The following is a 115343-nucleotide window of genomic DNA, read 5'->3' on the forward strand; positions in this document are numbered from 1 at the left end:
TTTTAAATTCATTTCGGACGTCCTATTTTCGTTATCTTCTCCTCATATTGATCATGACATTAGGATTGATGAATTACGAAACGGTGTATGCTCTTTTTGTGGAGCAAAAATACGGTTTTGATGCCACTAAAATATCAATGATCATTACGGTTGGTGCCATAATAGGCATCGTGGTGCAGGTATGGCTGCTTGATTACCTCATCAAGAGACTTGGCGAGATGAAGCTTATACGCCTTTCTTTGATCATGACAGCCGTTGCTTTAATATTCATGCTCATTAAGATCAATTTAGGTTATCTGCTGTTGGTATCGGCTCTGTTTTTTGCTTTTAATGCTTTCTTAAGACCCACAGTAAGTACACTGATCGCTAACTCGGCTGATGATCGTCAAGGGTATGCCGCCGGACTCAATACGACGTATACCAGCCTAGGCAATATACTAGGCCCCATTTTAGCAGGGGTATTGTTTGACAAACACATTCATATTCCTTATATTTTTGGTGCACTCATCCTTGCATCTGCCCTTTTCTTAACCTTTCAAACATCAAAAAATGAGAAACGGATGGTTGCTAATGACTGAGAACTGGCATCAGAATTTAAAAAACAAAAATCGAGAAGAACTCATTGCGGCTGCGAAGGAACTTTTTATGAAGCAGAGCTTTCTCAAAGTTAACATTAAGGATGTATGCCACGTGGCTGGTGTAAGCCGGGTTACATTCTATAAGCATTTTCAGTCTATGAACGAACTGATCTTTGAGGTCCAGATGGAAATCCTTGAGAGCATGACTGATTTTGTTAGAAGAGCACCTTCAGCCGAAATGAATGGTAAGCAGATGCTTACTTCGATGCTTAATGCGTGGATTGATTATGCTTGGCAACATCCAGAATATATCAAGTTTATTCTTTTATTCGATCTGCATTACGAAGCTTATGATTCAACTGAAGAACTCAAAGAACAATACAAAAGTTTTGTTAACCGAGGAAAGGAACGACATTTCCTGATAGACGCTCTGAAAGCTGGAATTCAAGATGGATCATTAAAGTCGGATGCAGAACCGCTAAAGACTGCGCATTTTATCTTTACGTCTATGATGGCGATACTCCAGAAAATGAGTTTGACTCCCAAGGAAGATTGGAGCAGCGAATTTCAGGATGTACAAATGGCTAACCGATTTGTAGGGATGTTAGTTCAGTATTTAAGTCCAGATTAGTCTTATCTATTTCGCGGAGGTGCGGGGATGAACGGAAGTCTGTTTGAGCCAGGACTGCGGGACGGGGATTATATTCCCCGTTTTTTTGCTTACTACTATAAGCAGTGGCGTGACTATACGATGTCTTACCACGATCATCATTCCACTGAAATTATGTATATGATTTCCGGCTTGTGCAGGGTAGAGGTACAAACCGGAAATCATACGGAAGAAAGCATTACGCTGCGCAAAGGCGAGTTTATTATGCTGGATGCAGGTGTCCCACATCGGTTGGTGGTAGAAGGAGAACAACCGTGCCGGATGTTGAATGTAGAGTTTGGCTTTAAGGAAGGGGTGAGGGTGGGACCGTCTATCCAGCAAATAGCAGCGGAGGAGCAGGAGCTCACGGCCTTTATGTCGCGCCCATTCCCGTATTTGGTACTGTCAGACCCGGAAGAGGTATATTATGCGCTGAAAAGTCTCGTGCTGGAGCTGGATCAACGAAAAGAACAGCCAGGTGCCATGGCAGAAATGCTTTTTATGCAATTGCTCGTACGAATTGCACGTCTACGGGAAGAGGCAGAGCGCAGCAATACGCAGCAAACAGATATGTACATTAAGCGATGCATTGAATTTCTCCATCTGAACTATGACCGGGATATTGTAGTCAAGGATATGGCTGCAGCCGTCAATCTGCACCCAGGGTATTTACATCGAATTTTCAAAAAACATACGGGACTAACGCTGACCGCGTATTTAACGATGCTGCGAATGGACAAGGCCCGTATGCTGCTTCAGCAAACGGACATTCCCATCCAAGAAATTGCCGATTATGTTGGCGTAGCCAGCAGGCAGTATTTCCACATGTTGTTCAAAAAGCATACAGGTCAAACTCCTGTTGAATACCGCTCTGCCGTGACGCGCGATGTGAGGAACTATACGGAGGAGGACGGGGGCTGATAATAAGAAGCCCCTGAACCATTGCCGATTTAGGTCGGTATGAATTCAGAGGCCATGTGATTTCAAGCATTATAACAAGTGTTGGATTGCTTAAGTGCTAAAGTGGTTCATTTTCCGAGCCACATATTTTCCATCTGTTCAAGTGATCTCCCCTTGGTTTCAGGAACCTTGCGCGATATAAAGATTACGACGAACAACGAGATGGCTCCGAATATCCAAAAGGTGTTGGACGGACCTGCTGAACTCAGCAGAGGAGGAAATGCCTGGGAGACCAGATAATCGCCGGCCCATAAGGCCATCGAAGCGATGGCGACTGCTTTGCCGCGAATACGGTTTGGAAAGATCTCCGAAATCATAACCCATACAATTGGCCCAAGCGATATAGCGTAGGAGGCCACGTAGATCAGTATCATGATGAGCACGAGTGGTCCAGTGGTTAAACCCATTTTGAATGCGACTCCAATAACGACCAAGCAGATAGTCATCAACGAGGTACCGATCATTAGCAGCACTTTTCGTCCCGCTTTGTCGATCAGCCATACGGATACGATGGTAAACAACACATTGATCAACCCGATCCAGATGGTCTGGGTCAAAGAAGCGTCCGTACCAAGTCCCATTCCTTTAAAGATGACCGGCGCATAATACAAAATGGCATTGATACCGGTTATATGCTGCATAACGGCGAGCATGATACCAATAAAGAGAGCGACCCGAATACCGGGAGCGAACAATTGTTTCAATGAGTTGTTCTCATTTTTGAACGATTCCTTGATATCAAGCACTTCCTGCTTAGCAGCTTCTTCACCGTGAATTTTCAGCAGAATCGGCAACGCTTCATAAGGTCGATTCTGTTTGATAAGCCATCTCGGGCTTTCAGGGATAAAGAGCATCAAGAGCATAAAGATCAGTCCGGGAACGGCTCCCACTCCGAACATCCAGCGCCAGGCTGTTGAGACACCCCAGGCTTCATCCCCCAGGCTGACGATCCACGAATTTTGAAAATAAACCAGGAAAATGCCCGTTACGATTGCCAGTTGATTTAAAGCAACCAAACGGCCTCGATATTTGGCGGGAGCGATCTCCGCGTTATACACCGGACAAATGGTGGAAGTGATTCCTATACCCACGCCGCCAATCATGCGAAAGATAACATACCCGGTGAACGTATCTTGAAGTGCAGAGCAGATCGAACCGACGACGAATAAAAATCCGGCAGCTAGCAATACCTTTTTTCTGCCGATCCTTTCACTCATGTAGCCAGAGAGAGCCGCTCCCGTGATACTCCCTACAATCAGACTTGACACCGCCCAACCAACCTGAAATTCGCTCAGCGAAAAACGCTGCTGTAGGAATTCGACTGCTCCCGAAACAACCGCAATATCAAAACCGAACAGTATGCCTCCAAGGGCAGCTACGATGGATACCAGCGTTACAAAAAGCATATTGGGTTTTTCTGATTGAAGCGCTTTCTGTTGAGCGCTTTCATTATGAATGATTACTCCCATATGATCATCTCCCCTCCAGATTCCTAGAACCTCATTCCGTTCTTCGAGGAGAAGTATAACACGCGCTTATAAAAGAAAGGCCGGTGATCGTCTTCAATAAACGGACCTTTTCATGCACGATTTTGGCATCGATTTCCGAATTGGAGACAGAGGGGATAAACCTAGCATTACCTTGTCATTCGAGCTTAAAAAAATCCATGTCGAGAGTCGGCATGGATGAATCTGTACTATTTTTGGCCTTTGAACTCCGTGGGAGGAACGCCCGTTATCTTCTTAAAGACACGGCTAAAATAGTTCGGGTCCTTATAACCCACTTCAAAGCTGATTTCCTTCAGGGCGAGGTTGCCCTCCTTGATTAGAGAAATAGCTTTATCAATCCGAAGCCGGGTTACGAAGTCGATGAACGTTTCTCCATATTCCTGTTTGAAAATTTTACTGAAGTAGTGAGGATTCAAATGGACGAAATCAGCGACTTCTTCCAGTGAAAGGTCATCGTTGAACCGTTCCTCGATATACATTTTTGCTCTGCCCAGCATAGTCAGTGTTTGAACCTCCCGCTGTTCGCGTATCCGTTGCAGTGCTGACATGACGTACGTCTGCTGAAGCATTCCGTTCTCCGCTTTGACGGCAAGCACAGAAGCGTTTCCAGCCTCTGACGACTTCAGTTCATCAAAGTAGCAATAACCTCCATCGCGCTTGCGTAGGGTGGAGGCAAAAACGGCTTCGAAATAGGACTTGCGAAGTCCTGCCTCGCCGCTATGCAGCGAGCCGATTCCAATAGCCGATTTTATGCCCAATTGCTGCTGGGCAAGCTCGGAGAGCTGCTGAACAAGGTGTTTAATCAGCTGCTGCCAGTCGTTCTCGCGGGTGGCGGGCGGCTTTTGTAAAAAAGCGGCTACATGGTGGTCGATTAAGGAGCTCACAATGGAATTAGGGCCATGTGTTTTTACATAGCTTCGGAAATGATCGTAAATCTTCTTTTTATCCTGCTCATCCGTATAACCGTCAAAGGCGGCAATGATGGCACTTCCCTGATCAAGAGGAAAGTCCAGCCATTCCGACAGCTGAGAAGCACTCGAATCCACCGTCTGGTCGACCATAAGCATTAAAGCCAGCTCATTTTCCGCGAGCGGCATCAGCTGTGAGATTTTGTGCCTCAGCTCCAATTCTTCCATACGTGCCCGTTTCTCGCATTCAATTTCTTCAATCAGCCGCTTTAGTGTACCGATGATGAGTTCTCGCTTCGCCGGCTTCAGAATATATTCTTTTACGCCCAAAGAAAGCGCCTCACGTGCATAAGCAAAATAATCATAGGCGGTGACGAGCACGAAGCGGGTGTCAGGAAGACGCTCCTTTAATTCACGAAGCGCCTCAAGCCCACCGATTCCCGGCATATTGATATCCAGAATGGCAATATGGGGACGGTGCTCTTCTGCGCATTCGATCGCCATGCGGCCGTTGGCGGCATGAATAAACCGGAATACTCCCGGCATCGCCCGTTCTACTGTCAATTCCAGTCCTTCCCTTTCCAAAGCTTCGTCATCCGCGATCAACAACCGATACATTCGTCTGCTCACTCTCCTTCTTGACAGGAATCCGTATTGTTATGGTAGTACCTCGTCCGTTATGGCTACGGATTTCAACCATTTTTTCCTTTCCGTAGAACAGCTGCAGTCGCCTAAACACGTTTTGCATTCCAAGTCCTGTTGAACTGCTGCTCTCGGCCCCGCCTTCAAGACGGAGCACAGACAGTCGGATTTCCTCCGTCATGCCTTTTCCGTTGTCCGAAATTTCAATTTGCACATCCTCGTCCGCTCTCGACAGTTTCAATCCGATAATGGCTCCGTTTTCCATATCTGCCACGCCATGCAGAAAGGCGTTTTCAATAAACGGCTGGATCGTCAAGGCCGGAATCTGCTGCTGAAGTACAGAAGCGTCAAAGTGAAGATCAAAGCGAATTCTGTCCCGGAAGCGCGCCTGCTGGATGGTCACGTATTCGCTTATATGATCCAGTTCCTCCTGGAGAGTTACGGGTTTGTCCAGCTTTTGCAGGCTGTAACGTAGTAGATTGGACAGCGAAACGATCAGGTCGCTGGTTTTTTCTGCTCCTTCCAGAATCGCCAATTTGGAGAGCACATTTAAGGTATTGAATAAAAAGTGCGGGTTAATTTGATTTTGCAGGGCCAAAAGCTCTAGCTCCTTCACAAGTCGCCGCATTTCCAAACTTTGTTTATCCTTTTCAATGAGGATGCTCAAGTCAGCAGACATTTGCGAAATAGCGTCCGACAATACGCCTAGCTCATCATCCCGTCGCGGTTGGGGCTCGATATTCAGATCACCTGTGGCGATTCGCTTCGCCAGTCCGACAAGTCTGCCGACAGGGCCCGTAATGCTGCGCGAGACCCAGATTGCCAGCAAAACCCCCATCAGCGCGTTCATGCCGAACAACACCACTCCCAATCCGTTCATTTGCTCATTTTTGTTCCGCATGTTCTCGATGATCGGTCGGTAATAAGCCAGTTCAGCATCGATTAGTCGCTGGCCCTCCTCATGAATATAGCTGACGGTTTTTTCCGCTTCAATATAATGCTCAAAAGCCGATTGAGGCTGTTGTGCCTTTGCCTCCAGAACTGCGGCTTGTTTTTGCTCAAGAAATGTGGTTACCAGATTCACGTAATCCTCCTCAACGAAAGAAGGGTCGGTCGAATCGGAGACTGCCTGGATTCTGCCTTTCAACTGCTTCAATTGGTATTCTGTCAGGCCCTGTACATCCTTATCGCTTCTTGGATTAAGCAGATAGGCGTACAAGACATTTAAGTTGCTCTCCGCGGATTCGGAGGTTTGCTCGATAAGGAGAATTCGGCCAAGCATTTCATCGTAGCTTTGTTGAACGACCTTTCCGCTTTGGAATACAAAATAAGCGATGATATTGGCGAACACAACTAGAAGAGGGATGAACAGAAGCAGCTTCGTTCTGATCGTCATTGTCTGTCATTCCCGGTCATGTTGTCAGGGGGATCCGCATGCACTTCATGTACCCTGGTGTATGTTAATTTCTGGGGATCATTCCCCTTAAGATAATCATTCAGCAATTTTATGGCTTTAGCCCCCATTTCCATTGGCTGTTGAACAATGGTCAGCTCGATTTTGCGATCTTTGATCGCTTCCAACGTCTCGGCCATATCGTCAAAGGCAAAAATTTTCAAGTTCTGCGCGCCGCGCCGCTCCGAGGCTTCCAAAATGCCAAGCCCATCCAGCGCACTGAATCCCACCATGTAGCGAATCTGCGGATACTGAGTGAGCATGTTCTGTGCTTGCTGGGCTGCCTGAAGCCGTGAAATATTGGAGGAGCGAATCTCTACAATGTGTAGATTCGGGTAGCGGCTAATCACGGAACGGAATCCGGCAAGCCTGAGCCGCTGATTCTCGACGCGCTCGCTGCTGATCATAACTCCAATGTCACCACGCTCCCCAGACGCCTTCGCTAACAGCTCGCCCATTTGTTTTCCTGCTCCTTCGTTATCCGTTCCGACGTAAGCCAGCCTTCGGGAGCCCGGCTCATCCGTATCGATGGTGATGACAGGTATGCCAAGTCCGGCCGCTTTGTTGATTAATCGTCGATATTCTGGATCATTTATCCCTTGAACCAGAATTGCATCCGCCTTGCTGGCGATCGCTTTGTCCAGCAGTTTGACCTGCTCAGACGGATTAATGCGGTCCGGCCCGATATAATCGAGCTTCATATCGTGCTGCTCCGCTGCCTTTCGGGCTCCTTGCTCAATGGACCGCCAGTAATAATTGTCCAACTCTTGCGAAATCAATACCACTTTTGTATCGGAACCCCCGCCGGTTGGTGAAACCGTCTTCAATTGTTCTGCCAACTGATGAATTTGAAGAGAAGACAGAGTGAACTGAAACAACAGCCAGACAAATAGCAGGAAGACGGGGATAAGGATCAATGTCCATTTACGGTTTGACATGTCTTGCTCCTTTGGGAATATTTAGAGACACAACTCATTATACAGCAACAAAAGAAGCACACACAGCTATCGTCAATGACAAGCAGCATCTGTTGATGCGAAAGTTAGGATTTTTGACACTTAAATACGAATCTGGTCATGATTTTGATAACGCTTTCCGCAGACATATTGCTACAATGACGGTATATTACAATTCTAATTACCGGAGGTTGAAGGCCGTGTCATTTAAAGTAGCTTTTATTGGAGCAGGAAGCATCGGTTTTACCCGTGGAATTTTGCGAGATCTGTTATCAGTACCGGAGTTTAACGATATTGAAGTGGCTTTTACGGACATCAGTCAGCACAATCTGGATATGGTTACTGAACTGTGTCAACGGGATATTCGCGAGAATGGTTTGTCCATACAAATACAGTCCTCTACGGATCGAAAGATAGCGCTAAAGGATGCCAAATACGTCATTTGTACAATCCGTGTCGGCGGGCTGGAAGCCTTTGCGACCGATGTGGATATTCCACTAAAATACGGTGTAGATCAATGCGTGGGCGATACACTATGTGCAGGAGGCATTATGTACGGTCAGCGTGGTATCGCTGAAATGCTGGAAATTTGCAAGGATATCCGCGAGCTAAGTGCACCGGATGTACTGCTGCTAAACTACTCGAACCCAATGGCGATGATGACCTGGGCCTGCAACAAGTACGGTGGCGTGCGTACGGTTGGTCTATGTCACGGCGTCCAGAATGGGCATCACCAAATTGCCGAGGCGTACGGTCTGGAAAAGCAGGATGTGGACATTGTATGCGCCGGAATCAATCACCAAACGTGGTACATTCAGGCTTCGCATAAGGGTAAGGATCTGACAGCCGGGCTGCTGGAGGCTTTTGAACAACATCCTGAATTTAGCCGCACCGAAAAGGTACGCATCGATATGCTTCGTCGTTTTGGCTATTACAGCACAGAGTCGAATGGTCATCTCAGTGAATATGTGCCTTGGTATCGTAAGCGTCCGAATGAAATTATGGACTGGATTGATCTGGGCAACTGGATTAACGGAGAAACAGGCGGCTATCTGCGTGTATGTACGGAAGGACGCAACTGGTTTGAAACAGATTTCCCCAACTGGATGAAGGAAGATCCACTGGAGTACAAGGCAGAGCATCGAGGTGAAGAGCACGGTTCATACATTATTGAAAGCCTGGAAACCGGGCGTGTGTACCGGGGACACTTTAATGTCGTGAATAACGGTGTAATTTCCAATTTGCCGGACGATGCGATTATTGAAGCTCCTGGATATGTGGATCGGAACGGTATTTCTATGCCGCAAGTTGGAGAACTGCCGCTGGGTCCTGCTGCCGTGTGCAATGTTAGTATTTCCGTTCAGCGTCTGGCTGTCGAAGCGGCGGTACATGGAGACGATAAGCTACTGCGCCAAGCGTTTATGATGGACCCGTTAGTGGGCGCGGTGTGTAATCCGAAAGAAATTTGGCAGCTGGTCGATGAGATGCTGGTGGCACAGGAAGCATGGTTGCCGCAATACGGAGCAGCGATTGCCGAGGCGCGCCAACGCTTGGCTACAGACGATCTGATTCCAACCCGACCTTATGAGGGAGCAGCACGACTTAAGGTGAAGACGGTTGAAGAAATGCAGCTGGATCGAGATGCCGCCAATAAAAATGCAGGACAATCCGACAAGGGCAAGGATCGCGAAAAAGTGCAGAATAACAATGCGTAACAGCTACTTGGTACAATTGCATTAACGATCATTCCATGGACCTGCTTATGAGCAGAGGTGAATGGAACAACAATAAAAGGGTGTTTTCATGGTCGTAGGCCTGAAACACCTTTTTTGGTGTCGATAGGTTCAACGATTGACATAGATAGCAGCCTAAAGTTTATTCTTGTCGATTTGGGCTGACGGAAATTAAAGAATACAGTCTTGTTTTTTATGCATCCGCTCTTTTACTGTCGACTTTGAATCTCCTGAGAGCTTGTCATAGTAGGGAAGTTCAACAAATGATAGAACCGATCTCAAAAAAAGAGAGACCATCCCGAACCGTCGGTGTGGCAATTCATATACCTAATTAATAATTGTAGTCCTTAATTTATTCAATTTACAGCAGATTTCCAGCTCACTATAATCTAACATAGGAGGTGACAAAAAGGGGAAAATGTGAGCGCATGAACAAATAGAAAGCGCTTACCTTTCGCAACTATGAACGCTACTTTTTCTAGGGGAGAGAGTAGGCGTAACACACATTTAATCATATAACAATCAGGTGCCGACATAGGAAGATTCAACAAATCTACGGAAAGATAGGTGAAGCAATTGAAAACAAAGCAAGTGCTTCGTAAAGGAATGAAGTATGCTTTTGCGCTATCACTCGTCGCAAGCAGCTTTCTACCAGGTGCAGGATTTACGGATAAAATACATGCAGAGTCCCATGTCGATAATCCTTACCAAGGAGCGACAAAATACGTTAACCCTGATTATGCGGCTAGTGTCGACACATCAATTGCCAAGGTTACGGATGCGAACCTGAAGGCAAAAATGCAAACGGTCAAAACGTTCCCGACAGCCGTATGGCTTGATCGTATCGCCGCTATTAACGGCGGTGGAGGCAAGCTTGGCTTGGAAGCACATTTGGATCAGGTATTGGCGCAAAAGAAAGGCAACACACCGATTACGGCGGAATTCATTGTGTATGATCTGCCCGGACGGGATTGTCATGCCTTGGCCTCCAATGGTGAATTGCCGCTGACTCAGGCAGGTCTGGAAACGTACAAAAAGGATTATGTTGACAAAATAGCTTCTATTTTTGCAAATCCCAAATATAAGGATATTCGCATCGTAGCGATCATTGAACCAGATAGTTTGCCAAATCTGGTAACCAATCTGGATACTCCCCAATGTGGACAAGCCAAATCTACAGGAATTTATGAGGCTGGCGTGAAATACACAATGAATAAGCTGAACGAGATTCCTAACGTATACAAATACGTAGATATCGGTCACTCCGGTTGGTTAGGCTGGGATAACAACCGTTCAGCGACGGTATCCCTGTTTACAACTATTTTCAAGGACACGAGCAAAGGTCTGTCCAGTGTAGATGGCTTTATCACGAATACAGCCAATACTTCACCGCTGACAGAACCGAATCTGCCTGATCCAAACCTGAATATCGGCGGACAGCCGATCAAATCGTCCAAATTCTACGAATGGAATCCTAATTTCGATGAATCGGATTTCGCAGAGTCCTTGCATAGAGATTTTGTCAGCGCAGGCTGGCCGAGCTCGCTCGGTATGTTAATTGATACAGGCCGTAATGGATGGGGAGGACCTAACCGTCCAACTTCCGCAGTCGGCAATGATATTAACTCCTATGTAAACTCCGGTCGTGTGGACAAACGTTTGCACCGTGGTAACTGGTGTAATAGCAGCGGAGCGGGTATGGGAACGCCGCCACAAACGGCTCCAGCTGGTCATATCGATGCCTATGTCTGGGCGAAACCTCCAGGGGATTCCGATGGTTCCAGCTCACTTATCCCGAACGATGAGGGTAAAGGCTTTGACCGTATGTGTGATCCTACCTATACAACCAAGGATGGCACATTAACAGATGCTTTGCCGAATGCACCTATTTCAGGAGCATGGTTCCATGATCAGTTTGTAATGCTGGTACAAAATGCGTACCCTGCAATCGTGCCTTCCAGTGGTGGTGTGGACCCAGCGCCTACAGATCCAGCTGTACCTTCAGGCTTAAAGGCTGTTGTGGGTAATGCCCAAGTAACGCTGACTTGGGATGCGTCTACTGGTGCTGACAGCTACACCGTAAAACGTGCTACTAGCGAAGCAGGTCCTTTTACAGCCGTGGCGCCTCTTGTAACTGCAAGGGAGTACACGGATAAGGGGCTGACGAACGGAACAACATACTTCTATGTTGTAAGTGCTACGAATGCGAAAGGAACAAGTAAGGATTCCGCCACGGTAAGCGCTGCGCCAAAAGGTACACCGACAGATCCAACGAATCCTACAGATCCAACGGGCGATCTGGTTGTAATGTATCGTGCTGGGGACACCGATCCAGCGAATAACGCTGCCAAGCCGTTCTTTAACCTGAAAAATAAAGGTACAACACCAGTGAAGCTGAGCGAGCTCAAAATCCGCTATTACTTCACGAAAGATGGTAGCCAAGAGCTGCAATCTGCGGTAGACTGGGCGCAAGTAGGTAATGATAACGTGCTGCGTACCATTAAAGACAACTATATTGAAATTGGATTCAGTGCTGCTGCCGGTACGCTTGCTGCTGGAGCGCAAACAGGTGATATTCAGATCCGCATGAATAATAGCGACTGGTCTAATCTGAACGAATCCAATGACTACTCCTTCGATCCAACCAAAACCTCTTATGCTGAATGGAACAAAGTAACGTTGTTCCACAACGATAAGCTGGTATGGGGAATCGAGCCTTAAGAATAGGTAAAATATGTACACTTGAGTAGTGGATAATGATTGAAAAAGGGCTGCGGCACAACTGCTGTAGCCTTTTTTTAACGTATTCGAATAAAGAATTCGATGACCAAGGGAATAAGCATTCAAATTGTGTATAATGAAGAAAGAATGCTGTTCTACTGTGGAGGTCAACAACCAATTTTGGCAACATCTCGGTAGAAAAGGCAATCGTAACTCACTGCTGAGTGATTTTTGCGTCATTTTCTTAGCCCGGTGGTATAAAAAAATAATTCACAGATTGCCGATGAACCTGCATCGGCAATCTTTTGTGCATACATGTTTTAATGTCTTTCATATAGAGGAGGGGATTCATTGTGTTTTCTGCTGCTCGACGACTGCCTTTACTGGAACATATGTATAATCATGCCCCGACAGGAATCGTGATTTTGTCGAGGGAGGGGAAGTGTATGTACGTCAATCCCGCCTTTTGCAAAATGGTCGGATATGAGCAGGAGGAATTACTGGATATCCGATATTATCATCTCTTGTATAACGAAGCTCAGGATCAGCAAGGATTGAGGGAGGCCTATGCAGGCTGGCTAAAGGCTACGGACCAAGTCTACAAGACAGAGCTGCGCTTAAAGCATAAAAGGGGAACAACCGTCTGGCTATCGCTGGAATTAACCATATTTGATGATGAGGCTACCGAACAGTCTTATTTAATTGCGTATGCAATGAATATCACAGAGAAAAAGGATATGGAGCAGGTGCTTGCGGACAATGAGGACTTGTACATGCTGATTACTGAAAATACGCCGGATGTCATCTCTTACAGCACGGCAGACGGCATACTTCAATATATTTCTCCTTCAGTGGAAAAACTCCTTGGTTATACGAAGCAGGAGATGCTCGGCCAAAAACGGCTCCAATTTTACCATGGCGAAGATGCCGATTATATGCGTGTACATGGAATGTTCAAGGAAACAGGCATCATGAAGCGGCGTGTTCGTCATAAGGACGGGCACTATTTGTGGCTGGAAGTATCGTTCCGCATCATTCGGGATGAACAGGGCCAGATCAAGCGAGTTCTGTCCATCGGACGGAATATCACAGAGCGTCAGAAGAGCGAAGAGAATCTGGCAAAAGCTCAGCAGTTGGCGATGTTCGGCTCATGGGACTGGGATCTGGTCAACAATGTTATGCATTTTTCCAAGGAATTTCGCAGCATATTCGGCTATCGTGTCAAGCCGGTTGAAACAAGTATTGACGCACTCATGAAGGCGATTCATCCCGAAGATACAGAACGGATGAAGCAGATTATCAACAACGTGATCTTAAAGGGAATTCACGAAGAAACCTTTTACCGGATTGTATTGCCCAATGGGGAACAGAAGGTACTGCGTTCGATCTGGGAAGCTGAGATGGACGAGCAAGCAGGCAAGCCTGTTCAAGTGATCGGGATGGTACAGGATGTTACAGAGCACCGAGAAATCGAGCAACGTCTTCGTGAAAGTGAAAACCGTTATAAGTCACTATTTCAGCATAATCCACTCGGGATATGCGCTATGGATATGAAAGGTCATATTTTGAGTGTAAATCCGAGTTTGGAACAGCTTACGGGTTATATGAGGGATGAACTGCTTGGAGCTGAAATCCTTGTAATGGCTTCCTCTGAGGAACAGGACAAAATCAAGCATCATATGGAACTGGCCAGGCAGGGGGAGACACAAACCTATGAATCGGAATTCATACATAAGGAGGGGGAACGTCTATTCATCAAGATGACCAATATTCCGATTTTCGTGCAAGAGGAAATTGTGGGCTGCTACGGGATTGTAGAAAATGTTACCCCTCTCAAAAACTACATTGCTCAAATTGAAAAGCTCAGTAACGAGCATTCGCTTATTTTGAATGCGGTATCCGAAGGAATTGTGGGTTTGAGTACCGAAGGACATGTTCGCTTTATGAACCCAGCAGCTGTCGAGATGTTCGGCGTAGGATCAGCTAATCCACTGAACGGTTCAGATATAGACATGATTCGCCATGCTGACGAAATAGGCAGACATTTTCCGGATGAACAGGCTTCTATTCTCCAAGCGATTCGCAGCGGTGCTTCTTATCACGCAGAGGAAGCTGTATTTTGGAAAAAAGACGGGTCCAGCTTTCTGGCCTCCTATCGTATTAGCCCTTTGATGGATAACGGCGAGCGAAAAGGAGCGGTGATGGTTTTTGTAGACAGGACGAATGAAAAGGAGATTATTCGGGCCAAGGAATCTGCCGAACGCGCCGATCGGGCCAAGTCAGAATTTCTTTCTGTGATGAGTCATGAGCTCCGTACACCGATGAACGGCATTATAGGCATGGCAGGGCTACTGGCAGACACGGAATTAGATGAGGAGCAGCGTAGCTATATCGATATTATTACCAGCAGCAGCAACGCTTTGATGCAAATATTGAATGAGATACTGGATTTGAGCAAAATCGAAGCTGGCAAAATGTCGTTGCTGCATGAATCTTTTGTGCTGGAGGATGTGGTTGGCGGTGTAGCTGACCTATTCATGACACAGGCTATGGAAAAAGGCATTCAGCTAGAATGGTATGTGGATCAGGAAATGCCAGGGATGCTGGTCGGTGATCATGTGCGTATCCGGCAGATATTGGTGAACTTGGTGAGCAATGCGATTAAATTTACAGAGCGAGGGCAAGTAAATATTTTTGTAGAGAGAAAGGCTTACAGCCACCGTAAAAAGAAATGCCTGATTGAGTTTAGTGTGACTGATACCGGGATCGGCATCCCGGCAGATCGGCAGCATCTATTGTTTCAGCCCTTTTCCCAGCTTCATCCAGCATTGAACCGGAAATATGGAGGGACAGGCCTCGGCTTGTCCATCTGCAAAAACCTGGTCAAGCTAATGGGAGGTTCCATTGGTGTGGACAGCGATGAGGCTAGAGGAGCAACATTCCGGTTCCAGCTGGATCTTAAGCTGCCGGAAGGGCAAATGCTTACGAATATAAGCCGTGATCAGCCTTATGACTCAAAGAAAGGCTAAAAAAGACATAGCCGTGATGCAACCTGCATCACGGCTATTTTTGTGAATATTCTCCAAAGAAAAGATTGACAAACTGTTCTAACTGTACTATTAATGATAGTACAGTTAGAACAGTTGAACATATATCAATGAATTTGAGTCAGTGTTGAAAGGAGGAAGTCCATGTTCGAGCTGGATATCCGCAGCCGCAAGCCGATCTACGAGCAGCTTATGGAAAAGGTCAAGGAAATGATCGTGTACGGATCGCTTCAGCCGGATGAGCAATTGCCTTCTGTACGGGCATTATCCGCTCAACTGACGGTGAATCCGAATACGATTCAGAAGGCGTATCGCGAGCTGGAACGTGAAGGATATATCTATTCCGTTCAGGGCAAAGGCAGCTTTGTCACGCCTACCCAGCAGCAGCCGCAACAAATAAAGCGGGATGAGATTCGGGCGGCATTGTTAAAACAAATGATCGAAGCTGTCCACTTCGGTTTTACACAGCAGGAAGTGGACGACATATACGTGGAAGCTATGCAAACAAAGGAAAGGGGGATGTCCCTTGATTGATTTAAGGGAAGTCACAAAGACATTTACAGAAGAAAAGGCTGTCGATCAGCTCGCCCTTACGGTAAAGAAGGGCTCCATTTTTGGGCTGCTGGGCTCAAATGGTGCAGGGAAAACGACCTTGCTCAAAATCATTGCCGGGATCTACCGGCCAGATGCTGGTCAGGTGCTAATCGGTGGACAGCCGGTATATGAGCAGCCTGAAGTCAAGCAGCACATTCTGTTTTTGCCGGATACTCCCTATTTTTTTCCGCAAGCGACAATTCGTCAGATGGCCCGGTTTTACAGTTCCATTTATCCAAGTTGGAGTGAGGAACGCTACACACAGCTTACCGCTATTTTCAAGCTGGACCCGAAGCGCAAGCTTCACCGTTTTTCCAAGGGGATGAAGCGTCAAGCTGCTTTTTTGCTTGCCTTGAGCTGTATGCCTGAGCTGCTGGTTTTGGATGAACCCATTGACGGTCTGGACCCGGTGATGCGTAGAATGATCAAAAATCTCTTGTTCCAAGAAACCGCTGCACGTGAGATGACCGTCGTAATCTCATCTCATAATTTGCGTGAGATTGAAGACATGTGTGATCATGTCGGCATTATGCACCAAGGACGGATGCTGTTGGAAAAAGAGGTTGACGACCTCAAATCTGATACGCATAAGGTACAGGTTGCCTTTCGGGACAGCATGCATGAGGAAGCTGTCTGTAGCCAACTTTCGGTCGTACATAAGGAGCGGAGGGGCAGTGTTCTGCTGCTTATTATCCGGGGTGAGCGAGAGCGGATTGCGGAGACGATTGAAGCGTATGAGCCTCATGTATTCGATTTGCTACCATTGACGCTTGAGGAAATTTTCATTTATGAAATGGAGGACGCAGGTTATGACATCCAACCGATTCTTCTGTAGCGGCGGCGTAATTCGCCAATGCCTGAGACAGCATGGCTGGATCGGTCTATTGTACTTGGCGGGATTGCTGTTTACAGTACCGCTGCCATTGTTTATGAGCACTGGTGATGAACAACCGCGAGTGGTTTTAAAAAGCTTGTTCGATAGCACAAACTCGGGTAATGAATTGCAAAAATTAATTTTAATGACCGTACCCGTGCTGGCAGGTGTGATGCTACTTCGTTTTGTTCAGCGTCAGGGGCCTTCCGATTTATACCATAGCCTACCTTTGCGTAGAGAGCATCTATTAACGTCACATTTAATTAGCGGTCTTATTCTGTTACTTGTACCTGTATGGCTGACTGCGGGAGTAACTGCTTGGGTTAACACGTCAGTCGAACTGCCTTATATTTTTCAAATTAATGACGTTGGATCGTGGGCTTTGGTTGTGTCCGTCCTTACGATTTTCTTGTTTACTTTTACTGTGTTTGTAGGAATTTGTGTGGGACAATCATTGCTACAGACCGTAGTAGTGTATGTTTTGCTGCTATTGCCTCAGTTTCTATTCATGATGATAGGGCGTTTTCTGGAACGTAATTTATACGGATATGTGTGGGTGCGAGAAACCGTTGTTCAATATATTAACGGCTCGGAGTTTCGCAGCAATAATAATGTTTGGGAAAACTTATCGCCGTTTGTACGCATTATGGACAACTTACCGCAGCGTGCCTTTTCTTACATGGAGCTACTTGCCTATCTAGGTATCTCTCTGCTGTTTGTCGCCTTGAGTTATGGTTTGTATCGTAAACGCTTGGTCGAAAAGGCGACTCAGGCTATAGCGTTTTCTTTCTTTCAACCTTTGTTCAAGGCAGGGGTTATACTATGCGCCATGCTTGTACTAGGCGATTATTTTTATAATGCAGGTACAAGAGGAGCGAATTGGTCGATTTTTGGGTATGCCCTTGGAGCTATTTTAGGCTATATCGTTGTAGAGATGGTCATCCGCAAGACGTGGCAAATTGTGCGTGTTCGTGCTTTGGTGGAAATGGTCGTGTACGGCGTGATCATGGGGCTGGTACTATATATCCCGATTTCAGGTTGGTTGGGTTATGAGGGGCAGATTCCAACAGCACACTCCGTAGAAAAAGTTTATGTCGGGCGAGAGGAGCCTCTAGAGGGAGATGCACAGACAGAAACTTATTACTCCCAAGACAGGGCCTATATCGCCTCTGTACTGAATTTACATCGAGAACTCGTACGTGCACATGCAGCTGGCGAGAAAATGTTGTCCAAAAACCTGGCCGTCGAATCGGCATTCATAGTCTACCGTTTGGATGATGGTTCCACCATGACTCGCCGCTATACATTCCCGGAGAAGCCTTTCCGGACAGAACTGACCAAAGTGATGGAAGCAGAGCCTTATAAAACGGTAAGATACAGGCTGGATAAGCTGCAAGGAAAAGCAGAGACGATTAATATCCAATCCGTAGATGATAGTGAAAGACGAGTGGTTTTAACCAATCCCAAAGAAACTCGTGAATTTGAAGATATACTCAGAGAAGAAGTATTAAATATGAGTTATAGCGAAATGCAATCAGAGAAATATCCATTGGGGAGTGTTTCTATTACAAATAAAGAGTCCTCCTCCACCAATAACGAACCGAAATGGCATCGTGAAATTTCATTTAATTGGCCGGCTTCCTATCACAAGCTTACAGGTTGGCTAGAGCAAAAGGGGTATGCGGATAAGGTGATCATTGATTCCAAGGATATCTTTTCGATACGGGCTGTTCCTATTATTACTGAAGAGCTTGAACCTTATCAACCCAATCAGTATATTGAAGACTATAAACTATTTAAAAGTATCCAACAGAAGCACAAAGCAATAACGATTGAAGATCCGAAGCTGTGGAGCACTGTACTGGAAAAGCGTAGATCTAATAGCTATACTCCAAATATGGCGAAAGGTTCTTACTTGGTTCAAGTCAAGATCAAACCTTTATTTAGTTCAGATCCCCACACAGGCTATTACTATTTTACTCCGAACGATATGACACCGGAGCTTGCAAAGGCTTTACCAGCAGTTCCTTAAGCTCTAACGAAGGACATGATCTGGTTTGGATAGCATATGGACGGAGGTAGATGAACATGGGATGGTTCGGACACGACATATAACAACCTCATCGACGGGCAAGAGCTCCTCCACATTAGAACGGTCATAAATAAAGGCCAGAGAGATACAACGTAGAACTTATAGAGAGAAGAGCCATAAACCTACAGTTCAATGGTGGAGGAGCAAAAAGATATGAAATATACTGAAGATCGTGAATTTTTACAGTTGTTGGAGCATCATACACAGTCATTTTCCGGATGGGACTTTTCATTCATCTCGGATACAGGACGAATGGCGAGCGAGCCTTTGGACTGGTCTTATGCCAGCAAGGCTCTGTCGTTGATCCATTCCTCAAAGGCGATGCTGGATATGGGAACAGGCGGGGGAGAGCTATTGTCGCAGTTGCGCCCTTTTCCAGAGATCGTATGTGCGACAGAGGCATATGCACCGAACGTTCCGATCGCCAAGCAAAGATTGGAGCCGCTGGGTGTGCGCGTGATGGCTATTCATGAAGACGATTCCCTTCCGTTTGACGATGCCGGGTTCGACCTTGTGCTGAACAAGCATGAGTCATTTTCGCCAGCGGAAGTGCGCCGTATTTTGCGTCCAGGAGGTACGTTTTTGACTCAACAGGTGGGAGGCCTGGATTGTGCAGGCCTTAACGCCCGCTTGGGAGCACCGGATTACGTGTATGCGGACTGGACTCTTTCTCAAGCACTTGCAGGTTTGAAAAGCAATGGTTTTGAAATCGTAGAGCAGCGGGAACAGTTTCCCATTCAGCGCTTTTACGATATTGGAGCGATTGTCTATTACTTAAAAGTTATTGAATGGCAGATTGCAGACTTCCAGCTAGAAAAATATATAGAACAGCTGTATGGTCTATATTTGGACATTAAACGTGATGGGTATTGGGACGTGAAGCAGCATCGTTTTTTGATCCATGCCAAAGCGATATAAAAAGATTTAAATCCAGAAAGGTCTTCCTATTAAGGAAGGCCTTTTTGGATTTGCTTCTTTAGGGCAAAAACGATCCTTTCGTATACTAATCTTTACCATATAATTGTACAATGAAGAAGCAATGGCTTACAGACTCATTTTCATATATAAGATATAGGGGGATGTACATGTCTGAACCAAAGGAAGTTATAAGCAAGCCGGAAGAGGGCAGTTCTGTGCGGATAGCATGGTTTTGGCCATGGCTGGTCGGTACGTTTATGTTTGGATTGTTTTCAGTCATGTTTAATATTATTTGGAGTATGCTTGTAGCACCTCAAGTGCAGTATTTGCTGCGGCATGAAGGTGTGACGGATATAATCGTGGTTGTAATATTGCTGCTATATGCATGGCTGGTTGGTCTCATTTTTGCAGCTTTTGGTGCTTTGAGTGCGCGTATGTCCAGCATGCCTAAGCTTCCGCTGATGCTGACTGGGCTAGCATCATTATTATGCGGACTATCGTTGTGGACCATAGGGCTGCGAGGATCTGGCGGCCAACTTGCTGAAGTATCTGGAGGAGCGTGGGAGCTTTTTACACTCTATCACGCTTGGGCTGAGCCTGTACTGGAGGTATTGGGGTCATATACACAGTATAGTGGAATCTGGTTTCTGCTGACCGCACTGTTGCCGATCGCTGGTATGGTAGTCGGGGTTGGGATAGATCGTTATCCTGCAGTGACCGACAAGCACGGAAAGGTGGACCATAGATGGCAATGGGTTGTAGCTGCAATATCTGCTGCGCTCATCATTGTGATGACGATTACAATCATGCTTCCTCAGCGTCCGTACATTGCGGAGAGGGATTTTCCGATAGTAGATGGAGCTACAGCGGCCATCCCGTTCGCACAGGATATGCTGCATGAATTGACCGGAATGAACAAGGTTCGTGCGGCTCATGAACTGAGATTCAACACAACACATCAGGCTTATGTTAATCTGATTGAAAAGAAGGCGGATCTGATTCTGGTGGCAGGTCCATCTGATGAGGAATTGCACCTGGCGAAAAGTCGGGGAATTCAAATGAAGCTCACACCCATCGGGTGGGATGCGTTTATTTTTCTCGTTCATAAAGGCAATCCGGTTAACGGACTTTCTTCGGAGCAGGTGCGTGGCATATATGAAGGGTCAATTCGTAACTGGAGTGAAGTAGGGGGCAAGAATCAGCCGATCGTTGCTTATCAGCGGGAGGAAAACTCAGGAAGCCAAACATATATGCAAAAGAAAGTGATGAAAGGTCAGGACATGGCTGAACCGCCTCGGGAACTCCGAATTGGTATAATGGGTGAGATGATAAATGCAATTGCTGATTTTGACAAGGATCACAACGCGCTCGGTTACTCATTTTATTATTTCGCAAATGTGATGCATAATCGTCAAGAGGTCAAATTTTTATCTATTGATGGAGTGGAGCCCGACAAAGAACACATTCGCTCGAAACAATATCCATTCACAGCTCAACTGTTTGTAGTGACACGCGAAGGCGAGAAACCACGGGCTTCGATGCAACGATTACTCGAATGGCTGCAAAGCGAAGAAGGAACTCAGGCTATCGAAAAAGGCGGCTTTGTTCCTGTAAATTCGTAATTCTGTAAAGATGGTTCACTTACAGTCGATACCGTATGTGCGCCGCAAGAGTGAAATGAATACAGCAGGGTAATACATAGAATATGCTTTGCTGTGAACACAAAACCCGCGCAGCATGTATATCAACCACATAAGGGGATGAACGAAAATGAAGAAAAAAACATCGGTTTGGGTGCTTTTGCTCGCCGTAGCCATAGTAGCAGCAGGTTGTGAAACAGGTTCACAAACAGGACAAACGGCTCAGAACAAACCAAAGGATTCTGCATCGGTACAAGCAAATGACTCGGGAGCTACTGTAGATACACCGGAACAGCAGACTGCTTCTGACGGCAAAAGCAGCACACCTCCGTCCAGCACTGGCAAACCAGTGGAGACAGGAGGGCAAGCTACGACAGATGCCAATATAGCGAAGGTCCGTATGGACAATATTACAACACTGAGATTGATTGACGGACAATCAGGCTGGATCGGCGGTAATGGATGGATTGCCCGAACAGATGCGGCTGCATCTGGTTCAGTCGGTTCGGCTTGGAATGTGCAGTATCAAGGCCAAGGTACGGTTCAACAGATTTTTGCCTTGAATGGAGAGCAGGCCTGGGCTGTTATGGAAGATAGCGGTTCATTGCTGGCAACTTCCGATGGCGGTAAGCGTTGGGAAGCTGTCGGGACTGTGCCTAAGCAAGGCCAAGCGGGATTCTTACACTTTGTATCATCCAAAGAAGGATTCAGTGGCAACCAATATACCCAAAATGGCGGACAAAGCTGGTCTTCGCTCCCTGTTCCTGACCACACGGTAGGACAGCCATATTATCATGATCGGCAAAACGGCTGGGCGGTAACTCAGAAAACAGATCGCTCGTTCCAGATTTTACACACTGTAAACGGGGGGCAGAATTGGACTACCGTCTTGTCGCGGACAACCGAGGCGCCTCTCAACGGAGTTACTATTCGTTCGGTAGAACGGGACAACGCATGGATTGAGCTGGTTGGAGACACGGGGATGAATCAGACGTCGTATTCGCTTTGGCATACTGCTGATCGTGGACAAAGCTGGCGCACTGTACTGGCGAATTCCACCGCTGGCGGCGGTCCGGCACCGGGTGTCAGCCAACAAGACAACCAGATTTCTAAAAATGAAGGGACAGCACCAGGCATGCTCTATGCGGTTAATAGTAGTACCGCATTGATGGGAGGTTATTGTGCACCGTGTGATAAGCCCAATACGATTGGTTGGACGAATGACGGTGGCAAGACGTGGAACAATGGCAAGCAAGGCTTTGATGGTTATAGCAATCAGCAAATCGGGATGGCCAATACCAAGGAAGGCTGGGCTATTTTCTCAGATACAGAGCAGGCTCCGATCATGTATACCACCTCGGATGGTGGACAGCACTGGACGCAAAGTCATGTATTTGACAAGCCTGTGACCCCAGGCTCCTAAGGAGGGAATGTAGTTGAGTCAACATAATAAAAGTGCGATTACGTGGGCGAACGGTCGCGAAGTACCACTCATCGGGCAAGGCACGTGGAATATGGGCGAAAAAGCCTCGCTTCGGCAGGAGGAGGTGCGTGCACTTCAACTTGGCTTTGAGCTGGGGATGACGCTGGTGGACACGGCTGAAATGTATGCGGAGGGCGGCGCAGAAGAGATCGTCGGGGAGGCCATTAGGGGCCGCCGGGACGATGTGTATCTTGTCAGCAAAGCTTATCCTCATCATGCGGACCGCCACGGATTGGCTCAAGCCTGCGAAGCGAGTCTAACTCGAATGGGAACCGAGTACATGGATATGTATCTGCTGCATTGGCGCGGGAATATTCCACTGGAAGAGACAATACAAGGCATGGAAAAACTGCGTGAGCAGGGCAAAATCCGTAGCTGGGGCGTATCCAATCTGGATAAGTCCGATATGGAGGAGCTATGGAGTCTGAGTGGTAGCCAAGCTTGCGCTGTCAACCAAGTGCTGTATCATGCGGCTTCGCGAGGCATCGAATATGATCTGCTTCCTTGGAGCCGTACGCATGGAGTACCTGTAATGGCCTATTGTCCGATTGCCCAAGGTGGACGCCTGCGACGTGGACTGCTGGAGCACCCTGTCATGGCAGACATTGCTGCCAGCCACGGAGTAACTCCATCGCAAATCGCACTCGCATGGGTCATACGGGACGGAGATGTGTGGGCCATCCCCAAGGCGGTACAAGAATCGCATGTACGAGATAATGCAGCAGCAGCAAGCATTCGGCTCACCCCTGAACAGCTTCATCAAATAGACGAAGCCTTTCCTCCGCCAACAAGGAAGCAGCCGCTGGATATGGTTTGAGGAAGGAGGGGGACGATGACAGAGCCAGAGACAGAACTGCACGAGGTAGATGATCATCTCGACTATGGATTATCCGTTGTATTTATCGGCTTTAATCCCAGCTTAAAATCAGGCGAGGTAGGACATCATTATGCTAATCCGCGCAATCGCTTTTGGCGCATACTGGAGGGGGCAGGCTTGACGCCTCGCCTGTACGATCCATCGGAAGATCGGGACCTTCTAAAGCTGGGCTTCGGTTTTACCAACATTGTCTCCCGTCCCACCAGAGGAGTTGAGGACATTACACGTGAGGAATACGCCGAAGGACGTTTGAAGCTGCAAGCGAAGCTAACGGAGTACCGCCCGAGGGTCGCTTGTTTTGTCGGCAAAGGCGTGTACACCGAATATAGTAAAAAATCCAAAGCAGATTGGGGATTTCAGCCCGAACCGTTTATCCCCGAGATGCATGAATTTGTGGCACCTTCGTCGAGTGGATTGGTGCGCATGTCGTTGGAAGAAATCACAGATATTTATCGCCGTCTCCAAAAGTTCCTTTCGTCTGAAGCCATCTAAAGTGCGGCTAGATATGGGAGATGCAGCTAGTATACAAAGAACCACACCCTTCAATCCCTGCTGGAAGAAGTGTGTGGTTCTTTGTGCTGCTTCTATTCTATTGCAAGGCTTTGGTCTGCCATGCCTGCTCCACGGGAACATAAGGATACCCCAGATCACGGGCGACTGCTTCATAGGTGATATGTCCATTCAGGACATTGGTACCACTAAGCAGCGGCTTGCTACTGCGAAGCGCCTCTTGTACACCGAGATCTGCAAGTTGGAGGGCAAAGGGGAGCGTCGCGTTCGTCAGAGCGAGCGTGGAGGTTTGTGGTACTGCGCCAGGCATGTTCGCCACTGCATAGTGAATAACGCCATGCTTTACATAGGTTGGCTGATCATGTGTTGTGATGTGGTCAATCGTCTCAACAATGCCACCTTGGTCAATGGCGACATCGACAATCACTGAACCGGGTTGCATCGTCTGCACCATGGCTTCTGTTACGAGCCGCGGTGCTTTGGCACCGGTAATCAGGACAGCACCGATCAACAAATCAGTTTGGGCCACGGCTTCCGCAATGTTGGAGGGGGTGGACACCAGCGTGTGGAGCTGATTGCCGAAAATATCGTCCAGTTGGCGCAGTCTTGGCAGGCTCAGATCGATCAGTGTAACATCAGCACCGAGACCGATGGCGACCTTGGCAGCATTGGTGCCGACCACCCCTCCCCCAATAATAGTCACTTTACCGCGTTTGACCCCTGGCACACCTGCCAGCAGGATGCCTTTACCTCCCTTTGGTTTTTCCAGCAGCTGAGCACCGATTTGTACAGCCATTCGGCCTGCAACCTCGCTCATGGGTGTAAGCAGCGGCAGGCTTCCTTCAACATCCAATGTTTCATAGGAAATGGCGGCTACGCCGTTGTCTGTTAAAGCCCGGGCGAGTGCGGGCTCGGCAGCCAGATGCAGATAGGTGAACAAAATCAAACCTGGCCGAAAATATCCGTATTCAGAGGGAAGCGGCTCTTTTACTTTGATAATCATATCCGCCTGGGACCACACATCCGCGGCTTGCTGCACAAGAGTTGCACCCGCAGTGGCATAATCTCCGTCTGTAAAGCCGCTTTCAACACCTGCATGGCTTTCTACATACACATGGTGTCCGTGTTGAATCATTTGAGCAGCACCTGCAGGTGTCAGAGCGACACGATTTTCATTGTTTTTAATCTCTTTCGGAATCCCGATTTTCATTCGATTCACCTCTCCTAAATAATAATTGTTATCCAACGGCAATTAATTTTTTAGGGCAGCTATGCCTGCTATGTTTTACTGTTGGATGCGACCAAACGAGCGCAGAAAATTGCACTATCATTTGTATGCAGTCTGCCGATTAGTTACATGGACTCAAGCCGATAAATGCAATTCATGTTAGATTAGGTACAGTTTATAAGAGGGTGACCCCCTTGACATCATACATTTTGTCGGATTATCTGACTTAAAGGCTCGACTTTTTGATGAATATATGTCATATAAAATGACATGAAGACATATGCATAAGGAGAATGCCGATGAAAGGAAAAAAAATATTTACCATTGCAGATGTGCTGGAACGTCCCGTTTTCCGGCGTGCGAAGCTGGCAGCTGGGGAACAGGGGATAAATCGCCGTGTGGGCTGGGTTCATGTGCTAGAAATCACCAATGTGTCCCCGTTTGTAAGCCGTCATGATCTGATTTTGACGACGGGCCTGTGGCTAACCAGGAAGGGGGAAGAACGCGCCGAGTATATGGAGCAATTGATTCGCTCGGAAGCGGCTGGATTGTGTGTTGAACTGGGTACGAGTATTTATGAAATCCCCTCCGAGATTCTGGAGTTGGCAGAACGGCATCACTTCCCGGTCATCGTATTTGAGCAGCCGGTGCGTTTTGTTGAAATTACACAAGATATCCACTCCCTACTTATTAACCGGCATCATGAACTGTTAAAAGATCTGGAGCGGTTTTCACGTCAGCTTCAGCAGGAAACTCTGCGCAGCACCGATATGAACGCCCTCTTGCGTGTGCTTCATGACTACGCTGGCCGGCAGGTCATCTACATGTCCTCCATTGATACCCATCGATTCGTACCTTCCGTCCAGCCAGATGTGGCGGACCATATTGCAGATTTTTACGCTAATGAAGTGGAATCAAGTATGACCGCCGATCGGGAAGGGCATTTGCTGTTTTATTTGAATGAATCCACTGCCGTCTTGTTTCAGCCTGTTGTCTGCTTTGGTCAGGTGTTTTCCGCGGTAGGGTTAGTACTGCATAGTGAAATGCCGACGGAAGAAATGTCGCTGCTTATTGATTACACCGCCAAGGCGGCTGCTACATTGGTACTGAGAACACAGTTTCTGGAGGATCGATTACTACGTAATCAAAATGAACTGATTCAGGATGTATTGAACGGCCAGCTGCCGAGTGAAGAACAGGCCCAGACCCGGATGGGACTGCGATTGTTAACGAAAGGGCGGTATTTATTTTGGGCAGGAGTCATCGAGGTAGAGCATCAGGACAAGGACGCAAGTCAGGTGCGCAAGGAATCCATCAATCAGGATGTATTAGTGCTGCTTCGTTCTCTGTTGAAAAAAGAAGCGCTGCACAATCTGCTGATGATGAAGGGAAGTCAATGCTACATCCTTTGTGCCAAGGAGGAATTAACGCTGCGTTCCGCAGCTCAGATGAAAAAAGTGCTGACCCATACGGTTCAATATATTCAGAATTATGCCGCAGGACAGCTGGATAAAGTGCGTATTCATGCAGGCTTTGGTAAGGTAAGGCATCGCATGACAGGGACGGATCGCAGTTTTGAAGAGGCCTATCAGGTGATTGAGGTTGCACGAAGCGTTCCGGTCATGACGGATCGGCTATTTTACGACAGCATCGGAATCTATCAATTGTTGAAAGCAGTGCCTCGCATTCCTTTTCTACAAGAATTTGTACAGGACTATTTGGGTGGTCTGATTGCGCATGATCGTGAGCACCATATGCAGCTTCTGGATACACTGGATGCCTACTTTCAATGCCATGGCTCCAAGCGTGATACCGCCGGAATCCTATATATTCATAGACAGACCCTTTATAATCGGCTGGATAAAATTAACGAAATTGTAGAAGGGGATTTGGCAGACCCCGACAAACGTCGTTGTCTGGAGATGGCACTGCTAGCTTACCGGATGCTTCAGGCTGAAAATTGATCCTAAATGACTAGCTCTATTTTCCATTCTACTCATTTACAATGCGTGCTAACACTGAGATAATAGAAGAGACTAGGTAAATATACTGAAAGGGGATTAATATGAATATAAAAAAATGGATTGCTGTCCCTCTTATTCTGTTAATGGTAGCTTTGACAGGTTGCCAGGCAGTAGGTGGATTTGATGTAGGTAAAAATCTATTGGGAACACTTGATGTGAAGTCTCAGCAGACAACGGAGAAGATTTCACTTAAATTGACTCCAAGAGAAGGGATTACCCAAGGAGATCAGGAAATCGTAGATTTGATTAATTCGATTTCGGTGACGGTGGATGAAGCTAAGGTACAATCGGAGGAAATTGTTTCCGCCAAGGGTACATTGCACATTGATAAGTACAATTTGCCATTTGAGCTTGCTTTGGATCGCCAAGGCATGGCTATTCAATTGGAAGGCGCTAAAAAACCTTATTACATATCTTTAAACTCGCAAGAGCGTTTGAGCGGTCTGCCTGCTGGGTTTGACCCGTATGTCTATTCCAAAGACGTGAGAGCACTGACAAAAACAGCCGCTGCACTTATGCTCAAGCATGCTCCTAACCCTTCGACCATTTCTGCAACGTCTGTCACCGAAGAAGTGTACGGTGAGAAAGACAAGGTAAAACTGACTCGTCTCCATGCAGAATTGCGCGGTGATGAACTGGTTACCTTGGTAAAGCCGTTCCTGGAGAATCTGGCCAAGGACGAAGCAGGCTTGAAAGAATTGATTGGTCAAGCTATTGATGTGACTAAAACTATCGCTTCCGGCATGGCTATTGAGGGTAGTGATAAAGTAACAACGGAATTGAATGAAAACAAAGAAAAGCTGGTCAACGAGGCTTATACCGAGGTTAAAAAGTATCTGGATCTGGCTGTGGCACAGTATGATGTAGGAGTTAGCACTATGTATGCACAGGCACCTGAAATCAAAACAGTTCTGAGTGCCAATACTGTGCTGAAAAGCGATACGTATTTTGATGAAAAAGGAAATGTCCGCAAAGCGCTGACAGACCTGACAGTTGCTTTGCCAGATGTGGATGGTCTTCCGGTGAAGTCCTTTAGCATCCTGACTGAGACTCAAGCCTGGAACGTAAATGGTAATGTAACAGCCGATAAAGTAGATATTTCTAACGGCGTGATTGACCTGAACAACCAAGCTGAATTAACACCGGGAGCAACACTGCGTAATTTTGAAACGAACTCCCCAATCTACAATATTCTAAAAAATGATTTGCAAATTACAAAAGTAGAAACAACTTTCGATCCTAAAGACGATTACTACGTTTTGGAGAATCGTGGAGGTACGGCCTTCATCCCATTGCGTGAACTGACTGGCGAATTGAGCTCGGAATTAAAATGGGATGCAACTGCCAAACAAACAACTGTAATTGATGATATTACTGGTAAAACGATTAAGCTGAAAAGTGGCTCTAAGCAGGCTGTACTGGAAGGAAGCACATTGGCGTTGCCACAAGCTCCATATACGGATGAATACGGCACATTGTATGTTCCTTTCAAATCTGTTGCAGAGGCGCTTGGCGCCACTGTAACTCGTAACAATGCTGGAGAATATGTACTGAAACGCGATTAGAAAGAATCAGGTATACACACAGGAACCAGCCCGGATTAGGGCTGGTTCTTTTTTAGTTATATTGGTAAAATGCTCATAAAGCGATTTAAATAAGCGCTTACAGATTAAAATTGTGCCATACTTTTACACATGGAAAATTGAGATAATTAAAGCATCATTCTGAGTAGAAACACACATACAAGTAGGGGGATATACGATGAAAGATATGGAGCTATTGAATTCCAATGAGGGACAGATTGTTCTCGCGCGGATGTACGGTCAACAGCAGGTTTTAGAGCAAACAACGAGATATCAATCACTTATACAGGCGTATCGCCAGCATTTTGGAACAGGGGATATCGAATTGTTCAGTGCTCCAGGGAGATGCGAAATTGGCGGGAATCATACAGACCACAACCACGGGAAGGTGCTGGCAGGTAGTATTACACTGGATACGATCGCTGTAGCGGCTAGAGTGGAAGAACCTGTTATTACCTTCTTTTCTGAGGGCTATGAAACGAAATACGCCATTGATTTAAACGACTTGTCGCCAAAACCGGAGGATGACGGTACGATGCTGCTGATCCGTGGCATTGCTGCTGGTTTGCTTGAATTCGGGTATCGTATTGGAGGATTCCAGGCTTATATATCGAGTAATGTATTCTCTGCTTCAGGCTTAAGCTCTTCCGCTTCGTTTGAAATGCTGATATGTACGATACTCAATCATTTTTATAACGAGGGCGCGTTAGACACTGTTGCTATATCCAAAATTGGTCAGTATGCGGAGAATGTCTATTGGAACAAGCCTTCAGGCCTGCTTGATCAGATGGCTTGCGCCTATGGTGGCTTGATTTCCATTGATTTTGAAAATCCGAAGGAACCGATCATTAATCCAGTCCATTGGAATTTTGAACAAAACGGGTACTCCCTGGTTATTGTTAATACAGGTGGAAACCATGCTGATTTAACGGATGATTACGCAGCAGTGCCGAACGAAATGCGTGCTGTGGCTCAGTCTTTAGGCGCTTCTGTTTGCCGTGACTTATTGCCCGAGAATCTGTATGCCAATCTCAAAATGGTCAGGGAAAAAGCGGGGGATCGGGCAGTGCTCCGTGCTTTGCATTTTTTTGAAGAAAACAAGCGTGTAGATGAGCAAGTGAAATCGCTGGAGGAAGGGCGCTTTTCTGATTTCTTAAGGCTTGTCACCGAATCTGGGAACTCCTCCTGGAAATGGCTTCAAAACGTATATAGAAGTGGGATTAATCGGGAACAAGACGTATCGGTTGCACTAGCTTTAACCGAAATGTATTTAAAATCAATTGATGATAGTGCATGCAGGGTACACGGTGGTGGTTTTGCTGGTGTGATCTTGACGATTCTTCCAAATAAGCATGTGGATGATTACAAGGAGTGGATCAGCGGAATGCTGGGAACTCCGGTGCTCGTAGTCAACGTCCGCGAGGACGGCGCTGTTAATGTAAGTGAATTGATCCATGCGGAACAGACTCGTAGCGAGTGTACTAACTAATCAGTCGACAGTCGAAGGCTTTAACCTATAGGTTAAAGTCTTTGTTCTTTTTATGACCGAAACAGCTTAGGCATGCGTTATAATAGAGAGATGGAATTTCTAATGAAGGAGGACCTTTCATGGCAATATATCCGTCCTGGTCCTATTCACAATCAAGGGCCCAAACGTTCGACGAATGTTTACGCAAATACTACTATCATTATTACGGCTCGCATAACGGCTGGAATTCGGCACAGGGCACTGAAGAGCAAGTGACGTTGTACCGGCTTAAGCAACTGAGCAACTTATATATTTTATTCGGAAATATTACGCACCAAATGTGTGAATCGGTCATACGCGGATGGATGGAAAAAGGGGCTATCCCGCGTACAGCATTTCTGGAGACAGCAATGAAGAACATGTTGAATGACAGCTACAAGGAATCATTACACCGTGAGCTATGGCTGCAAGACCCTAAAAATCGCGTCATGCTGGCAGAGATTTATTACGAAGATGAGGTGCTCCCGGAACGGATTGCTCGGATTAAGGAGCGCCAGCACGCGGTGGTGCACAATTTGTACCGTACTGCGGTTTGGCGTGAGCTGCAGCAAGGTCAGGCTCGAATCGTTGAGGTGGAAAAATGGGATACGATGCTCCTACACGAGACGAAAGTATATGTCAAAATGGATTTGCTCTATCGCAGAGACAATGGCGATATGGTTATTGTAGATTGGAAAACAGGTAAGGAAGGCGACTTCTCCGACCAGTTATTTTTGTATGCTTCCTATGTGCAGGAGCACTACCAGCTTCCTTTGGAGAAGATAGAGGTGCGTGTGGAGTACTTGATGACAGGAGAGCACGAAGTATACCGCCCCACACCAGAGGACATCGACAAGGTCGTTGGCAATGTAGGGCGTTACATCGAGGAAATGAAATCCTGTCTTGATGACGATTACTATAATCGACCCAAGTCCGAGTCTTTCTTTACACCGATGCCTTCACGCAGAGTATGCGGAGGCTGTAATTTTCGCGAGGTGTGTAAGTACCGAGCGGTGTGAAATCGCAAAATTAATATAAAAACAGAGTGGGTGGAATGGTGCTGCACAAGCAACAGCGGTGAAAAGCACCGTCTACCTGCATAATGGCTATAACTCTTCCAAATCCTGAAACCGCTTTCCAATTCGGAGAATAAGAGGTATGATAAGGGTATTATTGGAAATTGGTAAGGAGGATATCGGAAAATGTCGAGTACAGGGCACGCGCGTATTCTTTTTCAAGGGGATTCTATTACAGACGGAGGAAGAGGACGGAATGAGGACGCGAACCATTGGCTGGGTCAGTGCTATGTGTATCTGATCGCAGGAGCTCTCGGAAGTCGATTGGCTGCTACACAGCCGGAGTTTGTAAACCGTGGAGTTTCGGGAGACCGGGTATCGGATTTGTATGCACGTTGGAACGAGGACACGTTTAGTCTAAAGCCGAACTTGCTCAGTATTCTAATCGGGGTGAACGATGCCTGGAGGATTGTGGAGCAGGAGCCGTCCGGGGTGACGGACCGATTTGAACGAGCTTATTGCCACCTGCTGGAGGAGACACGGGAAGTGATGCCCGATATCGGGCTGGTGTTGTGTGAACCGTTTATTTTGAAAACAGGAGCTACCGAGGCGCGATGGGATATTTGGCAAGAAAAAATAACGGGCTACCAGCGAATTGTACGTCAACTTGCCGACCAATATGGGGCCGTATTTGTACCGCTCCAGAATATGTTCAACGAAGCGGCTACCAAGGCGGACGCTTCCTATTGGCTGCATGACGGGGTTCATCCGACAGCGGTCGGGCACCAGTTAATAGCTGATCAATGGATAGATATCGTGCAAAAGAGCTCACTGGCGATTCGTTAATAAAGTTATACATAGTCTACTCCTTGCCATTTTTGGGTAATACACAATTATGGACATCATTACTCATGTTATAATTCCATCCAAAAATGAATGTCAAAGGGGGTGCTTCTTGCTTCGCACCAATGGAGCAAGAGAGGGCTATGGAAACGATAAATATTATTCTGGTTATTTTACTTATCACCTTAACTGCTTTTTTTGTGGCCTCGGAGTATTCCATTATTCGTGTACGGGTATCTCGTATCAATCAATTGGCTTCAGAGGGCAACAAAAACGCGAAAGCTGTTAAAAATATTCTGTCTCGGCTTGACGAGTACTTATCCGCTTGCCAGCTCGGAACCACACTAACATCAATGGCGCTAGGCTGGTTAGGGGAATCTACAGTTGAGAAGCTGCTGCATCCCCTGTTTGTGCTGGCACATATTCCGGCTGGAATAACAGGAATACTCTCCTTTTTGCTGGCTTTTCTGATTTTAACCTATTTCGAGGTGGTCGTTGGGGAACTGGTACCCAAAACATTTGCCATACAAATTGCCGAGCCGATGGCATTGTTTTTCGCCCGTCCGATTACAGTATTTTATAAAATAACGTATCCCCTGAATTGGGTGCTCAGTCGTTCTTCACGTGTCATTACAGGGCTTTTTGGGCTGGAAAAGGTATCTGAAGAAGATGCGGCACTCAGTGAAGCTGAGCTTCGACTGGCGTTATCTGAAGGCTTTCGGAGTGGTGAAATTACACCAACAGAATATCGATATCTGAACAATGTATTTGATTTTGACGACCGTGCAGCGCAGGAAATTATGGTACCGCGCATTCACATTCGTTCCATTTCCCACCAGGCAACAGTGGCCGAGTTTATGGAGCTGATCGAGGATAAGGTCTATAATTTTCTACCTGTCGCTGAACATGGGGACCGGGATCGTATTATTGGGATGATTCGCGTGAAGGAAGCCCTGCATGATTTGGCTCGTGGGCACAGCACAGGGAATACAACGATGGCTTCTTATATCCATCCGGTGCTTCAGGTGATCGAAACGGTTCAGGCGCGGGATCTGCTCATTCAGATGCAAAAACGACGTATACCCGTAGCAGTGCTGGTGGATGAATATGGTGGTACGTCTGGGCTTGTCACCCTGGAGGACATTATGGAGGAGATTGTTGGAGATATTCCTTCTTATACGGATACCGAGACTCCAACAGCGTTAACACCCCTCATTACAAAAACAGATGACCATCGTTACATACTCAAATCACAGGCGCTTATTCATGAGGTCAATCGGCGCTTGGAGACGGATATTGAGGCGGGGGACGTGTATACGATTGGCGGTTGGATGCTTTCAGAGCGTTTTGATATTCAGCAAGGAGACAAGCTGACCACCGGATTATGGGAATTTACTGTACTGGAAAAAAACAGTCACCAAATAGACACAATTGAAGCCGTTAAAAAGGTGGTTGTTGAGCAGGAAGATAGCAATTATTCTCAATGATGGAAAATGGCCTTGCGAAGGAAAAGGTCGTTTTAGATATGGCGAATGGCCTGCAATGCAAGCGGCAGCGCGATTTTTCCGCTTTTTTGACGCAGATTGCTGGCTAAATAGCATGTTGTTTTATCGTTAGCTCAGAGGACCTAAGACTCTGCATCTTTATGCTTATAAATCTGGGTGTCTGTGAAAAAAACTACTAGAATTGTAGCAATTTTATGGTAAAATGGAATCAAATTTGAGTTTTTTGGGGTGGGCTACAGTACATGAAGATGTCACTAGGTACGAAAATGGTTACTGCATTTGTCTTCATTTCAGCAATAACCTATGGAACAAGCGCTTTTTTTATTTTTGTACTCAAGGACTGGCTTGCTCAAGGTACACAAGAATGGGTGTACACTTCGATCATTCTGTTATTGGGTGTTCTGTGGAGTGGCATTTTGGGCTGGTTGATCTCAAAATTACTCACACGGCCAATTGTTAGGCTGGCCAAGGCGGCAGAGGAAGCTTCGGCGGGCAATTTGTCTGTCGTCATTCCAGAGCGTCGCTCAGATGATGAAATCAAAGTGCTGTACGATGCATTTCGGCATCTGATGCTGAACATTAAAGATATGTTCAATGAGATCTCATATAGCACCAGAACAACTTCGCAAAGTGCAGAAAATCTGAGCTTGGCTATTGTGCAGGCCACGGCGCAAATCGAGTCCATGTCTACAGTGGTAGAAGATATTTTGGATGGTGTAGAGCAGCAAAAGCAAGCATCTGCTCAATCGATTAAAACAGCGGATCGAATGCTGGGCGATTTTAAAATGATGCGTAACAAATCGGGCCATATGCTAGAACTGTCAGGCCATATGGAGCATTCCGTGGATTCAACGCAGACTGTGTTTTCATCCCTGATGGACGGTATGGGAGAGCTGACAGCTTCACATAGTCGGTCACAGCAGGTGATTGCACGACTGGAAAAAGAAGCTTCCCAAATTGAAGCGATTACAAGCACCGTGAAGGATATTGCGGAGCAGACCCATCTGTTGGCGCTGAACGCTTCTATTGAAGCGGCGCGTGCAGGAGAAGAAGGGAACGGCTTTGCTGTAGTGGCGCACCAGATTCGCGCACTCGCCGCCCAAAGTACGGACTCTGTACAGCAAATTAATGCTATCGTGTGCCGTGTACAGTCTCAGATCGTAGAGACTGTGGAGTTGATGCAACAGCAAACGTCTTTGGTTAGTGCTGAGGCGGAACGGACAAGCTCTGTGGACCAGACACTGAACCGTTTGAATGCTATTGTACGTGAATTTGTCGAAAGCATCCGTGCCATGGAAGAAGCTGTAACAGAGCAGACGAATCGGGTGGATCAAACCTTTGAGCAGATTCATCGTATTCAGCAAATGTCAGGGGCGTTCTCTGAAGGTGCACACAAAATATATACCGCTGCTCATGAGGAGACGGCTATTATGCAGGAAATTTCATCTTCTTCCGAGGATTTGAAAGTGCTTACGAATAAACTCATGCTGAAAACACGTGGAATGCAGCTATAGTTACAACTGTCATGTGAGACATCATGCATACCAATAAAACTTAGCCCTTTACGCCGGAAAACGAAGCAAAATCGTTTTCCGGTGTGTAGTGGCTATTTTTTTATTTCAAAAAACTCACATTGTTTTCTGGAATGGTAGGCCAAATCACTAACGCTGGACTGCACAACGATGGTCTGATCGTCAAAACGGATAATGATTCCGCCCGAGCCAATCAATTGGTCATCTTGAAATACACGAACACGAAGATGACGTTCCAGTGCTTCGCTGAAATCCTGATCTGAAATTAATCGGCGATTAATAGGCATGGGGGTTCTCCTTTGAATATGATATCTTTTATCATAAGGGTTAAGGTATTGAACAAGCAAGAAAGTGGTTGAAGGGGGCTTCCTATGGACTGGCTATGGTCAGGGTCTTGGTTCGATGCGTACGCGCCGGAGGGGTTCGAGGCTTTTACTCCTTCGCATGGGTTGGCTATATTAGGACTTATAGTATGCGCATTGTTGCTGTGGCTGAATCGGGGATGGATTCGGTCGAATAAGCTTGTAAGTGATGGAATTCGCTGGTCGTTAATTACGATCCTCACTCTCTCAGAGGTGACTCTGAATATATGGTACGTGACACAGGATATCTGGGATGCCCAGACATCATTGCCCTTAGAGCTATGCAGTGTGACACTACTGCTGTCCATCCTGATGCTTGTTTTCCGCAGCCGCTGGTTATATCCGGTGATCCTTTTTGCCGGAATTGGAGGAGCGCTTCAAGCTATACTCACGCCTAATTTGGCTTATGCATTCCCGCATTATCGTTTTATCCATTTTTTCGTGGCTCATAGTGCTATTATTTTGGCTGCCTTGTACATGACTTGGATTGCAGGATTCCGACCGACGTGGAAGGGCGTAGGGGGAGTTATGCTATTTCTCAATAGTTTGGCGCTGATCGTATGGATTGTAGATCGTGCGCTCGGTGCCAACTACATGTTTCTGACTGGAAAGCCGTCGACTCCGTCGATACTTGATATACTAGGGCCATACCCTGTTTATATTTTGGCAGAAGAGGCGATTGCACTGCTGTTCTTTTCTCTTCTGATGCTGTTGTTTGAGGTGCTGCCAGGAGGCAATTTATATGTTCGCTTTCACAAAGAAGTTGTGCATGGTGCTGATAGGGAGTCCTAGAAGCGTTGTAAGTCATGCAAAAGCAGCCTTTTCCACAAGTAGTGCTAAGGATAAGGCTGCTAAGAATGGCTAAACAGCAGTAGTTTATATAGGTACAATGATCCCTATTATGCTTAACGCAGCAGCGATTCTGCTCCGTCTACATAGATTTCCGTACCCGATACATGGGATGACTCGTCTGAGGCGAGAAACAGGACCAGATTGGCCACCTGCTCTGGCTCACCTGGAGCATCCTCCAGCGGATGCTCTCCGCCCTTTGGAAACTCGACTGGAATTTGTACCTTTTTCAGATCTTCAGTAGGATACGTGTTATCATCAATTTTCGTGTCGATGGCTCCCGGACATATTGCGTTGACCCGAATTTTGTAACGTGCCAGCTCCAGCGCTGCCATTTTCATAAAAGCAACTTGAGCTGCCTTGGTGGAGGCGTAGGCTGAGAACCCAATACCTGAAAAGGTTCGGTTACCGTTGATGGAGCTGGTAATGATAATGCTACCGCCACGTTCTTTCAGGTATGGAACGGCATATTTAACGGTGGCGAAGGTGCCGCGCAGGTTAATGTTCATTGTGCGGTCCCATTCCTCCAGCTCCATAGTCTCAATAGGGGCCATGGTGCCATTAATGCCTGCGTTGGCGAACACGATATCCAGCTTTCCGTATGTTTCCACGACTTTAGCGAACCCTTGCTGAATCATGTCTGGCTTGGAAATATCACATTCCAGCACAAATGCTTCACCGCCAGCCTGCTCAATGATTGCTTTGGTCTCCTCTGCATGCTCGGGTGTCCGATCCAGCATGATCACCTTGGCGCCTTGTTCTGCAAAACGAATGGCGGTTGCTTTACCGATTCCTGAACCTCCGCCGCTGACCACTGCTATCTTTCCTTGCAATCTCTGCTCTGCCATTGACTATTCCTCCCATTCCGTTCATAAGCTAAACCTGACTCGTTATTCCAATACCTCTGAACGCTAATGGTGAAACAGTAGCAGCTGTATTTCACCCCATTTGCGAAATATGGTAACATAGGCGAACCAGTAGGAACATATAAAGCAAACCTATAGATTCTGAGCAAGTATCGGAGAACACGCGAGTGACGGAGGTGGAGCGAATTGGACAATAAGAGACAGGGCCAATCCGAATTAACAGACTCCATAGCACGAATCGGAAAAATGAAACCATGGGTCATGAACGGTCCCAGTATTCAAATTGATCCGTTGTTTCCCTATTACGCCAATCGGTCGCGGGATAGCATAGCGGATGAGATCGCCCTTGCAGGCTACCAGACCGTGCATTATTTTGTCGTGCGTGAAAACGAAGTGGACGGAGCGCTTGTTGCTGCATTCCAGCGTAGAGGCATCGCGGTGTGGGCGATGGTGCTGGGCAACGGTTCTTTTGGTGTGTCCCAGCTGCCGCCAGCGTGGAAGGAATGGCGCATGGAGCTGCTGCGCGAGCCCAATGATGGTTTTCAGCGGCTTTCACATTTTGCCCCAGAGTATGTGGAGTGGAAAAAGAAAGTCGCTGCCCGGCTCGTCACCGACATTCCGTTTGACGGATTTGAGGTGGCGGAGCCTTATTTCCCCGAATGGAACGGGCTGCGCAGTGGAGTGTACGGGGATATTGGGCCGCATGCGCAGCGTGCCTTCCGCGCGCGCTACGGTGAGGACATGCCGAATTTTCGCGATAAGCATGCACGGAATTACTACCGGAAGGTCCCGAAGCTGTACGGGCAGTGGGTCGATCTGCGCGTGAACGCCGTAAATGGGCTCATCTGTGAGCTGGTGAACGGCGCAGGCGGTGTGCGAGATGTCCGGCCGGACATCTGCGTGGCGACATGGTCGCTTGCTGTGAGCGGGCGTGGCGATGTTCCCGGTCAGCTGCGGGAATGGCAGGGTCTGGACGCGGTAGCCATGATCGGGTGCGTAGCCCCGGATATGCACGTATTCCAGACCCATTGGCCGGACTGGATGCGCCGCCGCCTGCCGCCGCAGTATACTCGGGGCTACACTCGCATCGCGCAGTCCATACGCGCCGCTTACCCGGACCTGCCCCTCGGGGTGCAGGCGGATATTGGTTCGCTCGCGCGGATGGTTCGGGACCGCGAGTGGACACGGCAGTTCGGGGCTGCCGCCCTGGAGGGCGACTACGCTGCCTGGACTGCCTATGAGTACCATCTGGGAGGCTACATGTACGATGAGCCTCCCATACCTCTCAAGGCGGAGCGTTCAGCCGAAGATGAAGTGGTTATTTCTTTTAGCAAGCGGATTGCAGCCCCGGTTGTGGGTGAACTTCGTATTTGGAGTCGGGAGGACAACGCAGATTCAACTCGCGGTGTAAAGCGCGAGTTAACGAACGATTCACTCACACTGCTAGAGCTTGTGGATGCAGCCGCAGACGGAAACCGTTTATGGCTCCGTGTACGTAACTTACCAGCGAGGTCGTTTAGCTTGCGTCTGGATGGTGTGCAGGATACACCGGAGCTGTGGCTGCTCAAGGGAAGAAAGGCACATCGCAATCTTCCCGAGCATGAGGTGAAGGTTCCTTAAAATTTGGGTAATAACAACATAACAGCTGGATAAAGGCTCATTTGCCTGAGTATAAACATAAATAATAGTGGAGTGAAAAAAATATGTGGGATTGGGATTACCTGATTCGGGTCATGTTTGCCGGATTGTGCGGCGCATTAATCGGCTATGAACGCAAAAGCCGGATGAAGGAGGCTGGCATTCGCACGCATTTCATTGTCGGGATCGGGGCGTCGCTTATGATGGTGGTATCCAAATATGGTTTTCAGGATCAGGCTGTCTGGTCCAACCTGTCGCTGGACCCTTCCAGAATAGCAGCACAGGTTATAAGTGGAGTGGGCTTTATCGGCGCAGGGATGATCTTTACACAAAAAAATAGAATCAAGGGACTTACCACCGCTGCGGGTATCTGGACTACAGCTGGGATTGGCATTGCTGTCGGTGCGGGAATGTATGGGCTTGGCGCGGGTGTAACGCTGTTTATTTTGGCGGCTCAGTCCTTGCTCCATAGCCGTTTTTATCAGATGACTACCCCGTCTACGCGGCAGGTGGTTGTACAGGTCGATAATGAGCCGGGTATACTAAATCGAATCAAAGAGCTGCTGGAGAACAAGAAGCTGACGATTCACAGCTTTCACGCCGAACGCATGAATAACGGTGAGCAGTTCATTATTCATATGCTTCTAAAGCTGTCCCGCTCAGAGGGAGTGGAGGAACTGCTGTCATTGCTGCAAGAGATGGAAGGCATTCGTTCAGTCGAGACCAAATCCAATTAGACGACTTTATTGCTTAGGTATAGTAGCTTTTTGTCGAATCCTGATATGCTCATGTAACAGAAAAAATCTCTAAAAAATAATGATTGAAAACGCTTCCTTTTGTGTATATACTCTTACTACATCTTAGAGGAGCAGCTTAGAAAGCATCAAGGGATAAACAAAAACGACCTCATGCCTAGGCACAAGGTCGTTGCTGTTATCCCGTTTTGAAAGACAGGTTATTTTACTTTGACGGGTTCCGGGTATTTTTTACCCAGCGTATCAACAGTAACTTTTTTCATCGTAGCTGGTTTGATGGGTTTGTCATTGCTATCCCGCTTGGAGTTGACGATAGCATCGACTACGTCCATCCCGGACGTTACTTTACCGAAAGCGGCATATTGACCATCGAGGTAGTCCGCATCGGCAACCATGATAAAGAATTGCGAGCCAGCGGAATCTAAATCCGCCGAGCGGGCCATGGATAATACGCCACGTGTGTGTTTAAGTGTATTATTAACGCCGTTACTTTTGAATTCCCCTTTGATACTGTAGCCTGGGCCACCTGTACCGTTACCTTGCGGATCACCACCCTGAATCATAAAGCCAGGGATGACGCGGTGGAAAATGGTGCCGTTATAAGCTCCCTTTTGCACCAAGGAGATGAAATTGTTAACCGTGTTCGGTGCAACTTCCGGATACAGCTCAAGCTTGATTTTCTTGCCATCATTCATGACAATCGTGACAACTGGATGTGAAACAGCTTTGCTTTTGTCTTTAGTCGCAGCGGGAGTTGTAGTGCTTGTCCGGCTTGCGGCTTCCACATCGGACGCTTTTGTACCGCATCCAGCAACCAGCACAAGCATGATGGCCAGCAGGCACAACGTGTACCATGGGCGTATCGATTTTCGGTTCATTGATATTCCTCCTGAAAGGTTGGATGGCGTAACATCCTAATTTATAGTTTGGGGGCAGCGCAGAACACTTTTCCATTTACTATCATACCTTTTTTGCTGGGGATAAGGAAATACGGGTTTGAAAGCCGTATTCTTGACCCATACTGCTGCTATTCCCAAGGAAAGGGGCAGGATCATGATGGAGGTAGACAAAAAACTGGCTAAAGGTCTCATATGGGGTATGGCGCTCAGTTTGCCGGTTTGGGTAGGGGTGCTGTACTCAGTACAACATATTCGTGACTGGCTATAACATAAAGTGTAAAGATAGGCCAAAACCGCAATGGTTTTGGCTTATTTATAGTTGTGCCAGTCTAAATTGCTGTTATTCAACAGATGTTCAAAGTTGTTGTCCAGCTTCTTTTGTTCAGCTTTTTTTGCTTCAAGGGCACGTTGCCGTTCGTCTTCTTTACGCTTGTCCTGTTCTGCTCGCGCTTCATTGGCCTGAGCTTTAAGCTTGTTCAGCACGTCCTGACTCAACAGGTCCTTTAACGTAGCAGGCTTGTCCTGAGCCGCAGGAGCAGGGAAAGACGAATTTCTCTTCTTAGCCATGTCATCATCTCCATTCCATTCGATTATATCAGCTTCTTCGCGGTTGTTCCACGATGAATGACTAAGGTTAACGGTAGACTTTTCTAATTTAGAGGGTAATAATGGATGAACAGAAGGGACGTGTGGCAGCATGCATCTATATTGGAAGCGAAACCTGATTGTTTTGTGGATTGGAGTATTGTTTTGCAGCATGGCCTATTCGGTGTCGATTCCGTTTTTACCTATTTTTCTGAATACGGAACTGGGCGTAAACGGCCATCTGGAGCTGTGGTCGGGGATTGCTTTTGGCGTCACTTTTTTAGCGAGCGCGCTGATTGCCCCGTTTTGGGGTTCGCTTGCCGATAAGTATGGACGTAAGCCGATGCTGATTCGATCAGGCTTTAGCCTGGCGGTATTGTACCTGGTATGTGCTTTGGTGACAGACCCATATGTATTTGTAGGAGTTCGCTTGTTTCAAGGACTTCTCTCTGGATTTATTCCTGCAGCAATTGCACTGGTCGGAACGGGCTCACCTGAAGAAAAAACGGGCTATGCCCTTGGCATTATGGCGACTGCTGGAGCGACGGGCAGTATTATAGGTCCACTGATTGGCGGTGTAGTGAGCCATTATTATGGCAATCGGAATGCCTTTTTCTTCTCTGCGGCTCTGGTATTGATATCTGCGTTAATTGCGACATTTGGCGCTAGAGAGGATAGCTTTAAGGGCACCAGTACCCGCTCGCATGTTCGCGATGATATCAAGGAGGCTATTGCGAATCGGCCGCTGTACTTTTTGCTTATCCTGGCGGGATTAAGTACCTTTTCCGTCATGATATTGGAACCGTTAATTACGGTGTATGTGCTTGAAATGGGCGTGGATCGCAGCCATGCATCTTTGAGCTCCGGGATTGTATTCTCAGCTGTAGGCATCGCGGCGGTGCTAATGGCTCCACGATGGGGCCGGATTGGAGGGAAAATCGGCTTTGCACAGGTGCTGCTGATTGGGCTGATCGGCTCGGGAATCGGGAATATCCTGCAGTTTTTTGTAGCCAACTTTGTTGGTTTTGGTGCACTTCGATTTGGATATGGATTGTTTTATGCGTCTGTCATGCCAGCGATCAACGCCATGACTGTGGAGGTCACCAAGCCGGAGTTTCGCGGACGAGCCTTTAGCCTGAGTCAATCAGCTACCCAGCTTGCGACGATGGCGGGACCGCTGATCGGCGGTATGCTGGGTAGCTGGATGCCCATTCGCTGGATCTTTGTGTTAAACGGTGGTATATTGCTGGTTGCAGCGTTATTGTTATGGGCGAGGGGGAAAAACGTTTTCCCGGTTTCGGCCCAAAATAACGCAGCGGATCAGAATATTCATTCTGCCGGATAGGGAAATTAGATAATTATCCCAAACCCTTATTTTTAGTATATTATTCATAACCCTGTACACTGATCATATGACAGGGAGGGATATATTATGATAAGAGACGACATTTTGCGTCAACAGCTTGAGAATGCCCGTCAAAAGCTGTATATTTTGCAAGCAAAACACGGTTTTAATCATGCCAGTGTGCTCAAACAATCTGTAATTATGGATAACCTCATCAATCAATATAACCACCTTTTTTATATAAAAGAAAAAAAGCCGACTGCATAGATATATCCAACTGGGCGAGAACTTTTAGAAAGGCCACTCGCCCTTGTATTGTAGGGCTGCAATATCTTTAGGTACGGTTTGTTTGATGTGCACTCATCAAGACCCCTATAATAACGACCAGACCGCCAATGATTTGGCGCCATGTAATCGTTTCGTGCAATAGTAAGACCGAGAATAACACCCCAAATATCGGAACCAAATTCATTAAAGATACGGAACTGCTCGGTGACAACTTAATTAACCCGTAATTATAAAGCAAAAATGCAATAACGGAGCAGAACACACCCAGATACATGAGCAGCATAAATGATCCCGTTGTCGGCGCCTGCCAACTATCTTTTTCTAATAGAGCTAACGGTATGAAAAAGATACTACCTGCAACGGTTTGGTAAAAAGATAACGTCACTGGCGGATATTTGTCTACAACCTTACGTGTCATGAAAGTGTAAAACGCCCACGCAAATCCGGTTCCAATCAATATTAAATTTCCGATGAGTTGGTTCTTACCATCCGAGCCTTCGCCAACGGAGGTTAAGAAATATACCCCAATCATGGCCAATGCTATACCGCAGATTTTAATTTTGGATAATTTCACCTTATACAAAATAAGCTCAAGCAGCGATGTAATCGCGGGATACGAAGCAACAATTAATGCTGCGTTGGAAGCAGTCGTCAGGCTAACCCCTATATTCTCCATTGAAAAATAAAGAGTAATTCCCAAAACTCCACTAAACGAAATCGTAGCCAAATCCTTTGGCTTTACTTTGACATGTTCTTTTTTGATCAGCAAAACGAGACCGAGTACGATGGATGCTATGATAAATCTGGATAGACCCAAGGTAAGCGGGGGGAACGTCGTATAGGCTGCTTTGGTAGCAATAAACGATGTGCTCCAGATCAATAGGGCCAGAATCGTGGAACCATAATAAATTCGGTTGCTTTCGCTGTGATGAGCTATGACTTTGTTCAAGTTAAATCCTCCCTGAGTTCATCCCCTATGAAAATATATTAGTAGCTACTATAGTTACTACTACAAAAATGCTATTAAAAAGATAATTTGTATATCAGTTTTTGTCAAGGGGAAGTGATATAGTAAGGAAGAACATGAACTGAGGAGAAAACGTCATGAAACCAAAACCAAACATATTAGAAATTCTACGTGATTTGAATTTTAGTGAATATGAAGCCAAGGCTTATGTAACCTTATTGGAAAGCTCTCCACTTTCGGGCTATGCTGTTTCATTGAACTCAGGAGTACCGAGATCCAAAATTTACGAGGTTTTGTCGGGGATGGTCAACCGCGGGGACATCATGGTAAGTCAAGAAAATACACCTCTGTACGTGCCGCTGCCTCCACATGAATTGATTGCCCAGAGAAAACGCAAAGCAGAGCAGATTTTTAATGTGGCGCAGGAAAGTTTGGAGCAGTACACAGCCTCGTTTCAAAACAGGGAGAATATTTGGAATATTTCGGGGTATGAAGCCATTATCAATCGCATTAATGAAGGCGTGAAGGGAGCAAAGCATCGAATTTTACTAGAGATTTGGAAAGAGGATGCCGAGGTGTTCCGAGATGCCTTAGAGCAAGTCGCTCAGCAAGGAATTGAAGTAATCATTGTAGCATATGGTGATCTTAACTTTGATTTTGCTACTGTTTACCGCCATGATATGAGTGAGGAGATTACGTCCGAAATCGGTGGTCGGTGGATTGTACTTAGCGTGGATGATCGGGAGGTTGTAGCTGGCATACTTTCACTTGGTGATGACAGCCGCGCTGCATGGACGCTACATCCGGGGCTTGTGATGCCGATTACGGAAGTGATTATTCATGATATTTATATCATGGAAATTCTATCTGAATTCCGTGAAGAATTGGAGGCAAAATTCGGGCCTAATCTAATCCATCTTCGTAATAAGTTCGCCATGGGTCCCAATGGAAAAGGATACTATGTCCCTTTGGCTGAAAAAAGGCATTAAACGTGTATAGGGATCATGCGAGATCCAATGTACACTAATAAACAGGCCCATGGAGCTTATTCCATGAGCCTAATTGGTTTAATGCTGTGTTTTGTTATTTTACAGTTACAATCACACGCTGATAATGTTTTAAAGAATGTTTTCCATTATCCTGTACTTCTGCAATGATATGAATCGTGTTTCCAGACTTCGCATCTGCCGGAACTGTGAAACTTACTGTATTTGTATCACTACCTTGCAAATCAATTGTGTTTATTTTCTCACCTTTGGCTACTTCACGATGAAGCCCAAGCTGCATATCACCCAGCATTTCAGGTTTGACTTGTGCAGGTGCGACCTTAGAATCTTCATAGGTGTCAGCTTCAAAATATCTCCACCATTTATAGGTCAATTGATCACCGTCGGGATCTGAGCCTTCTGCGTGCAGGGTTATTTTCTCGCCTGGGCTAGCCGTTAGGTCTAATCCTTCTTTAATAGTCAATGTTGGATTATGGTTGGCATCTTTGTAGTCGGATGCAATAGCCCAATCTGCACGGGCAGCAAAGTCATTTTGAATATCATCAAACCAGCGCATCAGAGAATACTCTGCTTCGAATTTTTTTGTATGCACATCATAATCTAGTACCGTATTTCTAAATAATTTATCGTTAACGACACCAAAACGACCTCCCCAGCCACCATAGGTTGGGTTTTCCATGCTCCGTAATCCGTTATCAATTAAATAGAAGAAGGATGGAGAATCTCCTTCGGATATAAAGTCATACTTGTCGTATTGTGGATTTTTCTTCAAGTAGGCTTCACTGCCTCTTTGTTCTTCATCCAATTCACCTTTGATGATATTGCCGTCGCCCATCAAGGCATACATATTTAGCAGCTTGCCATGACCGTCTTTAATATTTTTGAAGTTCCATTCCCCGTGTAACTTGCTGTTTACTTCTTCCGTGTGCATTTTCCAAGCATAAGCGAAATGCCAGAAGTTAGATTGGTCATTGATAATTCTGATGTCAGGCCAATTTTTGGCGATGTAATTGTTGTAGCTATCGTCCTGATCCAAAATGATGTACAGAACGAGTTTATCACTTACTTTGTTCCGGATTGATTCCCATTGATCTGTATTTTTATATTCATCTTCAATGGATTTCAGAGCTCTGGCTGTGGTATTGGTTCCACCCCAAGTTTGTACATACAGATCTCTTTTGTCATCGTCTAGGAAAAGTGTTTTCAGGAAATTCGAGCCTTCCGTTTCCTTGTCCATTTCACCTTTGTTTGAAATATTTCCGATCTTGGTAACGCTTTTAATATATTCAGGCTTTGGATATCCTTCAGCATGCTTGATTAGGTTGGGGTAAATCTCTCCGTAGGCATCAATCATATCTGTTACCCATTGGGTGCCAGTCCATCTGAACGGCTTGATGCCGGCCTTTTCATCACCTGCATAATGATATACGGAGCTAGTCAGTACAATCCCGGACAAATCCATTTCGTTAGAGTAGAGAAGAAAGCGGATAACCGAGTTCATATCATCTACTTCTCCGTCAGTTGTAATAACCGTTCTAGCCTTGGTCGTTTTATTTTCAACTTTATTGCCCGCTGGCTGTTCTGTTGGAGCAGCGGTTTCATCCTTAACGACGGCTGGGGCCTTGCCACTACAACCACTGATGATTAGAATACATATCATTGCCAACAAGAAAATGCTTAACCCTTTTCTTTTTCTCATTTCTGTTCCCCTCTCTGAACGTTCCCATGATGATTTTTTAGGATTATAACCAGGTGAGTATTTTTTTTATTCAAAAATTAGGCATAAAAAAAACCCAAACATATATATGTCTCAACAAAAGTTGAGCATATATACATTTAGGTTTTGCCTGCATGATCAGTCACAATCCTGATTAGATTCTACATCATAATCTGAAAAAATGAAAGCGGTTTATGATTCTTAGCACAAAATTAGTTTTACGCTTTGAATAAACCGGATTCTTTAACTTCAGACAGGAAGTTGTGGAATTCAGGGATGTTCAGCTGTTGCTGAGCATCGGACAAAGCGACTGCCGGGTTCGGGTGAACTTCTACCATGATGCCGTCGGCACCGGCAGCCAGGGCAGCCTTGGCACAAGGGGCCAGGATGTCTTTACGTCCTGTAGAGTGAGTCACGTCTACCAGTACAGGCAGATGGCTTTCCTTTTTCAAAATCGGAACAGCGGAAATATCCAGCGTGTTGCGCGTCCATTTTTCATACGTACGAATACCGCGTTCAATCAGCATGACTTGTGTATTACCACGGGATACGATGTACTCAGCAGCATGAAGGAACTCTTCCATGGTGGCAGCCAATCCGCGTTTGAGCAGAACCGGAGTTCTCGTTTCACCCGCAGCTTTCAGCAATTCAAAGTTGTGCATGTTGCGCGCGCCAATTTGAATGATATCGATGTAAGGGATCGCTTCCTCCAAATGTCTTGGATCGACGATCTCACTGATTGTAGCCAGCCCGAACTCGTCGCCAACGCGTTTGAGAATTTGCAGGCCTTCAATGCCCAGTCCTTGGAAATCATACGGAGATGTACGTGGTTTGAACGCGCCACCACGCAGAATTGGTACACCCGCTTCCTTGAGAGCCGCACCAACCTCGCGCGTTTGCTGGTAGCTTTCTACCGAGCAAGGACCTGCAACCATGATGGAGGCTTTGCCGCCCACCAGCGTATCTTTAACCTTGATAACCGTGCTATCCGGCTGATTTTTGCGGCTGACGATCAGATGTTTTTTGTGTTCTTCTTTTTGGTAGTTCAGAGAAGCCTTGAAAATATTTTTGAACAGCTGGCGAATCGTAGCATCGTCGAAAGGTCCGCGATTAGCTGCGATCAACTTGTCCAGCATTTGCTGCTCGCGCACTGGATCAAAGTCAGGCACTCCTTGAGCTTCTTTCAATTTTCCAAGCTGTCCTGCCAGTTCAGCGCGTTGGGACAGCAGCTCCAGCAATTGCAAGTTTGTAGCATCGAGCTGTTCCCGCAACAGCTCCAAAGAATTTTCATTGGTTGACATACAGTACACCCTTCCCGAATTTAAATTGTTTGTCTTTCAGCCCTTAGACTTTCGCAGAAAATAACACAAAAAGGCACTCGTCGCAAGGGACGAATGCCGTGGTACCACCCTAATTACAGAAGTATACATACAAGTCGTCAACGTCATTCAATTGACTGCAGTAACCTCTGAGCTTAATGCCCGTAACGGGGGCTTCCGGAAACCTCTACTGCGGACAAAGGAATGAATTCTTCTGTCGGTTCAAGGCTCGACTCGGGAGTGAATTTCAACGCGGGATTGCGGCACGCTCTCAGCAATACGTACCTTTCTGTGGGAATCCGTTAGACGCTTACTTGTCTCCGTCTATGTCTTTGTTCATGGTATTCAAAAGATTTGACCTTATTTTAAACAAAGTGGGTGCAGAAGGCAAGCCCTGATTTTGGATTCTAGTTTTTGCATTCCCTATCTGTCTTTCCATCTTGCTTGATCTCGGGGTTCGGGCTTCGCTGATGCGACTCCTCGTGGGTTATCTTCGCCATAGGTATCGTCGGTATGAGTCTTGTCCGCAGTCCTGCGGTCGTCCTCTTCTACAGGATTCAAGGCTTTGTAGCGTTTGTACTCCATATCAGCCTGAGACATCGGATCTTTATACATAGGAGATCGGTCAACTCCTTTCAGTGTATACACATCATTACCCGCATAGCAGTTGGGAAATCGCTTTTTTATCTTAATAACAAGCAATGATTAATCCAGAATATCGTCACTGTCCAGCTGCTCTTCGTCATCTCCTTCGGTACCATTCAGCAAATCTGTACCATGCAGAAATTCAGCAGGCGCAGAGGGATCAACAGGACTGTTCGGTGTCAGTTCATCGGCATCAGGAACGTCCTCCAGAGGAGTATCCGGTCCCTCGGTCAGGTTCTCCCAGTTCGTTTCTGCATTTTGCAGGGAAGGCTCAAAATCATGATCCTGAAGCTCCGTGTTTTGATCGTCGCGATTTGCCATCTAACTCAGCTCCTTAACTTTTGGTTACTTATTTCGACCTTACCCAAACCGCAGAGCGGCTAAACCTTGAGTTAGTGTGTCTGTAAGATGTTAAAATCATGCGAATAGGGTATGCTCTTTCTCAATTAGCGTTTTTTTGATAACTGCTGTGATATGATAAAGAGGAGTGGGAGGGATATGAATGGAATGGTACATGTTTGGTCCGATGATTAGCCGGATCCGAGTAGGTCAAAAAGCATCTACCCCAGGATATTCGCGCACCATTATTCGGCGTCCGGACGGCTTATACTGGACAGATGGCGGACAGGCCGGAAAAATAGTAGAAATACGCGATTATTTATTCTCCGATATTTGGACGATCTATGACGATGAAGAAAGTGAACCTTGGATAGGGCTCAGAGAGCAGATGGAGCGGCGTGAACAGGAAATGATCATTAATCAATATGAAGATTTTACAAATAATGATTAAAAAGAACATGATACCCTTATTATGAAGAAGGTATGAACATCATCGTATAGAATAATATAATTTTAGGACGATAAAATGTTAAAACATATACAAACTTGTAAATCCTACTATATAACTTTGAGGTGCTTAATATGAGGCATGTGCCCAAAGCTGTCGCCGCTCTGCTAGCGGTCATTGTGATCCTATTGTCGCTGGACCACATTGGCTATGCGGCCAAAATGACCCCGGAACGGGAGTATAAGATCCCCTCCTGGGATATGAGATGGGGAGCAGAAAACGAGGATGGCTCTTTAGATGAGGTAAAGGATCGCAGTAAGGTCTGGATGCATATTGAGGATGATACGCAACTGCTCAAGCAACCGGGCAATAGAGGCACCGCCTGGATTCGTATTAAGCTACCTTCGCTAAATGATGAAACGCCAGCGGTACTTTTTGAAAATATTTATGGCAGACATATTACGCTGTATAAGGATGGTACCAATTTTTATGAATCCTATCGTGGCTACAATTATGAGAATAACCGTATCCTGATTCCGCTGAAGCCAGAAGACAGCGGTAAAACATTATACATATGGACGGAAAGCAGCAAGAATAGACTGGGCATTATCGGAAATGTCATGACGGGTGATTATCGTGACTTGTTGGGAACCTTGGTTAGAATGGATGTCTTGGATATTGTACTAGGCAGCACATTTATCTTTATCGCCCTAGTGCTACTAATTTGCTCATTTTTCCTCTTCCGTCCAAGTATGGCCATGTGGTTATCCCTAAGCGCGATTGTATTGTCAATCGGTCTGATGATCGTAACGTATTCACCATTTCTGTATACATTCTACCGCGCCTACGGCAAGCTGTATCTACAACTTTTTGATGTGGCGTTATTTATTCTGCTGCCCTCGTTAGCCTTCTTTTTTGAGCAAAATATCAATTCGATCTTACTGATTCGAAAATTCAGAAAATTGTTGACCGCCTATTCTTTATTCTGCTTCATTATCATGATTGTGAATTTAGGAGCACAAGAGCGGCTGAACAATGTATATTATTTTTTCAGTGTCATCGTTCTGGGTATATTGCTCGTAGCTTTAATGGTACTTTTGGTATTTGCTTCGGTTCGCATGGCGCTTAAGGGAGACCACGAAGCGATCATTTTATCGACAGGCTTTGCATTCTTCGCAGTCATCACTGTTGCAGAGCTCAGCTGGTTTTTTATCCGGGACGGACACTACAATATGTTTTTATGGAAATGGGGCGTGTTCGGTTTTGTCCTGGCATTGATTGCGATCTTGGGCAGAAGGCTGGCAGAAAAGCACAAGCAGGTGGTCCGGTATTCCAGAGAACTGGAGATGTTCAATAATGAGCTTCAACGTTCGGAGAAAATGGAGATTATTAGCGACTTGGCTGCATCGGTAGCTCATGAAGTGCGCAATCCGCTTCAGGTCACACGTGGATTTCTTCAGTTGATGAGCAAGCAGGAGGATGGTAAAAACAAGGACTATCTGCATATCGCTCTGGAGGAGCTGGATCGAGCGTCCGCGATTATTACCGATTTTCTGACTTTTGCCAAGCCGGAGTTTGACCACACCAAAACGTTAACCATATTGGATGAGTTCAAGCATATTGAAGGAATTATCAGTCCAATGGCAAATTTGCAAGGTGGCAAAATCTCACTCGATATTCCCCAGGAAATCAAGGTCCGTGGGAATTCCTCCAAATTCAAGCAGGCATTCATTAATATTATCAAAAACAGTATTGAAGCGCTGCGAGATCAGGGACATATTCATATATGGGCCTATGTGGACAATGGGGAGGCAGTCATTCATATTCGGGATAATGGTGAAGGGATGGATGCTCAGACCTTATCCAGACTAGGTGAGCCTTACTTTTCGAATAAGACTAAAGGCACGGGTTTGGGAATGATGGTGACCTTTCGGATTATTGAAACGATGAATGGCAAAATATCTTTTACAAGTGCAAAAGGGGTGGGAACAGAAGCGACCATCCGCTTCCCCGTAGCCGGATAACATCCGGCTTTTTTGCATTCGGAGAAAACGGAGGAAAGCTTGCTGAGCCCACCCGCCTGAGATTAAGAAGTATAGATTAAATAAGCTACAAGTACCAATCTACCACATCGAGCGAGGCTTCTGGGATGTAGCAAGCACACCTGAAGGGTTTGGAGGGATTACCAGATAGAACTGGTCAGACGTTTCTTCTACCGTTTTGATTTGGATATGATCGGGGATCACGACTCCTAACACATCACGAATTGCAGATTTGGGATCTGCCATCAGTTTTTCTCTGAAACTGGCATCCTCCCAAGCTTTTTGAATGACTTGTGTTTGAAGAACTTCAGTAGCCATCAAAAATCACCCTCTCATTCGATTGGTTATATTTACCTAGCCAGTATACCACGTAAGAATCAGAAAAATCTAGCATTATTTCATATTTTTGGAGAGCCAATAATCAAGCCCACCTCTTCTCAAATGTGAGCGTCCGCCCTCAATTTCTGCCGCCTCTTCGCTGAGTTCTGCTGCGATGGAATGCGCGAACCTATGCAGGCCATGGATAGTAGGCTCCATCGTCTCTAGCTCCTGAACGGCTTGATTCGCAATGTCCACATAGCTAGCGAGTGCGCCCCGCACATAAATCGCTTCCTGAATTTCTTGTGGTCCTAGTCCTTCACAGTACGGCTTCTTCCGTTCGGCGCTAATATGGGACAATAGGCAGTTATAGCTATGCTCCACCAAATCTTCTGCCCAATCTGCCCAATCATCCGACATTTGGAGCACGAGCAGGGTCAAATCCGTCATCACTGTAACGGTCTCGATCAGGTCGGCATGATCTGCGAGCAGTAGAGCACCCGTTCCGGCCATTTTTAATGGACTGGCTTTCAGTGCGACCTTATTTCTGTCACCTTGAAAATAGTCTACTGCTCCTTCGGATACTACACTAACGGCCCATTCGTCCACATATGTCCGGGCATATGACCAAAAAGGAGAGGATGCCGGAAAAAGGTCCTGATATACGTTCAGACACTCGGTATAGAAAAGCTGACTTAAGGCAAGTTGCGTTTTACGGTTGTCTGCTGCTGTGTCCATCACGTCATCTTGAATTAAATAATGAGCCATGACGAACACGTTGCCGAGCGACAGCTTGCGACATGTTTCGGGAGACAGTCCGGTGAGCTCCTGCAGCCAAAATGGAAGCAAATAGCATATGTAATTACGAGTACTGTCTTCACGCAACGGATTAAACCGTGCCAGGTAGTCTAGCCCCTCTTGCTGAAAAGGAGCCGGAAATGTGACCGTCCGTTCCTCCGCTTGACGAAATACCTTTTCCAATTCTTCTTTGTATGCAAAATACCACTCTATGGCCATCACCCGCATCTCTTATAAATGTTTTTGTAGCGACTTCTAGTTGTTACCCGCCATTGTATCTCAGAATGCAATTATCAAGAATTTGTTATTTTTACATAAAGAGTGTAGTGAAAGACATAAAAATGAATAAAAAAAGCTGAAAGAGAAAATATTGATGAAAAAGGGCGAAAGAAGGGTCTGCAACATGAAAAAACAATGGAAATTGACCGCTACTATCCTATATGGAGGAGTGATGATGTCCGGTACTGCGAGTATCGCAGGAGCATCCGGTATTGAATCGGGTGATCCGTTGCAAGCTCTCACTCCCAACAATCCAGTTCAAGGGGAAGTCCGCCAATGGAACGTTGAACCACAGGACAATCACGGGCACGATCATGTACACAGACATAGACACAGCAAGAGACCTGGCGGCTTGAATCACCATCTTAACGAGAAAGTAGCCAGGCTGCTGGGGATCACCCCTGTCCAGTTAGAGAAAGAGCTGGGGCAAGGGAAATCGTTGGCCGACGTTGCTAAAAGCAAAGGCATTCGGGAGGATCAACTTATTGATAAATTGAAGAATGAAATGACTGTGGATTTGAAACGGATTGTGAACCGTAAAGGTCCGATTACATTCGACCGTAAATCTGGAACTTCGAATGAAGCTCAATTGAAGCGTTAGATGGGGAATAAAATTGTTTTACAATAAAAAAGGATGGGGAGAACCCATCCTTATATTTCAACTTCCTTCATAAAGTGACTGTTGTGAGGAGAATCAGCTATCTTTAAAAAGCTTGAAAAAGTCAATGGTTTCATTAAAATCCTCATCATCCGTATAAATGTTCATAACCTTGCCTATTTCGATTGCAAAATCTACATACTTATTGGGTTTAGCAGATATGATATTCTTGTGGATCTCCAGACCCGATGGATGACTCACATGATTTTTAGGAGAAACACCTGCTAGCTCCAATAGTTCAGTGGCGGAACAAATTGTCGCGATCACTTTATGATCATTATTCAGTGCTTTAATGAGAGCTAGAAGTTGCTTGTTTGTCTTCAATTGAGTGTTATCTCCACCAGGTATAATGAGGAGTTGAATGTCCTCCGCAGACACTTCATCAAGGGCTACCGCAGGCGTAACTTTAAAATCCTCATAGGAAATAACAGGTTCTTTGGTTACTCCAATCGTAACAATATCCCCTTTGGTTTTCATAAAATAGGTTGCCAGCATAATTTCAAAACTAACATAACCATCATAAATTAGAACATGTGACTTCATTTATGCACCTACTAACAACGTTAATTTTTTTACTTGAAAGCTTACATATAGACCCAATATATCATCTTGACGAGTTTAAATCCATATTTTACAGCCACATCATTTGGAAGTTTTGGTAATCTAACTTGTTGAATTTTGGTCAGTATGGATTCAAATTAAAAAAATAACCAGTCACCTTGAAATTAACAGCGACTGGTTATTGAGTTTTGCTCGGATGCGAGTGAAGTGAAACCTACAATAGCTTTTTAAGCTGGGAAATACGGCTATGTGACACGCCAATCCATTCAGCATATTCGCCTTGCTTGGCTGTGGGATGCTCACGGATGAGGCATCTTAGATGTTCAACCAAAGTTGTGATGACGATCAATTGACGCTGTTTCCTTTCAAATCGTGTATGCAGTTTTTACATAAAAATGAATCTCTGAAATAGCTTAAATCCTGAACCGAATGGCATAAATGACAGCAGACGCCAATATATTTCCGCATACTTAACAATCCTGTTTCAACATCTAGGTAAAATTCCAAAGACTCGCCAGCTTGAATTCCCATAGAGGTTCGCATTTCCTTAGGAATAACAATCCGGCCTAGCGTGTCCAAGGGACGTGTCATACCTGTATTTTTCAAGTGACCTTCTCCTTATCATAATAATCTATCAACCAATAATCTCCTAATAAAAAAATAAAAATCTATAAAGTAAAAGTATTTATCGATGTTCCAAAAGATGGTATTATCATGAATGAAAAAACAGTAATTATACTATTAGTTTCAAAACTATATGAATTATTGAAATGGGAATCTATGAAGATGCTGAAAGGGTGGTTTATCCATGGAAATCACACCTACGATACAGGCAGAAGTTCAAACCTATCTGAAACGAAAAGGCTTAACCATGACCGAGTTTGGTCACACGATTGATTTGAATGTAGGTACAGTTAGTGGTATTGTGACGGGCAATCGATCTATGTCGGTTCACCAACTGGATAGTATTACTGCGGGAATGAATTTACCACCGGATTATTTTTACGAACGCTATATTGAAGAATGTATTGAAGAATGCCCGCTCAACTGGAAAAAAATCAGCCCGTTCCTGTACCGATGCATTGAGCTAGGGCGATTGGACTGCTTGCAGCGAGTTGTAATTCTATTATTGGATAACCCTAATTATCTGCCATCGCTCTTTGAAGTTGCCGAAAATGTGTACAAAGACGGTTACAGCGAATCAGCCGCTTACTTATATAAAAAGGTAGCTGAAAGCGAAAAGCAGCAGCATTCAGAGCGATTGGCAATCTGCCAGTATCGCTTGTTCCAAATCAAAGTCGGACAGGATCGGGCTGTAAACCTTCAGGCTGCTATTGAATTCGCCCCTTTTGTGGATCGCTTAGATGAGATAGAGCAACTGGATGCTTTAAAAGATTTGGCGAATGTCTATAGATCATTAAGCATGTGGGATAAGGTGTATGAATTCGCACATCAAATGGGTCAGTTAGGACAACTCCAATATCATCTGGTTCACAATTCCAAGCGAAAAGGAACAGAGCCACGAAAAAAGCTAAGCAGACCATTGTTTGTATACATAGCTTACGCAGAATTGATGTGTGCTAATGCTTGTGATGCAAAAGGAGATCATGAACAAGCATTAGCACATCTTCGCGGTTATTCCGATCTAAGCTGGGTTAAGGAAAATGATCCAGATACACTCCATTGGCTAGGAAAATTTGAGCACTGGGCAAAAATTAATACCTGTGTTAATAAGCTTATGTCTGGAGATATTAGTGTGCTGCCGAATTACGTTAGTTATATATCTGGAGAACAACATATATTTGCGGAACTTTTAAATGTCTTAGAAGTAGCTAATCGGTACAACATTGACATTGATCATATTCTTCAGCACTTCGAACCCCAAATTACAGCTTATCGAAATCAAGAATATACGAGTACATTAACAGAGCAGCAAGTCATACACGAAGAAACCGTGCGATTTTGGTATAAGTTGGCTAAGTACAACTTATTTAAAGGAAGGTACCTTTATGGGTTTAAATGCTTAATAGAAGCGTTGAAAAAAGCTGGTATAATTAACCATGCACTACTTATTTCTAATTGTGCAGGCTTATTTTTCCGTTTCAGTGAGCTTGCTACTCCTGAAATGCAGGCACAATTTTACTCTGCTTATGAGGAGGTGTGGAAAAGAAATGATCAAGAAGACGGCTTTAGTTTTGGCAACAATTAGTTTTTTACTGGTATTTGCATTACCAGTTCCAACTGGAGTCCCAAGCGCTAACACAATCCAAGTTCAAGGGCACATTGGCACAGCTTAAACAATATTTTAGTTTTTTTATTGGCCAGCTTATTGCTGGTCTCTTTTTGTATTATTTTGTAATTTTTTGCTTCAAAATTGATCTTGGCCTATTTGTACATCCCTTCTTAAAATGAAATTCATGAGGAGGTATGTAGGATGAACAAGGATGAAAAGGTAACGTTAATTCAACAAATGGAACACGCCAGACAACTCATGCATGATCTTTACGCAGAATATGGCTTAGGACATGCTTGTGTACTGGAGCAGTCTATGCGTTTGGATGAACTGATTAATCAGTTCAACCGTATGTTTCAGACCAGGAAGCAGCCTCACCAAGTTGTGGACCAGATCATGATCAATGATGATGGTGTGTTCAGTTCATCCCCCCATTCTTTTTATGCAAAACTGTGACTTCTCCCGCGTAATGCTTATAATTATTCTATATAATGACTTATTTTAAAATAAAATACATATCCATGTCATAAAATGTTAATCAGTTAAGGACGTGATTCAGCATACTATGACAACAAAAAGCAGAGCTCAATACATGAGCCCTGCGAAAGTCTTTTGATGTAGCTTGGAATTCCCATGCTGAAACGCTGAGACAGAAGATTAGCCAAGCTCCTGTGTGCTTTTGGAAGCACGTTTGGAGGAGAGGAACTGAAAATTAGGCCGCCAGTTCAATCGCTGTCTGCCTTTGGAGCCAACAATCCAATTGCCGCCAGGCAGATGGGCAAAAAGCCAACTGATGCCGAGAGAAGCACTTGCCACGACGACAAATGTAATGAGCGTAGCTGTAAAATGATGATCCCCTAGGGCAAGCGGACGGGTGTAATAGGATATGAAGGACAGCACGAGTGCATGGACCAGATACCCTCCGAAGGAATAGCGTCCAATCCAGTTCAGCATACGACGAAATGGCTCGGAACGCTGGTCTTTTTGCAAATGAAGCAGCAGCCCATACAACAAAAGCAACTGCGAGACAATCAGTACGAAGGTGCTTGGCTTCAGATAGGTAGAAATATTGAGATTGATCGTATCGCCCGACTGAATCAGCATGGTGTGACCCATGAGCATGAACAGAGCGATAAAGACAAATACATTCCACGGCAACGTCTGTTGGGCCAATCCCCGCCAGGTGTCCGTCATATAGGCGCACACTGCGCCCAGCATAAAATAGAAAAAATACATAACAAAGTTATAAGTGCGGTAATCTAACAGGGTCTGCCCAAAGGACGGTAACCAAGTGCTCCATGCAGACATGTCATAGTAGGACCATTGTAACAACAACGCATAAGCCGCAGCAGCAATCAGCATCACAGCCAGAACAAGCTGCTTGCGCCTTTTCGTACCATACCGCCGTAAAAACGTTCGAATCCACTCGGTTGCTTTTGCAAATAAAGGAAACCAAATATAAAACTGAAAGATCATGACCACAAACCATAGATGATATCCGCTGACGGGGATAATCATTTCCTCGAACATACCTTTGTAAAAGGATATATTCCCCCATTGCGCTGTTGACCAGTTTCGAGTACATAGCCAATAAACAACCGTCCAGCAGAGAAAAGGAACATAAATATCCCGAAAACGCCTGCCAATATAACGGGGATAGCCAATTGGTTTGTTACCATTATAAAATAGCAGCGCCGCAGACAGGAAAACGAACGTCGGTGTGCCAAAACGTGTCAGATGGTACAGCATCGCGAGCATAACGGAATCCGGTTGTTGGATGTCGCTGCGATAAATATATTCGCCAATGCAATGCTGAAGCACGACAGCGAGGTAGGCAAGACCCCGTAGTTCTGTCCACTCCGCGATACGCGGCTTGCTCATCCACATCACTCCTTTTCCTCAAGATTCGCACATGTTTTCCCTAGCACAATTGTAGGTATTGTAACGTAGGAACATTAGTGCAGGATTAACGCTACCTGAAAGTACGGAGAGTGAGTGGTTCCAATTTGGTATGATTGCGTTTACAATCTAAATAAAAACAAAGTAAATTCAAAATTTAAGGATACGCATAGGGAGAGGAGAGGAAGGATGAAGAAAACGCTGCTAGTGTACATGCTGTTAATTGCGGCCTTTGCTCTCTATGTGTTCAGATATGAACAATCCGAGCGGTTGAATGGAGCTTGGGAGGAAAAGGGGCTGCGAGGCAGCATCGGAGAAACGTACATGATGATTACATTCCAGTCCGGTTTGGAGTATTGGAAAAGCGGGCTCAAGGGCTTCGAGGATGCCGGGGATGCCTTGGGAGTAACGGTGGAATACCGGGGGGCTACCCGGTATGATGCACAGGAGCAGACGACCGTCATTGAACAGGCGATTGCCCGTAAACCCGCAGGCATTGCCATATCAGCGATTGATCCACACTCTCTGATCCCGGTCATTAACAAGGCGCTGGATGCAGACATTCCTGTAGTGCTGTTTGACGCTGAAGCGCCGGAGAGCCGGGCGTATACGTTTTTGGGCACAGATAATTATAAAGCGGGCGTGACCGCTGCAGAAAAAATGGCAGAGCTGTTGGGACGTGAAGGCCAAGTCGCTATTCTGACACTGCCTGGACAGCAAAATCATGACGAACGCTCGCGCGGCTTTCGCGATACCATTCAGCGTCAGTATCCTGCCATGAAGGTGGTGGAAGTAGCAGATTGTCGTGCTGACGTGATGGTATCAAGGAATGAGTCGCAAAGACTGATGAAAGCTTATCCGAAACTGGCGGGTATTTTTGTCACCGAAGCTACGGGAGGAACAGGTGTAGGTGAGGCGGTATTGAGCCAGAAAAACAGCCACCCGCTGAAAATTATTTCTTTTGATACGAATAAATCGACACTGGATATGATTCGTGATGGGACGATCTCGGCCACGATTGCCCAAGGGACATGGAATATGGGCTATTGGTCACTTCAATATCTGTTCCATCTGCATCATCATTTGACGATCCCGGCCCCTTCTTCCTCTGGAGATAACACCCCGCTGCCCGTGCGGGTGGATACTGGAATTTCCATCGTCACCCGAGCCAATGTAGATGATTATTATGCAAAATAAATATTGGAAGCGCATCCACTTAGGGATGTATCAAATGATGCCGAGGTTACGCTTGCGCAATATGCCTTTACGCTACCAGCTTATGGTGCTGTTCCTGTTGTTTGGCATCGTGCCTTCGCTGGGACTAGGCCTGCTGGTCAATTGGACGGTGGAGCGGATTATTGAGCGGCAGGTCGAAAACCATACGATGCAGTTGATTGGCAAGGTGAACGAAGCGCTGGATACCAAAATGGAAAATTTGCAGAACATGACGTATCTGATTGGTTTTAACCCTGACATCGGGGAGTTCTGGAAAGGGAAAACGCTGGCTGATGGCCACGCGGGTCATACGAGCAGTATGACGCCAGAAAATCAGGAGAAGCAAGCACAGAAGCCTCTCCTAAATCAGACTACCAGCCCTAAGCAGGCATTAAGCTCCGTACAGGAGCAGGATACGCTGTATAAAATGAAGCAATTTTTGCAGGGCTTTACCACCCTATATCCTGAAATTGCTGGGATTCTGATCGTGAACGAAAAAGGAGATTATATCAGCAATGAAATGTATGCTCGAAGCACACGCAGTCTGACGGAAGAAGACTGGTACACACAGGCGGCGCAGCATGCAGGGATATTCACTGTGCTGGGACAGCCAAGTCACCGTAATGTGACCACTCATGTCCGGTACAAGGACAGTGAAATTGTCTCTGTCGTCCGTTCGGTCACGGATTCGGAGACAGGACATGTACTGGGTGTAATTATGATTGATCTTAAGCTGCGCGCGGTGTCGCAAGCTGCCAGAGATGTAACCTTGGGCAAAAGCGGGTATGTCATGGTGACAGATGCCAAGGGACGCAGTGTATATATGCCAGATATGCCTTTGATTGAGCGCATTCCGCCGCAATGGTTCGGGCCAGAGGATAGCGGGATGTTTACCCGTGAAGCCGGAGGCAGGGAATTGCTGTTCATGTTCCAGGCTTCCGAGTTCACGGGCTGGAGAACCGTGGGAGTATTCCCGGCACGCGAATCTACACTGGAAGTGCGGCAAATTCAGTTCTACGTTGTCTGTTTTGTTTTCATTGTATGTCTGTTTGGCTTAACGGCATCCTTGCGATTGTCCAGTTCTATCGCGCAGCCAATTTTCCGGCTTATGTCTTATATGCGTACAGCAGAGACGGGGGATCTTACGGTTCGCCAATGGAGTGAGCGCGGGGATGAAATCGGAATGCTGGGCCGGAGCTTTAACCGGATGCTGGAGCAAATCCGCCGTCTCATGTCGCTTAGCGAACTGAGGGAACGACAAAAACGGGATGCCGAACTACGCAGTCTTCAAGAGCATATTAAGCCGCATTTTCTATACAATACGCTAGATACCATTCATTGGATGGCCCGAAAAAATGGAGCAGACGACGTATCCGATATGGTGGGGGCGTTATCGAGATTGTTCCGCCTCGGGCTGAGCAAAGGAGATGACTTTATTCCGCTGCGCACCGAGATTGAGCATATCTCAAGCTATATGCAAATCCAGCAAACCCGTTATCGTGACCGGCTTCGCTGGGAGTTGAATGTACCCGACGAACTGAAGGATCTGTTCGTGTTGAAGCTGATGCTTCAGTCTGTGGTGGAAAATGCGATTTATCACGGCATCAAGGCCAGACGCGGTCCAGGCACGATTTGCGTAGAAGCTAAAGCCGAGGACGGCAAGCTGCTGCTGACGGTACGTGACGACGGTGCAGGGATGACGGCGGAGCGTCTGTGTGAGTTGCGTGAATGGCTGGAAATACCGCTGGAGGCGATGGAAGGAAGACGGAAACAAAAGGAAGTTCGTACAAATGGCAGAAGCTACGGCATGCTGAATGTACAAGCGCGTATCCGATTGTCTTTTGGCGAGGAATATGGAATTACATTGGACAGTAAAGAAGGGACAGGTACCTGCGTTACAATCACTCATCCGTTGCTGCTGGATATGGCGCAACTGAAGAAGCCTTATGACAAAGGAGAGGGTCAGGATGACGAAATCCAAGGGAACAGACAACGCGACAATGGCGAGTCTGATTGACCAGGCCATACCAGAAGTGACGATAGGGACGGCCCGACGTTATCAAGTATTGATCGCAGATGATGAGCCGATCATTCGTGAGGGGATTCGGGATTGCCTGGACTGGGCGGCTCTGGGCATGGAGGTTGTAGCCGAAGCCGAGGACGGTGAAGAAGCGCTGGAACTGGTTGATCAGCTTAGCATCGACATCGTGCTGGTCGATATGAACATGCCGTTCATGGATGGGATTGAACTGATTCGGCGGCTGCGGGAAGAACGTCCGGAGTGCCGTTGCCTGATCATTTCCGGGCATGATGAATTCGCTTATGCGCAGGAGGCTGTTCGACTCGGCGTAGAGGATTATATTTTGAAGCCCGTAGATGCGAAGCAGCTTCACGCTGCATTGTCGCGCCTGCGTCAGCGACTGGACGAGGAGCGCAAACGTGCCGCCTATGTGGAACAAGCCGCCGGGCAGATTGAACGGAACATTCCGCTGCTGCGTCAGCGATTTTGCCTGGAATGGCTGGAAGGACAGCACACGGGAAAAGACGTCATGGAGCAGTTGGCGTTTTTACGTCTTCCATCCGGGCCGCCTGTTCAAATCGGCGCGGTACGGTGGCCAGCGGCAGAGGCAAGGCAGACAATTATGCGTGAGAATGATCGCCAGTTGTTTCTTTTCGCCGCCGAAAATATTATTGGCGAACTGCTGGAGGACCGATCGCATGTGTTGTTCCGCGATGCGAACGGGCTGATCGGCATATGCCTGTGGCAGGAGGCACCTGAGACGATCGGCGCTTCCATAGAGCAGGCCATTGGCCGCTACCTGAATATAGCGGTTCACACACATGTGGAGTCCAACACGGGTGGGCTGGAAGGCGCAATCGATGCGTACCGGGTGAGCCGGGATCGGGTGTACGGTGAAGCACAGCTATCGCCCATCGTACGCCGGGCACGGCAGCTTATTCAGGAAGGTTATGCCGATCGCGAGCTGACGCTGGAAGCTCTTGCCTCGCGGCTACAGGTATCGGCTGTATATCTCAGCCGTGTGCTCAAAAAGGAGCTCAACGACAGCTTCGTGACCCTCGTCACGCGTGCCCGTATCCGCAAAGCAGTGCAGCTGCTGGACTCTACGACGTTATCTGTGCTTGATATAGCAGAACGCACGGGATACGACAGTCAGCACTATTTTAGCACTGCTTTTAAAAAGACGATGGGCGTGTCGCCTGTACAGTACCGTAAGGGCGGGGGAATTCAGGAAAATTCGTCGGAATAGGAATGACTGAATTGCTCTGCACCGTCTCATGATCATTTGTGTTAAAAAAGTGTGTGTGTAATCACACCCGCACGTTCAGGGGTTTGATACGCTGTAGATAACGAACAAATATCTATCAATATTTGGAGGAAAACGATATGTTTTGTTATCAGTGTGAACAGACGCCGAGTGGCGGGTGTAAAGTCATTGGGGTGTGCGGAAAAAATGAGACAGTAGCGAGCTTGCAGGATACAATGATTTTTGCATTAAAAGGGATTGCTGCCTATGCCACACATGCACGTCAGTTGGGATATACCGATCCTGAGGTGGATCGGATCACGCATGAAGCGTTATATATGACCTTAACCAATTCTAACTTTAATGTACAAGAGCATTTGGAAATGGCGATGAAGGTCGGAAATGCAGCTGTACGGATCATGGATGTGCTGGATCGTGCCCATACGGACCGTTTTGGCATTCCACAGCCGATTACCGTCAGCCAAAATAAAATCGAAGGTCAATGTATTGTCGTGACCGGACATAATCTGTACGCGCTGGAGGAATTACTGCGACAGACCGAAGGAAAGGGCATCAACATCTACACCCACTCGGAAATGCTGCCTGCCCACGGTTATCCGGCATTGAAGAAATATGCACATCTCAAGGGCAATATCGGTAAGGCCTGGTACGATCAACGCAGATTGTTCGAGGAGTTCCCGGGCGCAATCCTTGCCACCACGAACTGTGTTATGCCGATTAAAGGCACATATGCAGACCGCTTCTTCTCTTATGAAGTAGCCGGGCTGGAGGGTGTTGCCAAAATTGTGAACGACGATTTCTCCCCACTGATTGAACGCGCGTTGGCCCTGCCAGCCGCAGATGTAGACTCTGAACAAGTGCTTACGACAGGATACCATCATGAGACGGTTATTGGGCTGGCACCTGAGATTATTCAGGCCGTTAAAGACGGACATATCCGCCGTTTCTTCGTCATCGCAGGCTGCGACGCACCAGGCAAAGGCGGCAACTATTACCGCGAGCTGGCTACATCCTTGCCAAACGACACGGTCATTCTGACCACGTCTTGTGGTAAATTCCGCTTTAATGACGTGGACTACGGCACCGTTGGAGATACTGGCATTCCACGTTATATTGATTTGGGTCAGTGCAACAATTCCGGTTCTACTGTGAAAATCGCTCTGGCTTTAGCGGATGCTTTTGGTTGTACAGTGAACGAGCTGCCTGTCAGCATTGTGCTGTCCTGGTTTGAGCAAAAAGCAGTTGCCATTCTGCTAGGCTTGTTCAGTCTTGGCATCCAGGATATTCGCATTGGGCCAAAGCCGCCTGAGTTTATTTCTTCTGGTGTACTGGATGTACTGGTGGAGATGTTTGGCTTGAAGCTCATTACGACCGCAGAGGAAGATATGAAAGCGATGCTGGCGTTATCGTAGGGAATAGAATGGGTGGGGAACTGCAAAGTGCAGTTCCCTTTTTTTACTTCATCGTTCATCGATTCTAATAAATATGTCCGTAAGAATCTTTAAAGCGAGCTCAGTATCTTTGGTTTCACGAGTTCTTAGGAGAGTTAAAATGCTTTTTATACTCGAATCTTCTTCGGTAAGCTCATCATTTTCCTTCACATATGTAAGTAACTGATAGACGCTCACGTTCAATGCCTTTGCTATTTTCTCTAGATTTTTCAAAGATATATTTCTCTCCGCTCGCTCAATGAAACCAATATAACTCGAATTGAATCCTGCTTGTTCGGCTAAAGCCTCTTGGGAAAGCCCTTTAGACTTTCGGATATCTCGAATACGTGTACCGACTAATTCTAAAAGTTCTGACATGTTTACACCTCTCTATAGTTAGAAGTGTAGAGAAAGAGTTACATCTAATTAATATGCGTTAGTAAGTAAATTGAATTAAAAACTACTATATAGTAATATTCATTATGAAGCTTGTCCGATAGCTAGAAAATTATACATTTTAGTGGTCCAATGATATGCTACGTTGCTCACATTGTTGATGAAATTCTAATTCAGGAGTTGATTCCCCCATGAAACACTACTCCTTAAGCAACCAACTACATAGTGAAGCTGATTTCAAATTGCCTAAGTATAGTGACACCCACATATTGAATTGCATGATGGATTTTCAAAAGCTTGCCCAGTACCAAATGCAGCTTGCCCAGATGATGCGTGATCATGATCAATTGCGAAACTGCCTCATTCTTTGTGATCGCGCCATGTTTTCTATGGCAAAGGCCATTTATGTGCATCGAAATCAAATCATGCCTTTATCCATTAGCCTATCCATGAACGATCTGCTCAGACTAATTCGCTCGGATGCTGAGCCGTGTTTAGATATGGTGCTGTTTATGGGTACCATGCATTATCTGGTTTCCGGAGAGGAAGAAGCATCCAGGGAGACGATGAAGCTGGAGGAAGTAGACATGTTGCTGTATAAAACAGACTCTATTCTAGAACGTCTATCGCGGCGCATTGTAGCTAATCCATCGAAGCGGTATCCGTCTATTTTTAAAGAAAGTCCGTTCAATTAAATTGTTAAATTTTTATCCATAACACCCGATTCTTTTTAAGCTAATGATATAATGGCAAAAAGGGAGATATTGGCTAAGACTTACAGCCTAAAACCTAAACCTAAAACTAAAACCTCCGAATTAGAAAGGGTGTTATTGGTTATGCCTACATACAACAAGCTGGTGCGGGATCGGATTCCGCATATCATTATGTCTCAGGGGAAGGAATGTCGGACACGCATTTTGGACCCAGAGGAGTATAAGCAGGAACTGCGAACGAAGCTTCGTGAAGAGACTGAGGAATATTTTGCAGCGGACAAAAATCAGGATGCATTGGAAGAACTGGCGGATATGCTGGAAGTCATCCGAGCGCTGGCAGAAGTACATGGGGCGAATGTACCCGAGCTGGACAAGCTGCGGGCAGACAAAGCTGAGGCACGAGGCGGATTCCAGGAGCGGGTGTTCTTAATTGATGTCGACGAAGCTTAACGTCAAGCTTATTACGGATAATTTAGCGGATGAGCTTATAGCCGGAATTCAACATGCCTCTGGGATTTATATTATGACTTCATTTATAATGCATTCCGGGGTCAAGTTGCTGGCTCCGCATCTCAAGCAGGCTGTAGAACGGGGCGCAGAGGTGCGGATGCTGGCGGGGGATTATCTATATATCACACAGCCGGAAGGTTTGCGGGCGCTATGTGAGATAGATCATCGGGTTGAGGCAAGATTATGGCAAAGTAGGGGGACATCTTTTCACCCGAAGGTGTATTTGTTCGATTATGATAATGGAGAAGGATTGCTGATAGTAGGCTCATCCAATTTCTCATTCACTGCATTGAAGACGGGATATGAATGGAATTTGGCGATGAACGCGCAGGCAGAACCCTATACTTTTCAGTCAGCTTTGGACAAATTTATGCAGAGTTTTTACCATGAAACAACTCTTCCAGTCAATACAGATTCTATTGCTTCCTATGAGCAAGAATACAAAAGAATTCACCAAGAGAACCCTGAGTTGATTCGGCGTATAACGGATATGGAAGAGGCTGAAATTAGGGTAAGAATGGTGGAGGATTTGTCTGAACATACGGATGAGCAGTTACTTACACCAATTGAACCACGTCCTGCACAGATAGCGGCATTGGAGGCTCTTGAGGGAACACTGGAGGAGCAATATGACAAAGCAATGGTTGTCATGGCTACCGGTTTGGGAAAAACGTATCTGGCGGGTTTTTTTCTCGGCGGTTTCGACGTGTACTGTTTGTCGCACACAGAGAGGAAATTTTGTCTCAGTCACGAAAATCCTTTCAGCAGATTATGCCAGACCGAACTTACGGGATTTACAATGGTCAATTTAAGGATGGGGATGCAGACTGCGTGTTTGCATCTATATACACGCTTGGGATGAGAAAGCACCGAGAAGAATTTGAGCCAGACGCTTTTGATTTAATTATAGTGGATGAATTTCACCATGCGGCGGCACCCTCGTACTTATCGGTAATCCAACATTTTCAACCCAAATTTCTGCTGGGAATAACCGCAACACCGGATCGTCTGGATGGCAAAGATGTTTATGCGTTATGCGATGGAAATGTAGCCTACCAGGTTCATTTTATTGAAGCCATTCGAAGGGGCTGGCTGGCACCCTTCCAATATTATGGAGTATATGATCATACAGATTACTCGAAAATTCACTGGTTAGGTACCAAATATGATGATGAGCAGCTGGCGGCAGTGCAGCTTCAGGAAGAACAGGCAGAGAAAATCTATACTGCATGGGTTCGGCATAAACAGACAAGGACAATCGGGTTCTGCTCGTCAATACGTCAGGCAGATTTTTTGGCAAAATATTTCCGTGACAAAGGTATGAAGGTATTAAGCTTACATTCACGAACTGTGCAAATGTCCCGAGAGGAAGCGATTAGACAGTTGGGAGTCGGTGAGCTGGAGATCGTCTTTACAGTTGATCTCTTTAATGAAGGTACGGATATTCCGCAGGTAGATACACTTTTGTTTGTTCGTCCGACGGAATCACTTACCGTCTTCACCCAACAGGTAGGTCGGGGTTTGCGACTGGCCGAGGGGAAAACACATTGTGTGATCATCGACCTAATCGGTAATTACCGGAACGCAGATGTAAAGTTTCAGCTTTTTGCAGAGTTGGAGGCAGAGGATTCCACAAGGAAAAAGCAAGATGCAATTATACCAGAAGTGCCTGAAAGTTGCGAAATTCAACTTGAAACACAAGTTATAGACCTGCTGCAAGAGCTAAGCCGCAAAAGGATGCCGCACCGCGAAAAGCTGCATCGTGATTTTCTTGACTTAAAACAGGAATTAGGTCGTATTCCTACATATCTGGAATTGCACTTGCTTGGTCGCTCAATAAGTAAGGCATATCGGAATGAGTTCGGCTCCTATGTCGGATTTCTCTACTGGGCGGAGCTTTTGTCTGAACAGGAAAAAGAAACGTATGTTCACCACGAGGCGTGGCTGCGGGATGTGGAACGGACTGTGATGACCAAGAGCTACAAAATGGTCGTGCTCCTCTATATGCTGGAACGAGGGGAAGAACATTGGATGGACCCAGTAAAACCAGAAGATATGGCATTATTTTTCCATACGTATCTTACAAAAAAGGAATATCGGAGACAAAAAGATTTTGCCGATAAGGAATCAACAGGGTTGTGGGAATGGAATGCATTAACTGAAAGGAAGGTAGTGCAACTCATTTCCAATATGCCTATGACCAAATGGAGTGCGGCGAAGGGGAGCATGATGCGGTTCGAGGAAGGTGTATTTACACTAGCTTTGAAGGTAGAGGATGCCGACGAACGCGCAATACTATATCAATGGACGAAGGAAATTTGTCTGTATCGTCTGCATGTTCATTTTGAACGAAAGTTGAAGGAATAGATGTAAAGTTTTGGCTACCCATAGGTAGCCTCTTTTATTTTTTATCCACACAAAGGTTAAAATTTTATAAAAAAAGTTCAAAACCTGCAAAGACCTTCCCCGGCCTGGAATGATACCATGTGTTTGCACATAAAAAAAGAGAGGTGCTCATCGCCTCACTTATGTAAGCGCTATCTAATTAAAGATCTAATCAGCAATGACCTGAGGATTTCGCAAAATCCTTACCTTCAAATGACCTGCATCACATGAGGAAAGGGGAACTTCATATGAAAAAGGGAGCTGTTGTTGTTTGGCTTCTGGTTTTGGCCCTGATGCTCTCGGCCTGCAATCTGGCGGAGAGTGGAACGGGCAGCAAGGAAAAAGGCTATGTGGGTATTTCCATGCCGACCAAATCGTCTGAGCGTTGGGTAGGAGACGGGGAGAATATGGTTCGGTTGTTTCAGGAGCAAGGCTATAAAACGGATTTACAGTATGCCGAGGACGTGGTGGAAAATCAAATTTCCCAAATCGAAAACATGATCACTAAGGGCGTCAATGTTATGGTCATTGCTTCGGTCGATGGAAACACGCTGACGGATGTAATTCAGAAGGCACACGACCGAGGGATTCAGGTCATTTCTTACGACCGTCTGATTCGCAACACACCGTATCTGACGTATTATGCGACCTTTGATAACTTCAAGGTGGGCGTATTACAGGCGGCATATATTGAGAAAAAGCTGGGTCTCAAAGATGGCAAGGGCCCTTTCAATATCGAGCTGTTCGGCGGATCGCCGGATGACAATAATGCATACTTCTTCTTTAATGGTGCGATGTCCGTACTTAAGCCATACATTGATTCCGGTAAGCTGGTCGTGCGCAGCAAGCAGATGACGATGGCGCAGATCGCTACACTGCGATGGGATGGAGCACTAGCACAATCGCGGATGGATAATCTGCTGAGTGCTTATTATTCAGGGGCCAATCTGGATGCGGTGCTCTCTCCGTATGACGGCATTAGCATCGGTATCATTTCATCCCTGAAAGGGGTCGGATATGGATCAGCGAACAAGCCGCTGCCGATCATTACCGGACAGGATGCGGAGCTGGCTTCGATCAAATCCATTGTGGCTGGAGAGCAGACCCAAACCATATTTAAGGATACTCGCAAGCTGGCTGAGCAAACGGTCGTGATGGCCAACAGCATTTTACAGGGCAAGCAAGCGGAAGTGAATGACGTCAAATCGTATAACAACGGGAAAAAGGTGATTCCTGCGTACCTGCTTGATCCAATCTCGGTGGACCGGACGAATGTAGAGAAGGATATTGTCGGCAGTCACTATTACACCAAAGAGCAAATCGGACTGAAATAAGAGTAAGAATCCAACCGAAAGGAGCGTATCCCATGACTGGAATCATCTTGGAAATGAAGGGAATTACCAAAACCTTTCCTGGCGTAAAGGCATTGGAAAATGTGAATCTCAAGGTCAAGGAAGGCGAGATTCATTCGCTGTGCGGCGAGAACGGGGCGGGCAAATCGACGCTGATGAAGGTACTGAGTGGTGTATATCCACATGGAACCTACGAGGGGGATATTATTTTCCAGGGCAAAACGTGTGAGTTCAAGGATATCAAGCAGAGCGAGGAATTGGGCATCGTCATTATCCATCAGGAGCTGGCATTGATCCCTTATCTCTCGATTGCGGAAAATATTTATCTGGGCAACGAGCGCGCCAGTGGCGGCGTGATTGATTGGAAAGAGACTTTTGTCGGGACACGCGAGCTGCTGTCTAAGGTCGGTTTGAGTGAAAATCCCAATACCTTGGTTACGAACATCGGGGTCGGCAAGCAACAGCTGGTCGAAATTGCGAAAGCGCTCTCTAAAAAGGTAAAGCTGCTTATTCTGGATGAACCAACAGCGGCATTGAATGAGGATGATAGTGAAAATCTGCTTAATTTGATGCTGGAGTTTAAAAAACAGGGCATTTCCTGCATTCTCATCTCCCACAAGCTGAATGAGGTCGCAAAGGTGTCGGATTCGATTACGATTTTGCGAGATGGGAAGACGATTGAGACGCTGGATATGAAAAAGGATGAGGTCACAGAGGATCGGATCATTAGCGGTATGGTTGGACGCGATTTGACCAGCCGTTATCCAGAGCGTCATGCCAAGATTGGCAAAGTTGTGTTAGAAGTGAAGGACTGGACGGTGTATCACGAGCATCATGCAGACCGCAAGGTGCTGGATCAGGTGAATCTGAATATTCGCAGCGGTGAAATTGTCGGTATTGCCGGGCTGATGGGAGCAGGACGGACCGAGCTGGCGATGAGTATCTTTGGCAAGTCATACGGACGCAATATCTCGGGTCAACTGATTAAGGACGGCAAGCCGATCCAGAACAACACGGTTACGGACGCCATTAACAATGGCTTTGCCTATGTGACGGAGGACCGCAAGGAGTACGGTCTCATTTTAATGGATGATATCAAGCGCAATATTTCGTTGACCGGTCTGAACAAGCTGGCAAAGGGCGCTGTAGTTAATGAGCAGGAGGAAGTCGTCGTTGCAGAGGAAATGAAAAAAAGCATGAACATCAAAGCGCCGAGTATTTTACAGAAAACCGGTAACCTGAGTGGCGGTAATCAGCAGAAGGTAGTACTGAGCAAATGGATTTTTGCCGGACCGGATATTCTGATTCTAGATGAACCGACGCGCGGCATAGATGTGGGTGCTAAATATGAAATCTACACGATCATTCATCGACTTGCCGCTGAAGGCAAGGGCGTGCTGGTCATTTCGTCTGAGCTGCCAGAGGTACTAGGCTTGTGTGACCGGATTTATGTCATGAATGCCGGGCGGATCACCGGAGAGGTTGGCCGTGAGGATGCATCGCAGGAAACGTTGATGAGATATATGACCAAGTCAGGAGGCGTGAAGCATGGAAACCATAACTAAACTATTTAAAAATAACATCCGCCAATATGGCATGATGATTGCGCTGGTCGTTATTATGATTTTGTTCGAAGTGCTGACAGGCGGCTTGCTATTGAAGCCGATTAATATTACCAATCTGATTCTGCAAAATAGCTACATTCTCGTGCTGGCGATCGGGATGGTGTTGGTTATCATCACTGGGCATATTGACTTGTCCGTCGGCTCCATAGCCGCTTTTGTCGGTGCGGTTGCCGCTATTATGATGGTCGATTGGCAGCTTCCAGCGTGGGTCGCTGTAATTGCAGCTTTGCTGGTCGGAGCGTTAATTGGGGCATGGCAAGGGTTCTGGGTCGCTTATGTACGGATTCCGGCATTTATCGTTACCTTGGCGGGGATGCTGCTCTTCCGCGGATTAACAATGATCGTGCTGGAAGGTCAATCGATCTCTCCTTTTCCGGGGGGATTCCAGAAAATCAGTTCAGGCTTCCTGCCGGATTTTTCAGCTACCGGTTATAACCTGGTATCCATCATTGTCGGCATTGCACTTACGGTATGGTTTATCGTGAACGAAATTCGCGAACGCCGCTCTCAGCTTAAATATGGATTTGAGGTTCCGTCACAGGTGTTATTTGTACTCAAATTGATCGTAGTGGCTGCTGTGATTAATCTGTTCACCTTCATGCTCGCGAGCTATGCGGGAATACCGAACATTCTCGTCCTGCTGTTCATCCTGATCGTGGTATACTCCTTCGTCATGAACCGCACGGTTATGGGGCGCCATGTGTATGCGCTGGGTGGAAATGAAAAAGCAGCGGGTTTGTCCGGTGTCAAAACGAAAAAAGTAACATTCTGGGTATTTGTCAACATGGGCGTATTGGCTGCCATTTCCGGTCTCATCTTTGCTGCACGTCTGAACGCGGCTACGCCAAGAGCAGGTACGAACTTTGAGCTGGATGCCATCGCAGCTTGCTTTATCGGTGGAGCTTCGGCGTCGGGCGGGATCGGAACGGTTTTTGGAGCGATTATCGGTGGCTTGGTTATGGGCGTCCTGAATAACGGTATGTCTCTGATCGGCCTGGGGATTGACTGGCAGCAAGGGATCAAGGGCTTGGTACTGCTGCTGGCGGTTGCCTTCGATATTTACAACAAAAACAAAAGATCAGTTTAAGCTTATATTCAACATTGTAAAATAAGCAAACCTCCAGTCCCACTTGAAATTGTGGATGCTGGAGGTTTTTTGCTTTGTTAGGTTTTATGGCTATTAGCTAACCCAACTAAGTCGTCACCATTTGTCCGCCGTTCACATGCAGCGTCTGGCCGGTAATGTAGGAGCCGTCATCTGAAGCCAACAGCACATAGGCAGGGGCCAATTCATAAGGCTGCCCGGCACGCTTCATCGGCGTATTGCTGCCAAAGGTGCGAATGACTTCAGGCGACTGTGTGGCCGGATTCAGCGGAGTCCAGATCGGACCGGGAGCAATGGCATTCACGCGAATACCCTGATCGACCAGATTGTTAGCCAATGCGCGCGTGAAGCTGACAATGGCTCCTTTGCTAGCCGAATAATCAATCAGATTCTTTTGCCCGACATAGGCTGTAACCGAAGCCGTATTGACAATGCTGGCTCCAGCCCGCATATACGGCAAGGCTTCTGTAGTCATATGGAAGAAGGAAATAATATTCGTATCAAACGTATCACGAAGCTGCTGCTCACTGATATCCAGATATGATTCGCGCACAAACTGAACACCCATATTATTAATGAGGATATCAATACGACCGAAGGTTTCCATCGTTTTTTGAACAACCAGACAGCAGTTGCTTTTGAGCCTTAGATCACCTGGAATTAACAAGCAACGTCGGCCAAGCCGGTGAATGACATCACGGGTCTCCATCGCATCTCGATGCTCATCGAGATAGGCAATGACCACATCGGCCCCTTCCTTGGCAAATGCGACTGCAACCGCGCGACCAATGCCACTGTCCCCGCCGCTAATAATCGCCACCCGATCCTGAAGCTTTCCCGTACCGATATACTTTGGATTATCAAAGATAGGGCGTGGAACCACCAGGTATTCCAACCCCGGCTGTCTATATTGATGCTGGGGAGGAAAAGCAATCGGAACTTCTTTACATTGGGTTTCTGTACCATAATAAGGATGCTGATATTGCCAATTCATTGAATAATCCCTTCTTTTAGGCGTTTTGAAATCCAATATATTCGAAATAGGCGCAAACGGTGAATCGGGAATTATCGCCTTATGCCGAAATCGTCGCTCCATCTGCCGGAATATGGACACGCTTCTCCAGACCTTCACGATGGATATGTTCCGAAAGCTCGGAGCGAGTCAGTACACAATGGTTGATGGCTTCCATATGGACAGCAACGACTTGGGTGTAAGGAGCATGCTGTGCAACAGCTGTTACATCTTGGGCAGTCATAATAATGGGATCGCCCACTGTAAACCGCGCTCCTCCAGCGTTTACGATCGTCCAGTCAGGGCGGTATTTATCCAGTGCTTCCGCGACTTCACTGCACCAAATGGTATCCCCGGCCACGTAGACGACAGGCTCACCTGGAGCCTGAAATACAAAGCCGGATACGGGTCCCATCTGCTCCCCGATTTCTCCGGTTCCGTGATGCCCGCTTGTACGGGTAATCTCGATTTCTCCCACTAAGCCAGCCATAGAAAGTGGAGTAACCTGTGTAAAACCGTCAGCAGCGATCTGTTCTTCATTTCCGGGCTGGCAGAAGACGGGAAGCTGTTTGTCCAGCCAGCGTACTGCTGCCGGGTCCCAATGATCCAGATGCAGGTGTGTGACAATGACCACGTCAGGCTGTCCAAGCGTCTGCCATTGCGGTGGCAAGGGAACCAGCGGATTACGGAGGGTGTTTTCCGTATTGGGCACCGGCGGGTTGATCCCGGCATCACTCAGCATCGGATCAATCAGAAATTTTACTCCAGCGTATTCGATCCATAAGGTTGCGTTGCGGATTAGTGTGATTTTCATATATGGAAGCTCCTTTAATCGTAAATGTTTTTTTGACCGAATGTATTTTCGGCCGTTCTTGGTTTCTGCTACAATCATATCTGACGCAAGCAGATGCAGGCTACGGCCTGCTGAAAGGAAAACCAGCATTCTCGTTTCATCATGAAAGGAAAAATAACTATGGAACTATTCGTACCTGATGAGACCGACCTGCGTATTCTTCATCATTTAATTGAAGACAGCTCTTTAACGCACAAGGAGATTGGTCAGCTAGTTCATTTGACGGGCCAAGCAGTAGGGGCACGTGTTCGAAAAATGCAGGATGCAGGCATTATTGAGGGCTATACACTGCGCTGGAACCCTGAAAAAATTGGGCAGACGATTCATGCCTTTATTACGGTTTTTTTAAACTCAGGAACGACTCACAGTGCTTTTCAGACTTTTGCACGGGAGCACTCCTCTATTGTCGAAATTCATCGGGTAAGTGGGGAGGGCTGTTATTGGATGCGGGTGCGCATGTCATCACAGTCAGAGTTAAATGCTATGCTGGATGAACTTACGAAGTTTGGTAACTATAAATTGAGCTTTTCCATTGGCGAAATTTAATGATAAAAGCTTTCGGCGTTTGTGCCGAAAGCTTTTGTTTTGCGAGGTCAATCGAAGTCAGCGTTATAAACTCATTTTAAAAATATGCTGCAAGCCGTGTTGTCCCATTTTAGTGTTACCTTCATCGATAAAGCCGCATTTGAGATATAGACTTTGAGCAGCAAGATTACGGGCATTGACGCCTAGTACAATCTCGCGAATATGTGGAAAGTGTCTGGAGATATACTGTGGTAGCAGAAGCAGCCCTTGTTTAGCGAACCCTTGTCCCTGATCTGCATAATGAATAGAAAACGCACGCAGCAGCAGTGCCTCAGAAGTATTCGTATAGTCTGCTAATTCATCTCCATCGTATAAAATGAAAAATCCAACCGGCCTCCCAGTAGCCGTAATGACGACAGGATGGCGGTGTGGATCTTCCTTCGCTAGTGCCAGCATATCGGCGGGCATTCCAGTAAATTGCTTCTGCTCCTCAGGCAAATAAAAGGTATGTAAAATCGCATCATGCTCACAATGGTAAGGGACAAGCTCTACATTATTCATCATTACATTCCGTCCGATCTGTATAAATTTCAACCTACTGTATCATTTTGTTTGCTAAAAAAAGAAACCTGAACTCGTCTTATCTACGTATTATCCATACATAAACTAGCATAGTCAAAAGGAGACGTCTACGCTTATGAAGCCGCTTATAGAATATCGGGAAAGTCAGGATGTATTGCACCAGGAGCTGAAGCATATGGAGAAGTGGGAGAAGGAGCAGAAGGATATTTTTTTCTGGGAAAAAATCGGCAGATGGCCCTTTATGCTGCTGGACCGGCTGACGCCCAAAATTATTAAAGACAAGCTGGAGCAGCTGCTTAACGAGCTGGGTAGCTTCATTCAGAATGGTGGCAAATATTTGGTGAAAGAAGAAACAGTCCTGAGTAAGCTGAACAAGACGGCCCGTGAATATATGATTCAGCAAAATGGTGCAGCTTCCGTCTTGGATACGGAGGATCAGCCCCGTGCCGGGGAAAACGCAGATGCGGAGCATAGTGAGGAATCCATGTGGGATTTGAAGCAGTTGGCTGAGCTCCCACTAGCGATCATGGATCAGACTGCGGACGATATGACATCAGGGCGCATTACCTTTGCCACCGCTCAGGGAGCAACCACGGGAATTGGTGGTGTGTTTACGATTGCGGCCGATATCCCTATTTTGCTTGGCTTGTCACTCAAAGTGCTTCAGGAAATCGCTTTGTGCTATGGGTTTAACCCACATGATAAGCAGGAGCGCATTTTTATTATTAAATGTATGCAATTCGCTTCATCTGATATTGTGGGGAAAAAGGCTGTATTAGAGGAACTGGCCTTGTTCGATGATCCTTCACGTCAGGCACAGGTTTTTTCTCAGATGCAGGGATGGAGAGAAGTCATTAACACTTATCGCGATCAGTTTGGCTGGAAAAAGCTGCTGCAAATGGTCCCGATTGCGGGAATTTTGTTTGGCTCCATGGCCAATCGAAGCGCTATTAGTGACGTGGCTGAAGCGGGAAAAATGCTATATCGGAAGCGTCGTATTTTAAAACGTTTGGCAGAAGTAGAGAATGGGTTGGAGTAGAAGTAAGAAATGGAAGAGGTGAAGAGTGGGGGAGAAGTGAGGAATGTAGCTGGAGTTAGTTGTTTATAGGTGTGCAGCGGCCAATGATGGCCGCCACACGGTTGCCTGTTACACTTCGGCTCCATTTTCTTCCGCCCAGCGATTCAGAGTTTTGTCTGTAGGAAGCAGGAAGGTTAAAATGCCGAGCAGTGGCAAAAAGCCGCACAGGAACATGATGTTGGTGATACCTACTTTGTCGATCCAGTTGCCGAGCACGAGTGCACCCACACCGCCGAGACCAAAAGCCAGACCTGTAATGAGACCGGATACCGTCCCGATTTTGCCAGGCACGAGCATCTGTGCATATACGACTGTGACCGAAAAGCTGGACAACATAATAAATCCGATAATCGCCAGCAGGATCGCCGTCCAGAATTGGTTGGCATATGGCAGCAGCAGCGCCAAGGGTGCAGCTAATACCATGGACAGAAAAATCATATTACGTTTACCAAAACGGTCTGCCAGCGGACCACCAAAGAAGGTGCCCAGCGCTCCAGCTCCGAGGAACAGGAAAATGTACAGCTGTGCGTCAGCCAATGGCATTTTAAATACTTCCATCAGGTAAAACGAATAGTAACTGCCAACCGAAGTCGAATACCACGAACGAACAAATACCAGCAGAATGAGGACAATCATAGCAAACATAATACGGCTGCGCACTTCGGGCTTCATACGGCGTGTTGCCGTTTTTTTGCGTGCAACGCCTTCTGTACGCAGGACGTTACCGTACCAGCGAGCGATAAATGATTGCACTACAATCCCGGCTGCCGCAATACCCGTGAACCAAATAGCGCCAAATTGCCCCAACGGGATAAAAATCCAGCTTGTGAGCATCGGTGCCAGCGATTGGCCTGCATTGCCGCCGACCTGGAAAATGGATTGTGCCAATCCCCGGCGTGATCCTGCCGCCATATGGGATACGCGCGAGCCTTCCGGGTGAAATGCGGCCGAGCCCAGACCTACGAAGATGACTGCGATCAGCACCGCTTTATAATCGGCAGCATAGGCGAGCAGTAGCATACCAGTCAGCGTAAAGCCCATGCCGATGGGAAGGATAGCGGGCGTAGGTCGTTTGTCCGAAAACAAGCCAATGACAGGCTGCATGATCGAAGCAGTAAAGTTGATGGCGAACGAGATCCAGCCGATCTGCGTGTAGCTCAGGCGCATAGATTCCTTCAGGATCGGAAAAATCGCTGGAATGACCGACTGAATCGAGTCATTGAACAGATGAACGAAACTGATTGCAATCAGAATCGCAAAAACGGTGCCTTTCGCTTGCGATCCCGGAAGGGGGAGCGATTGGCCCGTTTCTTTTTTTGTAGCAGATTTAGTAGTCATGGCAACCTCCGGGTAAGTATGTATATTTTAAGATATAGGAAGTAATCCGATTGCAGCAAATGGCTGAAAGTGGGATAAAGTCCCTATTTGCTCTTTGCTGCTAGCCCATCCTGCTGGATACTCTTTATTGCTTGATCCTTTAATTTACAACAGATTATCGTGCACTGAGTGTACTATATCTGCATAAGATATCCTTTATTTATCATTTTACTCTCGAATATGCATGAGTTGGTTCTCGGTTGAATGTTGTTGAAATTTCTTTTACATATAAATAGGCAAGAAGAATTTAACAAAACTAGGCTCTTTATTTAACAAACTTAAGATATGATTCTTTATGTCATACAACTTGTTGTATAGGTGATAGCTCTGAAGAGAAAGTATGAAGGGCACAAGAAAAGAGAGGATCTGATTTGAGAATGAAATTGCTAAGAAAGCCACTATCCGTTGCATTATTATCTGTACCATTACTTCTAGGTTCTCTGGGTGGAAATTACGCGAGTGCGGCAACACTGCCAACAACAGTAACTCCAACAGAACCGTCATGGGGATATTTTGTAGATCATTATAAAAATAATAGTGCTGCTAATAAGACGGAAAGCACCAATCCGACTCTCGGGTTGCTCTCTGAATTTAATAAGCTTTGGACTCCCGGCGCTACCTGGGACACAGGTACCAAACTAAACAGCAGTGTACTGGACGCTAATATTCAAAAAGTGATTGATATTGCTGCCCGTCGCACTTCCAGTGAGGCCGATGCGGCTTATTTGGACGACCGCCGAAATCAGAGCTACAGTGTAATCGACGGTCTGGGTTCACTTACTGATATATATCGAAAGAAGGCAGGTGCCACGACAACAATCAACGACGTTCCGGCCGATGCCACAACTAAGAAATATGAAGATGAGGGAACGAATGCAGGGGATACCAGTTCCAGTCTCGGCAACGTCGTGAATCTGGTCAATACCTTGCGTGGGGACTACTCTACGACGAACCCGGCCAAATCTTACTTTAGCTATCCTCGTCCGTTCCGCTGGAGCGACAATTCAGTAGTTGTTCCAAGTCTGATCCCTGCCCTCAAATCTGATGCTACTAATGATGGCGGCTTTCCTAGCGGTCATACCAATGCTGCGTATCTCAGTTCTATAGCTATGGCCTATGCCATGCCGGAGCGTTATCAGGAATTGCTGACACGAGCTTCGGAGCTGGGCAATAATCGTGTTGTTGCTGGGATGCATTCCCCGCTTGATGTTATGGGAGGACGCGTCATGGCAATAGCGATGGCTGCTGCAATCCTGTCTGATCCAGCCAATAGCAGCTTGAAGAAAGCAGCTTATCAGGATGCTCATAAACAATTGCTGTCCCAAAAAGGTACAGCCCCAGATCGGTTCAGCAATTATGCTGCGAACAAAAAAAGTTATAATGAACGACTAACGTATGGATTCAGTCAGATTAATCCAGCTACGACGCCCATGACAGTACCTAAGGGAGCTGAGGTGTTGTTAGAAACACGTCAGCCTTACCTTGACAGCACACAACGCCGTTGGGTATTGGCCACTACAGGTCTTCCATCCGGTTATCCTGTGCTTGACGATGCCGAAGGATGGGGACGCTTGAACCTGTTTTCCGCTGCTGATGGCTACGGTGCTTTCGTCAATAATGTTATAGTAAATATGGACGCCTCCAAAGGGGGTTTCAATGCATTGGATCGCTGGCGCAACCCTATTTCTGGTACTGGAAAGCTGACTAAAAAGGGAACAGGTACGTTGAAGCTTATGGGTAGCAATACGTATTCCGGTGGTACGCAGATCGATCAAGGCGTACTTGAAGGTAATTCGCAGACAGCTTTCGGAAATGGTGCAGTTACAAATAACGGGGGAACTCTTCTTAAAAACAATGCAGGAAAGCTGATTGTTGGCGGGAATTACAAACAAACAGCCAAGGGCAAGCTTGAACTCAATCTGCAAAGTAAAAATGATGTGCTCAAAATTAAGGGAACAGCCCAACTTAACGGAAAATTACGCCTGAATTTTTCTAACAAATATGTACCAGCTAGCGGTGCGACCATTTTAACCTACGGTAAACGAAATGGGGCATTTACTTCCATCGAAGCAGCGGGTTTGCCAAGCAATTATAAAGTGAAGGTTGTCTATACAGCTGATCATGTTCAGTTGAAAGTCACGAAGTAACCCAATAGGACAATTACAGGTGCACCTTTGGAAATCACCGGATAAACCATGAAGTTATCCAGTGTCCATTCTGAAGGTGCATTTTTTGTTCCAATACCAAGTCTATTTTTCGGAGTTATTTATAGCCAAGGGTATAAAAAGGTCAAAATTTGACCTTAATGTAGTAAAATAATCGCACTGTTTGAAAGCGCAGTCATGTTATTCTTAAGAAGCATATTAGTCCAAGTTTTAAAGAAGATTCAGACTAACTAAGAGGAACAGAGGAAAGGAAGAAGACTGATGAGTCTTGAGAAAGAATACGTTAAAATAGCCCAGGATGTCATTAAAGGGCTTGGCGGAGAAGACAATATTATTTCTATGGCACATTGTGCTACACGGTTGAGATTGATTGTAAAAGACAGGGATACTATTGATGATGAATTTATTGAAAATATTGATAAGGCAAAAGGGGTCTTTTTTACCTCCGGACAATATCAGATTATTTTTGGAACCGGTACCGTGAATAAGGTTTACGAAGCGATGGTCGGCCAGAACGTATCTGCGACATCAAAGGCAGAGCTGAAAGAGAAGGCCTCTACGCAAGATGATAACTTTTTCAAAAGAATGATCCGGGTTTTCGGAGATGTATTCGTTCCCATTATCCCTGCATTGGTAGCTACCGGCTTGTTTATGGGAGTTAGGGGCTTGGTAACTCAGCCTGCACTGCTACAGTTATTTGGACTTACACCGGATGATATTTCTGCGAATTTCATATTATTTACGCAAATACTGACCGATACCGCGTTTGCATTTTTACCCGTGCTGGTCTGCTGGTCTGCATTCAGAGTGTTTGGCGGGTCGCCGATCTTGGGAATTTTGCTCGGGCTCATGCTGGTAAGTCCTTCTTTACCTACTTCCTGGGATGTCGCTCAACATGTGAAGGAGCCTCTTTTGTTTTTGGGCTTTATTAAAATCGCAGGCTATCAAGGTTCCGTTCTGCCGGCGTTCATTATAGGGATCGTGGGAGCGATGATGGAGAAGAGAATCAGGAAATCCGTTCCTGAGGCATTGGACTTGATTCTGACACCGTTTCTGACATTGTTGCTCACACTGGTACTGGGCTTGTTCGTGATTGGTCCCATCTTCCATGAAGTAGAGGTTTTGATATTATCAGCAGTTACAGCTATTTTGAAATTGCCGTTTGGCATTGGCGGGTTTATTTATGGTGGCATTAATCAGATTATTGTCGTTACCGGACTGCACCATGCGCTCAACCTGATCGAAATACAGATGCTGGTGGATGGCGGCTGGAATATGGTTAACCCGATCAGTTCGGCCTCCATTTGTGCACAAGCAGGTGCGGCGTTAGCGGTCGGCCTGAAATCGAAAAGATTAAAAACCAAATCTATTGCCTACCCGTCTGCCGTGTCTGCACTGCTGGGCATTACAGAACCGGCTATTTTTGGGGTGAACATTCGTTATGGCAAACCATTCGTGATGGGCTTGATTGGAGGAGCGGTTGGAGGATTCTTCGCACGTATCTTTAATGTTCAAGCCACAGGTATGTCGATTACAGCTATACCTGGCTTGTTATTGTATCTGAATAATCAGATTTTTCTGTATGCTTTCGTTTGTTTAATCGGTTTTGGTGTAGCCTTTGCGTTGACGTGGATCTTTGGCTTTAAAGAAAAAATAGAGAACAAATAAAATTTAGTGGAGAGAATCATGGACAACAAAAGATTGCTTGAAAAATTGAACAGCCTTTCAATAGAAGAGAAAATCGGCCAGCTCATCCAACTAACCGGTGATTTTTTTGAAGGGGACATGGATACGGTTGTGACGGGTCCTTTGAAAAAATTAGGGCTAAATACGGACTATAATATTTATAATACGGGCTCCATATTAAACATTACTAACCCGGAAAAAATAATCCGGCTGCAAACCGATTATTTGGAAAAATCGGCTCATAAAATTCCACTGTTATTCATGGCGGATATTATCTATGGCTATCGAACCATTTTCCCGATTCCGATCGCTCAAGCATGTAGCTGGAGCTATGAGGGGATAGAGAATGCGGCTTCAATTGCTGCCAAGGAATGCTACGATGAAGGCATTCATGTAACCTTTTCCCCTATGGTAGATTTGGTGAGAGATCCCCGCTGGGGGCGGGTGATGGAATCGCCTGGAGAAGATACCTTGCTGGCGCGGAAATACGCCCAAAGTGTGGTGCTGGGAATCCAGGGCAGCAACTTGGAAGGTGGAGCCGTACCGGCTAATAAAATTGCTGCTTGTGTCAAGCATTTTGCCGCTTATGGAGCGCCTGTAGCGGGACGTGAATACAATGCCGTGGATCTATCGGAGCATGCATTGCGAGAATATTATTTGCCTGGATATCAAGCTGCAATAGAAGCGGGCGCCAAGCTTGTCATGACGGCTTTTAATACGTTGAATGGGATCCCTGCGACTGGAAACGAGTGGCTTAACCGTGACGTACTAAGACAGGAAATGAAGTTTGACGGTGTATTGATCTCGGATTACGCCGCTATTGAAGAGTTAATCATGCATGGTTATGCCGAGGACGAGACTTCCGCCGCCAGGCTGGCACTGCTGGCAGGTGTAGATGTGGATATGAAGACGGCAGTGTACGCTAATCAATTGAAGAATGTAATATCTGGTAACGACTATATGCTGGAGCTTCTGAATGAGGCTGTATACCGTGTCTTACAGCTGAAAAATGATTTGGGGCTGTTTGAGGACCCGTTCCGCGGATTACAGGAAATCGTTAAACGTTCAACCAGCAGTATTCTGTCAGACAAGCATAAACAAGCGGCACTGTCCTTGGCAGAAGAATCCATTGTGCTGTTGAAAAATGAAAATAATGTATTGCCGTTATCAAAGGAAACGAAGGTAGCTTTAATAGGTCCTTATGCAGAAGAAAATTCTACCTTGGGCATGTGGGCGATCAAGGGAGAGCAGACAGATACGATAAATTTGAAAACGGGGTTGTTACAGCTTGTTGGCCCCGACAATCTCTCGGTATGCAGAGGGAGTTATCTGCTACCTGTTGCTGCAAGGGAAACGTTCGATAAATATGCGGACAAGCTGGCTGTTGAAACCAGGTCCGAGGAAGCTCTACTGCTAGAAGCCATTAGGAATGCAAATGAAGCAGAGGTCATAGTCCTTGCTTTGGGAGAAAGTATTTATCAGAGCGGAGAAGGTGGATCACGAACGAATCCGACGCTACCAGAGCCCCAATTGAGACTACTTCATGAATTAAGCTTATTGGGCAAAAGGATCGTTCTGATCGTATATAGCGGAAGACCTTTGATCCTTACTGATATTGCTGGACAGGTGGACACCATTGTTCAGGCCTGGTATCCGGGAACGATGGGCGGAGAAGCGCTGGCTAATATATTGTATGGGAAAGTAAATCCATCCGGGAAATTAGCAATGACCTTTCCACGTAGCGTCGGTCAAATTCCGATCTACTACAATGAGCTGAATACAGGGAGACCGAATTTAAAGGAAAATGGCTCTTACCGCTTTGCGTCCCGATATATAGATGAAGTGAACGAACCCTTGTATCCGTTTGGCTACGGTTTATCTTATACCTCATTTGAATACAGTCTATTAACCGTCAGTCAAAAGGAAATAAAAACAAATGAGTCAGTGGATATCCGTCTTTCTGTATCCAACACTGGAAACTATGCTGGGAAAGAAACAGTCCAATTATATATCCGCGATAAATTTGCGAGTGTTGCAAGGCCAGTGAAAGAATTAAAAGACTTTAGAAAAGTATTTTTACAAAGCGGCGAGACTACAATTGTGGAATTTTCAGTGAATGAGGACATGCTTAAATTTTATGGACGTGAAATGGAATACAAGAGTGAGCCTGGTGAATTTGAGATTTATATCGGTCCAAGCTCACAGGAAATACTGTTAAGCTTTAGTTTTACTTTGTTACCGGAGGATGAACATGAATAAAAGCGACGCTTATCATCTTAAATATCATATTACTCCTCCTTATGGGCTATTAAACGATCCTAATGGACTTGCCTTTTTCAAGCACCAATATCATGTGTTCTATCAGTGGAACCCCAAAGGAACCGAACATCGAAATAAATGCTGGGGCCATGTAGTTTCGAGCGATCTGGTGCATTGGCAAAGGAAAGGTATCGCGCTTGAGCCTTCGGAATGGTATGACAAGGACGGCATTTATTCTGGAGGCGCCATAGTTCATGATGAAAAGCTGTATTTGTTTTACACAGGAAACGTAATCAGGGATGATGGAGTCAAGGAAAGCTATCAATGCGTAGCCATTTCGGAAGATGGGGAGCATTTCGAGAAAGTTGGTCCTTTGTTTGAACATCCACAAGGCTATACCAGACATGTCCGAGACCCGAAAGTATGGAGAGATAGGAATGGGAGCTGGTGGCTGATCGTTGGCGCTCAAAGAGAGGATTTGACTGGAGATACGCTTATCTACAAATCTACAGATTTGTCTGATTGGGAGTGCCAAGGGTCCTTTTTGGATCATGATCATGAATTCGGGTATATGTGGGAATGTCCTGATCTGCTTCAATTTGCGGAAAATGATATTTTTGTGTTCTCTCCTCAGGGTTTACCGGAAGCAGGCGAATATTATAGAAACCCTAACGAATCGGGATATATTGTTGGAAAGTTCATGGATACAGGAAAATTCAACGGGCATCTTGCCCATTTTAAAGAGCTTGATCGGGGGTTTGATTTCTATGCGCCACAATCATTTAAGGTGAATGATAGAACCATTATGTTCGGATGGATGAGCGCCATGAATGAAGAAGCGGAGAGGGCTGTTCCAACCATTCAGGAAGGCTGGATTCATACACTGACTCTTCCTAGGGAAATAGTGCTGTCTAACGGTGTGCTATACCAGAAGCCATTGCCGGAATTACAATTGTTAAGAATAGATAGTGTGCATTCCAAGGAGAACATTCACAAAAATAAGGATTGGCTGCTGCCTTCCCTGCAGGTGGAGTGCAATGTTCATTTTTCGAAGCTTACAGAGAACTTCAAAATGGTAGTCAGAAATGCTGTGGAAATTGACTATGATTCGGAAGAAAACAGTTTAACCGTATGGAGAACCAACTGGTTGACGAACCAGAGAGAGTACAGAAAAGCAATATTAGCCAGTCAACTTGCAGGCATGCAAATATTTATAGAAAGCTCAAGTCTGGAGATCTTTGTGAACGAAGGCGAGGAAGTATTTTCTCTACGCTATTTCCTAGAAGATGTGGAACAACGCAGTGTAGTGCTTGAAGCAGGAGACAATGAAGGAGAAATTGAGATTTATCAATTGCAGGAATGCGAAGTCATAATCAATCATTAAAACGATATGAGTATCTTTTACCTGAGAGCTACAAGCAGGCAAGGAAAGGCTGTTCATTTCTCCGTTTGCGAGAAGAACTGCCTTTTTTTGTCTTCGTGGCCTGAATAGATTTCAGCTTGTGTAGGCATTTTACTATCGGTATAGTATGAGTATTAGAGTATATGACTGAATATAATTACTGTTGATTACTCATAGCTGGTTGATGAGGTGTCGTATGAAAAAAATATATGAACATATTGAAATAGACAGAAGAAAAATGATTAACCTCTTTATGTTTCAATCGACAGATACAGAAAGAGTCATACCTATGCATTTTCACAGCAATATGGAATTAATTTATTGTACAAGTGGAAGTCTTAAGGTGTGGCATGAAGGAAAGATAACCATTTTGATGGAAAAGGATGCCCTGTTCATTAATAGCAATGTACCGCACTCCACCCAAAGTATTACGGAAAACCAGGTCATTGTATTGCAATTTCCAGCTACCTTTTTTGCCAATGAACAAGTATCCATCCAATTAAATACGCAAGAGCAACAAGTTGAACATAATATACTTTCTAAATTAAGAGAGTTGTTTATGGACATATATAACCTGCATATTTCCACAGGAAAATATGACTATATCTTAGAGCAAAGTCGAATTATTGAACTTAAATATGTGCTCGTAAATCATTTTAGTCAGGCAGCAGACCTACAGCCAGAGGTATTTAGCGAAAAGCAGCAAAAGATAAAGACCATTATGGATTTTATTAAAGAGCATTACGCTGAAAATATTAGCCTGGCGAAAACAGCCCGAATTTGCGGTTATTCGGAGGCTTATTTGTCGAGAATGTTTCATGAATATACAGGTCAGACGTTTACGGAGTACAAGCAAATTCTTTGTTTGGAAAAGGCGATTGATTTATTGGAAACAAGTAATAAGTCACTTACAGAGATTTCTTATGAGTCTGGCTTTCCCAACGAAAAATCGTTTAGAAAAGCTTTTAAGGAAGTTATGGGTAAAACCCCTTATGAATATAAAAAATCAAAATTTGATCTGAGTGTGTAAATGCCTCAAGCGTTATACTCTTATGGATGATTTCGATAGACTAAAAATAAGGGGCTGTCCCTGAGTCATTTATGACCTGTGGGGCAGCCCCTTGTATTTGTATGCAAGCGCACAGAGAGGATCAGCCTATCGATTATCTACTGTCTCTGGATACATATCATGGTTCATCATACGGTGCTCTGCGATCTGCTCATACTTCGTTCCCGGCTTGCCGTAGTTGGTGTACGGGTCGATAGAGATGCCGCCGCGAGGCGTGAATTTGCCCCATACTTCAATGTAGCGAGGGTCCATCAGCTTAATCAAGTCATTCATGATGATATTGACGCAGTCTTCATGGAAATCACCGTGGTTGCGGAAGCTGAACAGGTACAGCTTAAGGGACTTGCTTTCAACCATTTTAATATCAGGAATGTAGCTGATGTAGATGGTTGCAAAATCAGGCTGTCCGGTAATCGGGCACAGGCTGGTGAACTCCGGGCAATTGAACTTTACAAAATAATCGCGGTACGGATGCTTATTATCAAAGCTTTCGAGAATGGCGGGATCATAAGCAAAAGTGTATTGTGTGCCTTGATTGCCAAGCAGGGTAACGTCGGTCATTTCTTCAGGTTTTCTTCCGGTCATGTTAAGTGAGGCTCCTTAAAGTTGGTTTAGTTTGGTAAACGAAATGGGAGTTATGGTGGTGGGGAAGCCGCTTCGCGAAGGATTTGAGCTTCCGATCGCTGTTGAAATGGGATTCTTTCTGATAAAAGATCTATAGGTTAGAATCCCATTTCAAAGGCGAGCGCTAACACTTCTCCAGCTTCAAATCCTCCGCTCCGCTGACCGACCGCCGTCATCACCATAAAGTCCCTGCTCGTTTACCTGTCAGTTGGGCAGAAGAGAATAATGCACGCTCCTATATGAAAGGAGCGATATTCTGTGAGAAACCCCATCCTTGCGGACGAGGGTTTCTCTTGTTTTATAGCTTTGGGTGTCGAGAGTGTACTTCGACTAATTTGACGTATCTTGTGTATCACATACAGCTCATATGGAATATATTGTATATGTGTATTATACGCCGCGTTTGTTGCCCCATACGAGGGTATGGAGCTGCGGGAGTACTCTTACATCGTTGAGCCGGGAATCGTCCATGACACGGTCGATAAGCCATTCATAACGATGCAAAAGAGATTCTGCGATCTGTCCGGTGTTCTCTGTGTTCACATCTGGATTACCCGTCTGAAGGAACAGCGGTACGTGTGGATAGCGCTCGTGAACGGTGCGGGCATAGGCGAGATCGGTGTCATCGAAGATGACGACCTTCAGGCTACATGCTCCAGCATATAGTCTGACCGATTCATCATTCAATTCCTGGGTGCACGTTGTAACTGAGACGTTTGTTGTAGTCTTGGACGCTCCAGCCATTTTCCGGTTTGACAGACGGGCTACAATATCATCCAGCACGTCCCAGTTGGTCGTCATGCCAGAGCTGGGTGGCTTCGGGGATAAGGTCACCTCATCGATATCGTACAGCCATTCCTGCCACCGGGAGCCTTGTGTTTCGACAGCGGTGGCAATGCCTTGACTGCGTAGCAGGGTAATCAGCGTCCCAAGCTGTGGCAGCAGGGCAGGATTGCCTCCGGACAGGGTGACATGCGAGAACCGTTCGCCTCCGATAGACTGTAGCTCCTGCCAAATATCTGTGGCACTGAGACGGCGAATTTGATCCTTGGCGCTGCCGTCCCAGGTAAAGGCGGAGTCGCACCATGAGCAATGGTAATCGCAGCCTGCAGTACGAACAAACATCGTTTTACGGCCAATGACCATACCCTCGCCCTGAACGGTGGGACCAAACACCTCCAGTACAGGAATAGGGGCTGTTTTAGCCTTGTCGGAGGTTGTCATAGGTTGGTGAGTAGTTACAGTATTAGCAGTTACAGTATTACTCATCGAACATCCACTCCCGTCGGAATTCGGCGTAGCTGGTAGGTGTCTCGAATAGTCTTACAAACTCGGTACGTCCGCCTTCAACACGATTGCAGTATGCATCCGAGGTCAGGGCTACCTCCATTTGTTCAAAGATCCAGACGACCATATTTTCCGCCGTTGTATTCATTGGAGGAAGCGTCTCATTCAAATAACGGTGGTCCAGAAAAGGCTCAATTCGCTCTTTCCAGATCGTTTTAATATCACCAAAATCCAGCGTCAGACCTATTTCGCTCGGTATACCGCTTATGCCAAATACGACAATATAGGTATGTCCGTGCAGATTTTTGCATTTACCTTCGTAACAGTGCAAATGGTGGGCTGCATCGAACGTAAATTGTTTGCTGACGAGAACACGCTTGCGGTGATAGCGCAGCTGAGAGCGCTCAATGTCTGTCCCGAACTGCTGGAGCTTGTCGACAATACGAAAGGTACCTGGCTCACGCATGACCTTCAGCTCCTTGGGACGAAGCGCCGCGAACTGCGAGATATTGCTCCAGTCCGGCACGACGGAGATTGCAGGCAGGACATTCGCCACAGCCATCGCCAATGATGCCGTTATAGCACGTTAGTGTACGGGTTCTAACAAATTCAAAAGCTTTCAGTTCATCAGCCATTTGCCAGGTTTCGGCCTTGTTCAGCCACATGAGCGGGGTATGAATCACAAAGGGATAGTCCATCGAAAGGTTCAGTGTGACGTTCAGCGATTTAATAAAGGAATCCCGGCAGTCGGGATAGCCGCTGAAATCTGTCTCGCATACGCCTGTAATGATGTGGCGCGCTCCTTTTTGCTTGGCAAGAACTGCTGCGAAGCTTAGGAACAACAGGTTGCGACCGTCTACAAAGGTGCTAGGCAGTTCGCCTTCCTCTTGAGTAATATCAATGTCGGTGCGTGTGAGGGCATTCGGGGCAAGTTGGTTGAGCAGGCTCATATCCAGTACCGTTTGCGGAACACCCAGCTCGCTGGCAATTCCGGCGGCAACTTCAATTTCCTGCTTGTGGCGTTGACCGTAATCGAACGTCACGGTTTCTACTTCGGCAAAATGTTTTTTTGCCCAAAATAAACAGGTTGTGCTGTCTTGGCCGCCGCTGAATACGACGACTGCTTTTTCGTTTGCAAACATAAAAAAACCTCTCGATCTTCTTGGAATGGTGTAAGACACAGCGTCTTGTCACGTGGAAGAAAGAGAGTTCTTGAACCGGCTTCAACAAAAAACAGGCCTTGCCCCGCAAATTCATTTTTCAATGCGGAGGACAAAGCATCGTTAGTTTTTTATAGAGGGAGTTCGCGAACCTCTCCCATGCGTTAGGCATGGATTTTCTTCATTAGCATCTGCCACGAGGACAGACAGCTTCATTGAGCATTGCCATTATAGCATGGCAGAGCTATTTGATAAACACTCCACCAAATGGAATGACTTCCCTTAAAAATCGTTTGATCACGCCATCGTCGTTCATATCCTGCTGAAGCCGCCGATGATGTTCACCAGCATGAAATAATACGGTGCCGTGCCCAGTCATTTTAAAATGATAATTCATATGCTGGCTGGCCAAATGGTTACCATATACGGTTAACTCCAGCTTGGCATTTTCAGGATAGGCAATGACGCTGCTCGCATCCACATAGATCGGCTCCGACGGATGAAGCTGTTCTTGACATACCAATCCTTGTGTCAAAATGCCAATGTGACCGATACCGTCAAATTTCATTTTAATGACATCACGGCTAAACAACATGTTTTTCATGCTTAACAGCTTGGTACGCATTTGGATGCCGGCGCTGTACCAGAACAGGTTGCGGAAATCGTATAGCAAATCGTCGCTTCCTTCCAGCTTGATCATCTTCAGACTAAAGCCAGGAGGAAGGGCGGCAATTAGCCGACAAGCGCCTGTAAAATCGGCCTGAATCAATTTGTGCTTGCGATACATGCCTTTAATATTCATCAGCTTATCACTGCGGCCTGAGCTGGGTCCGCGATATGCGATGATTTGCTGCGGATGCAGAACGTGCAGTTTTTCCCCTTCAGCCAGGTCGAGCGTTACGACCGAACCGACACTTTCATCATGGTGTTGTCCTGCTTGTATGTCCATTCAGACCCTTCATCCTTTCAGACAGTTAGTATCTTCCCGAGCGTCGACGCATCCCATAACGTAACAGTCGGATACCGATAAAATAACCGGCCAGCAGAATGACAGCCGTGATGATGAGCATTTTATTTCGATGTGAAGCCTGATCGCGCTGGGTTTGAAGATTTTTTAGTTCTGTAACGGTGTCGTTCAGCTTGCGATTTTGCTCCAGCAATTGGGCGTTTTGCTTCTGGTAGGTCTCGATGCTGGTACGGGCCTTTTCCAGGTCTTCCTGTGTTTGGCGGTAGCTTTCCTTGAGCTGATATACATCGCCTGGCAAACGTGAAAACTGCTCAAAGCCTTGATATACATCATCCCAATAAGCAGCATGAGCTTCGGGTACACGGGTTACTCCAAAAATAAACAAAAGCGCTATAGCAGCGCAGACAATGCGGCGGTACAAAGCAAAGCGATAAGTTGCTCGTGCCAAGTGATGTTCCCCCTTTTGAGAAACCAAGATGTTAGATGTTACAGATCATTACCCATATCACATGGTTACGTACAATATAATGATTTGGATGCAGCTTTTAGAATATATAGACGACAAATACGGGAAAAGATTATCAAAAAAGCTCGATTATTAGTTTAAGTGTAACCTAAAACGGGTATATCAAGGAAGCGGCAACATTCCGGCATTTTTCCCAACAAACGAGTCAAGAACCATCCGCACCTGATCAGGGCTTGAACAAAATATATGAACTAGAAATATTAAAATAGATATAGAAGGAGATTTCGAAAGATGAATGAGAGAGAACAAAACTATACAATTTTAAAAATCACTGTAAATGGCAAGCCATTATCGAAGGAGCTTATCGTGGATAGCACTACTTTTGCTCCAATATCCGATATTTGCACAAATACGAAAGTATCTTTAACAGAAACTACGATTTCATAATTTTAAATATAGAAGCAGACTATCATGTAGCCCGGCAAATGCCGGGCTATTTTTGCGTATTCATGTAATCTAAATGGAATGAAATGCTATTTAGCAGATTAGGTCCCCTTTCATAAAGATTACCATGTATAATTTTCACAATCAAACATATGTTCCCTGACAATATAGTGTCAGATAACACTGTTAATTTAGAGTTACATGTTCTTTTAGGGGGAATTTACCAGTGGTGAAGTCAATGCTCAATGTAACGTACACATGGGACAAAGAGTCTATATCTGCGAATGGGTCCAAACAAGTAAATCTACTGATAGAATGGGGCTATGGGGCTATACGTAAAAGAAAAGGGAATCTCACACCCAAAGCAGCGGGATGTGACCTTCAACTTCAGTTCATCCCAGAAAACGGGGTAAATCTATTAAAAGCTGAAGGGGTGAGGCTCGGGTTTAAACAATCAGAAAACGGAGATTGCATGCTGGTTCACTGTGGTGATGTGCGACGGGGAAAATATAGACAAGCTATTTTGACGTTTTCTATACCGGCTCACGCGTCCGGAAGGCATACGATTGGAATGATTGAGTGGAGCTGGCGCAAGCCGACGCAGGAAAAGCGGACACTGATCCGCACAGACCAGCTCTATATCCATTATACGCATCATCTTGGCCTGCTGAGCATTCCATCCAACCCGAAGGTGGAAAAATACATAAAGCTGAATGAGACGTCCCAAATTGTAAAAAAGGCATTGCGTATGTATGAGAAAGGGGAAACTGAACGAGGGGCGTTCATCCTTACTAGACAAGCAGATGAATTGCTTATATGTGCAGCTAGAAGCGAAGATATGGATTACCTTGAGGAAGCCGAGCTACTTTTATCCATACGTAATAAATGGAGTGGGACTTTTGTATCATTTACAGCGTATAGTTCTAAGGTCTTTTTTAATAAAGGAATAGCGTTAGGAGATGTTCGTTTTACGGAGAATGATATGCTGAGATAGGTAATTATGCTAGTTTTTTTGTGCAAATTAGTGAGTCTAAATTACTATCTTTTTGTAAAGGAGAGACTTCCTTGACTGATCGGTTGATACGTTTAATGCGGATTATTACTATTGTTCAGGCAAATCCAGGAATATTGGCAAGAGAGCTTGCCGAACGTTGTGAAACATCAGAACGTACCATATACCGAGATATGGAGGCGCTAAGCGCTATGCATATTCCGATCGCGAATATGGGGCATGGCAAGGGGTACATTTTTATTAGCAATTTTGCTTTGTATCCTCTCAATTGGACAGAAGAAGAGACAGAGGCTTTTACCAAGCTGGGAGAAATGATGGACACGATAAAACCTCTTTTACCGCCAGCTTTTGAAAGTGCTTATGAGAAAGTGATGGCCTCTAGTCAGAAAAAAAAGATGGACCAGACGAGCTTCGCGCAGGAAATGAAAAATATCATCCGGCTCGGCTCGACACTTGATCGGGAAAACCAGCCCTATCTGCTCAGGCTGATTGTTTTGGCGAGTCTTACGCAGCAGACTATTGAAGCGGAATACAGCTCTCCTCAAAATGAAGATGTATCATTGGTTCAAGTAGATCCTTATTGTTTGGTTCCTCAAGATCGGCGCTTCTATATGCTAGGTTTTTGTCATAAGCAATCCGCCATGAGAACCTTTCGAATCAGCCGCTTTCGGAATATGAGGATTTTGCCGTATACGTTTCAAAAAAATACATCTGAAATGGAAATGTTTTTTAAAGGCACCTGGTCGGTGACCAAAGGAAACCAAAATATTCGGTTTGTGGTACGTTTTTCTGCCGATTCTGTATATCGGGTCAAAGAAGAGGAGCTGTTTATCAAGCCTCTTTTAAAGGATTTGCCAGATGGAAGTTTATTGTTTGAGGTGACGGTCAATCATGACCGTGAATTTCTGGATTGGCTCACATCCTATGGAGCTGAGGCCGAGATTCTGGAACCTTTACGGTACCGCAAACGTATGCAAGAAATGCTACGGACCTGGGGGGCGTTTTATTTCGATAAAAAGGCAGGAAATCAAGAATAAGAGGGGAAGATCCCCCGGAACGGGCCGGGGAGCTATCTGCTTAACGGTCCTTAAACAGGTTGGCGAGATTGCCGAAGGGACTGTACTGCTCCTGTTCTTCTTCTGGTGAAGAGTAGACGAGCTTCGAGCCGCGGCTTTCTTCATCGTCGGCAGCATTATGAACTAATGTAATACGATCAAAATGGTGTATGAAAACCTGTGCGGTGTTTACGGCATCATCCAATGCTCGATGCTGTTGACCGTCAAAATCAATGTTGCACAATTCCAACGCCTGAGACAGGCTTAATTGACGATACTTTCCATTGGAACTAAACAGACGGGAAATTTGCTTTTGTATATCATTTGTATTATGAATCCAGCCGAGATCTACATGATGAGTACGACAATGGGACACCAGCTTCTGACGGTCATCCGGACCCCATGCGCATAAATAATAGGGTGAATCCGTACCGAGCCAGGCAATAAATTGCTTCACGGCTTCAGGAAAGAGGGGAGCTGCATCAATATCACGTTGAGTAATACCCGTAAATTGAACGGTATCTGTAGAGAGTACAGGCCGATTCGATGGTCTTACAAAAGTGTGAAATGTATCTGCAGCGAATAGGCCATCGTCTCCCTGAATAACTTTGACGGCACCGATATCAATGATTTCGGAGGAATATCTGGCGTTACGGCTCACGGTAAATTCAAGATCATAAATAATGTATTGCATTTAATGGACTCCTTCCACACACATAACTGATCCCGATGGATATCAGGACAAATGTTCTCTGCCCGAATGACTCTTCTCCATCATACCTCTCGGTTCACAACTTGTCAGCGGTTAAAAGGCTTGCTTTCAAAAAAAATATGCGATGTCCAAATGAGCTTGGACTATCGCATATCTCAAAACTGCTAACATACAGCAGCATCCCAAACCACTTCAATTCTGGACGCTACTTTTGCTGGCTATTTAGGCCGGGAGGTCTAATTTTTGCCCTGGATAAATACGGTGAGGATTCTTCAATTTATTCAACTGCTGAAGCTGTTGCCAGGTGGTACCGTGTTTGCGGGAAATGTCATACAGCGTATCCCCGGATTTTACGACATATACATGGCTATTTGCAGCTTGAGCAGTAGCCGATGCCTGCTGTGGCTTGCTAGCTTGGGACTTTGTAGGTGTCGACTTTGCAGGTGTCGATTTCGCAGGCACTGGCTTCGCAGTTGATGTGGAATCAGATTGTGATTTCTCCTGCTGAGATGCTGGCGTTGCGGCTGAAGCAGATGGCACAGCTTGTGTGGCAGGGACAATAGCTTTTCCATCTGTTTTAGCTTCTTGAATACGGCCGTCTGCTTTTACTTGCAGGCTAGTAGAACCGGCTTTTTGCATATAGCGGATTAAGGCTTCATCCAGCGATCCGAACATGCCTGCCTGTGGATATTTAGCGAACATCGTATATTGGTCACCGCCCACGGCAGTAAAATCATTGGTAGCCAGTGTGTATGTTGCCTCAGGATCAAGGGCCTTGCCACCAATCAGGATGGAGTGAACACGACTGCCTTTGGCTGCTGAGGTGTCTATTTTGAACGAGATGCCTGATACTTGTGGGAAACCTCCGCTTGATTCTGGATAGGAGGCTGCGCCATTTTCCAGTGCGGCCTGAAGGTCAGAGCCCTTTACCTTCAAGGTAACAATTTGGTTGCCGAAAGGCAGTACAGTGATGACGTCTCCCTTGGTAACCGTTCCTGCTTTGATGGATGCTCGAATGCCGCCACCGTTCGTTAGAGCCACATCTGCCCCCGAAACGTCACGCATGGCATCGGTGAGCAAGTCGCCGAGATTGGTTTCACCCGTACGAACCTTTTCGCGCGCGCCCTCCAGATCTACACTTGTTTGTGCTACAACCTCTTTAAGAATAGGCTCTTGCTCCTTCTGAATGGAGGCGATTAATGCAGCAATTTCAGCATTGGGCTGAACGTCGGCAGCTTGAGTCGAATCGATCAGCTTCGCTTGCTTTTGGACAACTTTACCGCCGTCTACCCATAGATCCACTACACCCAGATACTTGGTGTATTCACCTGCACTAGCGATCAACGTGCCATGGTCACCAACCAGGCCTTTTTCCAGTACGGTATGGCTGTGTCCGTCGATGAAAATATCAATGCCAGGCACTTCCTTCACGACCTTGAGGCTGGTGTCTTTGCTGGACGCGTCTTGTCCCAGGTGACCCAGAGCAACGACGACATCTACTTTGCTGCGGATTTGGTCTACGGCCGCTTTGGCTTCAGCCGCAGGGTCGGTGAATTGAATGCCCTCCACATTTTTAGGATTGGTTTTATATGCTGTTTCAGGCGTAGTTAGGCCTATAATACCGATTTTAACGCCATCTACTTCTTTAATAGTATACGGTTGGAACAAACGTGTTCCGTCGGTTTGCTTAATGTTGGCGCTCAGCACAGGGAACTGAATCTCTTTACTCAGCTCAACCAGATGCTTCCAGCCGTAATTAAACTCATGGTTACCTGGAACCATTGCATCATAGCGCAGCTTGTTAATCACTTTCACGATACTCTCACCGTTGACCAGAGTAGCGAAGGTCGTTCCATGAACGGTATCCCCGTCATCCAGCAGCAATGTATTAGGGTTAGCGGCGCGATATTGGTCGATGATTCCCGCCAGCTTGGCGAACCCCATTTCCTTATCGTTGGCCACCACGTGAGCATGGGTATCATTCGTATGTAGGATGGTGATGTGTTTACCACTGACTGGAGTCGTTGTTGCCGTTCCCGCTGTTCCCGCAGTAGTAGCTGGGTCCGCTGCTGCTGTACCGAGACATCCGAACAGAAGCGCGGCAGTCGTCAAGATCGACGAGAGTTTTTTCCATGAGTTCATGTTGTTCCTTCAACCTCCCATAAAATGAATGAATTAGAGAAACCGCTTACGTCCACATTTTATCAGATGATTGTAAAAATAACTCTTATTTTATATCAAAGCACTACATTTTTTTTGAAATATCCTTGTTAAATCCAACGTCTAGTTACCTATATTGTAGAGGCAGTAATAGACAGTAACTTATAAAATGGGAACCATTGTTCTGTTTTGTGATCAAAAAAAAGGGCAGTCTCTTTGGGCAGCCCGATTCGGGGTAAATAGTGATCCAATGTTTCGTCAGCCAGCGGCGGATTCCCTGCACTCAGCAACAGCACGGCAAAGCGATTGGCCTGCTGTTCAAATTTTCCCGGGGAAAAGTAGGAATGCTCCTCCATAAAAAAGCGACTAAAACCTTTATGCAGTCGGTCATGTCCCAATTCATGCGCACAGACGAACCGTTCCCATTCTGGTGTAAGGCCATTGTGAATGACGATAAATCTTCTGCGCAGCTTGTGATAATACAACCCTTTGGTTGTGGAGCCCAGATCGCAGTATCGGATATGGATGCCTAAGGCTTTTGCGATATCAAAGGGGCAATTGGTGCGGTATTTTCGGACAAGTTGGTGAATGAGTTCCTTCATACGATCACCTACGATCCCTGATCTTTGCTCGCACCGGGATCGGCGGGCTTTTTATGTTTGTTCATCTGCTTGGCTTCCCAGAACAGGCCTGTCAGTACGTCCTTGATCCGTTGCCGGTCTTTTTCATCCAGCGGAATGCCATCAAACATTAATTCGTCGTCTTCCTCCAGCATTTTTTTAAAATCCCGGCGGTCTTTGGAGCTTGCCCATTCCGGTACAGTAGAACGATATAGCTCATGTGGATTTTGCTCTATAGAATCATCATCTGCCCAATATCCGGCGGCCTTCATCATTTCGGTATAGGATACACTGAGTGCGTCCGCTATTTTGCGGAGGGTGGAGGGCTTGGGCACTCCGCGTAGCCCATTTTCGATGCGGGAAATTTGTGAATTACTAATACCTGCGGCATCTGCTAATTGATTGATGCTCAATTGCTTGTGCTCACGTTGCTGTTTTAGGTAGGTTCCGAATGCTGGCTGTTCCACAATGGAGCTCCTTTCTGCAATAGAATCATAGAATTAGCTTTATTATACCATTAGGCAAATAGTAAAAGCACGTAATATGCCAAAAGGCATAGAAAAGTAGAGCGAATATCCTGTTTTTGGGGTTAAATTGCTTTTTTTCACGATGGATACCTATCCTAAATAATGTTATGTTATACTCAAGATACGAACAAAAGGGGAACACAATGTAAACAAGTGCTTTTTTTATTTGAAAATACATCATTGTCAAAAGGCATAATATAAGGAGTGTTGCTGTTCATGAGAAATAACTTACCCGAATTAGATCGTCGCAAAACGCAGAATGCATTGGAGGGTGTATTTGAGAAATACCGGATTTATAAAACAATAACCTTTATGGATCGGGAAAGCTTTATTACTGCTGGCTATACGGATCGCCCGAACGGACCCACGAATGTAACAAGTGACCCAACGGCCCGGACTGCTGTATATAATGTAGATGCTCCTGCCGCCCGCTTGGCCTATTGCCAAATGGTGGATGTCGTAGTGAGCCGCTTGAATGAACGTGAACAGTTGCTGATCCGTGAACGTTATTTAAAGGATGACGATGTGTTCGATTACAAGGTTTACAATTATGTGCTGGACCCGCCAGTTAGCAAGGATACGTATACGAAGCTTCGTACGCGTGCTTTTTATAAAATGGCGCTAGCACTGGCAGACCAGGGCGTTCTGAATCTGGCAAGCTTGCAGAAGGATGCGGAACGAAGACTGGGCTCGGTAAATGCATAGGGGTCACAGCCTATGGCTCTATTAACGTAGGACAGCAAGGAGAACCGCAACGGTGAATAAAAAGCATAGCTTTCAATTAAAAATGGGAACGGAGGACGGATGCATTGAGAAGTGAACAAGAAATGATGGATATGCTTGTAAAGTTTGCTATGAACGATGCGAGAGTTCGCTTGGTCACTATGGAAGGATCACGTACAAACTTCAATATTCCTGCTGATTCATTTCAAGATTATGATATTTCTTATTTTGTAACAGATATGGATTCTTTCAAGGAAAGTGATCAATGGCTTCACGTTTTTGGGGATAGGCTTATGATGCAAAAACCCGAGGATATGGAGCTTTTTCCATCAGAGCTAGGTAACTGGTTTTCATATATTATGCTTTTTGAGGATGGAAACAAATTAGATCTGACACTGATCCCGATAAACGAGGTAGAGGATTATTTTACGAATAGCGATGGTCTAGTTGAGGTTCTGCTCGACAAGGATGTGCTGATCCAAGAGGAGGTGATCGCAAGTGATCATCAATATTGGATTAAAAAGCCCACGGCAAAGGAATTTGATGATTGCTGTAATGAGTTTTGGATGGTTTCAACTTATGTCGTAAAAGGATTGGCGAGAAAAGAAATCCTGTTTGCTATTGACCATTTAAACGAGATTGCACGGCCTAATTTGTTGCGAATGATGGCTTGGAAGATTGGTTCAGAGCAAGGTTACACCTTTAGCGTAGGAAAAAACTATAAATTTATAAATCAGTACCTTCCTAATGAAGATTGGGAAAGCTTATTATCGACTTACTCTGAACATGGCTATCGAGAAATGTGGCAGTCTTTACTTACTTGTTATACTTTGTTTAGAAAATACGCTAAGGCTGTGGCAAAAAAACTGAAATATGAGTATCCAGATTACGATGTAGCCATTACTAGGTATACTGAGAATATATATAATTCATTGAATTGAATGATACCACTGACCGCCTTTTTAAAGGGCGGTTATTTTTTTGTGTGCAACATTAACAAGGAGATAAAGCGCATTTTAAGATAGGGAACAAACGTTCGCAAAATACCACCTAACTTCATCCCTAGTCTCTGCTTTTATCGTCCATTTCCCCGGCAACGCATTCGTTATTAGGGTGTAAGATTATATCATCGGGAATCAAGACAAGAGGACATACCGAAGACACACACAGTCAAACGTTAGCCGGCCAATAGGGCCGGTTTTTTCATGCGGTCATCGTCTTTGTCACTTCTCGGGAATTCGATGTATAGAAAGGAGGAGTCGTGTTGCCTAAGCAAGGGATGCTGCAATGCATGAGTATGAGGCTGCGCCGGATGAGAGCATGGAAGTGGAAAAAAGCCTGGCTAAACAGCCACAGCATGCGAGCACAGGATACGCAAGGGTGGCATGCCACAGGATGAGACAAGCCTTTAAGCAAAAGCTCGTTGACATTATTCCAGCGCTGCAAGGGCGTGTATACGATGTTCAGCCCCCGTCGCAGACGGCAGAGGAGCCGTATGCAGTTATGGCGCTGGGCGAGGAAATCTGGAAGTCTTCCTGGGCCGGTTACCGGCAGGTTGTCCGCATCAAGCTGTACGCAGGACAAGCGGGGCTGGCGCAGGCCGATGTATGGGCAAATGCCCTGATTGCCGGACTGCACCGGGCATCGGTGACCGGTAAAGGTGAGGACACGTCTGCTTTTACCGCACACTATTTGGGCGTGCGGGATGCAGAGAAGCTGGACACGGTTACGGGCAAGGCCTATAGAACGCTGCGTTTTGGCGTGTATGTGCCTGAAACAGAAGGGGGTTCGGCTGCTTCAGCACCTGGTGCAGCACAGCCGGAAGAATGGCTGGCAGCGCTGGTCGGCTGGACGCAGAAGCAACTGGGCGAATCGTGGTCAGTATACGCCGACGCATGGCCCGCTCAGCCGGGAAGCCATGCGGTGTTATGGCGGCTGAGCGGCTGCGAAACCCGGATGGTGGGAGCTTCGATGTATGAGCTCCGCAAACGGTTCATCGGGCATATCACTGGCCCGGACACCACCGAAGAGAATCGTGCCGCTTCCGCATTGGTCGAAGGCTTTGCCGCTCAAATCCAGCTTCCTCTGGAGCAGGACAAGGGCCGTTATATGTCTATGGCTGAAGCCTCAGCCGATTTGCAGGCGGATGCCATTTTAGACGGTCAGCTTCGGCTGACGCTGGTACAGCGGCGTATGCGTCCAGCTGAGGAAGCGGCATTGATTCGCAGAGTGGAAATTCATCCTATTTTGAAATGAGGTGGTCCGAGTGACCATGGAAAGCCATGAGAAGGCTCCGCTACATGACGGGCAGGAAGCAAGTGGTCCGCGCTATACGCTAGAGGAACTAAAGGAACACGCAGAACAACTATTTTCTGTAAAAGTAGAAGTGCTGGCAGGCGCCTTTTTTGGCACACAGGACAAGCTGTTTACGGTAGCAGAAGCACACACTAAAATCGAACAATTTATGAAAGCGAAGGTGGATTAATTATGGCAGGCGGAACATGGGAAAACACGAATAAACCGGTATTGCCGGGTTTGTATATGAATTTTCAGGCAGCAGCAGCTTCAGCGATTCAAGGTGGATCGCGCGGTACGGTGGTTGTGCCTGTCAAGGCGAATTGGGGCCCTGTACGTGAGTTTGTAGAGGTGGGCAGCGAAACGGCTATTAGCCAAATCTTCTCCGGCGACAGTGAGAACGGTGCGACAGCGTATTCCACACTGTATCTGGCTTTGCTGGGAGGTCCGAAAAAACTGCTCGCTTACCGATTGGCAGATGATACAGCTGCTGAAGCGTCTGTAACGCTGAAAAGCGGTGGCGAGACCCCGACCGACGTGTTGCGTTTGAAGGCTTTGTACACAGGTAGTCGCGGTAATGGCTTTGCCGTAACGGTACAGCCGACTTTGGGTGATGAGCAAGCTCGTGAGGTGCGCCTCTATGAAGGAACCAAGCTGCTGGGTACGTACAAAGGCAATGACGGTACGGCTGCTTCGATTGCCAAGGCGTTGAACGAAAATAGTGAAAACGTATGGGTGAAAGCTGAGGTTATCGGCGAAGGCGGCATTCCGGCGGATGTCAGCGGCGTACATCTGGCAGGTGGCAATAGCGGCAATAGCAAGCTGGTTAATGCCGATTACATTGCGATGCAGGAAGCATTGGAGGGACAGGAATTTAATGTGCTGGCCCTGGATTATGCAGCCGATCTGGCATTGCTGCAAAGCTTTGCCGCTTGGATCAAACGTGTCCGGAATGAAGGCAAAGGCGTCATCGCTGTATTCGGCGGTTCTGCGGCAGATGATGTGTCCAAAACGGCTGTCAGCTTGGCTTCTGCACGTTCCCTGGCACTGAACCATGAAGGCATCGTGAACGTGGGCACAGGCGTACGTCTGGCAGGTACGGACTACAGCTCCGCCCAAACGGCTGCCTATGTAGCCGGACTAATCGCAGGCCAACGGTTGAACCAATCCGCAACATATGCGGTTACGCCTTTTGAGGATGTAACCCGCCGCTGGACACGTTCCGAGCAGGAACAGGCTGTCCGTAACGGGGTGTTCCTCTTGTTCTTCGACGGCCGTCAGGTCAAAGCGCTGCGTGGAATCAACAGCTTGGTGAACCCGTCTGCCGGACAAAACAACGCATGGAAGAAAATCCGTTCCATCCGTGTCATGGATGCCATTAACGCTGACTTGCAGCGTGCAGCCGAAGAGACTTACATTGGCAAAATCAACAACACAGTAGAAGGCCGTCTGGCACTCATCGGTGCGATCAAAGAATACCTGGCACAGCTGTCGCTGAGCAACGTGATCGAGGCAGATGGTTACGATGTCATTCTGGACCCAGCCTACTACGGCGATGCGCCAGTCATCAAGCCGGAGCCGGACCAAGTGTTCCTGCAATGGAACGTGAAGCTCACCGACGTGATGGAGCAGTTGTTCGGTACATTTTACGTGCAATAAATCAGCATTTTATGCGCATAAGCATTTCGCAGGCGATCAGTAGGATTAAGGTAGTTTTTTAACAACGAGGACTTTGTGAAATCCCGAACTATATTATGAATTATTTTGAGGAGGAAAAAGAAATGTTGGATGCTTCAAGAGTTATTTTAGGTACGTATGGTCAGGCGCATGTGGATGGGGTGTGGCAGACAAATATCAATAAACTGGAAGCCAGCGTGGAAATGGAAAAACGCGAGCTGAATCTCGTGGGCAATGAATGGAAGGTGCACAAGCGCGGTATCAAAAAAGGGACGGGAACGATGAGTGGATATAAGGTTACGTCCGACATGATTCGTCGTGGCTTCAATCGTTTTGAGATTATTACCAAACTGGATGATCCTGAAGCCTTTGGACATGAAAGTATTCGTCTCATCCGCTGCACTCCTGACAAAATCCAGCTAGCTAACTGGACAGCAGGCGAGGAAGTACAGGAAGAAACAACCTTTACTTTTGAGGGCTATGAGCTGCTAGATCCGATTGTAGCAAACTAAATTGGTAATCGGGGGATGGGATGCTGCTAGGTATCCCGTTCCTCAAATACAAATAAGGATTTTAAAAATTCTGAAATTAATAATAAGGGAGAATGACTTATGAGCTTGAATGAGAATATGACAGAAGAACAAATTTTGGACAGTCTGTTTGAAGCCGCTGAAAAACTACCGGAAGAAACGGTTCGTATCAAGCGCCTAGATATGAAAATTGTGCTGCATGGACTGACTTCCAGTAAGGTGGACAGCATTCGTGAGCGTTGCACAATTCGCCGAACCGTGAAGGGTGCTGTAGACGAAAAGGTAGATACCGAAACGTTCAACGCCTTGTTGATCTCGGAAGCTACCGGCAAGCTGGAAGTGAAGGGCCTGTCCCTTAACGGTTGGGGCGATCCCCGGATTACAAGCCGCTTGAAGCTGTCCGGTGGCGAACAGTCTGTCCGCCGTATGCTGCTGGCGGGTGAACTGGATGCAGTGGGAGATAAAGTGCTGGAACTGTCCGGTTTTGGCGTTGAGATTGCTGATCTAAAAAACTAATCGGCTCCGGGGGAATGACGACGATGCTGTACCACTTGTGGGTCCGGCACCACCTCCGTCCCGGAGACTTTTGGCGGCTTCCCCGCGGTGAGCGCATGCTGCTGCTGGCGTTTGCCGAACAGGAAATGGATAGCATTGCAGCTTCAAAAGCATAAACAAGGAGGTGAACATGATAGATGGCAGAAGCATTAAATTACCGCATGAACCTTGTGATCGATCCCAAAAACGTCATTAAGGCGAACAGAGAATTGCGCGCAATGGAACGCTATTTTGAGCGAATTCAGGGACGCGTTCTAAAAATCGGTCGTACCCGCATGGCTCCGGAAATTGTCCTGAACGATATGGCCTCCAAAGGCTTGGATAATCTGTTAAACAAGATTAACCGGGTTAAATCTCAGATTATTAATGCCTCTGGGAATGTGAATGTGAAGGTAAATAGCGGCACTGCTAAAGCAGACCCGGTCAAGTCTGATAATAATTTGAGTACGGTTTTGAAAGCAAATACTACTGCTGTAGAGGCCAATACGAAGGCTATCGCGGATTTAAGTACTAAATTAGGTTCTCTGAAGATCGGTGGTGAGGCGAAAGAAGAAGAGCCTAAGGGTTTTTTTGAAAATCTTAAAGATACCCTGGGGGGTGTCAAAAAATTTGGCGAAGGTATGAAGGGATTTTCCGAAACTGGATCTAAATGGAGGGGGTTGAAGCAAGAATGGTCTAATGCTGGACCAGTTACGGGAAATACAAGAAGGAAAAAATTAGTTAATGGAGCGAAAAAAATATGGAATAATAAAGGCAGTCTAGGTAAGGCTGCTGGTGAACTTATAGAAAGTGTCGGGGGTACTGGAGACATGTTAGAAGGGGTGATGGATTTTTTTAAAGGCGGTGGCGGAATGATTGGGAATATTAAAAGCGGTGGCAGTGCTGCTATAGATGCAGTTTCTAGCGCGGCTTCTAGTATTATAAACCCTAGCACTGCTGGCGCGGTTGAGGAAGCCGGATCAGGCTTGTTCAAAAACCTTTTAAAAGGCGGCGCGAAGAAATTGTTGGGGCCACTAAGCTATGGGATGGATATTATGAATATCGCTCAATCTGCTCCTGGTAAAGAACGCTCACAAGCCATAGGCTCTGCTATTGGTGGGGGAGTATTGGGAACCGTCGGCGGTATTGTAGGTTCAGTGATTCCAGGAGCAGGTACTGTTATTGGCTCTACACTGGGCAGTATGGCAGGTGATTGGATTGGAGGTAAAATTGGCGGCTTAGTCTCAGATTATGGTCCAGCTATGATGGAAAAGGCAAAGTCCGCTGGTAAACTTCTTGGAGAAAAGGCTTCCCAGGTCAAAGGTTGGCTTTCAGATAAGGCTGGAGACTTTGGTAAAAGTTTTTCTGATTTCTTTTCTTTCGGTAAAAAAGACGAACCTAAAAAAGAGCCAACTAAGCCACCTGAAGTTCATAAACCTTCAATCCCACCTAATTCAAATATAGGTGCGTCCCTTAAGCCCTTAGCAACTATGCCGCCTTTATATAGTGCATCCGCATTCGTGCCTCCACAACCGGGCGCCAAAGGCGTTTCTAATCCTTACGGACCGATGGCTATCGCTAACCAAGGGGTAAACCCAAGCCCAATGTTGAATACTGCGGCGCATGCTAACAATGGCGCCAAAGCTAAAGGTAAGGCCAACGGTAATCCCACTCCTCAAGTAGTACAGATCAGTCCTGAACAAATGGGAACATTGTCTGGCTTTTTGAAGGATTTTAAAACCGAAACCACCAATCAATTTAATCTTCCTGCGGGGGCTGTACAGGTCACTGTGCATGAGAACAAGCTGGATGTGGATGGGCTTATTACGCAAATTGGCTACCGTCTTAAAGCTGAAATTTTGCGTGCAACGCAGAACACCAAGCCAACGGGCGCTGGAGCTATGTAATGCAGTAGATGGTAGCAGTAGGGAAGGAGGATAAAGATGGAATTTAGTTTGACGGATGGTAAAGGGAAAAAGTTTCAGTTTCCAGTAAATCCTGAGGAAGTGACGATCTCACGGCAAAAGGGATTTGATACAACGACGATTTTATCCTATGGGGAGTTTGACTTTCCACAAGGGGAGAAGGTGAAGGAAATCTCCTTCTCTTCTTTTTTTCCGAAAGAATACAATCCAGCATATTGCACATATGAAGACATCCCTGATCCGCAGGAGGCCATGAACACGTTGAATGGCTTTTTGTTATCCAAGAGTCCGCTACGTTTTATCATTACGGAGACAGCCGTGAATGTGCCAGTAATTGTCGCTTCTCATAATTCAATCTTTCGGGGCGGGGAATATGGGGATGTCAATTTTGATTTGTCACTGCGAACCTGGAGTGAAATGAAGGTAGCCAAAAAAGCTGGCACCGGCTCGAAGTCCGCGACAGTCAACAAAAAGCCTCGCACGGATATGAAAGAAAAAAAGAAAACTTACACGGTTAAATCGGGAGATTCCTTGTCCAAAATTGCCAAGCTGGAGCTGGGAGACAGCTCTCAATGGAGTCGTATTTATCAGCTTAACAAAAAGACCATCGGGAAAAATCCGAATGCGATTAAACCGGGGCAAAAGCTGGTGCTGTCATGAGCTATAAAGTCATTTTACAGGATAAATATGATCTTTCGCCACTTGTGGAGAACATTAATTTAAGAGATTCGCTGGAGCAAATCGCCTATCAGGGGACGGTCAATTTGGTCGTTACGTCCGATATGCCGGTCATTTCTCCAGGGATGTCAATCCGGGTTAGTGGTATTCCTTATGGTAAAAAAGACTATGTTCCTCTGTTGTCTCCAGCGGTGATCTGGGAAGTGGAAACCTCCAATAACGGGCTTAAACGTATGACGCTGACGCTGTATGACCGTACGGTATATTTGGACAAGTCGGAGGATGAATATTTACTTCCTGCCAAGCAGACGGCTACCCAGCGTTTTCAGAAATATGCGAGGGATTGGAAGCTGAAAATCGCTTCTTTGCCGGACACAAAAAAGCAGCTCGGGCGCGCCGTATACCGGACGCAGTCCATTTATTCCATGATGCTGGGCGATCTGCGGGAGACGGCCAAGGCGGGCGGCAAGCTGTATCATCCACGTATGATTTCTTCCGGCTTGGAGCTGTACGAACTGGGCACGAACAAAGATGTATATGTTTTGGAGAAAGTGACCGATACGACACAATCCCGTACGTTGGAAGGCGCAGCCACGAGAGTAAAGGTGTTGGCTACGGCGGCCAGTGAAACAGGGAAAGAGGTTCCTTCCAAGGTGATGGCGCTTGAGGAAAAGGACATTGCCAAATATGGAACACTTCAGGTGATCGTACAGGATGACGAGGTGAAATCGGGTGCGGCAGCACGTGAGTTGGCCAAAAGTAAGCTGAGAGGCATACAACAAACGATATCGGTAAATGCGCCAGATATGAATACGATTCGAGCAGGAGACGCGGTAATGTTAGGGAACATGAAGCTGCTGGTGATTTCAGTAAGCAGGGAATTGGGCAACCCTGGCAGTATGTCGCTAGAACTCGGAACGTATGACGATGTAAAAAGGAGGTTTTACCTTGAATAAGGACCCCTACGGGCATTTAGCCACTGCGCTGCAATCTTCATTTCATAAACACACCAAGCAAGCGCTGAGTGGAGTAGGTGCAGTATTAGGTACCATCACTTCCACAGGACTCAAGCTGGATGATTTTAAACATGAGCTTCAGGATTATCTGGTCGCCGAGCTGCCGGGGCTGCTATCTGTACCACGCCATATGTACAAAGGTACCTCAACTTCAGTGGAATCTGAAAATTGGGAAGGCAAAGAGCTGAAAACCTCTTTTTATATTGGGGAGGATGAGCTGAAGGATGTAAATCTGAGCCTGAACAAAGGACTCAAGCCCGGGGATCGTGTACTGGCGGTACGGGTGAATAGTGGTAATGATGTGGTGGTCGTGTGCAAGGTGGTGAATGGACGTGGCTAATTTGTTTCCCGAAACAGATGATATGATCTGGACAGACACAGATATGACCAATCCAGATTTGCTGGAGGATAACCGTGCGGTATTTGGGCGAAGCTGGAGATTTGATTTTGAAGCTGGGGAGTTTGTAATGAGCCCTAGCCGTAAAATCGTGACTACAGGCGAGAAAGAAGCTTGGGTACAGTGGTGTGAAAAAGCCATACGCACTCCTCGCTACCGTCATGTAATCTATTCGCCTGATTATGGAAGTGAGCTGGAGGAGCTGATTGGCAGCAGCTATGGGCACGGTGTGCAAGAAAGTGAAATTAAGCGCATGGTCACAGAGGCGTTGCTAGCAGATGCACGCACGGCTAGTGTGGATCAGTTCACGTTTCGCTGGGAAGGTGAGGCATGCTATTTTAGCTGCCAAATTACGAACGTGCGGGATGAGACAGAAATTGTGGAAAGTGTGGTGATCTAATGGCAGATTTGCCGGAATATTTGGTAGACCAGACGGAAGAGGAAATTTTAAATCGAATGCTGGAAAAAGTGCCTTCGGACATCGATAAGTCCGAGGGCTCTTTTATTTGGGATGCGCAGGCGCCGGTAGCATTTATGCTCTCTGAAGCGGCAATCTGGGCGCAGGAGTTGCTGCGTCGAGGTTTTGCCAGCACAGCAGCCAGCGACAACCCGGATTTTCGCTCGCCAGAACTGGATTTGCGGACAGCAGAGCATGGAGTGACACGCCGGGAAGCCGTTGCTGCATCAGGTAAGGTTACGTTCACGGGCACAGCTGGGACAATCGTCCCGGCGGGAACGTTGGTGGCGACTCCAGCAGATGATGTATCCGGGGAAGCCTCTATTGAATATGCGACCACGGCATCGGTGACGCTGGATGAACAGGGCACCGGGGAAGCGGTAATTAGGGCGGTTAATCCTGGACGCAGCGGCAACGTGCCAGCGGGTGTCATTCAGGTGATGGCTACTCCGATTAGCGGGGTTTCCTCCGTGATCAATACGGAGGAAACCAAAAGCGGCACAGACGTTGAGAGCGACCAACTGTTGCTGGAGCGGTTTTATGCCAAGGTGCGGAACCAGGGTACAAGCGGCAACAAGGCGCAGTATACCCAGTGGGCGAATGAGATTGCTGGAGTGGGTGGCGTGGAAGTTGTTCCACTGTGGAAAGGGCCAGGAACAGTGGGGTTATATGTGCTGGATACGGACAAACGAGCTGCCAGTCCGGATATCGTGGTTGCGGTGCAGAAATATATCGATCCGACCCAGGATGGGCAAGGCGAAGGGTTAGCACCAGCAGGTCCTGTGGTGACGATCATGCCAGCGGCAGAAGTGGAAATAAACATTTCGGTCAAGGTACAGCGCACCAAAGAGAAGCCGTCCACACTGGATGAAATCAAAAAGCTGATCGAAAACGGTGTGCGGACGTATTTGAAGCAGCTTGCTTTTTACAAGGCAGATCCGTTGGTAAGGTACACCCGGATTTCTGCTGTGCTGTTGGACATTCCAATTATTATTGATTTCTCTGATTTGAAAATTAATGGACAGAGCAATCAGAATATTGAGATTGGATCAGGTCAGGTGGCCGTGCTGGGGACGGTGAGCGTCAGTGAGTAACAACGGAATAGACAGTTTTGAAGAGTTTTTGAATAACCCTGACGAGGGAAAACGTGTAAACCGTGGTGACACCTTTGCTAACCGGGTAGCAATAGCGAGAGATACAGTAAGCCAAATGAGCAGCGAGCGGGGACGCGAGCTGCTTTCCTATTTGCCTGCCTATTATGAAACCTCACGTGTGATGCGTTCCGATATGGATGCTAAAGGAAGCGAATTGGACGCCTTGTATCTTGCAATGGATGCAACGGTGGGACAGTTTTTCGTACGTACCGCCACCTGGGGGCTGGAACGCTGGGAAATGGAGTTGGGGATCGAAACCGATCTGGGGAAGCCGTTGGATCAGCGGCGCGCAGTGGTGGAATCGAAGCTGCGGGGGGCAGGGACTTTTTCAGGCAAGCTTGTCAAAAATGTAGCTGAGGCGTATGACGGAGGCACGGTAGATGTTACTTTTCACCCTGCCGAATGGGGATTTACGGTCAAATTTATGGATACCATCGGAATTCCGCCCAACGTGGAGGATCTTAAAGCAGCCATTGAGGAGATCAAGCCCGCTCACATGGCGGTGGAGTATAAATTACGCTACCTGACCATTTCCGAAGTGGAGTCCATGACCCTCTATGAAAATGAACATACAACACAGGACAGATATCTAGGAGGCGGCGCATAACATGGCAAGCGAAAAGACACCGAATCTTGGTTTAAATCAAATTGACCGCACATCGCCCAAAACAACGTATTTTGATCTGGAGATGTATTTGGATGAAAACTGGCGGTCTGTAGATGATTTTGCAGGTGATGTGAATGACGGTGTAAATGAGGTTAAGAAGCGTCTAGATACGACAGAACGCAAGGCGGTAACTTTGGAACCTGGGGTACAAATTGTTCATGCGGAGAAGGCAGCGCCGTTTTCGTTGACGGGGCTGAGCGGGCGTACGTTGGTGAATTTGTTGGGACGCTCTGGAGGGATGGAAAGCCTGACAGATTGGTCAGTTGTAAATAACACAGCAAAGCTAGAATTAAACGCAAGTAATAAATTTTCTGGTAACAATGCTCTTAAAGTTAACGTAAGTTCAACACCAGTTGGGATAGCTGGAGTTTATGGTGTGCCTCTTAAATTTGGAGAGGGGGCGCCGTTTTACTTGATCCGTGGTTATGTTAAAAATGGAAACCTATCAGGCACTGATGCAAGAGCGTATATTCAATTAACTGACGAAATTGCATATGCGGTAGATATGGGTACTACAGATTCAAAGGGATTTACTTTTTGTTATGCAGTATATGATGCTAGAAAAGCCACTAAAGCCCCTATCCCTTATGCTGTTTCTCGCGGATCTGTTGGGCAGTATGCTTACTTTGATGAAATGGCTGTTTATGAATTGAGTCCTGCTGAGGCCATAGCAATTAACAATATGTCACCTGAACAAGTATCTACTAAATATCCATATGTAGACAGCGTTATGCCTGTGCGTAATCCGTATGCGATTCGGTATGGCGAGAATTTATTGCCTAGCATTTATGAAGCTGAAAACAGTGTGAACACAGGTTCGAAAAAAATGACTGCTCCATATGCTGCCACTATCACTAAAAGTACGGCGGGATATAGCTTGTATGCTTGGAACCTTCCTGCTACAGCTGGTAAAGTTTACACCTTATCTATGAAAGTGTCGGTATCTAATATCAGTGGAGTCATTGGTGCAGGTGGATACTATAATATTCGCGCACTAGATGCTTCTGGAAATTATGTTGGGGAACCCTTAGACACTGGCCCCTATGCAGAAGCTAATGGTGAGTATACTTTGTCACAGACGTTTACAACTCCTGCGGGGACACATGGATTGCGTATTATAGTTGGAGCGGACACAGGTGTTTTTGGTACGTTTGTCTTTTCAGAAATGATGCTTAACATCGGAAGCATTGCAAAACCGTTCAAACCTCGTGAAGACTCCATGCTGGCATTACAAACGGACCTGTATGCCGATCCTGTTACGGGAGAAAATAGCGATACGGTATTTGAGCGGGAGGGACAATATTTTAAGACTAAGAAGTGGAAGACCTTAGTGCTGGATGATAACCGGGAGTATGCGTTTTATACAGCGGTAATAGGGATTAAAACGGTAGGTTCACCAAACAACGGGATTACCCCGGCGATTGACGGCACGGGGGTATTTGTCAAATTTAACGGCAAGGTTATTAAAGAATCGGATTACGCAACTGTTATTAGTCAATCTGACAGCCTCAATATAGGTTCATCAAGCAGTAATGGCACGTACGATAATTTTCAAATAGGGGTGTCGGTTGCAGATAGCGGATGGGGAGACAGCTATATACCGACACCGGACGAGATTAAGGCGTATTTTAATGGTTGGAAGATGTATCTTGCGGGACAAGGGGATGTAAGCAAACCCTTTAATAACGAAGCAGCAGGCAAGGCGTGGTGCCCAATAGATTCTATTTATGTGGCTAACGGTACGCCATCTGCAACGTTTTTTGTTACAACATTACCAACAACAGGGATAGCTTCCTTGGCATACACAAGGTATGGAAATTGGACAACGCAACAACTCATTTATCAGCTTGAGGCGCCTACTGTTGAACCTATCATTAGCGAAGGACAGTTAACCTTTATGGAGGGTGAGAATCAGGTTGAAATCGGTACGGGAATTATACTACGTGAACGGTCAAAGGCTGTTTACACAAACGGGGCCTATTATATTAACGGTCGTACAGATGATCCGAGTATTTTAAAAAATAGAGTAAATAAAATCCTATCCGTCTATAAAGACGGTAAAAAAGATTTGTCATGGAGAACTGCTGCAGTTTCAGATCAATACCAATCCACCTATGGTAAAGAGCAAGTGTATACATTAGCTGCTAATTTCGATTTATCGTCGTTTTATAGTACTACCTACTTAATGTTTGATCGTTCACCCGTTGTCACCTTTATCGGAACTTACACAGCCAACGAAAAAACGCTTTTGCTTGACTTGGTGGATAGTGTTCAACAGAATAGTGCACGTTTATCGGTCGTTGAAAATGAGAGGAGAGAGCAAAAAAACACTTTAAAATGGATAGCACCTACGTTACTTAACGGATGGGTTAACTATGATAATACTCGTAGACCATTAGGCTACTGTAAGGATTCTCAGGGCTGGGTACATGTACAGGGATTTATTAGCGGGGGTGTCACTGCTTTTGGAACAAAGATATTTATGTTACCAGCCGGTTATGAGGCAGAAAGACCTATGGAGGTTGCGGCACTTTCTGCTGAAGGTAGTGTCCCTTATCCCTCAACTATATATGTAGGCGAGACCAGTATACAATGCGATAACGCAGTACACAATTCTTATTTGATACTTGATTTTAAATACCGTGCAAAATAAGGGGAGTGACCGAATTGAGAGCGGTTCCTAAAGTAAATCCAAACGGCCTCTATCTAGAGGATCAACTTGTGGACGATGCCTTTATGGGAGTCGTCCCTTTTTATGCTTCATTAGAAACCATGAATCAGACTATGAAGGAAAAAAAACTTGCTGGTTATATCGTAGGTATTCCAGTTCCAACGGGATTATACCAGCCCCATTTTGACATTCAATCCTGGCTAACCCATGAAGCGGAATATGATGAAAAATTGTTAGAAGCCCAGAAGATGTATGAGCAACTCAGCAAGGAATCTCAAGCTGCATTTCAGAAGCTACATGATGAATGGCAGAACATGCCGGAAAATGAACGTGGTGACGAGCCTGTATATCTTGCTCAGACATTTACAGCCCCAGAACGAAGAGATCCAACGACATTCTGGAGTGAAGGATTAAGTGGGGCAGCGATTAAAGAACTGACGCAAAAATCGATACAACAGCTAAGTGAAACAGATCTATTGAAGCAGCGTATAGCAGATCTTGAATTAACTTTGACTCAGCTCATGCTTGGTAACACAGGAAATTAAACAAGTACTTACTCCTATTTACCTTCAAAAGATCTATTGAAAGAGGTGAAGTCATAACTATGACCGCTTTAACAGAGGCTCAGCTACGCATTTGTGCTCATGCCTGTATTACCCGCTATGATCGGGAAGAAGACCATGTAGCAGCTATTATTGGAAGCTATGCTTTAAATGAACAACAACGTAAACAAGTGTTGGAAATAATTTTTTCCCATCGTTCTGATCTGGAATTGGATAATGTAAAGAATTTATCATCTATGGATGTTTCTAGTGAACAGCGAAAAACGGTTAAATGGTATAGCTCTATTTTCCGTAAGAAGACGGTATAGAGCACAGAGCAAAAATGCCTGTACTCGAAGGAGGAGTGAGTATGTATGAAAGAATGGATCTAATGTTCAGTTCGCGTGGACAAGAGCTATTCTCCTATCTTCCAGCCTATTACGAAACCTCTCGCGTAATGTATGCCAATATGGATGTAAAGGGTAGCGAACTAGATGCTCTATATCTCGCGCTGGATGAAACATTGGCACAATTTTTTGTTCGCACCGCCACCTGGGCGCTGGAAAGCTGGGAGATGGAGTTAGGTATCCCGGTCAATTTGGAAAAGCCGTTGGAACAGCGACGTTCTGTTGTAGAGTCGAAACTTCGTGGAAGCGGTAAATTTTCAGGAGACTTAGTGCGGAAAATCATGAACTCTTTTGGTGTGGAAGGAGAAGTAGAATTTCATCCGACGGAATATAAGTTCGGTATAAGCTTTAAAAACCGTATTCCTGAAAATATGATTGATTTCAAAAAGATCATTGAGGATATTAAGCCTGCTCATCTTGCTTTTTATATGAATAACAAAACTAGGCTTGCATTTCTTCATGAAAATGTAATGACCTCTCGTGTTCGATTACGTTCGAGAGTCCGCTTTTTCGGTGGGAAGCCATGGTATTTAGATGGCGTCGAGTTACTGAACGGAATAGCCTCTTTGTCTGGGTGGACAGAGGAACCTATGCGTTATGTGAACCGTACGAAACTAGTCACCAAGCATCAAATGGATCATCATCAAGAAGGCAACGTGAAAATTCGAAGCCATTATTGGAAGTTAGATGGAAGTATGAAGCTGGATGGAAGTCAGATGTTAAGCTCAACGGAGAAAGTCATTTCAATTTAAATATATAAAAAAATTATCTTAAAAATAGAAAGGATGATAAGTATGGCAGAACAAGTTCTGACAGTTACGACTGCTTACGCAAGGGAACAAATGGCACGTGCCCGCGCTGAAGGAGGAACGTTGACAAAAGTGGTAAGAATGGCGTTTGGCAGTGGGGGTGTGGATCAAGCGGGGAAGCCACTGCCATTGGACGGAACAGAACAGGTGTTGAAAAAGGAACTGGTTCAGAAGGATATTACCAGTTTAGAATTCATTGCTCCTGCAACCATCCGTTATATCTGCTCACTGGCAGAAAATGAATTGGTGGGCGAGACTATTAATGAGCTTGCGCTGGTAGATTCGGCTGGTAAATTAACAGCTGTCCGTACGATGACTAATAAAGTGAAAGATAGTGATATGGAGTTTGTTTTCGAAATTGACGACATCTATTAAGGAGGATGAAAAATAATGAGCATACAGCAACCACGCAGATTTGTTACTACCGACCAAGGACATGCGGACGTTTTGAATGTCCCCATTGATACTCTTTATGCAAACGATCAGGAATTGGCCGCGCAGGTTGAGAATATTAAGAAGGATCCGGCTGGAAACGGGGTTGCTTCCAAGGAAGCGCTAGACAATCATGCTAGCAATACAGAGATCCATGTTACGGCAGCCAAACAAGCGGCCTGGAACACAGCAGAGGGGAATGCCAAGAAGTATACCGAGCAATATGCAGCACCAAAGCAGCATAGTCACCCCGCATCAGATTTGCCTTCTGCGTCAACACAGGCGAGAGGGATTGTGCAGCTTAATACTTCTATCGGAAGCACAGCTACAGATCAGGCAGCTACGCCTAGTGCGGTAAAGGCAATGGGGGATGAATTAAGACAACTTATTAACAGTGTAAAGGAGACTGGTTCTGTGAAAAGTGTACAAAGATTTAGTATTTCCAGTAATGTGCCTGACGGTATTGTAAATATTGCACCTGTCAATGTCGGAAAAGCAATATTGAACTTGACAACTTACGGAGATGAACATAGCCATATGGCCAGCATTATAAGCCCAACGCAAGTCAAATTCACTCATGAAAGAGGCGGAGATTATTATATTTTTGCAAGTTTTGAAGTCATAGAATTTAATTAAGGTGGGGATGTTTGTATGAAATATTTTGCTCAGTATAGTAATGATTGCGTAATTTTTGCAGTATCGCAGAGTATGGAAGCACCGGCAGGTGATAAAGTAATTGAAGTTGATGGATACGAGGTATTAGGGAGTAAGTTCCATCCGGACACAGGTGATTTCGAAAAGATTCCAGCACCGAGCCCTAAGCCAACTTTCGAGGAACAACTCCGAGAAGAAATTGAGATATTAAAACAAGCTGATCTGGATAACAAAGAGACAATTGCTGAGCTGATTCACTTCGTGATGTCACAGCAGAAAGTTTAAGTAGAATTTTAAAGGTAGGTACTATTTACTTTAGCATAATAACTAGAGGAGGTAATACGGTGGATAATAGAATGAAAAAAGCATTCGTGGTAACTTTCGTACAACTTATTTTATCTGGTCGTCGTTCGATTGAAGATGTGCCAGTAGTGTTGCAAGACATGGTTAAGACGAATTTGGATTTAGCCAGAACTGAGCAAGTATAAAAAAATACGCCCGCGCACAGCGTGTTTTT

Annotated in this window: 108 protein-coding genes, 2 pseudogenes, 1 riboswitch and 1 other annotated feature (1 of these 112 cut by a window edge); of the genes and pseudogenes, 75 read left to right on the plus strand and 35 right to left on the minus strand. The window is 46.1% G+C overall.

From position 1 onward, the window contains the following. The 3 genes in view from ABEW32_RS08460 to ABEW32_RS08470 are tightly spaced (at most 27 nt apart) and all read left to right on the plus strand, a layout consistent with a single transcriptional unit that may run on beyond the window. On the plus strand, positions 1-578 hold the end of the coding sequence (locus tag ABEW32_RS08460) for an MFS transporter (protein ID WP_430186519.1). The gene continues 622 nt to the left of window position 1, outside the view; only the last 578 of its 1200 coding nucleotides appear in the window; the start codon falls outside the window, past its left edge; the stop codon is at positions 576-578. Then, positions 571-1209, plus strand: coding sequence for a TetR/AcrR family transcriptional regulator (locus ABEW32_RS08465; protein ID WP_430186521.1), 639 nt, complete (start codon positions 571-573; stop codon positions 1207-1209). Before ABEW32_RS08460 ends, ABEW32_RS08465 begins: the two co-directional genes overlap by 8 nt. A gap of 27 nt (positions 1210-1236) precedes the next feature. Continuing rightward, a complete protein-coding gene (locus ABEW32_RS08470) occupies positions 1237-2148 on the plus strand; it encodes a helix-turn-helix domain-containing protein (RefSeq protein WP_430186522.1) in 912 nt (303 codons plus the stop codon). A gap of 107 nt (positions 2149-2255) precedes the next feature. Here ABEW32_RS08470 and ABEW32_RS08475 read toward each other — a convergent pair whose 3' ends face one another. The 4 genes from ABEW32_RS08475 to ABEW32_RS08490 form a co-directional block, all read right to left on the minus strand. Next, entirely contained in the window at positions 2256-3656 is a 1401-nt protein-coding gene (locus tag ABEW32_RS08475; RefSeq protein WP_430186524.1) for a sugar porter family MFS transporter, read from the minus strand. 227 nt (positions 3657-3883) lie between these two features. Beyond that, the gene (locus tag ABEW32_RS08480; protein WP_430186526.1) at positions 3884-5221 is read right to left on the minus strand and encodes an AraC family transcriptional regulator; all 1338 of its coding nucleotides are present in this window, start codon (positions 5219-5221) and stop codon (positions 3884-3886) included. Beyond that, on the minus strand, positions 5196-6641 hold the full coding sequence (locus tag ABEW32_RS08485; RefSeq protein ID WP_430186528.1) for a sensor histidine kinase: 1446 nt from the start codon (positions 6639-6641) through the stop codon (positions 5196-5198). The genes ABEW32_RS08480 and ABEW32_RS08485 overlap by 26 nt, the downstream gene beginning before the upstream one ends. Further along, positions 6638-7636: a sugar-binding protein gene (locus tag ABEW32_RS08490; RefSeq protein WP_430186530.1), complete on the minus strand. Its 999-nt coding sequence runs from the start codon at positions 7634-7636 to the stop codon at positions 6638-6640. Before ABEW32_RS08490 ends, ABEW32_RS08485 begins: the two co-directional genes overlap by 4 nt. Before the next feature lie 218 nt (positions 7637-7854). On the opposite strand from ABEW32_RS08490, the gene melA reads away from it, so the two are divergent. The 11 genes from melA (at position 7855) to ABEW32_RS08545 (ending at position 24125) form a co-directional block, all read left to right on the plus strand. Then, positions 7855-9369, plus strand: a complete 1515-nt coding sequence (gene melA, locus ABEW32_RS08495) for an alpha-glucosidase/alpha-galactosidase (protein WP_430187026.1) — start codon at positions 7855-7857, stop codon at positions 9367-9369. Positions 9370-9954: 585 nt separating this feature from the next. Beyond that, positions 9955-12108 carry a glycoside hydrolase family 6 protein gene (locus ABEW32_RS08500; protein ID WP_430186532.1) on the plus strand — a complete coding sequence of 718 codons (2154 nt, stop codon included), beginning with the start codon at positions 9955-9957 and terminating at the stop codon, positions 12106-12108. A gap of 392 nt (positions 12109-12500) precedes the next feature. Then, entirely contained in the window at positions 12501-15137 is a 2637-nt protein-coding gene (locus ABEW32_RS08505) for a PAS domain S-box protein (protein ID WP_430187028.1), read from the plus strand. 162 nt (positions 15138-15299) lie between these two features. Continuing rightward, positions 15300-15689: a GntR family transcriptional regulator gene (locus tag ABEW32_RS08510; RefSeq protein WP_430186534.1), complete on the plus strand. Its 390-nt coding sequence runs from the start codon at positions 15300-15302 to the stop codon at positions 15687-15689. Then, the gene (locus tag ABEW32_RS08515) at positions 15682-16584 is read left to right on the plus strand and encodes an ABC transporter ATP-binding protein (RefSeq protein ID WP_430186536.1); all 903 of its coding nucleotides are present in this window, start codon (positions 15682-15684) and stop codon (positions 16582-16584) included. Before ABEW32_RS08510 ends, ABEW32_RS08515 begins: the two co-directional genes overlap by 8 nt. Next, positions 16559-18655: a DUF6449 domain-containing protein gene (locus tag ABEW32_RS08520; protein ID WP_430186538.1), complete on the plus strand. Its 2097-nt coding sequence runs from the start codon at positions 16559-16561 to the stop codon at positions 18653-18655. Before ABEW32_RS08515 ends, ABEW32_RS08520 begins: the two co-directional genes overlap by 26 nt. Before the next feature lie 213 nt (positions 18656-18868). Further along, positions 18869-19633 (plus strand): class I SAM-dependent methyltransferase, encoded by a 765-nt coding sequence (locus tag ABEW32_RS08525; protein WP_430186540.1) that lies wholly within the window; start codon positions 18869-18871, stop codon positions 19631-19633. A 167-nt stretch (positions 19634-19800) separates the two neighbouring features. Then, positions 19801-21255 (plus strand): PstS family phosphate ABC transporter substrate-binding protein, encoded by a 1455-nt coding sequence (locus ABEW32_RS08530; RefSeq protein WP_430186542.1) that lies wholly within the window; start codon positions 19801-19803, stop codon positions 21253-21255. Between the two features lie 148 nt (positions 21256-21403). Further along, positions 21404-22696 carry a WD40/YVTN/BNR-like repeat-containing protein gene (locus ABEW32_RS08535; RefSeq protein ID WP_430186544.1) on the plus strand — a complete coding sequence of 431 codons (1293 nt, stop codon included), beginning with the start codon at positions 21404-21406 and terminating at the stop codon, positions 22694-22696. A gap of 13 nt (positions 22697-22709) precedes the next feature. Beyond that, positions 22710-23573, plus strand: a complete 864-nt coding sequence (locus ABEW32_RS08540) for an aldo/keto reductase (RefSeq protein ID WP_430186546.1) — start codon at positions 22710-22712, stop codon at positions 23571-23573. A 15-nt stretch (positions 23574-23588) separates the two neighbouring features. Further along, positions 23589-24125, plus strand: coding sequence for a mismatch-specific DNA-glycosylase (locus ABEW32_RS08545; protein ID WP_430186548.1), 537 nt, complete (start codon positions 23589-23591; stop codon positions 24123-24125). A gap of 97 nt (positions 24126-24222) precedes the next feature. Here the strand turns inward: ABEW32_RS08545 and ald are convergent, their stop codons facing one another. Next, on the minus strand, positions 24223-25353 hold the full coding sequence (gene ald, locus ABEW32_RS08550; protein ID WP_430186550.1) for an alanine dehydrogenase: 1131 nt from the start codon (positions 25351-25353) through the stop codon (positions 24223-24225). Between the two features lie 317 nt (positions 25354-25670). Here ald and ABEW32_RS08555 point away from each other — a divergent pair, with 317 nt between their 5' ends. From ABEW32_RS08555 to ABEW32_RS08585, 7 genes are all read left to right on the plus strand, one after another. Next, complete coding sequence (locus ABEW32_RS08555) at positions 25671-27335, plus strand: PucR family transcriptional regulator (protein WP_430186552.1); 1665 nt, start codon at positions 25671-25673, stop codon at positions 27333-27335. A 101-nt stretch (positions 27336-27436) separates the two neighbouring features. Continuing rightward, a complete protein-coding gene (locus ABEW32_RS08560) occupies positions 27437-28960 on the plus strand; it encodes a copper amine oxidase N-terminal domain-containing protein (protein WP_430186554.1) in 1524 nt (507 codons plus the stop codon). 196 nt (positions 28961-29156) lie between these two features. Further along, positions 29157-30467: a galactokinase gene (locus tag ABEW32_RS08565; protein WP_430186556.1), complete on the plus strand. Its 1311-nt coding sequence runs from the start codon at positions 29157-29159 to the stop codon at positions 30465-30467. Positions 30468-30586: 119 nt separating this feature from the next. After that, positions 30587-31504: a PD-(D/E)XK nuclease family protein gene (locus ABEW32_RS08570; protein WP_430186558.1), complete on the plus strand. Its 918-nt coding sequence runs from the start codon at positions 30587-30589 to the stop codon at positions 31502-31504. Positions 31505-31687: 183 nt separating this feature from the next. Then, positions 31688-32347 carry an SGNH/GDSL hydrolase family protein gene (locus ABEW32_RS08575; RefSeq protein ID WP_430186560.1) on the plus strand — a complete coding sequence of 220 codons (660 nt, stop codon included), beginning with the start codon at positions 31688-31690 and terminating at the stop codon, positions 32345-32347. Between the two features lie 140 nt (positions 32348-32487). Next, positions 32488-33831 carry a hemolysin family protein gene (locus ABEW32_RS08580; protein WP_430187030.1) on the plus strand — a complete coding sequence of 448 codons (1344 nt, stop codon included), beginning with the start codon at positions 32488-32490 and terminating at the stop codon, positions 33829-33831. Positions 33832-34091: 260 nt separating this feature from the next. Beyond that, positions 34092-35363 (plus strand): methyl-accepting chemotaxis protein, encoded by a 1272-nt coding sequence (locus ABEW32_RS08585; protein ID WP_430186562.1) that lies wholly within the window; start codon positions 34092-34094, stop codon positions 35361-35363. Positions 35364-35455: 92 nt separating this feature from the next. Here ABEW32_RS08585 and ABEW32_RS08590 read toward each other — a convergent pair whose 3' ends face one another. Beyond that, positions 35456-35668: a hypothetical protein gene (locus tag ABEW32_RS08590; protein WP_430186564.1), complete on the minus strand. Its 213-nt coding sequence runs from the start codon at positions 35666-35668 to the stop codon at positions 35456-35458. A gap of 84 nt (positions 35669-35752) precedes the next feature. On the opposite strand from ABEW32_RS08590, the gene ABEW32_RS08595 reads away from it, so the two are divergent. After that, positions 35753-36535 (plus strand): YwaF family protein, encoded by a 783-nt coding sequence (locus tag ABEW32_RS08595; RefSeq protein WP_430186566.1) that lies wholly within the window; start codon positions 35753-35755, stop codon positions 36533-36535. Positions 36536-36648: 113 nt separating this feature from the next. Here the strand turns inward: ABEW32_RS08595 and ABEW32_RS08600 are convergent, their stop codons facing one another. Next, positions 36649-37440: an SDR family oxidoreductase gene (locus ABEW32_RS08600; RefSeq protein ID WP_430186568.1), complete on the minus strand. Its 792-nt coding sequence runs from the start codon at positions 37438-37440 to the stop codon at positions 36649-36651. Positions 37441-37644: 204 nt separating this feature from the next. Here ABEW32_RS08600 and ABEW32_RS08605 point away from each other — a divergent pair, with 204 nt between their 5' ends. Together ABEW32_RS08605 and ABEW32_RS08610 are read left to right on the plus strand one after the other, a co-directional pair. Then, complete coding sequence (locus ABEW32_RS08605; RefSeq protein WP_430186570.1) at positions 37645-39078, plus strand: N-acyl-D-glucosamine 2-epimerase; 1434 nt, start codon at positions 37645-37647, stop codon at positions 39076-39078. 83 nt (positions 39079-39161) lie between these two features. Further along, a complete protein-coding gene (locus ABEW32_RS08610; RefSeq protein ID WP_430186572.1) occupies positions 39162-39833 on the plus strand; it encodes an MgtC/SapB family protein in 672 nt (223 codons plus the stop codon). 218 nt (positions 39834-40051) lie between these two features. Here ABEW32_RS08610 and ABEW32_RS08615 read toward each other — a convergent pair whose 3' ends face one another. Continuing rightward, the gene (locus ABEW32_RS08615) at positions 40052-40729 is read right to left on the minus strand and encodes a peptidylprolyl isomerase (RefSeq protein ID WP_430186574.1); all 678 of its coding nucleotides are present in this window, start codon (positions 40727-40729) and stop codon (positions 40052-40054) included. Between the two features lie 330 nt (positions 40730-41059). Further along, positions 41060-41317: a YqkE family protein gene (locus ABEW32_RS08620; RefSeq protein ID WP_430186576.1), complete on the minus strand. Its 258-nt coding sequence runs from the start codon at positions 41315-41317 to the stop codon at positions 41060-41062. 130 nt (positions 41318-41447) lie between these two features. Here ABEW32_RS08620 and ABEW32_RS08625 point away from each other — a divergent pair, with 130 nt between their 5' ends. Next, complete coding sequence (locus ABEW32_RS08625) at positions 41448-42680, plus strand: MFS transporter (protein WP_430186578.1); 1233 nt, start codon at positions 41448-41450, stop codon at positions 42678-42680. 87 nt (positions 42681-42767) lie between these two features. Next, positions 42768-42947 carry an aspartyl-phosphate phosphatase Spo0E family protein gene (locus tag ABEW32_RS08630; RefSeq protein ID WP_013369715.1) on the plus strand — a complete coding sequence of 60 codons (180 nt, stop codon included), beginning with the start codon at positions 42768-42770 and terminating at the stop codon, positions 42945-42947. A 67-nt stretch (positions 42948-43014) separates the two neighbouring features. On the opposite strand, the gene ABEW32_RS08635 is transcribed toward ABEW32_RS08630, so the two are convergent. After that, on the minus strand, positions 43015-43917 hold the full coding sequence (locus tag ABEW32_RS08635) for a DMT family transporter (RefSeq protein ID WP_430186580.1): 903 nt from the start codon (positions 43915-43917) through the stop codon (positions 43015-43017). Between the two features lie 155 nt (positions 43918-44072). Between ABEW32_RS08635 and ABEW32_RS08640 the strand changes: the two genes are divergently transcribed. Next, positions 44073-44924 carry a TrmB family transcriptional regulator gene (locus ABEW32_RS08640; RefSeq protein WP_430186582.1) on the plus strand — a complete coding sequence of 284 codons (852 nt, stop codon included), beginning with the start codon at positions 44073-44075 and terminating at the stop codon, positions 44922-44924. Between the two features lie 94 nt (positions 44925-45018). On the opposite strand, the gene ABEW32_RS08645 is transcribed toward ABEW32_RS08640, so the two are convergent. From ABEW32_RS08645 to ABEW32_RS08660, 4 genes are all read right to left on the minus strand, one after another. After that, entirely contained in the window at positions 45019-46641 is a 1623-nt protein-coding gene (locus ABEW32_RS08645) for a DUF1593 domain-containing protein (RefSeq protein WP_430186584.1), read from the minus strand. 236 nt (positions 46642-46877) lie between these two features. Continuing rightward, positions 46878-47960 carry a bifunctional 3-deoxy-7-phosphoheptulonate synthase/chorismate mutase gene (locus tag ABEW32_RS08650; RefSeq protein WP_013369718.1) on the minus strand — a complete coding sequence of 361 codons (1083 nt, stop codon included), beginning with the start codon at positions 47958-47960 and terminating at the stop codon, positions 46878-46880. Positions 47961-48042: 82 nt separating this feature from the next. Then, positions 48043-48314: a binding site (T-box leader), on the minus strand. An 87-nt stretch (positions 48315-48401) separates the two neighbouring features. After that, on the minus strand, positions 48402-48578 hold the full coding sequence (locus ABEW32_RS08655) for a hypothetical protein (RefSeq protein ID WP_430186586.1): 177 nt from the start codon (positions 48576-48578) through the stop codon (positions 48402-48404). A 105-nt stretch (positions 48579-48683) separates the two neighbouring features. Continuing rightward, a complete protein-coding gene (locus ABEW32_RS08660; protein ID WP_430186588.1) occupies positions 48684-48944 on the minus strand; it encodes a hypothetical protein in 261 nt (86 codons plus the stop codon). A gap of 181 nt (positions 48945-49125) precedes the next feature. Between ABEW32_RS08660 and ABEW32_RS08665 the strand changes: the two genes are divergently transcribed. Next, positions 49126-49413: a hypothetical protein gene (locus ABEW32_RS08665; protein WP_430186589.1), complete on the plus strand. Its 288-nt coding sequence runs from the start codon at positions 49126-49128 to the stop codon at positions 49411-49413. 131 nt (positions 49414-49544) lie between these two features. Continuing rightward, positions 49545-51434 carry an ATP-binding protein gene (locus ABEW32_RS08670; protein WP_430186591.1) on the plus strand — a complete coding sequence of 630 codons (1890 nt, stop codon included), beginning with the start codon at positions 49545-49547 and terminating at the stop codon, positions 51432-51434. Between the two features lie 99 nt (positions 51435-51533). Here ABEW32_RS08670 and ABEW32_RS08675 read toward each other — a convergent pair whose 3' ends face one another. Both ABEW32_RS08675 and ABEW32_RS08680 read right to left on the minus strand, forming a co-directional pair. Further along, complete coding sequence (locus ABEW32_RS08675; protein WP_016821365.1) at positions 51534-51770, minus strand: NHLP leader peptide family RiPP precursor; 237 nt, start codon at positions 51768-51770, stop codon at positions 51534-51536. A gap of 75 nt (positions 51771-51845) precedes the next feature. Further along, positions 51846-52787, minus strand: a complete 942-nt coding sequence (locus ABEW32_RS08680) for a hypothetical protein (protein WP_430186593.1) — start codon at positions 52785-52787, stop codon at positions 51846-51848. Between the two features lie 184 nt (positions 52788-52971). On the opposite strand from ABEW32_RS08680, the gene ABEW32_RS08685 reads away from it, so the two are divergent. After that, on the plus strand, positions 52972-53448 hold the full coding sequence (locus ABEW32_RS08685) for a hypothetical protein (protein WP_430186595.1): 477 nt from the start codon (positions 52972-52974) through the stop codon (positions 53446-53448). 93 nt (positions 53449-53541) lie between these two features. Here ABEW32_RS08685 and ABEW32_RS08690 read toward each other — a convergent pair whose 3' ends face one another. Together ABEW32_RS08690 and ABEW32_RS08695 are read right to left on the minus strand one after the other, a co-directional pair. Next, the gene (locus tag ABEW32_RS08690) at positions 53542-54048 is read right to left on the minus strand and encodes a DJ-1/PfpI family protein (RefSeq protein ID WP_031463030.1); all 507 of its coding nucleotides are present in this window, start codon (positions 54046-54048) and stop codon (positions 53542-53544) included. Positions 54049-54280: 232 nt separating this feature from the next. Then, positions 54281-54672: pseudogene (locus ABEW32_RS08695) on the minus strand (AbrB/MazE/SpoVT family DNA-binding domain-containing protein). Positions 54673-54874: 202 nt separating this feature from the next. Between ABEW32_RS08695 and ABEW32_RS08700 the strand changes: the two are divergent. Both ABEW32_RS08700 and ABEW32_RS08705 read left to right on the plus strand, forming a co-directional pair. Further along, complete coding sequence (locus ABEW32_RS08700) at positions 54875-56275, plus strand: helix-turn-helix domain-containing protein (protein ID WP_430186597.1); 1401 nt, start codon at positions 54875-54877, stop codon at positions 56273-56275. A 225-nt stretch (positions 56276-56500) separates the two neighbouring features. Next, a complete protein-coding gene (locus tag ABEW32_RS08705; RefSeq protein WP_430186599.1) occupies positions 56501-56755 on the plus strand; it encodes a Spo0E family sporulation regulatory protein-aspartic acid phosphatase in 255 nt (84 codons plus the stop codon). A gap of 201 nt (positions 56756-56956) precedes the next feature. Here ABEW32_RS08705 and ABEW32_RS08710 read toward each other — a convergent pair whose 3' ends face one another. Further along, on the minus strand, positions 56957-58180 hold the full coding sequence (locus tag ABEW32_RS08710) for an acyltransferase (protein WP_430186601.1): 1224 nt from the start codon (positions 58178-58180) through the stop codon (positions 56957-56959). Positions 58181-58387: 207 nt separating this feature from the next. On the opposite strand from ABEW32_RS08710, the gene ABEW32_RS08715 reads away from it, so the two are divergent. The 4 genes from ABEW32_RS08715 (at position 58388) to hcp (ending at position 64112) form a co-directional block, all read left to right on the plus strand. Further along, entirely contained in the window at positions 58388-59395 is a 1008-nt protein-coding gene (locus ABEW32_RS08715; protein WP_430186603.1) for a substrate-binding domain-containing protein, read from the plus strand. A 34-nt stretch (positions 59396-59429) separates the two neighbouring features. Further along, positions 59430-61430, plus strand: coding sequence for a cache domain-containing sensor histidine kinase (locus ABEW32_RS08720; protein WP_430186605.1), 2001 nt, complete (start codon positions 59430-59432; stop codon positions 61428-61430). Beyond that, a complete protein-coding gene (locus tag ABEW32_RS08725) occupies positions 61381-62682 on the plus strand; it encodes a response regulator (RefSeq protein ID WP_430186607.1) in 1302 nt (433 codons plus the stop codon). Before ABEW32_RS08720 ends, ABEW32_RS08725 begins: the two co-directional genes overlap by 50 nt. Before the next feature lie 137 nt (positions 62683-62819). Then, the gene (gene hcp / locus ABEW32_RS08730) at positions 62820-64112 is read left to right on the plus strand and encodes a hydroxylamine reductase (RefSeq protein WP_017426382.1); all 1293 of its coding nucleotides are present in this window, start codon (positions 62820-62822) and stop codon (positions 64110-64112) included. A 48-nt stretch (positions 64113-64160) separates the two neighbouring features. Here hcp and ABEW32_RS08735 read toward each other — a convergent pair whose 3' ends face one another. Next, positions 64161-64508, minus strand: coding sequence for a helix-turn-helix domain-containing protein (locus tag ABEW32_RS08735; RefSeq protein WP_330707708.1), 348 nt, complete (start codon positions 64506-64508; stop codon positions 64161-64163). 209 nt (positions 64509-64717) lie between these two features. Between ABEW32_RS08735 and ABEW32_RS08740 the strand changes: the two genes are divergently transcribed. The 6 genes and pseudogenes from ABEW32_RS08740 (at position 64718) to mmsB (ending at position 72198) form a co-directional block, all read left to right on the plus strand. Beyond that, positions 64718-65221, plus strand: coding sequence for a hypothetical protein (locus ABEW32_RS08740; RefSeq protein ID WP_430186610.1), 504 nt, complete (start codon positions 64718-64720; stop codon positions 65219-65221). A gap of 141 nt (positions 65222-65362) precedes the next feature. Further along, positions 65363-65689: a nucleoside triphosphate pyrophosphohydrolase gene (locus ABEW32_RS08745; RefSeq protein ID WP_430186612.1), complete on the plus strand. Its 327-nt coding sequence runs from the start codon at positions 65363-65365 to the stop codon at positions 65687-65689. Further along, positions 65673-68116 (plus strand): annotated as a pseudogene (locus ABEW32_RS08750) (DEAD/DEAH box helicase family protein). The gene ABEW32_RS08745 and the pseudogene ABEW32_RS08750 overlap by 17 nt, the downstream one beginning before the upstream one ends. Positions 68117-68382: 266 nt before the next feature. Further along, positions 68383-69468, plus strand: a complete 1086-nt coding sequence (gene chvE, locus ABEW32_RS08755) for a multiple monosaccharide ABC transporter substrate-binding protein (protein WP_017426385.1) — start codon at positions 68383-68385, stop codon at positions 69466-69468. A 32-nt stretch (positions 69469-69500) separates the two neighbouring features. Next, complete coding sequence (mmsA, locus tag ABEW32_RS08760; protein ID WP_430186614.1) at positions 69501-71051, plus strand: multiple monosaccharide ABC transporter ATP-binding protein; 1551 nt, start codon at positions 69501-69503, stop codon at positions 71049-71051. Then, complete coding sequence (mmsB, locus tag ABEW32_RS08765; protein WP_430186616.1) at positions 71035-72198, plus strand: multiple monosaccharide ABC transporter permease; 1164 nt, start codon at positions 71035-71037, stop codon at positions 72196-72198. Before mmsA ends, mmsB begins: the two co-directional genes overlap by 17 nt. A 106-nt stretch (positions 72199-72304) precedes the next feature. Here the strand turns inward: mmsB and ABEW32_RS08770 are convergent, their stop codons facing one another. Together ABEW32_RS08770 and ABEW32_RS08775 are read right to left on the minus strand one after the other, a co-directional pair. Then, a complete protein-coding gene (locus tag ABEW32_RS08770) occupies positions 72305-73210 on the minus strand; it encodes an SDR family oxidoreductase (protein ID WP_430186618.1) in 906 nt (301 codons plus the stop codon). A gap of 79 nt (positions 73211-73289) precedes the next feature. Continuing rightward, positions 73290-74042, minus strand: a complete 753-nt coding sequence (locus ABEW32_RS08775; protein ID WP_430186620.1) for an MBL fold metallo-hydrolase — start codon at positions 74040-74042, stop codon at positions 73290-73292. 159 nt (positions 74043-74201) lie between these two features. Between ABEW32_RS08775 and ABEW32_RS08780 the strand changes: the two genes are divergently transcribed. Then, positions 74202-74627: an Lrp/AsnC family transcriptional regulator gene (locus ABEW32_RS08780; RefSeq protein WP_123796852.1), complete on the plus strand. Its 426-nt coding sequence runs from the start codon at positions 74202-74204 to the stop codon at positions 74625-74627. A gap of 63 nt (positions 74628-74690) precedes the next feature. Here ABEW32_RS08780 and ABEW32_RS08785 read toward each other — a convergent pair whose 3' ends face one another. Beyond that, a complete protein-coding gene (locus ABEW32_RS08785) occupies positions 74691-75167 on the minus strand; it encodes a GNAT family N-acetyltransferase (RefSeq protein ID WP_430187032.1) in 477 nt (158 codons plus the stop codon). A gap of 136 nt (positions 75168-75303) precedes the next feature. Between ABEW32_RS08785 and ABEW32_RS08790 the strand changes: the two genes are divergently transcribed. After that, positions 75304-76227, plus strand: coding sequence for an EcsC family protein (locus ABEW32_RS08790; protein ID WP_430186622.1), 924 nt, complete (start codon positions 75304-75306; stop codon positions 76225-76227). Positions 76228-76335: 108 nt separating this feature from the next. Here the strand turns inward: ABEW32_RS08790 and ABEW32_RS08795 are convergent, their stop codons facing one another. Then, a complete protein-coding gene (locus tag ABEW32_RS08795) occupies positions 76336-77604 on the minus strand; it encodes an MFS transporter (RefSeq protein WP_430186624.1) in 1269 nt (422 codons plus the stop codon). Between the two features lie 416 nt (positions 77605-78020). Here ABEW32_RS08795 and ABEW32_RS08800 point away from each other — a divergent pair, with 416 nt between their 5' ends. From ABEW32_RS08800 to ABEW32_RS08820, 5 genes are all read left to right on the plus strand, one after another. Continuing rightward, positions 78021-79790: an acid phosphatase gene (locus tag ABEW32_RS08800; protein ID WP_430186626.1), complete on the plus strand. Its 1770-nt coding sequence runs from the start codon at positions 78021-78023 to the stop codon at positions 79788-79790. Positions 79791-80069: 279 nt separating this feature from the next. Then, positions 80070-81476 (plus strand): sucrose-specific PTS transporter subunit IIBC, encoded by a 1407-nt coding sequence (locus tag ABEW32_RS08805; protein ID WP_430186628.1) that lies wholly within the window; start codon positions 80070-80072, stop codon positions 81474-81476. Positions 81477-81494: 18 nt separating this feature from the next. Next, positions 81495-83753 carry a beta-glucosidase BglX gene (gene bglX, locus ABEW32_RS08810; protein ID WP_430186630.1) on the plus strand — a complete coding sequence of 753 codons (2259 nt, stop codon included), beginning with the start codon at positions 81495-81497 and terminating at the stop codon, positions 83751-83753. Beyond that, positions 83746-85137 carry a glycoside hydrolase family 32 protein gene (locus tag ABEW32_RS08815; RefSeq protein ID WP_430186632.1) on the plus strand — a complete coding sequence of 464 codons (1392 nt, stop codon included), beginning with the start codon at positions 83746-83748 and terminating at the stop codon, positions 85135-85137. Before bglX ends, ABEW32_RS08815 begins: the two co-directional genes overlap by 8 nt. Before the next feature lie 214 nt (positions 85138-85351). Then, positions 85352-86185, plus strand: coding sequence for an AraC family transcriptional regulator (locus ABEW32_RS08820; protein WP_430186634.1), 834 nt, complete (start codon positions 85352-85354; stop codon positions 86183-86185). Between the two features lie 126 nt (positions 86186-86311). On the opposite strand, the gene queF is transcribed toward ABEW32_RS08820, so the two are convergent. From queF to ABEW32_RS08855, 7 genes are all read right to left on the minus strand, one after another. Next, on the minus strand, positions 86312-86809 hold the full coding sequence (gene queF / locus ABEW32_RS08825; RefSeq protein WP_017426398.1) for a preQ(1) synthase: 498 nt from the start codon (positions 86807-86809) through the stop codon (positions 86312-86314). A 429-nt stretch (positions 86810-87238) separates the two neighbouring features. After that, complete coding sequence (gene queE / locus ABEW32_RS08830; RefSeq protein ID WP_430186636.1) at positions 87239-88117, minus strand: 7-carboxy-7-deazaguanine synthase QueE; 879 nt, start codon at positions 88115-88117, stop codon at positions 87239-87241. Then, positions 88110-88601: a 6-carboxytetrahydropterin synthase QueD gene (queD, locus tag ABEW32_RS08835; protein WP_430186638.1), complete on the minus strand. Its 492-nt coding sequence runs from the start codon at positions 88599-88601 to the stop codon at positions 88110-88112. Before queD ends, queE begins: the two co-directional genes overlap by 8 nt. Further along, a complete protein-coding gene (gene queC, locus ABEW32_RS08840) occupies positions 88594-89277 on the minus strand; it encodes a 7-cyano-7-deazaguanine synthase QueC (RefSeq protein ID WP_430186640.1) in 684 nt (227 codons plus the stop codon). Before queC ends, queD begins: the two co-directional genes overlap by 8 nt. After that, entirely contained in the window at positions 89184-89399 is a 216-nt protein-coding gene (locus tag ABEW32_RS08845) for a hypothetical protein (RefSeq protein ID WP_430187055.1), read from the minus strand. Before ABEW32_RS08845 ends, queC begins: the two co-directional genes overlap by 94 nt. Positions 89400-89412: 13 nt before the next feature. After that, a riboswitch (PreQ1 riboswitch) is annotated at positions 89413-89456 on the minus strand. A gap of 83 nt (positions 89457-89539) precedes the next feature. Next, positions 89540-90244, minus strand: coding sequence for an AIM24 family protein (locus ABEW32_RS08850; RefSeq protein ID WP_017426401.1), 705 nt, complete (start codon positions 90242-90244; stop codon positions 89540-89542). Positions 90245-90269: 25 nt separating this feature from the next. Further along, positions 90270-90710, minus strand: a complete 441-nt coding sequence (locus ABEW32_RS08855) for an SH3 domain-containing protein (protein ID WP_031463042.1) — start codon at positions 90708-90710, stop codon at positions 90270-90272. 309 nt (positions 90711-91019) lie between these two features. Between ABEW32_RS08855 and ABEW32_RS08860 the strand changes: the two genes are divergently transcribed. The 3 genes from ABEW32_RS08860 (at position 91020) to ABEW32_RS08870 (ending at position 93221) form a co-directional block, all read left to right on the plus strand. Beyond that, positions 91020-91175: a hypothetical protein gene (locus ABEW32_RS08860; protein WP_016821329.1), complete on the plus strand. Its 156-nt coding sequence runs from the start codon at positions 91020-91022 to the stop codon at positions 91173-91175. Positions 91176-91398: 223 nt separating this feature from the next. Continuing rightward, the gene (locus tag ABEW32_RS08865; RefSeq protein WP_430186643.1) at positions 91399-92166 is read left to right on the plus strand and encodes a hypothetical protein; all 768 of its coding nucleotides are present in this window, start codon (positions 91399-91401) and stop codon (positions 92164-92166) included. A gap of 71 nt (positions 92167-92237) precedes the next feature. Then, complete coding sequence (locus ABEW32_RS08870) at positions 92238-93221, plus strand: helix-turn-helix transcriptional regulator (protein WP_430186645.1); 984 nt, start codon at positions 92238-92240, stop codon at positions 93219-93221. Positions 93222-93261: 40 nt separating this feature from the next. Here the strand turns inward: ABEW32_RS08870 and ABEW32_RS08875 are convergent, their stop codons facing one another. The 4 genes from ABEW32_RS08875 to ABEW32_RS08890 all read right to left on the minus strand — a co-directional run bounded on the left by ABEW32_RS08875 (position 93262) and on the right by ABEW32_RS08890 (position 97198). Then, positions 93262-93933, minus strand: a complete 672-nt coding sequence (locus ABEW32_RS08875) for a 3'-5' exonuclease (protein ID WP_430186647.1) — start codon at positions 93931-93933, stop codon at positions 93262-93264. 240 nt (positions 93934-94173) lie between these two features. Then, a complete protein-coding gene (locus tag ABEW32_RS08880) occupies positions 94174-96093 on the minus strand; it encodes a 5'-nucleotidase C-terminal domain-containing protein (protein ID WP_430186649.1) in 1920 nt (639 codons plus the stop codon). Positions 96094-96242: 149 nt separating this feature from the next. Further along, entirely contained in the window at positions 96243-96713 is a 471-nt protein-coding gene (locus ABEW32_RS08885) for an ImmA/IrrE family metallo-endopeptidase (RefSeq protein WP_430186651.1), read from the minus strand. An 8-nt stretch (positions 96714-96721) separates the two neighbouring features. Further along, complete coding sequence (locus ABEW32_RS08890) at positions 96722-97198, minus strand: helix-turn-helix domain-containing protein (RefSeq protein WP_430186653.1); 477 nt, start codon at positions 97196-97198, stop codon at positions 96722-96724. 276 nt (positions 97199-97474) lie between these two features. On the opposite strand from ABEW32_RS08890, the gene ABEW32_RS08895 reads away from it, so the two are divergent. The 23 genes from ABEW32_RS08895 (at position 97475) to ABEW32_RS09005 (ending at position 115314) form a co-directional block, all read left to right on the plus strand. Continuing rightward, positions 97475-97963 carry an ArpU family phage packaging/lysis transcriptional regulator gene (locus ABEW32_RS08895; protein WP_430186654.1) on the plus strand — a complete coding sequence of 163 codons (489 nt, stop codon included), beginning with the start codon at positions 97475-97477 and terminating at the stop codon, positions 97961-97963. A 104-nt stretch (positions 97964-98067) separates the two neighbouring features. Further along, positions 98068-98922: an aminoglycoside 6-adenylyltransferase gene (ant(6), locus tag ABEW32_RS08900; RefSeq protein WP_430186656.1), complete on the plus strand. Its 855-nt coding sequence runs from the start codon at positions 98068-98070 to the stop codon at positions 98920-98922. 346 nt (positions 98923-99268) lie between these two features. Then, a complete protein-coding gene (locus ABEW32_RS08905; RefSeq protein ID WP_430186658.1) occupies positions 99269-100237 on the plus strand; it encodes a hypothetical protein in 969 nt (322 codons plus the stop codon). Between the two features lie 10 nt (positions 100238-100247). Next, a complete protein-coding gene (locus ABEW32_RS08910; RefSeq protein ID WP_430186660.1) occupies positions 100248-100466 on the plus strand; it encodes a YqzN/YkzM domain-containing protein in 219 nt (72 codons plus the stop codon). A gap of 2 nt (positions 100467-100468) precedes the next feature. Continuing rightward, positions 100469-101935, plus strand: a complete 1467-nt coding sequence (locus ABEW32_RS08915; RefSeq protein ID WP_430186662.1) for a phage tail sheath family protein — start codon at positions 100469-100471, stop codon at positions 101933-101935. 122 nt (positions 101936-102057) lie between these two features. Further along, the gene (locus tag ABEW32_RS08920; RefSeq protein WP_007429163.1) at positions 102058-102465 is read left to right on the plus strand and encodes a phage tail tube protein; all 408 of its coding nucleotides are present in this window, start codon (positions 102058-102060) and stop codon (positions 102463-102465) included. 99 nt (positions 102466-102564) lie between these two features. Then, positions 102565-102999 carry a phage tail assembly chaperone gene (locus tag ABEW32_RS08925; protein ID WP_007429164.1) on the plus strand — a complete coding sequence of 145 codons (435 nt, stop codon included), beginning with the start codon at positions 102565-102567 and terminating at the stop codon, positions 102997-102999. Between the two features lie 23 nt (positions 103000-103022). After that, positions 103023-103154, plus strand: a complete 132-nt coding sequence (locus tag ABEW32_RS08930; RefSeq protein ID WP_019686368.1) for a hypothetical protein — start codon at positions 103023-103025, stop codon at positions 103152-103154. 21 nt (positions 103155-103175) lie between these two features. Further along, the gene (locus tag ABEW32_RS08935) at positions 103176-104924 is read left to right on the plus strand and encodes a hypothetical protein (RefSeq protein WP_151255447.1); all 1749 of its coding nucleotides are present in this window, start codon (positions 103176-103178) and stop codon (positions 104922-104924) included. A gap of 36 nt (positions 104925-104960) precedes the next feature. Further along, the gene (locus tag ABEW32_RS08940) at positions 104961-105602 is read left to right on the plus strand and encodes a LysM peptidoglycan-binding domain-containing protein (RefSeq protein ID WP_151255446.1); all 642 of its coding nucleotides are present in this window, start codon (positions 104961-104963) and stop codon (positions 105600-105602) included. Next, a complete protein-coding gene (locus ABEW32_RS08945; RefSeq protein ID WP_017426415.1) occupies positions 105599-106576 on the plus strand; it encodes an XkdQ/YqbQ family protein in 978 nt (325 codons plus the stop codon). Before ABEW32_RS08940 ends, ABEW32_RS08945 begins: the two co-directional genes overlap by 4 nt. Further along, entirely contained in the window at positions 106569-106976 is a 408-nt protein-coding gene (locus tag ABEW32_RS08950) for a hypothetical protein (RefSeq protein WP_430186665.1), read from the plus strand. The genes ABEW32_RS08945 and ABEW32_RS08950 overlap by 8 nt, the downstream gene beginning before the upstream one ends. After that, complete coding sequence (locus ABEW32_RS08955) at positions 106963-107433, plus strand: DUF2634 domain-containing protein (RefSeq protein ID WP_430186667.1); 471 nt, start codon at positions 106963-106965, stop codon at positions 107431-107433. The genes ABEW32_RS08950 and ABEW32_RS08955 overlap by 14 nt, the downstream gene beginning before the upstream one ends. Continuing rightward, a complete protein-coding gene (locus ABEW32_RS08960) occupies positions 107433-108584 on the plus strand; it encodes a baseplate J/gp47 family protein (protein ID WP_430186669.1) in 1152 nt (383 codons plus the stop codon). The genes ABEW32_RS08955 and ABEW32_RS08960 overlap by 1 nt, the downstream gene beginning before the upstream one ends. Then, the gene (locus tag ABEW32_RS08965; RefSeq protein ID WP_430186671.1) at positions 108577-109251 is read left to right on the plus strand and encodes a YmfQ family protein; all 675 of its coding nucleotides are present in this window, start codon (positions 108577-108579) and stop codon (positions 109249-109251) included. Before ABEW32_RS08960 ends, ABEW32_RS08965 begins: the two co-directional genes overlap by 8 nt. A gap of 1 nt (position 109252) precedes the next feature. Then, positions 109253-111964 (plus strand): hypothetical protein, encoded by a 2712-nt coding sequence (locus ABEW32_RS08970; RefSeq protein WP_430186672.1) that lies wholly within the window; start codon positions 109253-109255, stop codon positions 111962-111964. Positions 111965-111978: 14 nt separating this feature from the next. Then, the gene (locus ABEW32_RS08975; RefSeq protein ID WP_430187034.1) at positions 111979-112527 is read left to right on the plus strand and encodes a hypothetical protein; all 549 of its coding nucleotides are present in this window, start codon (positions 111979-111981) and stop codon (positions 112525-112527) included. Positions 112528-112586: 59 nt separating this feature from the next. Continuing rightward, the gene (locus ABEW32_RS08980; protein WP_430186674.1) at positions 112587-112853 is read left to right on the plus strand and encodes a hypothetical protein; all 267 of its coding nucleotides are present in this window, start codon (positions 112587-112589) and stop codon (positions 112851-112853) included. 41 nt (positions 112854-112894) lie between these two features. Next, positions 112895-113683 carry a putative phage tail protein gene (locus ABEW32_RS08985; RefSeq protein WP_430186676.1) on the plus strand — a complete coding sequence of 263 codons (789 nt, stop codon included), beginning with the start codon at positions 112895-112897 and terminating at the stop codon, positions 113681-113683. A gap of 42 nt (positions 113684-113725) precedes the next feature. After that, the gene (locus tag ABEW32_RS08990) at positions 113726-114115 is read left to right on the plus strand and encodes a phage tail-collar fiber domain-containing protein (protein WP_430186678.1); all 390 of its coding nucleotides are present in this window, start codon (positions 113726-113728) and stop codon (positions 114113-114115) included. Between the two features lie 15 nt (positions 114116-114130). Further along, positions 114131-114808 (plus strand): tail fiber protein, encoded by a 678-nt coding sequence (locus ABEW32_RS08995; RefSeq protein ID WP_430186680.1) that lies wholly within the window; start codon positions 114131-114133, stop codon positions 114806-114808. Between the two features lie 15 nt (positions 114809-114823). Then, positions 114824-115111, plus strand: a complete 288-nt coding sequence (locus ABEW32_RS09000; RefSeq protein WP_430186682.1) for a hypothetical protein — start codon at positions 114824-114826, stop codon at positions 115109-115111. A 59-nt stretch (positions 115112-115170) separates the two neighbouring features. After that, the gene (locus ABEW32_RS09005) at positions 115171-115314 is read left to right on the plus strand and encodes a CD1375 family protein (RefSeq protein WP_430186684.1); all 144 of its coding nucleotides are present in this window, start codon (positions 115171-115173) and stop codon (positions 115312-115314) included. Positions 115315-115343: the final 29 nt, after the last annotated feature.

The organism is Paenibacillus jamilae (genome assembly GCF_050482105.1).
Classification (GTDB): domain Bacteria; phylum Bacillota; class Bacilli; order Paenibacillales; family Paenibacillaceae; genus Paenibacillus; species Paenibacillus jamilae_B.

Coding starts and splice junctions, on each gene's coding strand:
- ABEW32_RS08795 (WP_430186624.1), bottom strand. CDS start 77,604: ATGACTACTAAATCTGCTACAAAAAAAGAAACGGGCCAATCGCTCCCC.
- hcp (WP_017426382.1), top strand. CDS start 62,820: ATGTTTTGTTATCAGTGTGAACAGACGCCGAGTGGCGGGTGTAAAGTC.
- ABEW32_RS08985 (WP_430186676.1), top strand. CDS start 112,895: ATGTATGAAAGAATGGATCTAATGTTCAGTTCGCGTGGACAAGAGCTA.
- mmsB (WP_430186616.1), top strand. CDS start 71,035: ATGGAAACCATAACTAAACTATTTAAAAATAACATCCGCCAATATGGC.
- ABEW32_RS08640 (WP_430186582.1), top strand. CDS start 44,073: ATGAAACCAAAACCAAACATATTAGAAATTCTACGTGATTTGAATTTT.
- ABEW32_RS08880 (WP_430186649.1), bottom strand. CDS start 96,093: ATGAACTCATGGAAAAAACTCTCGTCGATCTTGACGACTGCCGCGCTT.
- ABEW32_RS08925 (WP_007429164.1), top strand. CDS start 102,565: ATGAGCTTGAATGAGAATATGACAGAAGAACAAATTTTGGACAGTCTG.
- ABEW32_RS08905 (WP_430186658.1), top strand. CDS start 99,269: ATGCATGAGTATGAGGCTGCGCCGGATGAGAGCATGGAAGTGGAAAAA.
- ABEW32_RS08935 (WP_151255447.1), top strand. CDS start 103,176: ATGGCAGAAGCATTAAATTACCGCATGAACCTTGTGATCGATCCCAAA.
- ABEW32_RS08520 (WP_430186538.1), top strand. CDS start 16,559: ATGACATCCAACCGATTCTTCTGTAGCGGCGGCGTAATTCGCCAATGC.
- ABEW32_RS08960 (WP_430186669.1), top strand. CDS start 107,433: ATGGCAGATTTGCCGGAATATTTGGTAGACCAGACGGAAGAGGAAATT.
- ABEW32_RS08860 (WP_016821329.1), top strand. CDS start 91,020: ATGAATGAGAGAGAACAAAACTATACAATTTTAAAAATCACTGTAAAT.
- ABEW32_RS08585 (WP_430186562.1), top strand. CDS start 34,092: ATGAAGATGTCACTAGGTACGAAAATGGTTACTGCATTTGTCTTCATT.
- ABEW32_RS08895 (WP_430186654.1), top strand. CDS start 97,475: ATGAGAAATAACTTACCCGAATTAGATCGTCGCAAAACGCAGAATGCA.
- ABEW32_RS08660 (WP_430186588.1), bottom strand. CDS start 48,944: ATGGCAAATCGCGACGATCAAAACACGGAGCTTCAGGATCATGATTTT.
- ABEW32_RS08620 (WP_430186576.1), bottom strand. CDS start 41,317: ATGGCTAAGAAGAGAAATTCGTCTTTCCCTGCTCCTGCGGCTCAGGAC.
- ABEW32_RS08940 (WP_151255446.1), top strand. CDS start 104,961: ATGGAATTTAGTTTGACGGATGGTAAAGGGAAAAAGTTTCAGTTTCCA.
- ABEW32_RS08565 (WP_430186556.1), top strand. CDS start 29,157: ATGAAAGATATGGAGCTATTGAATTCCAATGAGGGACAGATTGTTCTC.
- ABEW32_RS08590 (WP_430186564.1), bottom strand. CDS start 35,668: ATGCCTATTAATCGCCGATTAATTTCAGATCAGGATTTCAGCGAAGCA.
- ABEW32_RS08575 (WP_430186560.1), top strand. CDS start 31,688: ATGTCGAGTACAGGGCACGCGCGTATTCTTTTTCAAGGGGATTCTATT.
- ABEW32_RS08725 (WP_430186607.1), top strand. CDS start 61,381: ATGACGAAATCCAAGGGAACAGACAACGCGACAATGGCGAGTCTGATT.
- ABEW32_RS08580 (WP_430187030.1), top strand. CDS start 32,488: ATGGAAACGATAAATATTATTCTGGTTATTTTACTTATCACCTTAACT.
- ABEW32_RS08770 (WP_430186618.1), bottom strand. CDS start 73,210: ATGAATTGGCAATATCAGCATCCTTATTATGGTACAGAAACCCAATGT.
- queD (WP_430186638.1), bottom strand. CDS start 88,601: ATGCGTGAGCCAGGTACCTTTCGTATTGTCGACAAGCTCCAGCAGTTC.
- ABEW32_RS08735 (WP_330707708.1), bottom strand. CDS start 64,508: ATGTCAGAACTTTTAGAATTAGTCGGTACACGTATTCGAGATATCCGA.
- ABEW32_RS08775 (WP_430186620.1), bottom strand. CDS start 74,042: ATGAAAATCACACTAATCCGCAACGCAACCTTATGGATCGAATACGCT.
- ABEW32_RS08930 (WP_019686368.1), top strand. CDS start 103,023: ATGCTGTACCACTTGTGGGTCCGGCACCACCTCCGTCCCGGAGACTTT.
- ABEW32_RS08465 (WP_430186521.1), top strand. CDS start 571: ATGACTGAGAACTGGCATCAGAATTTAAAAAACAAAAATCGAGAAGAA.
- mmsA (WP_430186614.1), top strand. CDS start 69,501: ATGACTGGAATCATCTTGGAAATGAAGGGAATTACCAAAACCTTTCCT.
- ABEW32_RS08675 (WP_016821365.1), bottom strand. CDS start 51,770: ATGGCTACTGAAGTTCTTCAAACACAAGTCATTCAAAAAGCTTGGGAG.
- ABEW32_RS08630 (WP_013369715.1), top strand. CDS start 42,768: ATGATAAGAGACGACATTTTGCGTCAACAGCTTGAGAATGCCCGTCAA.
- ABEW32_RS08980 (WP_430186674.1), top strand. CDS start 112,587: ATGACCGCTTTAACAGAGGCTCAGCTACGCATTTGTGCTCATGCCTGT.
- ABEW32_RS08560 (WP_430186554.1), top strand. CDS start 27,437: ATGAATATAAAAAAATGGATTGCTGTCCCTCTTATTCTGTTAATGGTA.
- ABEW32_RS08655 (WP_430186586.1), bottom strand. CDS start 48,578: ATGTCTCAGGCTGATATGGAGTACAAACGCTACAAAGCCTTGAATCCT.
- ABEW32_RS08875 (WP_430186647.1), bottom strand. CDS start 93,933: ATGCAATACATTATTTATGATCTTGAATTTACCGTGAGCCGTAACGCC.
- ABEW32_RS08990 (WP_430186678.1), top strand. CDS start 113,726: ATGGCAGAACAAGTTCTGACAGTTACGACTGCTTACGCAAGGGAACAA.
- ABEW32_RS08665 (WP_430186589.1), top strand. CDS start 49,126: ATGGAATGGTACATGTTTGGTCCGATGATTAGCCGGATCCGAGTAGGT.
- ABEW32_RS08615 (WP_430186574.1), bottom strand. CDS start 40,729: ATGAACCGAAAATCGATACGCCCATGGTACACGTTGTGCCTGCTGGCC.
- ABEW32_RS08700 (WP_430186597.1), top strand. CDS start 54,875: ATGGAAATCACACCTACGATACAGGCAGAAGTTCAAACCTATCTGAAA.
- ABEW32_RS08685 (WP_430186595.1), top strand. CDS start 52,972: ATGAAAAAACAATGGAAATTGACCGCTACTATCCTATATGGAGGAGTG.
- ABEW32_RS08625 (WP_430186578.1), top strand. CDS start 41,448: ATGCATCTATATTGGAAGCGAAACCTGATTGTTTTGTGGATTGGAGTA.
- ABEW32_RS08955 (WP_430186667.1), top strand. CDS start 106,963: ATGGACGTGGCTAATTTGTTTCCCGAAACAGATGATATGATCTGGACA.
- queE (WP_430186636.1), bottom strand. CDS start 88,117: ATGAGTAATACTGTAACTGCTAATACTGTAACTACTCACCAACCTATG.
- ABEW32_RS08995 (WP_430186680.1), top strand. CDS start 114,131: ATGAGCATACAGCAACCACGCAGATTTGTTACTACCGACCAAGGACAT.
- ABEW32_RS08970 (WP_430186672.1), top strand. CDS start 109,253: ATGGCAAGCGAAAAGACACCGAATCTTGGTTTAAATCAAATTGACCGC.
- ABEW32_RS08815 (WP_430186632.1), top strand. CDS start 83,746: ATGAATAAAAGCGACGCTTATCATCTTAAATATCATATTACTCCTCCT.
- ABEW32_RS08800 (WP_430186626.1), top strand. CDS start 78,021: ATGAAATTGCTAAGAAAGCCACTATCCGTTGCATTATTATCTGTACCA.
- ABEW32_RS08650 (WP_013369718.1), bottom strand. CDS start 47,960: ATGTCAACCAATGAAAATTCTTTGGAGCTGTTGCGGGAACAGCTCGAT.
- ABEW32_RS08600 (WP_430186568.1), bottom strand. CDS start 37,440: ATGGCAGAGCAGAGATTGCAAGGAAAGATAGCAGTGGTCAGCGGCGGA.
- ABEW32_RS08480 (WP_430186526.1), bottom strand. CDS start 5,221: ATGTATCGGTTGTTGATCGCGGATGACGAAGCTTTGGAAAGGGAAGGA.
- ABEW32_RS08525 (WP_430186540.1), top strand. CDS start 18,869: ATGAAATATACTGAAGATCGTGAATTTTTACAGTTGTTGGAGCATCAT.
- chvE (WP_017426385.1), top strand. CDS start 68,383: ATGAAAAAGGGAGCTGTTGTTGTTTGGCTTCTGGTTTTGGCCCTGATG.
- ABEW32_RS08720 (WP_430186605.1), top strand. CDS start 59,430: ATGATGCCGAGGTTACGCTTGCGCAATATGCCTTTACGCTACCAGCTT.
- ABEW32_RS08715 (WP_430186603.1), top strand. CDS start 58,388: ATGAAGAAAACGCTGCTAGTGTACATGCTGTTAATTGCGGCCTTTGCT.
- ABEW32_RS08470 (WP_430186522.1), top strand. CDS start 1,237: ATGAACGGAAGTCTGTTTGAGCCAGGACTGCGGGACGGGGATTATATT.
- ABEW32_RS08555 (WP_430186552.1), top strand. CDS start 25,671: ATGAAAGGAAAAAAAATATTTACCATTGCAGATGTGCTGGAACGTCCC.
- ABEW32_RS08570 (WP_430186558.1), top strand. CDS start 30,587: ATGGCAATATATCCGTCCTGGTCCTATTCACAATCAAGGGCCCAAACG.
- ABEW32_RS08645 (WP_430186584.1), bottom strand. CDS start 46,641: ATGAGAAAAAGAAAAGGGTTAAGCATTTTCTTGTTGGCAATGATATGT.
- queC (WP_430186640.1), bottom strand. CDS start 89,277: ATGTTTGCAAACGAAAAAGCAGTCGTCGTATTCAGCGGCGGCCAAGAC.
- ald (WP_430186550.1), bottom strand. CDS start 25,353: ATGAAAATCGGGATTCCGAAAGAGATTAAAAACAATGAAAATCGTGTC.
- ABEW32_RS08920 (WP_007429163.1), top strand. CDS start 102,058: ATGTTGGATGCTTCAAGAGTTATTTTAGGTACGTATGGTCAGGCGCAT.
- ABEW32_RS08490 (WP_430186530.1), bottom strand. CDS start 7,636: ATGTCAAACCGTAAATGGACATTGATCCTTATCCCCGTCTTCCTGCTA.
- ABEW32_RS08790 (WP_430186622.1), top strand. CDS start 75,304: ATGAAGCCGCTTATAGAATATCGGGAAAGTCAGGATGTATTGCACCAG.
- ABEW32_RS08945 (WP_017426415.1), top strand. CDS start 105,599: ATGAGCTATAAAGTCATTTTACAGGATAAATATGATCTTTCGCCACTT.
- ABEW32_RS08785 (WP_430187032.1), bottom strand. CDS start 75,167: ATGAATAATGTAGAGCTTGTCCCTTACCATTGTGAGCATGATGCGATT.
- ABEW32_RS08705 (WP_430186599.1), top strand. CDS start 56,501: ATGAACAAGGATGAAAAGGTAACGTTAATTCAACAAATGGAACACGCC.
- ABEW32_RS08745 (WP_430186612.1), top strand. CDS start 65,363: ATGCCTACATACAACAAGCTGGTGCGGGATCGGATTCCGCATATCATT.
- ABEW32_RS08885 (WP_430186651.1), bottom strand. CDS start 96,713: ATGAAGGAACTCATTCACCAACTTGTCCGAAAATACCGCACCAATTGC.
- ABEW32_RS08805 (WP_430186628.1), top strand. CDS start 80,070: ATGAGTCTTGAGAAAGAATACGTTAAAATAGCCCAGGATGTCATTAAA.
- queF (WP_017426398.1), bottom strand. CDS start 86,809: ATGACCGGAAGAAAACCTGAAGAAATGACCGACGTTACCCTGCTTGGC.
- ABEW32_RS08510 (WP_430186534.1), top strand. CDS start 15,300: ATGTTCGAGCTGGATATCCGCAGCCGCAAGCCGATCTACGAGCAGCTT.
- ABEW32_RS08680 (WP_430186593.1), bottom strand. CDS start 52,787: ATGGCCATAGAGTGGTATTTTGCATACAAAGAAGAATTGGAAAAGGTA.
- ABEW32_RS08505 (WP_430187028.1), top strand. CDS start 12,501: ATGTATAATCATGCCCCGACAGGAATCGTGATTTTGTCGAGGGAGGGG.
- ABEW32_RS09000 (WP_430186682.1), top strand. CDS start 114,824: ATGAAATATTTTGCTCAGTATAGTAATGATTGCGTAATTTTTGCAGTA.
- ABEW32_RS08595 (WP_430186566.1), top strand. CDS start 35,753: ATGGACTGGCTATGGTCAGGGTCTTGGTTCGATGCGTACGCGCCGGAG.
- ABEW32_RS08820 (WP_430186634.1), top strand. CDS start 85,352: ATGAAAAAAATATATGAACATATTGAAATAGACAGAAGAAAAATGATT.
- ABEW32_RS08915 (WP_430186662.1), top strand. CDS start 100,469: ATGGCAGGCGGAACATGGGAAAACACGAATAAACCGGTATTGCCGGGT.
- ABEW32_RS08530 (WP_430186542.1), top strand. CDS start 19,801: ATGTCTGAACCAAAGGAAGTTATAAGCAAGCCGGAAGAGGGCAGTTCT.
- ABEW32_RS08850 (WP_017426401.1), bottom strand. CDS start 90,244: ATGGACATACAAGCAGGACAACACCATGATGAAAGTGTCGGTTCGGTC.
- ABEW32_RS08780 (WP_123796852.1), top strand. CDS start 74,202: ATGGAACTATTCGTACCTGATGAGACCGACCTGCGTATTCTTCATCAT.
- ABEW32_RS08710 (WP_430186601.1), bottom strand. CDS start 58,180: ATGAGCAAGCCGCGTATCGCGGAGTGGACAGAACTACGGGGTCTTGCC.
- ABEW32_RS08485 (WP_430186528.1), bottom strand. CDS start 6,641: ATGACGATCAGAACGAAGCTGCTTCTGTTCATCCCTCTTCTAGTTGTG.
- ABEW32_RS08740 (WP_430186610.1), top strand. CDS start 64,718: ATGAAACACTACTCCTTAAGCAACCAACTACATAGTGAAGCTGATTTC.
- ABEW32_RS08535 (WP_430186544.1), top strand. CDS start 21,404: ATGAAGAAAAAAACATCGGTTTGGGTGCTTTTGCTCGCCGTAGCCATA.
- ABEW32_RS08610 (WP_430186572.1), top strand. CDS start 39,162: ATGTGGGATTGGGATTACCTGATTCGGGTCATGTTTGCCGGATTGTGC.
- ABEW32_RS08475 (WP_430186524.1), bottom strand. CDS start 3,656: ATGGGAGTAATCATTCATAATGAAAGCGCTCAACAGAAAGCGCTTCAA.
- bglX (WP_430186630.1), top strand. CDS start 81,495: ATGGACAACAAAAGATTGCTTGAAAAATTGAACAGCCTTTCAATAGAA.
- ABEW32_RS08545 (WP_430186548.1), top strand. CDS start 23,589: ATGACAGAGCCAGAGACAGAACTGCACGAGGTAGATGATCATCTCGAC.
- ABEW32_RS08670 (WP_430186591.1), top strand. CDS start 49,545: ATGAGGCATGTGCCCAAAGCTGTCGCCGCTCTGCTAGCGGTCATTGTG.
- ABEW32_RS08690 (WP_031463030.1), bottom strand. CDS start 54,048: ATGAAGTCACATGTTCTAATTTATGATGGTTATGTTAGTTTTGAAATT.